75 protein-coding genes and 1 tRNA gene (1 of these 76 cut by a window edge) are annotated in these 82,848 nt (G+C 36.0%); 42 read left to right on the forward strand and 34 right to left on the reverse strand.

What is annotated here, in order from left to right; genetic code table 11:
* The 6 genes from plsX to M0R38_07855 all read left to right on the forward strand — a co-directional run.
* Positions 1–62, forward strand: partial view of a phosphate acyltransferase PlsX gene (gene plsX, locus M0R38_07830; GenBank protein ID MCK9481650.1) — the 3' end only. Its footprint begins 889 nt before the window's first position; the window shows 62 of its 951 coding nt (coding positions 890–951); its start codon lies beyond the left edge, outside the window; its stop codon occupies positions 60–62.
* A 49-nt stretch (positions 63–111) separates the two neighbouring features.
* Entirely contained in the window at positions 112–1,110 is a 999-nt protein-coding gene (locus M0R38_07835; GenBank protein MCK9481651.1) for a ketoacyl-ACP synthase III, read from the forward strand.
* Between the two features lie 56 nt (positions 1,111–1,166).
* Positions 1,167–1,652 (forward strand): acetyl-CoA carboxylase biotin carboxyl carrier protein, encoded by a 486-nt coding sequence (gene accB, locus M0R38_07840; GenBank protein MCK9481652.1) that lies wholly within the window; start codon positions 1,167–1,169, stop codon positions 1,650–1,652.
* A 28-nt stretch (positions 1,653–1,680) separates the two neighbouring features.
* Positions 1,681–3,018, forward strand: a complete 1,338-nt coding sequence (gene accC, locus M0R38_07845; protein ID MCK9481653.1) for an acetyl-CoA carboxylase biotin carboxylase subunit — start codon at positions 1,681–1,683, stop codon at positions 3,016–3,018.
* Between the two features lie 96 nt (positions 3,019–3,114).
* Positions 3,115–4,428: a tRNA lysidine(34) synthetase TilS gene (tilS, locus tag M0R38_07850; protein ID MCK9481654.1), complete on the forward strand. Its 1,314-nt coding sequence runs from the start codon at positions 3,115–3,117 to the stop codon at positions 4,426–4,428.
* Between the two features lie 16 nt (positions 4,429–4,444).
* Positions 4,445–7,183: a PKD domain-containing protein gene (locus M0R38_07855; GenBank protein MCK9481655.1), complete on the forward strand. Its 2,739-nt coding sequence runs from the start codon at positions 4,445–4,447 to the stop codon at positions 7,181–7,183.
* On the opposite strand, the gene coaE is transcribed toward M0R38_07855, so the two are convergent.
* The 4 genes from coaE to nusB are packed head-to-tail and all read right to left on the reverse strand — an operon-like array spanning position 7,173 to position 9,551.
* The gene (coaE, locus tag M0R38_07860; protein MCK9481656.1) at positions 7,173–7,760 is read right to left on the reverse strand and encodes a dephospho-CoA kinase; all 588 of its coding nucleotides are present in this window, start codon (positions 7,758–7,760) and stop codon (positions 7,173–7,175) included. The two genes, M0R38_07855 and coaE, sit on opposite strands and share 11 nt — an antisense overlap.
* A gap of 8 nt (positions 7,761–7,768) precedes the next feature.
* Positions 7,769–8,092: a preprotein translocase subunit YajC gene (gene yajC, locus M0R38_07865; protein ID MCK9481657.1), complete on the reverse strand. Its 324-nt coding sequence runs from the start codon at positions 8,090–8,092 to the stop codon at positions 7,769–7,771.
* Between the two features lie 15 nt (positions 8,093–8,107).
* Positions 8,108–8,569, reverse strand: coding sequence for a DUF1573 domain-containing protein (locus tag M0R38_07870; GenBank protein ID MCK9481658.1), 462 nt, complete (start codon positions 8,567–8,569; stop codon positions 8,108–8,110).
* A gap of 37 nt (positions 8,570–8,606) precedes the next feature.
* Positions 8,607–9,551, reverse strand: a complete 945-nt coding sequence (nusB, locus tag M0R38_07875) for a transcription antitermination factor NusB (GenBank protein MCK9481659.1) — start codon at positions 9,549–9,551, stop codon at positions 8,607–8,609.
* Positions 9,552–9,739: 188 nt separating this feature from the next.
* On the opposite strand from nusB, the gene M0R38_07880 reads away from it, so the two are divergent.
* Positions 9,740–10,819 carry an ABC transporter substrate-binding protein gene (locus M0R38_07880; protein MCK9481660.1) on the forward strand — a complete coding sequence of 360 codons (1,080 nt, stop codon included), beginning with the start codon at positions 9,740–9,742 and terminating at the stop codon, positions 10,817–10,819.
* Between the two features lies 1 nt (position 10,820).
* On the opposite strand, the gene M0R38_07885 is transcribed toward M0R38_07880, so the two are convergent.
* The 9 genes from M0R38_07885 to M0R38_07925 all read right to left on the reverse strand — a co-directional run bounded on the left by M0R38_07885 (position 10,821) and on the right by M0R38_07925 (position 17,807).
* Positions 10,821–12,146, reverse strand: a complete 1,326-nt coding sequence (locus tag M0R38_07885) for an ABC transporter permease (protein ID MCK9481661.1) — start codon at positions 12,144–12,146, stop codon at positions 10,821–10,823.
* 77 nt (positions 12,147–12,223) lie between these two features.
* A complete protein-coding gene (gene azu, locus M0R38_07890) occupies positions 12,224–12,763 on the reverse strand; it encodes an azurin (GenBank protein MCK9481662.1) in 540 nt (179 codons plus the stop codon).
* A gap of 35 nt (positions 12,764–12,798) precedes the next feature.
* Positions 12,799–13,521 carry an iron-sulfur cluster repair di-iron protein gene (ric, locus tag M0R38_07895; protein ID MCK9481663.1) on the reverse strand — a complete coding sequence of 241 codons (723 nt, stop codon included), beginning with the start codon at positions 13,519–13,521 and terminating at the stop codon, positions 12,799–12,801.
* 24 nt (positions 13,522–13,545) lie between these two features.
* On the reverse strand, positions 13,546–14,316 hold the full coding sequence (locus M0R38_07900) for a class I SAM-dependent methyltransferase (GenBank protein MCK9481664.1): 771 nt from the start codon (positions 14,314–14,316) through the stop codon (positions 13,546–13,548).
* Positions 14,317–14,344: 28 nt separating this feature from the next.
* Entirely contained in the window at positions 14,345–14,779 is a 435-nt protein-coding gene (locus tag M0R38_07905; protein MCK9481665.1) for an Rrf2 family transcriptional regulator, read from the reverse strand.
* Positions 14,780–14,872: 93 nt separating this feature from the next.
* On the reverse strand, positions 14,873–15,439 hold the full coding sequence (locus M0R38_07910) for a DUF5683 domain-containing protein (protein ID MCK9481666.1): 567 nt from the start codon (positions 15,437–15,439) through the stop codon (positions 14,873–14,875).
* 4 nt (positions 15,440–15,443) lie between these two features.
* Positions 15,444–16,307 (reverse strand): ParB/RepB/Spo0J family partition protein, encoded by an 864-nt coding sequence (locus tag M0R38_07915; protein ID MCK9481667.1) that lies wholly within the window; start codon positions 16,305–16,307, stop codon positions 15,444–15,446.
* A gap of 12 nt (positions 16,308–16,319) precedes the next feature.
* Entirely contained in the window at positions 16,320–17,117 is a 798-nt protein-coding gene (locus M0R38_07920) for an AAA family ATPase (GenBank protein ID MCK9481668.1), read from the reverse strand.
* A gap of 9 nt (positions 17,118–17,126) precedes the next feature.
* On the reverse strand, positions 17,127–17,807 hold the full coding sequence (locus M0R38_07925) for a metal-dependent hydrolase (GenBank protein MCK9481669.1): 681 nt from the start codon (positions 17,805–17,807) through the stop codon (positions 17,127–17,129).
* Between the two features lie 40 nt (positions 17,808–17,847).
* Here M0R38_07925 and M0R38_07930 point away from each other — a divergent pair, with 40 nt between their 5' ends.
* Genes M0R38_07930 through M0R38_07940 form a run of 3 tightly spaced genes read left to right on the forward strand, consistent with a single transcriptional unit; the run spans position 17,848 to position 20,755 of the window.
* A complete protein-coding gene (locus tag M0R38_07930; GenBank protein ID MCK9481670.1) occupies positions 17,848–19,503 on the forward strand; it encodes an ABC transporter substrate-binding protein in 1,656 nt (551 codons plus the stop codon).
* Positions 19,500–19,943, forward strand: a complete 444-nt coding sequence (locus M0R38_07935; GenBank protein MCK9481671.1) for a GNAT family N-acetyltransferase — start codon at positions 19,500–19,502, stop codon at positions 19,941–19,943. Before M0R38_07930 ends, M0R38_07935 begins: the two co-directional genes overlap by 4 nt.
* On the forward strand, positions 19,940–20,755 hold the full coding sequence (locus M0R38_07940) for a hypothetical protein (GenBank protein ID MCK9481672.1): 816 nt from the start codon (positions 19,940–19,942) through the stop codon (positions 20,753–20,755). Before M0R38_07935 ends, M0R38_07940 begins: the two co-directional genes overlap by 4 nt.
* A 2-nt stretch (positions 20,756–20,757) precedes the next feature.
* On the opposite strand, the gene M0R38_07945 is transcribed toward M0R38_07940, so the two are convergent.
* The gene (locus M0R38_07945) at positions 20,758–22,023 is read right to left on the reverse strand and encodes a polysaccharide biosynthesis C-terminal domain-containing protein (protein MCK9481673.1); all 1,266 of its coding nucleotides are present in this window, start codon (positions 22,021–22,023) and stop codon (positions 20,758–20,760) included.
* 90 nt (positions 22,024–22,113) lie between these two features.
* On the opposite strand from M0R38_07945, the gene M0R38_07950 reads away from it, so the two are divergent.
* Positions 22,114–22,917: an inositol monophosphatase gene (locus tag M0R38_07950; protein ID MCK9481674.1), complete on the forward strand. Its 804-nt coding sequence runs from the start codon at positions 22,114–22,116 to the stop codon at positions 22,915–22,917.
* 14 nt (positions 22,918–22,931) lie between these two features.
* Here M0R38_07950 and M0R38_07955 read toward each other — a convergent pair whose 3' ends face one another.
* The 5 genes from M0R38_07955 to hisS form a co-directional block, all read right to left on the reverse strand.
* Entirely contained in the window at positions 22,932–23,831 is a 900-nt protein-coding gene (locus M0R38_07955) for a dioxygenase (protein ID MCK9481675.1), read from the reverse strand.
* 94 nt (positions 23,832–23,925) lie between these two features.
* On the reverse strand, positions 23,926–24,345 hold the full coding sequence (locus M0R38_07960; GenBank protein MCK9481676.1) for a DUF2147 domain-containing protein: 420 nt from the start codon (positions 24,343–24,345) through the stop codon (positions 23,926–23,928).
* Between the two features lie 81 nt (positions 24,346–24,426).
* A complete protein-coding gene (locus tag M0R38_07965; protein ID MCK9481677.1) occupies positions 24,427–24,891 on the reverse strand; it encodes an NUDIX hydrolase in 465 nt (154 codons plus the stop codon).
* Entirely contained in the window at positions 24,875–26,356 is a 1,482-nt protein-coding gene (gene hutH / locus M0R38_07970; protein MCK9481678.1) for a histidine ammonia-lyase, read from the reverse strand. Before hutH ends, M0R38_07965 begins: the two co-directional genes overlap by 17 nt.
* The gene (gene hisS / locus M0R38_07975; GenBank protein MCK9481679.1) at positions 26,356–27,732 is read right to left on the reverse strand and encodes a histidine--tRNA ligase; all 1,377 of its coding nucleotides are present in this window, start codon (positions 27,730–27,732) and stop codon (positions 26,356–26,358) included. The genes hutH and hisS overlap by 1 nt, the downstream gene beginning before the upstream one ends.
* Before the next feature lie 243 nt (positions 27,733–27,975).
* Here hisS and M0R38_07980 point away from each other — a divergent pair, with 243 nt between their 5' ends.
* Both M0R38_07980 and M0R38_07985 read left to right on the forward strand, forming a co-directional pair.
* Complete coding sequence (locus M0R38_07980) at positions 27,976–29,358, forward strand: tyrosine phenol-lyase (protein ID MCK9481680.1); 1,383 nt, start codon at positions 27,976–27,978, stop codon at positions 29,356–29,358.
* Between the two features lie 251 nt (positions 29,359–29,609).
* Positions 29,610–32,345, forward strand: a complete 2,736-nt coding sequence (locus M0R38_07985; GenBank protein ID MCK9481681.1) for a PKD domain-containing protein — start codon at positions 29,610–29,612, stop codon at positions 32,343–32,345.
* Positions 32,346–32,352: 7 nt separating this feature from the next.
* Here the strand turns inward: M0R38_07985 and M0R38_07990 are convergent, their stop codons facing one another.
* Together M0R38_07990 and M0R38_07995 are read right to left on the reverse strand one after the other, a co-directional pair.
* Complete coding sequence (locus tag M0R38_07990) at positions 32,353–33,330, reverse strand: L-threonylcarbamoyladenylate synthase (GenBank protein MCK9481682.1); 978 nt, start codon at positions 33,328–33,330, stop codon at positions 32,353–32,355.
* A 19-nt stretch (positions 33,331–33,349) separates the two neighbouring features.
* The gene (locus tag M0R38_07995; protein MCK9481683.1) at positions 33,350–34,711 is read right to left on the reverse strand and encodes a sigma-54 dependent transcriptional regulator; all 1,362 of its coding nucleotides are present in this window, start codon (positions 34,709–34,711) and stop codon (positions 33,350–33,352) included.
* A 121-nt stretch (positions 34,712–34,832) separates the two neighbouring features.
* Between M0R38_07995 and M0R38_08000 the strand changes: the two genes are divergently transcribed.
* Entirely contained in the window at positions 34,833–35,918 is a 1,086-nt protein-coding gene (locus M0R38_08000; GenBank protein ID MCK9481684.1) for an acyltransferase, read from the forward strand.
* Positions 35,919–35,972: 54 nt separating this feature from the next.
* Here M0R38_08000 and secDF read toward each other — a convergent pair whose 3' ends face one another.
* The 3 genes from secDF to ruvB all read right to left on the reverse strand — a co-directional run bounded on the left by secDF (position 35,973) and on the right by ruvB (position 41,364).
* Positions 35,973–38,963, reverse strand: a complete 2,991-nt coding sequence (gene secDF, locus M0R38_08005) for a protein translocase subunit SecDF (GenBank protein MCK9481685.1) — start codon at positions 38,961–38,963, stop codon at positions 35,973–35,975.
* Positions 38,964–39,103: 140 nt separating this feature from the next.
* A complete protein-coding gene (gene dnaN, locus M0R38_08010; GenBank protein MCK9481686.1) occupies positions 39,104–40,225 on the reverse strand; it encodes a DNA polymerase III subunit beta in 1,122 nt (373 codons plus the stop codon).
* Between the two features lie 113 nt (positions 40,226–40,338).
* Positions 40,339–41,364 carry a Holliday junction branch migration DNA helicase RuvB gene (ruvB, locus tag M0R38_08015; GenBank protein MCK9481687.1) on the reverse strand — a complete coding sequence of 342 codons (1,026 nt, stop codon included), beginning with the start codon at positions 41,362–41,364 and terminating at the stop codon, positions 40,339–40,341.
* A gap of 91 nt (positions 41,365–41,455) precedes the next feature.
* Here ruvB and M0R38_08020 point away from each other — a divergent pair, with 91 nt between their 5' ends.
* Both M0R38_08020 and M0R38_08025 read left to right on the forward strand, forming a co-directional pair.
* Entirely contained in the window at positions 41,456–41,983 is a 528-nt protein-coding gene (locus M0R38_08020; protein ID MCK9481688.1) for a hypothetical protein, read from the forward strand.
* 9 nt (positions 41,984–41,992) lie between these two features.
* Entirely contained in the window at positions 41,993–42,898 is a 906-nt protein-coding gene (locus M0R38_08025; GenBank protein ID MCK9481689.1) for a DMT family transporter, read from the forward strand.
* Positions 42,899–42,946: 48 nt separating this feature from the next.
* Here the strand turns inward: M0R38_08025 and M0R38_08030 are convergent, their stop codons facing one another.
* Both M0R38_08030 and M0R38_08035 read right to left on the reverse strand, forming a co-directional pair.
* On the reverse strand, positions 42,947–44,623 hold the full coding sequence (locus M0R38_08030) for a T9SS type A sorting domain-containing protein (GenBank protein ID MCK9481690.1): 1,677 nt from the start codon (positions 44,621–44,623) through the stop codon (positions 42,947–42,949).
* 31 nt (positions 44,624–44,654) lie between these two features.
* Positions 44,655–45,293: a hypothetical protein gene (locus tag M0R38_08035; protein ID MCK9481691.1), complete on the reverse strand. Its 639-nt coding sequence runs from the start codon at positions 45,291–45,293 to the stop codon at positions 44,655–44,657.
* Positions 45,294–45,476: 183 nt separating this feature from the next.
* Between M0R38_08035 and M0R38_08040 the strand changes: the two genes are divergently transcribed.
* The 8 genes from M0R38_08040 to M0R38_08075 all read left to right on the forward strand — a co-directional run bounded on the left by M0R38_08040 (position 45,477) and on the right by M0R38_08075 (position 53,085).
* Positions 45,477–45,728, forward strand: a complete 252-nt coding sequence (locus M0R38_08040) for a 4a-hydroxytetrahydrobiopterin dehydratase (GenBank protein MCK9481692.1) — start codon at positions 45,477–45,479, stop codon at positions 45,726–45,728.
* Between the two features lie 155 nt (positions 45,729–45,883).
* The gene (locus M0R38_08045; protein MCK9481693.1) at positions 45,884–46,606 is read left to right on the forward strand and encodes a hypothetical protein; all 723 of its coding nucleotides are present in this window, start codon (positions 45,884–45,886) and stop codon (positions 46,604–46,606) included.
* 2 nt (positions 46,607–46,608) lie between these two features.
* Positions 46,609–47,622, forward strand: coding sequence for a cytochrome-c peroxidase (locus M0R38_08050; GenBank protein MCK9481694.1), 1,014 nt, complete (start codon positions 46,609–46,611; stop codon positions 47,620–47,622).
* 44 nt (positions 47,623–47,666) lie between these two features.
* Positions 47,667–48,023, forward strand: a complete 357-nt coding sequence (gene queD / locus M0R38_08055) for a 6-carboxytetrahydropterin synthase QueD (GenBank protein ID MCK9481695.1) — start codon at positions 47,667–47,669, stop codon at positions 48,021–48,023.
* A 107-nt stretch (positions 48,024–48,130) separates the two neighbouring features.
* The gene (locus tag M0R38_08060; protein MCK9481696.1) at positions 48,131–49,075 is read left to right on the forward strand and encodes a lytic transglycosylase domain-containing protein; all 945 of its coding nucleotides are present in this window, start codon (positions 48,131–48,133) and stop codon (positions 49,073–49,075) included.
* A 227-nt stretch (positions 49,076–49,302) separates the two neighbouring features.
* Positions 49,303–49,845 (forward strand): hypothetical protein, encoded by a 543-nt coding sequence (locus M0R38_08065; GenBank protein MCK9481697.1) that lies wholly within the window; start codon positions 49,303–49,305, stop codon positions 49,843–49,845.
* A gap of 103 nt (positions 49,846–49,948) precedes the next feature.
* Complete coding sequence (gene lepA / locus M0R38_08070) at positions 49,949–51,739, forward strand: translation elongation factor 4 (GenBank protein ID MCK9481698.1); 1,791 nt, start codon at positions 49,949–49,951, stop codon at positions 51,737–51,739.
* 128 nt (positions 51,740–51,867) lie between these two features.
* On the forward strand, positions 51,868–53,085 hold the full coding sequence (locus tag M0R38_08075) for a C1 family peptidase (protein ID MCK9481699.1): 1,218 nt from the start codon (positions 51,868–51,870) through the stop codon (positions 53,083–53,085).
* A gap of 342 nt (positions 53,086–53,427) precedes the next feature.
* On the opposite strand, the gene lpxK is transcribed toward M0R38_08075, so the two are convergent.
* Positions 53,428–54,468, reverse strand: coding sequence for a tetraacyldisaccharide 4'-kinase (gene lpxK / locus M0R38_08080; GenBank protein ID MCK9481700.1), 1,041 nt, complete (start codon positions 54,466–54,468; stop codon positions 53,428–53,430).
* Between the two features lie 54 nt (positions 54,469–54,522).
* Here lpxK and M0R38_08085 point away from each other — a divergent pair, with 54 nt between their 5' ends.
* Together M0R38_08085 and M0R38_08090 are read left to right on the forward strand one after the other, a co-directional pair.
* Positions 54,523–55,623: a Nif3-like dinuclear metal center hexameric protein gene (locus M0R38_08085; protein ID MCK9481701.1), complete on the forward strand. Its 1,101-nt coding sequence runs from the start codon at positions 54,523–54,525 to the stop codon at positions 55,621–55,623.
* Between the two features lies 1 nt (position 55,624).
* Entirely contained in the window at positions 55,625–56,431 is an 807-nt protein-coding gene (locus M0R38_08090; protein ID MCK9481702.1) for a C4-type zinc ribbon domain-containing protein, read from the forward strand.
* 65 nt (positions 56,432–56,496) lie between these two features.
* Here the strand turns inward: M0R38_08090 and M0R38_08095 are convergent.
* From M0R38_08095 to M0R38_08120, 6 genes are all read right to left on the reverse strand, one after another.
* A tRNA-Arg gene (locus M0R38_08095) sits at positions 56,497–56,568 on the reverse strand.
* A 172-nt stretch (positions 56,569–56,740) separates the two neighbouring features.
* Positions 56,741–57,439: a dTMP kinase gene (tmk, locus tag M0R38_08100; GenBank protein MCK9481703.1), complete on the reverse strand. Its 699-nt coding sequence runs from the start codon at positions 57,437–57,439 to the stop codon at positions 56,741–56,743.
* 6 nt (positions 57,440–57,445) lie between these two features.
* Positions 57,446–58,201: a mechanosensitive ion channel family protein gene (locus M0R38_08105; protein ID MCK9481704.1), complete on the reverse strand. Its 756-nt coding sequence runs from the start codon at positions 58,199–58,201 to the stop codon at positions 57,446–57,448.
* Positions 58,202–58,207: 6 nt separating this feature from the next.
* Positions 58,208–61,069, reverse strand: a complete 2,862-nt coding sequence (locus M0R38_08110) for a DNA gyrase/topoisomerase IV subunit A (protein ID MCK9481705.1) — start codon at positions 61,067–61,069, stop codon at positions 58,208–58,210.
* Between the two features lie 69 nt (positions 61,070–61,138).
* The gene (locus M0R38_08115) at positions 61,139–63,046 is read right to left on the reverse strand and encodes a type IIA DNA topoisomerase subunit B (GenBank protein ID MCK9481706.1); all 1,908 of its coding nucleotides are present in this window, start codon (positions 63,044–63,046) and stop codon (positions 61,139–61,141) included.
* Positions 63,047–63,519: 473 nt separating this feature from the next.
* On the reverse strand, positions 63,520–63,786 hold the full coding sequence (locus tag M0R38_08120) for a hypothetical protein (protein MCK9481707.1): 267 nt from the start codon (positions 63,784–63,786) through the stop codon (positions 63,520–63,522).
* Positions 63,787–64,671: 885 nt separating this feature from the next.
* On the opposite strand from M0R38_08120, the gene M0R38_08125 reads away from it, so the two are divergent.
* The 13 genes from M0R38_08125 (at position 64,672) to M0R38_08185 (ending at position 77,924) form a co-directional block, all read left to right on the forward strand.
* A complete protein-coding gene (locus M0R38_08125) occupies positions 64,672–64,860 on the forward strand; it encodes a helix-turn-helix transcriptional regulator (protein ID MCK9481708.1) in 189 nt (62 codons plus the stop codon).
* Positions 64,860–67,862 carry a type I restriction endonuclease subunit R gene (locus tag M0R38_08130; GenBank protein MCK9481709.1) on the forward strand — a complete coding sequence of 1,001 codons (3,003 nt, stop codon included), beginning with the start codon at positions 64,860–64,862 and terminating at the stop codon, positions 67,860–67,862. The genes M0R38_08125 and M0R38_08130 overlap by 1 nt, the downstream gene beginning before the upstream one ends.
* Positions 67,855–69,123 carry a restriction endonuclease subunit S gene (locus M0R38_08135; protein MCK9481710.1) on the forward strand — a complete coding sequence of 423 codons (1,269 nt, stop codon included), beginning with the start codon at positions 67,855–67,857 and terminating at the stop codon, positions 69,121–69,123. Before M0R38_08130 ends, M0R38_08135 begins: the two co-directional genes overlap by 8 nt.
* Before the next feature lie 2 nt (positions 69,124–69,125).
* Positions 69,126–70,184 carry an AAA family ATPase gene (locus tag M0R38_08140; protein MCK9481711.1) on the forward strand — a complete coding sequence of 353 codons (1,059 nt, stop codon included), beginning with the start codon at positions 69,126–69,128 and terminating at the stop codon, positions 70,182–70,184.
* An 8-nt stretch (positions 70,185–70,192) separates the two neighbouring features.
* Entirely contained in the window at positions 70,193–71,821 is a 1,629-nt protein-coding gene (locus tag M0R38_08145; protein MCK9481712.1) for a type I restriction-modification system subunit M, read from the forward strand.
* A 171-nt stretch (positions 71,822–71,992) separates the two neighbouring features.
* Positions 71,993–72,193, forward strand: a complete 201-nt coding sequence (locus M0R38_08150; protein MCK9481713.1) for a hypothetical protein — start codon at positions 71,993–71,995, stop codon at positions 72,191–72,193.
* A 61-nt stretch (positions 72,194–72,254) separates the two neighbouring features.
* A complete protein-coding gene (locus M0R38_08155) occupies positions 72,255–72,809 on the forward strand; it encodes a DUF488 domain-containing protein (protein MCK9481714.1) in 555 nt (184 codons plus the stop codon).
* Positions 72,810–72,811: 2 nt separating this feature from the next.
* Positions 72,812–73,291 carry a DUF488 domain-containing protein gene (locus M0R38_08160; protein ID MCK9481715.1) on the forward strand — a complete coding sequence of 160 codons (480 nt, stop codon included), beginning with the start codon at positions 72,812–72,814 and terminating at the stop codon, positions 73,289–73,291.
* Position 73,292: 1 nt separating this feature from the next.
* On the forward strand, positions 73,293–74,291 hold the full coding sequence (locus tag M0R38_08165; GenBank protein MCK9481716.1) for a hypothetical protein: 999 nt from the start codon (positions 73,293–73,295) through the stop codon (positions 74,289–74,291).
* Between the two features lie 232 nt (positions 74,292–74,523).
* On the forward strand, positions 74,524–75,207 hold the full coding sequence (locus M0R38_08170; protein ID MCK9481717.1) for a restriction endonuclease: 684 nt from the start codon (positions 74,524–74,526) through the stop codon (positions 75,205–75,207).
* Positions 75,204–76,976, forward strand: coding sequence for a hypothetical protein (locus M0R38_08175; protein MCK9481718.1), 1,773 nt, complete (start codon positions 75,204–75,206; stop codon positions 76,974–76,976). The genes M0R38_08170 and M0R38_08175 overlap by 4 nt, the downstream gene beginning before the upstream one ends.
* Positions 76,977–77,171: 195 nt before the next feature.
* A complete protein-coding gene (locus tag M0R38_08180; protein MCK9481719.1) occupies positions 77,172–77,651 on the forward strand; it encodes a hypothetical protein in 480 nt (159 codons plus the stop codon).
* 3 nt (positions 77,652–77,654) lie between these two features.
* Positions 77,655–77,924 (forward strand): hypothetical protein, encoded by a 270-nt coding sequence (locus tag M0R38_08185; GenBank protein ID MCK9481720.1) that lies wholly within the window; start codon positions 77,655–77,657, stop codon positions 77,922–77,924.
* A gap of 141 nt (positions 77,925–78,065) precedes the next feature.
* Here the strand turns inward: M0R38_08185 and M0R38_08190 are convergent, their stop codons facing one another.
* Positions 78,066–79,616: an IS1182 family transposase gene (locus tag M0R38_08190; protein MCK9481721.1), complete on the reverse strand. Its 1,551-nt coding sequence runs from the start codon at positions 79,614–79,616 to the stop codon at positions 78,066–78,068.
* Positions 79,617–79,890: 274 nt separating this feature from the next.
* Here M0R38_08190 and M0R38_08195 point away from each other — a divergent pair, with 274 nt between their 5' ends.
* From M0R38_08195 to M0R38_08205, 3 genes are all read left to right on the forward strand, one after another.
* Positions 79,891–81,276 carry a SprT-like domain-containing protein gene (locus M0R38_08195; GenBank protein ID MCK9481722.1) on the forward strand — a complete coding sequence of 462 codons (1,386 nt, stop codon included), beginning with the start codon at positions 79,891–79,893 and terminating at the stop codon, positions 81,274–81,276.
* Between the two features lie 163 nt (positions 81,277–81,439).
* Positions 81,440–81,958, forward strand: coding sequence for a DUF5706 domain-containing protein (locus M0R38_08200; GenBank protein ID MCK9481723.1), 519 nt, complete (start codon positions 81,440–81,442; stop codon positions 81,956–81,958).
* Positions 81,958–82,701 (forward strand): adenylate/guanylate cyclase domain-containing protein, encoded by a 744-nt coding sequence (locus tag M0R38_08205; protein ID MCK9481724.1) that lies wholly within the window; start codon positions 81,958–81,960, stop codon positions 82,699–82,701. Before M0R38_08200 ends, M0R38_08205 begins: the two co-directional genes overlap by 1 nt.
* Positions 82,702–82,848 lie beyond the last annotated feature (147 nt).

Here is an 82,848-nt window from a genome sequence, read left to right on the forward strand (position 1 = left end):
TTGAATTAGCAAAAGATGTTGTTGATTCAAAAATGATTGATAAAATTAAGGCTGCATTCTAATTTTTTCTTTTCATTTGCAACATTACATTGATTAAGTAATTAACTATACATGAGTAGAATAACTGCTGCGATAACTGCTGTTGGAGGATACGTCCCCAAAGATGTTCTAACTAACAGTGATCTTGAAAAAATGGTGGACACATCAGATGAATGGATTACTACCCGTACCGGAATAAAAGAAAGACATATTCTAAAAGAACCTGGCAAAGCAAGTTCTGATATTGCTGTCGAAGCAGTTAATGAATTATTACAAAAAAGAGGAATATCTGCAAAAGAGATTGAATTGGTCATATTTGCCACTGTTACTGGGGACTTGATTTTCCCCGCTTCTGCAAATATTTTATGTGATAAAATTGGTGCTTCAAACGCTTGGGGATTTGATTTGGGTGCTGCGTGTTCAGGTTTTCTTTATGCACTCCAAACCGGTGCGCAGTTTATTCAAAGTGGTGTACATAAAAAAGTTGTGGTGGTAGGAGTAGATAAAATGTCTGCCATCATTGACTATCAAGACAGAAATACCTGTATTATTTTTGGCGATGGAGGTGGTGCTGTTTTATTAGAACCTAACACAGAAGGTTTTGGAGTGCAAGATGCAATATTAAAATCTGATGGTTCCGGTAGAGAGTATCTCTTTCAGAAATCAGGTGGCTCACTTCGCCCGCCAACAATTGAGACCGTTACAAATCGAGAACACTTTGTTTATCAAGAAGGAAAAACTGTTTTCAAATTTGCTGTAACTAATATGGCAGACGTTTCAAAAAAGATTATGGAGCAAAATAATCTTACTTCAAACGATGTAAATTGGCTATTGGCGCATCAAGCTAACAAAAGAATTATTGACTACACTGCCGAAACAATGGGATTGCCATCAGAGAAGGTATTAATGAATATTCAGCGTTACGGAAACACAACCAGTGGTACTATTCCACTGCTTTTTAAAGATTATGAACATAAATTTAAGAAAGGAGACAACCTGATTTTAGCCACTTTTGGAGGTGGTTTTACTTGGGGTTCTATTTATCTTAAATGGGCTTACGACCCTAAATAATTTTTTTTGACTAAAAGCAATTTAAATTACATTTGAACCAATATAAAAAAGAATATATGGACTTAAAAGACATTCAGAGTTTAATCAAGTTTGTTGCTGTTCAATCAGTTGATGAAGTTGAAATTGAAAAGAAAGATTTTAAAATTACGATTAAGAAAAACGCACCTGTGCAAATTACTTCTGCACAACCGCAGATAATACAAACTACTGTACCGGCTGCACAACTTCCTGCTGCACCTGCTGCTACACAACCCAAACCCGTTACTGAGGCTGCTGCACCTTCAACTTCACCAACTGCATCAAACCTTATTACCATTAAGTCTCCTATGATTGGAACATTTTATCGTTCTTCCAAACCGGAAAACCCTTCTTTTGTTAATGTAGGTGATGAAATAAAGCCAGGCAAAGTACTTTGTATTATTGAAGCGATGAAACTTTTCAACGAAATTGAATCAGAGGTGAGCGGTAAAATCGTTAAGATTTTAGTTGAAAACAACACTCCTGTTGAATACGATCAACCTCTGTTCCTTGTTGAGCCTTAAACTATTGTTGAACTAATTTATTTCAATTGTGTTTAAGAAAATATTAATTGCTAACCGTGGCGAAATCGCACTACGAATAATCAGGACCTGCAAAGAGATGGGAATACCCACTGTTGCTGTGTATTCTACTGCTGACAAAGATAGTTTACATATTAGATTTGCTGATGAAGCTGTGTGTATTGGACCTGCTCCAAGTGTCGCCTCCTATTTAAACATGGCAAATATTATTGCTGCTGCAGAAATTACCGGAGCTGATGCCATCCATCCTGGATACGGTTTCTTGAGTGAAAACGCCAAGTTCAGTGCTATTTGCAGAGATAATGGTATAAAATTTATCGGAGCGACTCCTGAACAAATCATGGCAATGGGTGATAAATCTAATGCTAAAGCTACGATGAAAAAAGCCGGAGTTCCTACCATTCCTGGTTCAGATGGTTTAATTGAAGATGTTGAGGAAGCTAAAAAGTTGGCAGCTAAAATTGGCTATCCGGTTATCATAAAAGCAACTGCCGGTGGTGGTGGTAGAGGAATGAGAGAAATATGGAAGGAAGAAGATTTCGAAAGACATTGGGAAGCCGCAAAATCTGAAGCTGGTTCTGCATTTGGTAATGATGGAATTTATCTCGAAAAATTTATTGAAGAGCCACACCATATTGAAGTCCAAATTGCAGGTGACCAATATGGCAAAGTATGTCACTTATCAGAGCGTGATTGTTCAATCCAAAGAAGACATCAGAAATTGATTGAAGAGACTCCTTCGCCTTTTATTGACGAGGATTTGCGTAAAAAAATGGGAGAAGCTGCCAAAGCAGCTGCTCAAATAATTAACTATGAAGGAGTTGGAACCATTGAATTCTTGGTAGATAAACATAAAAACTTCTATTTTATGGAAATGAATACTCGTATTCAAGTTGAACATGCCATTACAGAAGAAGTGATTGACAGGGATTTAATTAAAGAACAAATAAAAATTGCTGCCGGTGATCCTATTACAGGGAAGGATTATTATCCAACTAAACACAGTATGGAATGTCGTATTAATGCTGAAGACCCTTATAACAACTTTAGACCTAATCCCGGTAAAATTGAAACCTTACACAAACCGGGTGGACATGGCGTGAGAGTTGATACCCATATATATGCAGGTTATACAATTCCACCAAATTATGACTCTATGATTGCTAAACTTATTGTTACTGCGCAATCTCGTCAAGAGGTAATTCTGAAAATGGAACGCGCATTGAGTGAATTTGTTATTGAAGGTGTACAAACAACCATCCCTCTTCACATGCAGATTCTGAAAGATAAAAATTTTATAAACGGTAATTTTACTACCGCTTTTATGAATGACTTTCAGATAAAGTAACCTAAATACAACCTTGTTAAAAACACAAATCCAACAATGGGTTTGTGTTTTTTTATTCTAAGGAATGTGGTCGTATTCTTTACTTTTGCAGCAAGCATGCTTGACCAATTTAAGCAAGAACTTTCAAAACTGAATATACACCCATCAAATTCATTGGGTGTTGCCATTAGTGGAGGTATTGACTCTATTGTATTACTACATTTATTATTAAAATCAGGATTCCAAAAAATTTTACTGCTGCATGTAAATTATGGACTTAGAAATGAAGAGAGCAATGAAGATGAAAAATTTGTGGCGAACTTAGCCAAGGATAACAATATTAACATTGAAATTCTTAATGCTAAAAATCAAATCACAAGTAAGACCGGAATTCAAGAAAAGGCACGCGAAATAAGATATCAATGGTTTAACATATTCATTAAAAATGGCAAAATTGACTTCATCTTGACGGCTCATCAACAAGATGACTTTGCAGAAACTGTTCTTCTTAATCTTTTCAGAAAAACAGGTATCAAAGGATTAACAGGGATTCATCAACAAACAATCCTATTGCGTCCTCTCCTCTCCTTCTCAAGAAATGAAATCGAACATTATGCATTGAAACACAATCTAAAATGGCGCACGGACAGTAGCAACCTTAAATCTGATTATGCACGAAACTTTATACGTAATGAAATCATTCCTAATGCACAACTGAAGTTCCCCAATATTATTCAAAACGTTTCTGAAACAGCACAACAGTTAGGACAAGAACATGAACTACTTAAAGAACTGATTGAAAAACAGTCGAATGATTTGATAATTAAGAAGAATCAACATATCTCAATCTTTTCCTTAACTAAAATAAGACTCTATTCGCAAGCTGCACTTCTCCTGCACTATTTATTATCAGATTATGGGTTCAATTATGTTCAAACGGAAGAAATGCTTCTGAGTAGCATTCAATCTGAATCTGGCAAAAAATGGGAAAGTAAATTATATAATGCTTGTACAAGCCACGATAACTTGTGGGTTCTTAATAAATCACTACCTGTATCAGGATTAAGCAAGAAATGGCACATTGGTGATTCTATAGAAGAAGATTTTGTTGTTTTTAGTGTTAGTACAAAGAATCAAATTAACGAAGAAAATACTTTGTTTTTAGATTCATCGTATCATGGGAAAGAAATTGAAATGCGCTTTTGGAAATTAGGTGATAAGATTCTTATATCACAACAGAAACAATCAAAAAAACTCAGTGATTTATTCACTGAAAATAAAATTCCAATTTTGCTTAGAGAGCTGATTCCAGTATTTCTGATAGATAACCAAATTGTTTGGGTTGCAGGAGTACGCGTTTCCTCATTGCTGAATAACCAACAAGTTCCACACACTAACTTATTCATTAGTGTGAAAGCATTATTATTGTAGCTGTAAATTAAAAACAATGAGAAAAATATTATTACTAAACCTTTTTTTGGGTCTATCAGCATATATCTATGCCGGTTGCCCATTAGTAAATGTGAGTTTAAAAGACCGTATCAATGAAAATGAGATTGTTGTTGAAGCAAGCGTGCTTGCTAAGTTCTCATACAAGAATCAATCAGGCGATTTCATCTATACTGCCCATAAATTACAAGTACACAGTTATTTCAAAGGGAGTTTAAATCTTGAATACATTACTCTATTAACCGAAGGCGGTGTTGTTGGGACTGAGGCATTAGGAGTAAATCCAAACTTAGAAACTCAGGTTGGCGAAAGCGGTCTGTTTTTTTTAACAAAAAACATTAGTTGGGATGCACCTGATGGCGAAATATTAACATTCTATTCCAAAACAGGTCCATTGGGCTTTGTTTTGTTTGATAGAGTAAATAATAAAGCCTTTGATGCATTGAACCAATGGGGTAATATTCGCACCGAATTTATTCCCTTAATTAAAAGCTTAACTGCTCAAGAAATTAAGATTTCACAACCATTTGAACCTACTTTTAGAGGCAGACGAGTAACGCCCACTATCACAAATTTCACTCCTTCAACAATTGCAGCAGGTTCCGGTCAAGTGTTAACAATCACAGGCACCGGATTTGGAGCTACAAGAGGTGCTGGATTTGTATATTTCCCCGATGCAAATTCCGGAGGAAGCGGTTATATTACTCCTAATCAGGCAGATTATGTTTCTTGGACAGATACAGAAATTAAAGTGAAGGTATTAACAAGAGCAGGTACAGGAAAATTCAAGGTGTTTAACAGCACAGGAGACAATGTTACATCTGCAACCAATCTCACAATTCCATGGGCGCATCTCAATATTTCATATTATGACCCAGGTAATGGGATTCCTGATACAACCGCATTTGGGACCCAACATATTGACGAAAATGGAAATGGCGGGATAACTTGGATATGGGATAGTGCTTTTGCAGTTAATGCACCTGCGGTGAGTTCATTTATAAGAGCCATCGAATCTTGGCGTTGTAACACCCTCATCAATTGGGATACTGCCGGCACTCTCAATAACGATACAATGAAAAATGACAATAAGAACATGGTATTCTTTGACAAAGGCTGGATGGGATCTTCTACTTTAGGGGTATGCTACTCTTGGTATAGCGGTTGTTACATCATGGGTGGAATGAATTGGTATGTGGCAGGGTTAGATATTGTATTCAAAAAGACTGTAAATTGGGAATATGGACCCAATGCTCCTGCCGGAGGCAAGACTGATTTTGAGTCAGTTGCATTACATGAACTTGGGCATGGACATCAATTAGGACACGTAATTAATACAAACAATGTCATGCACTATGCAATAGGACCAAACACCAGTAGAAGAGTATTACAAACCAACGATACTGCATGTGGTAATTTTGTTATGCAAAAAAGTACATCTGCTGTTTGTTCAAGACCTGTAATGAAACTTATTTCTCAGGGTTCATGTATATTTGTTCCTCTTGCTGCAGATTTTACTATTGACAAATCGAATGTTTGTACACAAGACACGGTTGTATTCACTGACTTATCACAAGGAAATATTATTTCTTGGAATTGGAACTTTGGTTTAGGAGCCACTCCTGCTACTGCTACCGGTGAAGGTCCTCACAAAGTAATTTATACAATCGGTGGCAATAAAAAAGTGAATTTGACAATTAACTCCGGAAGTTCTTCTGATTTTAAAGAATACAATTCTATGATTTCTGTCAAATCAACGGCTCAACCAATTGCAAATTTTAACTCTAATTTTGTTGCTGGATGTGAAATTGCATTCTCTGTCCCCAATCCTCTTGGCACAACAACTTATACATGGGATTTTGATGGACAAGGAACAGCAACCGGAGACAATACTTCTTTCAGCTTTACCAATAATGGACCTGTGGATGTAAAACTTTTAGCGAGCAATTCTTGCAATGTAGATTCAATAACAAAAGAAATCAATTTTATATGTACCGACTTTATTCCAAATCTTGCATCTGCTTGTATTTCTGACACTGTTACATTCACCAACAACTCAGGAGCTGCTACTACCCTTTCTTGGAATTTTGGCGATAATGCAGTACCTGCTACAGCTTTGGGAACTGGACCTCATCAGGTAGTTTATTCTACAGGAGGTACTAAAAACATTAGCCTGACAACCAGCGACAATAATTCAAATCAGACCGTTTCAAAGTCAATTGCAATTAAGAATGCAAATCATGCTATTTCAAGCTTTACTTATGAGCATCAAGGTAACTTCGCTATTCAATTTACTAATAATTCTACTGGTATGAGCAATATATATGCATGGAATTTCGGTGATGGTAACACAAGTACAGAAACAAACCCGTTGCATACTTATTCTGCAAACCCAAATGGATTGAAAGTAACACTAAATGCACAGAACGTGTGCGACACTAGTGAATATGAAGTTACTTTACCACAATTTTCCTCAGTGTCATCGCTTTTAAATCCTTCTCAATGGATTATTTTCCCAAATCCTTCAAAAGACAAATTGAATATCAAATCAGAGAATAATACTTTGATTGAAAAAATTATTATTACTGACATGTTAGGTAAGCAAATATTTATTGAAGCACTTCAAATTCCAATCACTTCACATGTAATTGATGTCTCTGCGTTTGGTTTCGGAATATACACTATATGCATATACAGCAAGAACGGTGTGTTTAACCAACAATTTACTAAGCAATAGAAAGTAGTTTTTTATGCAATGCAATAACCTGCGGGATAATCATTTCTCGCAGGTTATTTTTTATAATGTAGTCTGCAAGTTTCATCTTTTGTTCTTCCGGCATTTGTTTTTCCATTCTTTTCAATACTTCTTCTTCTGTGATATGATCACGCTGGCACACTCTTTTGATTCTTAATTCTTTGTCGGCAACAACCAGAATTGTTTTATCTAATAGTAAATATGAACCGGATTCAAATAGAATGGCTGCTTCCTTGAGGGTATAAGGTGTATTTTGATGAGTATTGCAGAATGTAGCATAGTCTTCTGTAACCCTTGGATGAATGATTTGGTTGAGTTTGATTAGTTTTTGCTTGTCATTAAAAACAATAGATGCAATATATTTTCGGTTATAAGACCCAAATGCATAGGCTTGATTTCCAAATTCTATTGAAATTTCTTTGATAATATCAGGATGGTTTTCTGTTAACCATTTGGCTCTTTCATCTGCGTTGTAATAAGGCACACCAAGAGAAACAAAAACAGCGGAAACTGTTGTTTTTCCGCTGCCTATACCTCCGGTTATGCCAACTTTCAGCATAACAAAGTTTATTTTGAAGTGCCGTTTTGAGCTGCTATGCTTAACTCGGCAGAAATTCCTGACTTTTCAATTACAAAACTGGTTGCACCTTCGCAATCAATAAGTACCTTAGAATCGTATAAAGTATTCACTTTGCCGTGAATCCCTCCTGTTGTAACCACTTTGTCGCCTTTCTTTAATTCTTCAAGAAACTTTCTTGTTTTCTTGTTCTTACGTGTTTGAGGAAGAATCATAAAGAAATAAAATACAACAATGATAAGAATAAGGGGCAAAAATGAACCAATCCCTCCTTGAGGTGGCGGTGTGTCTAATAGAATACTTGCGATGTACATATTGAGTGTGTTAAATTATTTTGATTTTTTTGGTATTACAGTTGCTTTAATGGTCAAGTAAGCGTTTGCGTCTTTTGAATTGGTTGTTACAGTAACTCTTTTTGTATTTTCACCCAACTTTCCGGAACTGTTAAATGACACTTTCATTTTATTTTCTTGACCCGGTTTAATTGGTTCTTTAGGATAAACAGGAACAGTACATCCACAGTCTCCTTTTGCATCAGAAATCAACAGGTTGGATTTGCCCACGTTCTTAAATGTAAAAGTGGTTTCTACTATTTCACCTTCTGTGATTGTTCCAAAATCATGGTCATAAACGTTGAATTTTATCTCAGGCATTTCGTCTTTGTTTCCTTCAGGGTTGTCAGCTGTTGCATTGTCTTTTATCACATCCGGTGTAATCCCTGTCTTGTCAGCGTTGCCACAACCAAATAAAGTGATGGCTGCTACGCACGATACTAAAAAATATTTTTTCATTTGCATTTAAAAATAGATGGGCAAAAGTATTGCATTTTTAATTGTCTCGCAAGCCTCTACCCGCTTTCTTTATCTTTCCATCAGACAAGAATAAATCTTTGGTTTTATCAAGTACACCATTAATAAAAATGTGGCTTTTGTCTGTACTAAAAGATTTTGCTAAATCAATGTATTCGTTAATCGTTACTTTAACAGGTATAGTTGGAAAATACAAAAATTCGGTCATAGCCATCTCCATCAATACAATATCTACTTTAGCAATGCGCTCTGTATCCCACGACTTGGCAACTTCCTTTAATATCTTTTGATAAGACGCACTTTCAATGGTTGTTTTTTCTATCAGTGCTTTCACAAAATCATAATCCTCTTCTGTATCTTTATAAATTCGTTGTATGAAGAGTTTGCCTATATTAAAAGATTGTTTCAGAGAATCTGATAGCATTTGATAGAAAGAGAATACATCATAATCCCAATTGTAATAGATATCAGCCATTACGTCCTGAAAGTCAGTATTCTTTTCAAATAAGTACCCATACAACGCAAGAATAAATTCCTCTTGTTGTTTTTCATTTGGATTATCAAAAACAAGATAGTCTCTAATAAAATCAATCGAAGACAGCTCTTTAAATATTTTCTCGAAAAGTTCACCGTGATTTTTCCAATCATAGCTTGAGTTTCGAAGTAGCTTATCTAATTCCTTCGACTCTTCAACAAGTTTAACAAAGATATTTTCTTCTAAAAATGAGGTTAGCCTAACTTTCTCTTTATCAGGAAAGTATTTTGAAAGTTCAAAATCTTTTTCTGACATCAAGTAGTGCGCAAATGCAGATGGAAACAACAGTAGATGTCCATACATTTGCTCAAACATTTTTATATTCTCTTCAAACTCTGCAAATATTCGCTTGGGATTCGTCTCTCCGTTTGACCTTCCGGAAAATAGTGTTTGGAAGGCTTTGATTCTTAAATTTCTTCTTGATAACATAGAACTTATGAGGGGCGCAAATGTAAGTGTTTATTTTGGTGTGAAAAATCAATTTCAAACCTTATTCTTTTTCAATTCATTTGGGGAAAAGTAAAACTGACAAGTGTGTGGGTACTTTATAGAGTTTGACAGTCAAACACGGCTTTATAATTACATAGAAAAGGAATTTATTAGCGTTCTTTGCACACATGTATAGAATTGCGAAAGGGTGTTTAGCAGCAATATTATTAATCATCAGTGCTTGTTCATCAAACAAGACAACAGAGAATCTAAGCAACAAAAAAGAACTTATTCAGTATGCAAAACTCCTATCTATCAAAGAAGATGCAGACAGCTTTTATATTCATGTTTATGGATTAAACAACCAAACAACACATTTATCTGTGAGCAAATCCAATGAAATGCCATACAAAAAGATTGTATCATTATCTTCTGTTTTTTCCGGTTTCTTTTGTGAAATAGATGCACAGCAAAATATTACTGCTGTTGATGACATATCGTTTTTAAGTAATCCTATATTAATCCAACGAAGTAAAGACGGCACTTTGCCTTCTGTAGGTTTGGGTGGCAAAATTGACACAGAAAAGTTAATAAAACTCCAACCCGACTTAATCATTCATTCAGGATTTGGAGAGTTGTCTGCAGTATTGGAAGAAAAACTTAAGAGCTATGGTATCACTATCTTTCTTTGTAATAATTATTTAGAAGAATCACCCTTAGGTAGGGCTGAATGGATAAAAGCCTTTGGTATTCTATGTGGCAAGAAGGAAGAATCTTTTTCACTCTTTTCACAAATTAAAACTGAATACAACAAGCTCGCAAAGCAGGTATATCATACAAAGCCAACTGTCCTTGTTGGGATATTATTTAACGGAATCTGGGATGTTCCAGCGTCCAAGAGTTATACTGCTCAACTCATTCATGATGCCGGTGGTGATTATATTTGGAAAAACGAAGGAAGTAACGGAAGAATTCCATTAAGCTTAGAAATGGTTGCCCAAAAGGCTTTAAACGCTGATATTTGGTTACATCCGGGCACTTTCAACTCACTAGCAGAAATGAAAAAAGCAGAATATCGCTATACCGATTTCAAAGCTTTTAAAACCAGGCATATTTTCAATAATAACAAACAAGTCAATGAATATGGCGGAAATGCTTTCTGGGAAACAGCAGTTGTAAGTCCACAAATTGTTCTTCAAGATTTAATTCAGATTTTTCATTCTGACTCAACAAAAACACTGAATTACTATCAAAGATTAAATAAATAACTTAACCATTTGCTCTAATTGCTTTCACAGGTTGTAAGCGTGCAGCAACCCACGCAGGAATAATCCCCGCAATGACCCCTGTTACAATAGAAAACAAAACACCAACTACAAAATTATCTAATGACATATAGATTCTAAAACTGATGTCTTGAGCATTCGCAAGCAATATATTTGCAACGAATGCGATTCCATAAACAAAAGCAATGCCTATAATTCCGCCTAAAACACAAAGAACAATTGCTTCTGTTAGAAATTGCATCAAAATATAAAATCTCTTTGCTCCTAACGCTTTCTGAATACCAATAATACCTGTTCGTTCTTTTACAGAAACAAACATAATGTTTGAAACCCCAAATCCCCCAACCAACAACGCAAAACCTCCTATTATCAATCCAAAAAGATTCATTTTTTTGAAAAACGCATCAAGATACTGAATCAAAAAAGTCACCTTGTTTACTGCAAAGTTATCTTCCTCACTTGGTTTTAACCGCCTTATAGTCCGCATTGCACCTTTAATTTCATCTGCTAAAGCATCAATTGAAATCCCATCTTTGGCTTTTACCATAATCATTGGCGAATAGGTGCGCGTTTCAATACCGGTCATTCCTAATAAAAATGGCACTGGAACATACGCAATCTCATCTGAGGAATTATTCATCATATTTACTCCTTCATATTCGAGCACTCCAATGACTCGCATTAACTTCCCTGCGACTCTCACATTGTTTCCTATAGCCAATTCAGGGTTGTTAAACAACTTGGTAGCAACTGTGTTCCCTAATATTACAACCGAGTTTCCTTGTGTTGCTTCTTGCTCTGAAAAATACCTTCCATAACTAATTTTCAAATCTTGGATTCTATTAAAACCATAGGAAATCCCAACAATATCAACCCCTAATGCTTCAACCCCTGTATTGATATTTGACATATTGGTAGATAGGTAGTTCATTTTAAAACTAAAAGCATCTACTATGTCCGCAACATGCGATTGTTCTAACAACATCATTTCATTGAGTGAAGGATTCGGTCGTTGAATAAATTTCCACCAAGGGTATTCTTGTCTTTCCTCGGTTTCCCATGGAAACACATCAATATAAACAACACTTTTGCCTAATGAAGCTAAGCTATTTTGAACTTGAATTTTGAGAGAGTCAATGATAGTAAACACTGTGATAATGGAAAAGATTCCAATACTAATTCCACTTACAGACAATACAGATCGTATCTTGTTAGAACGCAGGGTTTGAAAAGCCATTTTGGCATTTTCAAATATAAGTAGTATAAATAGGCGGAATCGTGCTAACACACCTTCTAATCTTTGGTTCAAAAGTATTAGATAATTATAGAACAAAAAAAGGGGGCTATTTGCCCCCTTTTTCAACCTTTATGTTTATTATTATTTTCTTATTCAACAATAAATTTACCTTTCATTAAAGCAGAGTGACCTGGGAAAGAGCAAAGGAAATCATAAGTACCTTTAGCAGGTGCAGGGAATTCAATTACATCAGTTTCACCGCCACCAATTAACTTAGTGTGAGCAATTACACTGCTTGCCATATCAGCAGGGATATAGTCAGTATCTTTTGCTTTAATAGCTTTTGTGCTGAACATAGCAAGGTCTGTACCTTGAGCTAACAAAACAAAATTGTGACCCATCACTGTTGCTGGAGCTTTACCAACATGGTGGAGGGTAAGTTTTACAGTTTGACCTTCTTTTACTTTAATTTCAGTAAGGTTAAACTTCATTTGGTCATTGCCTTCGATTGCTACTTCAGCAACAGCAGGTGCAGCTTGTTCAGCAGGTGCAGTCTCTGCAGGTGTTTCAGCAGGAGTTGTTTCTTCAGTTGCAGGAGTTGTTTCTTCAGCAACGGGTTCAGTAGGTGCATTGTTACAAGCAGCAAATAAGAATGCTACGCTTGCTAGGGTTAAAATTGATTTTTTCATTTTGATTTATATTTTTTGTTTTATAAAGGTTTCTATTATTGAGCCATCTGTTTTTCCATTGCTATTGATTTTGGGAATAGAATGTTATTTTCCAAATGGATGTGCAAATGTAAATCTTCTTCGAATTCATGCAACATCAATAGTGTAATTTTATAGGTATTACATCCATCAGCAGGTACTGTAAAATGATTGGTTAGCTTAGATATTTCTCTGAATCTCTCTCCTTCTGTATCATGTTCTTCCATCATAACATTAATGGGACCTGAAATGCTTCCAAAAGGTGCTTCGGATTTGGTATTGGTCAATTTGGCTTGAACCATTTTTCTGATAGCAGGAAACAACATCAGTTCCTCTTTTTTCATGTGTCTTGATAACTCGCCAACCGAATCTTTAAAAAGTTGTTCTACTTTAGCTAACTCAGGATGTCTTTCTCCGTGTACACGAACAATCTTTTCAAGAAAAGGCATGATTTCTCTTGACTTAGTTTCCACATATCTATGGTGCGTTTTTTCAATATAATCTGCAAGCAAATCTAAGGGCCAAGATGCATAGTCTATATTTGAACCACCTTTGTTTTGAGCTACTTCTTTGAGTGCATCTATGAGTGGGTCTATTGCAATGTTGTCTTCTGCACACACTTCCGCAATTGACCGATTACCATTACAACAAAAGTCAATTCCTTGTTGCTTAAAAACAGAGGCTACACGGTAGTCTTGCGCTACCAAATCCCCTACAATTGTGTCTTTCGATACTTCCATAATTATTTTATTTTATTGTTCTTATTAAATTTTCTCGGCAATAATGGCTATTGAATTCATATGCTTGTCATGTTTTTTAAAAACTCTTTTCATCTCATTGATTCTTGTTCTCGCAGCCTTATTTCGCAGTATGTTGAATGTGATTTTCATTGCCCTCCAAAATCCCTCATCATCAAAAATTCTTTTGCTCTCTAACAAATGCATTGCATTCGTATAGACTTGCTTGATTTTAAATCCTTCTTTTTCCAATAATTCCTTCCATTCATTTTCGGTTAGCGGACGCGCATTTACCTTAATACATATTGCTAAATCTCTTTGAATCTGCTCTTTTTGTTCTTCATTGACATCTACCAACCCCAATTCATGAATTGCATACAAGCCTCCCTTTTTCAATATCCTATGAGATTCACGTATAATTTCAGACTTGCGATGATCTGCGTGCATTGTCAGCATAGCTTCTCCATACACTTTATCCTTTGAATCGTTGTCCAAATGGGTTTCAGAAGCTTGACCTAAAATAAATTGAATATTATTCCCTTTGATTTTCTGCTTCAACAGTCTCACTGCATCTTCATCTGCATCAACACCAACATAAGAATGTGGCAACTTTGCTAATGTTAATGATGCAGTATAGCCCAAACCTGGCGCAAATTCCACTATATCATCTTTGTGATTAACATCCAACCCTGAAACTAATTTCTGAGTTAATTCTTTGCCTCCGGGTCTAAGAACCCTCTTGCCCATTTTAGCTAATATCCAATGTCCTTGTGCTCTTGAAAAATCCGTAACTTCCATCGTGCTCTCTTTTACTAATTTGTTTAAATTAATGTTTTAAAAAGGTCAAGCCTTCTGCCAATCCGGTTGTTAAATCAAATACACTGGTTGTTTCTAACATCCTTTTTAGTTCTTCTCTTATTTTTTTAAAGCGAGAATGTACTGGACAAGGTTTGTTATCATTACATTCACTTAGCCCTAAACCACAGCCGTTATATATTTCATCTCCGTCAAATGCTTGCACTATGCTGCTTAATTTTATTTTAGACATTTCGCTAAGATGAGTTTCAAAACCTCCGGTTGGTCCTTTCACAGACTGAATAATTCCATGTCTGGAGAGGTGTTGTAATATTTTTGCTGTAAATGCTTTTGGAGAATTGATGTTTTCTGAAATATCTGTTAAACTTACTCTTCTTCCATTAAATGAGTTTGAAGCTATATATAAGGTAGCTTTTATACCGTATTCACAAGATTTAGAAAACATTGACCTTTATTTTTCGAGTGCAAAAGTATATTGATTTTCTATATCGGACAAGGATATCCTAAATTATTTTTTAATCATTCTAAATAAGAATCATTAAAACCTGAAAACCAACCCCATACCAAGTCCGAAATCTGTGGACACAACCGTTTGTTGAGGTGTAATCTTGGGTTTAATACTTAAACTTTTGTTGACATCGAAATTATATAAATGAGCATCAACAGCGGCATCTACAATATTTAAGGTATAAATAAGTGCAACACCAATAATAGAAAGGTCTCGGTTATTTCTAAAATAATCGCGATTGGAGCGCAGATACTCATCAGGATACACTGCATAATTCATATTCATAGCTGCTGTGTCTTTATTACTGCGAGCAATTAATTCATTCTGATATGCACGAAAAGACTGTTGGTTTTTAATTATTGAATAAGAAAGTGCGCCCAAGCCTGCATAAATGATAGGCACTTTCCAATATTTCTTATTATAAATCTGTCCTGCACCAGGCAAAACAGCAGATAAGACGGAAGCCAAATGCGGAGAATGAGACTTTGGTGTTGGCGAAAAACGCAAAAACAATGAATTAAAATCCTCTGCTTGCAGCCCTTGAATGCCTGTAAAAAGGACAAGCCACATTGTTATTATGCCCTTTCTTAATCGCATAGATTTAGGATAACTTATCTAGAATCTGCTTCAACTCTTTTTCATCATTAAACTTGATTGTCAATATTCCTTTATTTCCTTTACCCGATTTCAAGTTTAACTTTCCTTTTAAGAACCCTGAGTATGTAGAAAAAGCTTGAGGTAAAATCAGCTTTTTATCTTTTTTAGGACGTGTACTACCATGTTCCTTCACAATTTTTTCTGTTGCTCTTACAGAAAGATTGTCTTGTGTAATTCTTTGGAATAAAGCTAATTGATCTTGCTCATCTTTCAGTCCAAGTATTGAACGCGCATGTCCCATCGAAAGTTCATTGTTCTTGATAGCGGCTTGAATTTCATCCGGCAATTTGAGCAAACGCATGTAATTAGCTACGGTTGATCTATCCTTCCCTACTCTTTCACCCAATTCATCTTGTTTCAAATCACATTCTTCAAGCAACCTTTTATATGACAAAGCAATTTCAATCGCATTGAGATTTTCTCTTTGAATATTTTCAATCAACGCCATTTCAAGCATATCCTGATCGTTTGCGATTCTGACGTATGCAGGAATACTGTTTAGTCCGGCAAGGATTGCTGCACGAGTTCTTCGCTCTCCTGAAATTAATTGGTATTTATCATAGCCCATCTTGCGAAGGGTTACAGGTTGAATGATACCATGTAACTGAATAGAGGCAGCAAGCTCTTCTAATGCTTGTTTCTCAAATTCTGTTCTGGGCTGGAATGGATTTGCTTCAATCTGATTAATCGGCACTTCGCTCACACTGCTAACAACTTTGTTATCTCCAAACTCTTCTATATTGATATTTTCGGAGGCAAGCAGTGCAGACAATCCTTTACCAAGTCCACTTTTCATATTCTTTGACATCCTTTTTAAAAATTATATTGCAATGGTTGCATCTTTAAACTGGGTCATACCATTTTTTTGCATCACTTCACGAGCAAGGTTCAGATAATTCACCGCACCTTTACTTGTTGCATCATGTTCTAAAACAGGTAATCCAAAACTTGGAGCCTCTCCCAACTTGGTATTGCGATGAATAATGGTGTCAAACACAAAGTTTTGGAAATGCATTTTTACTTCATCCACCACTTGATTAGACAAACGCAAGCGTGAGTCATACATGGTCAATAATATTCCTTCAATTTCTAAATTTTTATTTAGGTTCTGTTGGATAATTTTTATGGTATTGAGCAGTTTACCCAATCCTTCTAATGCAAAGTATTCACACTGTACGGGGATGATGATTGAATCCGCTGCAGTTAATGCATTGGTTACTAAAATACCCAAAGAAGGAGAACAATCTACAATAATAAAATCGTATTCATCTTTGACCCCTTCAAACATATTTTTCATAAACAACTCTCTATTGTTGCTGTTGACCATTTCTATTTCAAATCCAACTAAATCAATGGATGAAGGAAGTAAGTGTAAAAATGAGTTATCGGTATGCAAGATTGCATCTTTCACTTTCGCGCTACCATTCAAACACTCATACAATCCGGTTTTGATATTTCTTGGTTCAAAGCCAAATCCTGATGTTGCATTTGCCTGTGGGTCTGCATCCACAAGTAAGGTTTTACATTCCAATACGGCTAAACTTGCTGCTAAATTAATTGCGGAAGTCGTTTTGCCAACTCCGCCTTTCTGATTTGCTATTGCTATTATTTTTCCCATTTCTATGTATTATATGCTAAATATTTCTCCTATTCCCGGCAGGATTAGTTCAATTCCGGCTTGTTTAAATTTTTGTATTGCTTCTTGATGATTAATTTCAATGTATCCAAAAGTATCGAAGTGCATTCCAACAATTTTATTGCATTGAATAAATGCAGCGGCTCTTATGGCATCCTCTATTCCCATTGTAAAATTATCGCCAATGGGCAGAAATGCAAAATCAAGGTTAAATTGCTCACCAATCAATTTCATATCATAAGTGAGTGCAGTATCACCTGCGTAGTAAAAAGTACGCTCTTTCGATTCTATTACATAACCACAGGGATTTCCGCCATAAGAACCATCAGGAAAAGCACTGGAATGGATTGCATTAACCATTTTTACTCGTCCAAAATCAAAATTCCAAGCGCCTCCAATATTCATGGGATGTACAGACTTACATCCTTGCTTGGAAGCCCAATCTGTTATTTCAAAAATTGAAACTAAAGTTGCTCCTTTTGTTTTGACAAAATGCAATGTATCGCCAAGATGATCTCCATGAGCATGGGATAAAAGTAGATAATCACTGTGAATAGTGTCTATATTAATACTCTTTGCTAAAGGATTGTCAGAAATAAATAGGTCAAAAACAATACTTTTGTCCGCAATATTTACCCTAAAACAAGATTGACCGTAATATGTTACATCCATGACGCGATTTTACATTTTTAGACTGCACAAAAATACTCTGATGAAACCGGTAAACTCTTTTCCAGCTCTTTTAATTGTAAACATTTTACTTATACTTTTTGGGTGTAACCATGTGGATAAATCTAATCCTGTCAATTTTTTCAGATATAATGAGGATGCAGGCATAACCACTCTTGACCCTGCTTATGTCAGGAGTCAAGCTGAAATTTGGGCGTGTAGCCAGATTTTTGAAGGTCTGGTTGAGTTAGATGACAAGTTAAATGTCATCCCTTGTATTGCACATAGTTGGGAGATTTCAAATGACAACAAACGCTTTCTGTTTCACTTAAACACAAATGTCTTTTTCATTGATTATCACGGTAATCAAAGGCGCAAACTCACTGCTTCCGATTTTGTTTACAGTTTTTCTCGTATTGTCAAAAAAGAAAATGCTTCTCCAGGCAGTTGGATTTTCAATGATAAAATTGACATGAGTGTCTTTGAAAGTGGTAACGAACATCATTCTTCCTTCCCTTTTCGTGCAATCAACGATTCTACTTTTGAAATCAATCTTACAGTTGCTTTCGCTCCATTTCTTTCATTGTTAGCAAACCCATATTGCTTTGTAGTTATGCCGGAAGAAGCAGAAAAAGAAGGCAAATCATTCAGAGAGAAACCAACAGGAACCGGTCCGTTCAGACTTGTTCGTTGGGATGAGGATGTGCAACTGCTGCTTCACAAAAATCCTTTCTACCATCAACACGCTGAGACCAAGCAACTGCCTTTATTGGATGGAGTTTTAATTGATTTAAACAAAAACAAACAAGCAGCATTCATGGGGTTTATTTCAGGCAAATATGACTTTTTTAATGGTGTAAACCCTACCGTCAAGGATGAATTGTTTAACCAAAACGGAACGCTAAAGGAAAAATATCAAAGCAAATTCACTCTCAAATCTGCTCCATTTCTTAATTCTGAATTTATCGGGTTTTATTTGGAGGATACGCCAACCGGCATAACTAAAGAGCAATTTCACGAATTGCGCAAAATGCTTAATCTGGCAACAAATCGTAATGAAATCATTACTTATTTAAAAAACGGATTAGGTTATCCTGCCGACAAAGGATTTATTCCTTATGGAATTGCGGCCTACGATTCTGCGCGGACTGCTTCCCTCCTCTACAATCCTGCACAAGCTGAGGCATGGATGAAACAACAAGGGTTCAATGCAAAAAATCCTTTGAAATTAACCCTCAACACCACTGCTGACTATATTGACATTGCTGTTCTACTCAAAAATCAATGGAAAAAAATTCTTATAGATTTAACAATTGAGATTCATCCGGGAAGTTTTCTTCGACAACTCCGCAACCAAGGAAAAGCCTTGTTGTTCCGCGCAAGTTGGATTGCTGACTACCCAGACCCTGAAAATTTTATGGCATATTTTTACTCGCCCTTTCTCAGCCCTAACGGACCTAATTACACTCATTTTCACAACAAACAATTTGACGAACTCTATCTGAAATCCATCTCTGAAAGCAATGCCCATCAACGCTTGTCATATTTAGCTCATATGGATAGTATTATTACAAAAGAATGTCCTGTTTTATTTCTGTTCTATGATAAAAGTGTACGACTGGTTGCCAAACATGTCAATGGATTAGAAGCCAACCCTATGAATCTTCTCAAACTTAAGTACGTTTCCAAATCAAAATGACAAAAGACGTTATCACAATACGGGAACTTATCTTTGGAAGCAGCGAACAAAAAGAAAGTATTAAACTTCGCGATGAAATATTGCGCAAACCGCTTGGATTGCATTTTTCAGATGAAGAATTACAGAACGAACATAATCAAATTCACATAGGTGCATTTCTGGATGGTAGAATCGTTGGAATATTGTTACTCATGCCGCTTAGTAATACAGTGATAAAGATGAGGCAAGTGGCAGTGGACAACAATTTACAAAGGAAAGGAATAGGTAAAAAATTGGTCTTATTTGCCGAAAACTATGCAAAACAACAAAGTTTTAAAGAAATAACGCTTCACGCTCGTAAAAGCGCAACTGAATTTTATCTTAATGCAGGGTTTCAAATTGAAGGAAATCCTTTTATTGAGGTTGGGATTCCTCACTACTTAATAAAAAAACATATATGAAAGTAAAAGTTGATTGCGGTAGCACAAAATGTGATTTCTTATTTATTGAAACAAGAAAAATTCTCAGTTGTCCCGGGTTTAACCCCAATATTTCAGATAATCATGTTTTAGAGAATAACATCAATTCAAATCAGGAATTAAAGGTGATGTTGCAACAAAGTTCTGAAATTGTTTTTTATGGGACAGGCTGTGCAAAGAATGCAAATAAAGAGCGCGTTTTAAAAGTCCTATCAAGCCTTGTTCCAAATGCAGCAATTGTGGTTAAACACGATTTAGATTTAACGCTGGATGCATTGGCTGGGAATACACCTTGCTATGTAAACATTTTGGGCACAGGCAGTAATTCTTTGTTTTATGACGGGAAGCACCCAATTCAAATCGTCCCTTCATTAGGTTATATATTAGGTGATGAAGGAAGCGGCACCTGGTTTGGCAAACAAATTTTAAAAGACTTTTTTTACAAGAAATTACCTTTAGAAATTGAAAAAGCAATCAATGAGAATGAACAACTCAAGATTGAGCAAGTCATTGAGAGAATTTATAGAAGTGAGGGCGCAAACAGATTCATCGCGAGCTTTGCCCGTTACCTCTCCGACTTTCGAAGTACTGAATACGTTCAAGCACTCTTGCACAAAGGATTTCAAAGTTTTTTAGATGCATTTATTTTCTCTTCACAACCGGTTGACTGTCCGCTACATTTTTCAGGTTCTATTGCATTCCATTTTGCGGATGAATTAAAATCAGTTTTGCTTGAAAATAACCTTATTGCTGGCAAAATAGTTAAATCGCCTTTAGAAGCTTTGATTGATTAGCGCTAACTAATTAAACCAAGAATCTGTTTCACACTATCCTTGTTGGGCAACAACGAATATAACTTGACTTGATAGTCATGTTTAATTTTTAAGATTAAAAATAGAAACTGAGCACAGTAGCCACACACTACACCTAATACAAAACCGTTTACTCCAAAATAATGAGACAATATCATAAATCCTGCAAATCCAACTAAAGCACCTATTGCATTGGCTACAATAAGCACAACAAATCGGTTAGCCGCATGATAAAAATGGCTGATAATTGATGATATGGACTGTAGAAGCACCATTGGCGAGAACAACAGAAACATGGTTCCAAGTCCTGCAAACTCTTTCTTTAATAACCAAATCCAAAATTCGTCAGGAATGAAAATAAGTACCAACACGACCGGAATAACACAGAGCAAGGAAAGACGTGCATATTTGAGTACATCAGGTATGTCATCTGCGGGATTTTTAGAATGAATAATTTTAGCATGTAAAATCTGACCCAATGAAGCTGCAATAATCAACACCCCCTCACCTAATACCACCACATTTGAAAAAACTCCTAAGTTTTCCATTCCAAATAGCAAAGGCATGAGAAAAAACGGCAGTCTGGTTGCAATAAATTGTATCAGATGCCCTGATTGTGAAAGTGCTCCATTTTTAAAAATTACCTTGCTTAGTTCTTTACTTCCTTTGGGTTTAATTGAACAATCTGCAAAAAGTTTGAGTCGCATAAAAGTAAACAAATCTGCAAGTAACCAAGCAGCTAATAAACACAGAAAATACTCCCTCACGCCAATATTACTTACTCCTTTTACTAAAGCAAAAACTGCAAAACCGGTAATCGATAAAAAGGGAACTAACGCAAATGCATAATTTCTTGCGTTGAGTTTACCTTTACCTATCAAAATTGCGCCATGTGTATTAAACACTCCCATTAACAAAAGAGCAATAGGAATAACAATAGAGTATGCACTTTGGTTTAAAGGAAAAATAAGGTAGAATAACAACACAAAGCATGAAAGGAATACTACCCATTTTAATGCAAAAGCCCATAATTGCTTAGCCGGATACTTTGCACTCAAATTTATCAAAGCGCTTCCGGTAACAAAATCACTGACAATCACCCAAGCACCAATCCAAGACAATAAAAAACTAATCTCTCCTCTAATCTCAGCACCCAACCAACGTGAAGTCAGTACTACTGCCAAAACTCCACAGCAAACACCAATAGCTTTGGAAATAAATGAATGAATAACAAGGTTTTTTGCGGCCAATACTGAACTCCTCTTATGCGAGTGCCAAATAAATGTATGTTTTGTTATGATACAAAAAATATTGCTGTTAAATCATTCTATCTTTGCCACATGCAGTTACAAGAGATTCTGAAAGATGTGAAATCGGTTGCTTTAGAAGTTGGAACATTCATAGAGAATGAGCGAAAAAACTTTGATAGCAATATTGTACAAGAAAAGAGTCCCAATCAATTGGTGAGTTATGTAGATATTGAGGCAGAAAAGCAAATCATACAAGGCTTATCAGCCATTCTTCCGCAAGCAGGATTTATTGGAGAGGAAGCTACACATAATTCCGAACAAAAGGAATACACATGGGTCATTGACCCTTTAGATGGTACAACCAATTTCGTACACAATCTTCCTGTGTTTTGTATCAGTATCGGCCTATTGCATCAAAACAAACCCATCTTAGGCGTAATATATGAACCGAATCGCAAAGAGTTGTTTTATGCTTCTGAAAATAGCGGTGCTTTCCTTAACAACCGCAATATCCGTGTTACACAAACTGAAACCCTTCAACGCACTTTACTTGCAACGGGTTTCCCTTATTATGATTTTGACAAAGTCAGAGCATTTTTAAACGTGTTGGATTATTTGATGAAAAACACTAGAGGTCTCAGAAGAATGGGGTCAGCAGCCGTTGATTTAGCCTATACGGCTTGTGGTCGTTTTGACGGTTTCTTTGAATACGGATTGAGTCCTTGGGATGTTGCAGCAGGTGCTTGTATTGTGAAGGAAGCAGGAGGCATTGTTTGTGATTTTAGAAATGGAAATGATTTTTTGTTTGGCAAAGAAATTATTGCATGCAATACTCAGATAGCACTATCGCTTGTACCCTTTATTTCAAAACAATTTCATCCTACAAACGATTAAACACAAAAAGGTAATTATTCATTTTTAATAATAAAACTCCTTTCGCTAAAAGCAGGCAAGGCAGGAGCAGCTTCATAGAAATGTTCAATCATATCCTTTGAATCCATTAATCCCAAACTGTATAGTACAGGCACAAAGTGATCAGGTGTGGGGGCTGCCAACTTTCCTAACTTATTACTGCTTTCATAATTGATGATTGACTCAACATCTCTTTTGTCAATTTTATCTTTTATCCAAAGGTCATACTCAATCTCCCAGCCATAAGGGCTTGCATCGTTTGATTGCATTTTTTGACCCGCTAATCGCAAATTGTGAATCAAAGCACCACTGCCGATAATCAAAACTCCTTTATCACGCAAGGACTTCAGCTCTTTACCTAACTCATAATGATATTGAGGATTGGCATAATAGTCAATGCTTAGTTCAAACACCGGCACATCAGCCTCCGGAAATAAATGCATTAGCATGGGCCACGCACCATGATCCAAACCCCAATCTGTGGTTTCTACAATCGAAGGTACGATTGACTTGAGTTCTTTGGCAAGCCCCGGTGCTCCTTGTGCTTGGTAATAAACTTTGTAATACTCTTCAGGAAAACCGTAGTAATCAAAGATTTGTTGCTGTTCTTGTGCAATGTTCACATAGGTTCCCTTAGTACACCAATGAGCAGATACTACCACTGCCGCTTTTACGTCATAATCTTTCTTTAATTCCTTGCCTAACTCATAGAGTTTTTGCCAAAATGGTCTTTGCTCTCTGGTGAGTGGAATATCAAATGGATTGCCATGCGAAGTAAACAATACAGGCATCCGTTTACTCTGTTTAGGTAGCCCGTCTGTAAATGCTTTTAAATTTCCTAATGTGCCCATAGCCAATAGTCCTGCAATTGTACTTAAAAACTCTTTCCTTTGCATAAGAAACAAAAATATAAAGAATTACACTTTCATTGATTCTCCTAATAGCAATGTTTGTCTAAAACCTTAAAATTTCGTCAAAATACGATTGCCTCTATTGCCTAATCCAAGTCTGAGTTCTACCTAATAGCGAAAAACCGATATACCCTCTGATTTCTAAGTTTCCTTTTTTATTGATTTTTGCTTCGCAACTATACGTCTTCCCTGTTTTAGGGTCTGTAATATTTCCATCAACCCATTCATTCCCTTTCTTTACAAGTCCTTCCACTATTTCAAGACCAATCAAGGGTTGATTTTTCTTGCTTCCGCTACATTCAACACATTTGTCATGCTTTGGTTTGATAAGCAGTTCAACAATTTTACCATAATATTTTCCATCACTCTTTTTGTATATTTCAACAATTGATTTTGCTTTTCCTGTTTCATCATCAATGGTTTTCCACTTTCCTTCAATCGTAGGTGAGTTTACAGAAAAGAGAATGGATAAAATTGCGAATAGTATTGTATAATTCATAGCTTTTTTATTTGGTAAATGCGAAGATAAGAGAATAACTCAATAATCGAATAGGAAGAAAAATCGAATGACAAAATTCTTTTAAGAGTGATGCTGTTGCTTGTATTTTAACCAATCTTCGTGTAATTTCCCTCCAACTAATTTATCTATTGGAAATGTAAACAAATCTTCAGTTATGTCAGACCATTTAACCCAACGATATCGCTCCTGTTCATTGTAAAAAGGATTCGTATATGGCTCAAATTGTAAATTGTTTTCTTGAGCGTAATGAATCTTAAAATAAACACTAATAATCTGGTCTGTTTCTAACCAAGCAGATTGAACAAAAAAGTCGGTAATGTAAAACAATTCATGTACTGTAATCTCCAAATTCAACTCCTCTTTAAACTCCCTTTTTAAACAATCTTGCAATCCTTCGCCCCACTCTAACCCACCTCCGGGAAATTTTGTAAAAAACTTATTCCAACGAAATTCATCACTCACAAGTATTTCATTGTTGTCATTGAACAAAATACCATAAACACGAATGTTAAATCGCTTGTTCATTCAAAAACTTTTCAGCATTTTTAATATCGCTATGTAGCAATGTATCTTTGTCTCTGAATGGCACAACCCTTCTGAATGAATCAAAAATCCCTTTGAGTTTTGCAGATGTTTTTTCAGTTCCTCGAAAGTCCAGCGCTTGACATGCACACAACATCTCGATTGCAAGAACAGTTTGTAAGTTCTTAGTAATTTTATAGAGTTTTGTTGCAGCATTCGCACCCATACTCACATGATCTTCTTGACCATTGCTGCTGACAATACTATCAACAGACGCGGGGGTTGCCAATATTTTGTTCTGACTTACAATTGATGCCGCAGTATATTGTGCAATCATATAACCACTGTTCAAGCCTGCATTGGGTATTAGGAAAAGTGGCAATCCGCGCTCCCCTGAAATCAACTTATATATTCGCCTTTCACTGATGGATGCCAATTCTGATGCTGCTATTGCAGAAAAGTCAAGTTGAAACGCCAATATCTCTCCATGAAAATTACCCGCACTTAAAATTTTATCCTCATCAGGAAAAACATTGGGGTTGTCTGTAACTGCATTTATTTCTGTCTCAACAATGTCTATTGCTTGCTGCAATACCTGCTTACATGCTCCATGCACCTGTGGGATACAACGAAATGAATAAGGATCTTGAACATGTTGTTTAAGCTGCTTTGCAATTTCAGAATCTTTTCTTAATGCAGTAATTGTTTGAGCCGTTTCAATCTGACCTCTGTGAGGGCGAATGGAATGAGATTCAGGTGCAAAAGGTTCTTCTCTTCCATCAAAAGCTTCAATTGACAATGCAGCTATGATATCTGCCCATTTACTTAATTTACTCAATTCACTCAAACACCACACTCCAAAAGCACTCATAAACTGCGTACCATTAATTAATGCCAACCCTTCTTTCTCTCCCAACTCAACGGGCTTCAATCCTGTATTAGCCAAAAACTCAGCTCCGGTCATAGTTCGCCCTTGATGTCTTACCCACCCTTCGCCAAATATTGGAAGACACAAATGGGATAAAGGTGCCAGATCTCCTGATGCCCCCAATGAACCTTGTTCATAGACTATCGGAAAGTAATTGTTATTATACAATGCTGCTAATTGTTCAACAGTGGACAGATTAACACCTGAATACCCTTTGGCTAATGATTGCACTTTGAGCACAAGCATGATTTTAACAATCTCTTCTTCAATTTCATCTCCTGTTCCGCAAGCATGCGAACGCAATAAATTGTACTGAAGGTTACACATGTCAGCAGGAGGTATGATATGATTACACAGTGAGCCAAATCCGGTATTGATACCATAGATTGGTTCTTTTGAAGTTTTAATTTTATCTTCAAGAAACATTCTGCAAGTCACTATACTATCCTTAGCATTTTCGCTTAATGACAATTGCTCATTACCCTGTACCAACTTCCTGACTTGGTCAATCGTGATATTTGATTTTGGCTCTATTCTCATTACTTCACTGTATTAATAAATTCGTCAATAGATAAGGTTTGCTGATTGCCGCTCAAAAGATTCTTCAGCGTTATCTGATTCTCTAGCATTTCATTTTCCCCGACAATTGCAACAGATTGAATTTGTTCTGCATTTGCATAATCCAACTGCTTTTTCAACTTACTTGGCTCCGGATAAACTTTGCAGCTCACTCCTTTGCTTCTCAGCATCTCCGCTACTTTGATACAATAAGAAACAGCTTCGAAACTCATTCCACAAAACAAAACCTTACAATTCGCTTCATTGCCAGTCGGGAAAAGTTGTAAAGCTTCCATCAAATCATAAATTCTATCCGCTCCGAAACTAATTCCCACTCCTGATATACCCGGCATGTCAAAAATACCCGTTAGGTTGTCATATCTGCCTCCGGCTGCAATACTGCCAATACCGCTGTTTGGCACTTTCACTTCAATGATACATCCTGTATAATAGCTTAACCCTCTTGCTAAAGTTCCATCAAACAGTACATTTTTGCTAAATCCACTTGCGGTTAAATACTTTAGAAGTTCCTCCAATTCCACCAGACCTTGCAAACCTATTGTGCTATTGGACAACAATGCTTTCCATTGAGCAATGCTTTCGGTTGAAAGTGCAGAAGAAATCAAAAATTGCTCAGCAATTTGAATTTGAGTATCTGCAAAACCTCGTTCTTTGAATTCATTTAAAACACCCTCCTTGCCTATTTTATCAAATTTGTCCAGCGCGACTGTAAACTGAGAAAACTTATCTGGAGCACCTATCACTTCTGCTACTCCTTCTAGCACTTTGCGATTATTAAGATGAATGACATAGCCTTGAATGCCTAACTTCTCAAATGCCCTATGAAATATAGCAACCAAATCCGCCTCCGAAGTCAGACTGTCTGTACCAATAATATCAGCATCACATTGCCAAAACTCTCTATATCTGCCTTTTTGAGGTCTGTCAGCCCGCCAAACCGGTTGCATCTGATAGCGTCTGAAAGGGAATTTTACTAAATGCCTGTTCATACTAACATATCTTGCAAAAGGAACAGTTAAATCATATCGTAGTCCGCGACTTGCCAGTATTGGTAAAGTTTTTTTGGATGTTAAACTTCCTATTGATGTACTTTCTCCAAAGGATTTATTGACATTACCCCAAAAATCACCACTGTCTAAAATCTTAAATAACAGTTGGTCGCCCTCATCTCCATACTTGCCGGTCAATGTTTCAATATTTTCTAATGCAGGAGTTTCAATTGCATGAAATCCATAGAGTTGAAACACCTTTTCAATGGTATTAAAAATGAATTTTCTCTTTTTCATTTCTTCAATACCGAAATCTCTCGTTCCTTTTGCCAATGACACTTTTCCCATTGATATATTCTTTGTTTGCTTAGAGTGTTCAAAAATAGACAAAATTCACTCTTTTAACGGGTCACTTTCTTGAAGAATCTTCATTTCTTTTTCGACTCACACTGACACAAATACATCATTCAAAAACCAAAGAAAATATCTTTCCATCCTATCTAAATTCAAATTAAAGAAGTATGTTTGCAGTCGTAAAAACTAACGATTGTTAGTTTGAATTAATTATTAATCAAAATACAAAATAAACAAATGAAATTTGAGAGAAGACCATGGGCAGAGCCCTACAAAATCAAAGTAGTTGAACCTTTGAAAATGACAACACAATCTGATAGAGAGAAATTCATTAAAGAGGCTGGGTACAATACATTTTTGTTACGTTCAGAAGATGTTTACATAGACCTTTTAACCGACAGCGGAACCAATGCCATGAGTGACAACCAATGGGCAGGCATGATGCTCGGAGATGAAGCTTATGCAGGAAGCACCAACTACTACCATCTTGAAGCTAATGTTAGAAAATACTATGGTTACAAACATTTGGTGCCAACGCACCAAGGCAGAGGAGCAGAAAATTTACTTTCTCAATGTCTAATTAAGCCCGGTCAATATGTTCCCGGAAACATGTATTTCACAACCACCAGAGCCCACCAAGAATTGGCTGGCGGAACTTTTGTAGATGTTATTATTGATGAAGCACATGATTCTCAGATTCAACACCCATTCAAAGGAAACGTCAGCTTAGAAAAATTCAGCAATTTGATTGATAAAGTTGGGGCAATAAATATTGCTTACATCACGATTGGAGCAACAGTGAATATGGCAGGGGGACAACCCGTTTCTATGGCAAACATCAAGGCTGTTCATAAACTTGCACACCAACACGGAATTAAAGTGGTATTAGATGCCACTCGCGCAATGGAAAACGCATATTTTATCCAGCAAAGAGAAGAAGGCTATCAAAACAAATCTGTTGCAGAAATTTTGAAAGAATTTGCATCTTATTCAGATGCTGCCACAATGAGCGGCAAGAAAGACCTTTTGGTCAATATTGGTGGATTTATTGCACTGAATGATGACGATGTCTTTGAAGAATTACGAAATATGGTAGTTCTATATGAAGGCTTGCATACTTACGGAGGTTTAGCAGGGCGCGATATGGAGGCTATGGCAAGAGGTATGGAAGAAGCGATACAAGATGACCACATGAAAGCCCGTGTAGAACAAGTCGGTTATTTGGGGGAGTTATTAGACCATTACAACATCCCGACCGTAAAACCTTTTGGCGGACATGCTATTTTTCTTGATGCAAAACGATTTTACCCACATATTCCTCAAACACAATATCCGGCTCAAACCTTAGCTGCAGAACTCTATGTAAATTCAGGTGTTCGTACCATGGAAAGAGGTGTAGTTTCTGCCGGCAGAAACAAGGAAACCGGAGAAGAATATTTTCCGGCATTAGAACTTGTACGACTTACCATTCCAAGAAGGGTTTATACTCAAGCCCACCTCGACATTACCGCATATTCCGTTGCAGAAGTGTTTGAAAATCGCAGTAAAGTAACAGGGTTAAAAATGATTTACGAACCCAAGTACCTTCGATTCTTCCAAGCAAGATTCGAAAAACTCTAAGTATTTAATAAACATTACATGTCATCAATCACGATTCATGTGTTAATACAACAATTCTTTAGAAAGAATACAATCCGAGCTACTGTAAAGCAGCTCGGATTGCTTTTTTTACTGAACAACAGTGTAACAGAATTGTCTGTTTGGAAAGGGTGTTTATATTTGTGAGGGATTAACGTTTTGTTAGAACAACGATAGAACGTTATGCCTTTAATGAAAAATAAAGTAATATTGTAACTCTAAATTTAATTCTTATGAAAAGAGTCTTTACAAATCTCCTCTTGTTATCATTCTTAACAATCATAACACCTCATGTTTATTCGCAAATCAGTACTGCGAATGTAAAAATCATTGACAACAGTCATAAATTCTCTGCCTCAGATATAGACAGACGTTCTGCTACCAACCCAACCCCATGTTCCACTGATACCATAGAATATGCACGGTACAATGCGACCGGATTCTATGTGGTTACAGGTAACAGCGGAAGAGGTTTAGCGCAGTTTTATGGCGCACCACAGAAGTTGACGATATCAGGGGCAACTTTTTATGCTTACATTTCAAGCAATCCCCCTACCCCACTCACTTCGAAGGTTTATGTCAATTTATATAAAGCCGGAAGCGACTCTTTACCTAGTGGTTCACCATTAAGAAGTGATACAATTACACTGGATTCTACTTTCGGTAACGGACTGCTAACCAACATTGTTAAACATGCTAGTTTTACACCAATCACCATAAGCTACGATTATATTATTGCTGTAGAAACTGACGTAAATGACACCCTGAGTATGGGAATTGTTGCCAACGACTGGGCGAATAACAATGGAAAAGGACGGTCTTTTAATGCCGGTTCTATTAACGGCACTTGGTATAGAGGAAGAAACTTGAATGTTGGCGGGGTGGTTTTTGATTGCGATATTCTAATCAATCCTCATGTAAAATATGATTTAGCAACTGATTTTGAAATTACTAATCAGTGTTTCAAACCCGGCACAACCGTAAACTTTAAAAATAAAAACAAAAACAGTGTTGTTTCAAGTATATTCTACAACTACAGGGCATTTTACAATCAAGAAATGTTCAGCCACATTTGGAATTATGATGTAGATGGTTCGCCTTTTAGTGGAAGTTATGCAATAGATGGGCAATCTGTTTATTCTCAAAACAAACCTTACACAGTTAGATTGGCTACACAGTTATTACAATGGACGAATTTTAAATATTGTTACGATACTGCCATTTACACAATTTATCCAAAACCTGAAACACCCTCTATACTGGGTGGTTCTATACTTTGTGAAGGAAGTAACACAAAACTGAATATAGCACCTCCATTAAACACAACAGTACGTTGGACATTAGACAACAATACAGATACAACTGGTTATGCTTTTGGAGACACACTCACAACGCCAAATCTAAATACTACATCAAACTTTTATGCCCGCGTTTCCAATGGCGTATGCTTGAGTGATGCAGGTTCAGTAAACATTCCGGTTTATCCTTATCCTGCTGCACCAACTGTGAAAAATGATTCTATTTGTTCCGGTTCTCGTGCAACTTTAGTTGCACTATCTGTTGGCTCTCTTTCTATGCATTGGTATAAAGACACAACAGGCAGCAACTCTTTCTTTAATGGCAATATTTACCAAACTCCTGTTTTAAATGCCGATACATTTTTTTATGTTAGAGCCAGCAATTATTCATGCTACAGCCCAGGATTTGTAAGAGTTGAAGCATTAGTAGGCAGCAATTTTGCACCCCAAGAACCAACCTATTATGGAGACACAACAGTTTGTGGTAGCACAAATCCAACCATTTCTTTAACTGCAACTACTCCAAACCCTGATATCATCAGATGGTTCACACAAGCAAGTGGCGGCAGTCCTGTAGCAACCGGCACCTCCTACTCATTTCAATCTCCAATTCAACGCGGAACATACAACTATTTTGTTGAAGCATGGAACGGGTCTTGTGCAAGTTCAAGAATCATTGCAACCGTTGTTGTAGATGACGCTCCTGCTGTTTCTTTTACTGAAGGTTCGCAAGGTTGCGTTGGTCTCCTTTCATACGTTAAAGCCAGAGTTCCTTACGGAAATTTGAACTGGTTTGATAACAACAATAATTATATCAGTTCTGATTCTGTGATTACAATCAAGGGAGCCACCCATGATTCAACACTTTATCTAGAAACATACTCAGGAACCTGTATTGCTGCCAATAGAGTACCCGTTACAGCCGTCATTAACACCCCTCCTGATTTTGATTTTATTGCCAATGATACTATTTGCAGCAATAGCTTTGGCATACTAAAAGCAGGTGTACCTTTTGGTGATATTCTTTGGTATGAACACGAAAATGACACCATCCCTTTTGCATTAGGAAATTCATTTACAACCCCTATATTGCTTGGAAATATTGACTATTATATTAACACTCGTTATAACGGTTGTTTTAGCACTAAGTCCAAAATTTCTGTATTAGTGAATCCAAGACCATTCTCCGGATTTTTCTATGATTTAATGAAGAATAATACAATAAAGCTCACACCGCTTCAGGCATCAGGCAATGCTTATGATTGGGATTTTGGAGACGGAAGTACCGCAACAGATATCTCTCCTACTCATCAATATCAAGATACAGGTCATTACAATGTTAGATTAATCTTAACTTCTATTAAGAATGGTTGCAAAGACACAACTGTAAACAATGTTTATGTCCCTTGGGTTGATAATTCTTCTGTTGTACAAATTGACAAGGGTTCTTTTATGATATACCCCAACCCTTCTCAAACATTCTTTTTAATTGACAACAAAGAATATGCAGGCAATACTCCGCTTACTATTTATAACACTAAAGGTCAAATCGTATTTGAAAAAATGCTGAATATGCAACCCAATGAGGCAATTAAAATTGAGCATCATTTGCCCTCAGGTTTATACTTTATAAGCATAGGCAAAGAAATAAGGAAAATTGCCATTGAATAAATAAAGGTTATTTTGAAGCTGCACGTTGCAGCCTATCATTAATTGCCCTGCCTAAACCAATTTCCGGTAATCGCAGGGCAATTATTTTTTTATAAGATGCTGCATCCAGCTGTCTGATAAAAGCATACAAATGATGCGCTGCTTCATACGTGTCTGCTTTAGCTGAGAGATTGAGCACACTTCCAAACCCTTGCAGATTCATAGTTTCCCCAAACACCAATAATGCAGTTTGGCTTCTTTCATGCTCATCCATTACAAGTACTCTTTTTTCAAAATCCTTTTTGTCTAACAAGTCCATTTGTGTTGTTGGGCTATAATGTTTATCAAGCTGACCGGACACATCAGGATTTGAACTTTTATGAATTTTCACAGCCAACTTCTCTCCTACGGTTTCTTCAATATTTTCAATTGAAATGCCACCCAATCGCCAAAGTTCAATAGCATTATCTTTATAGCCTAAGATTGTAGATTCTATTCCAATTTGACAACTTCCGCCATCCAAAATATAATCCACTTTATCACCGAGTTGCGCTTGGACATGTTGAGCCGTAGTAGGGCTAACATATCCAAAGGGATTTGCACTTGGAGCCGCAAGAGGAAAGTCTATAGCAGTTAACAATCTTAGGGTAAGCGGATGAGCCGGCACTCTAACTGCTACAATAGGGCTTCCGGCTGTAATCATATCAGGCACAATCGCCACTTTGGGTGCTGCTAATGTTAGCGGTCCTGGCCAATATTTGCTTGCAAGGAAATCAAATTGGGGTGGATAGTTGTCTAAGAGTGCAAATCCAGCTTTTGCTGATGCACAATGGAGTATTAAAGGGTCAAAAAAAGGACGGTTTTTTGCTTCAAAAATGGAGGCAACTGCTTTTAAATTATAAGCATTTGCAGCTAAGCCATAAACTGTTTCGGTTGGAATCGCCACCAATTTACCTGCTTTCAACAGAGAAGCAGCTAATTCAATATCGTCACCAATTTGTGTCAAGACCTATATCCTCAAGTTCTTATGAACCCCTCTTCAGTCCGTATTTATCGATTTTGTTATATAAATGGCTTCGTTGAATGTCAATTTGAGAGGCTGTTTTAGCAACATTCCACGCATTTTGGGTTAGTTTATAATTCAAAAAGATTTTTTCTGAATAATCCTTAAAATCCTGAAACTTATCATGTTTTGTGATATCAACTGATTCAATTCCTTTAATCACCTGTGATGGGTTAGAATAACTCAACACATCATCTGCTGTTATCTTTTTGTCACACAAAATCACGAGCCTTTCAATAACATTGCGTAACTCTCTGATATTTCCAGACCATTTAACATTTTGCAATTCTTTGAGTGCATCCACTGTAAATGATTTGAGTGTTTGTCCGGACTCTTCACAGATTTCTCTCAAAAATTTTTCTGCTAAAATCGGTATATCATCTTTTCTTTCATTAAGCGTAGGAACATGAATAAGAATCACACTGAGTCTATGATATAAATCGAGTCGAAAATTTCCTTTTTCAATTTCTTCATTCAAGTTCTTATTAGTAGCAGCAATAATTCTCACATCCACTTTAATACCTTTATCACCTCCTACTCTATTGATTATACCTTCTTGAATTGCACGCAACACTTTTGCTTGAGCAGCCATACTCATATCTCCAATTTCATCCAAAAAGAGAGTACCGCCATTTGCCTGTTCAAACTTGCCTATTCTTTGTTTAATAGCAGTTGTAAAAGCTCCTTTTTCATGTCCAAACAACTCACTCTCAATCAACTCGGAAGGGATGGCAGCGCAATTCACCTCAATAAAAGGTGCATTTGCCCTATGGCTTTTTTCATGCAGCCATCTTGCTACTAATTCTTTACCTGTGCCGTTTTCTCCGGTAATTAACACTCTTGCATCTGTGGGTGCAACTTTCTCTATTGTGTTCTTGATATTGACAACCGATGGAGATTCGCCTAAAATATCTTTTGTTTTTGATATCTTTCTTTTTAGAATCCTGGTTTCAACCACCAAATTACTTTTGTCAATAGCATTCTTAATAGTAATGAGCAACCTATTCAAATCAGGGGGTTTTGTAATAAAGTCGTATGCACCTTTACGCACAGAGTCAACAGCAACTTCAATAGAACCATGTCCTGAAATCATGATAATCGGCACATCAGGAGCTAAATCATTGGCTTTAGCCAAAAACTCAAGCCCATCCATACCGGGCATCTTAATATCTGAAAGTACAACATCATAAAGATTTTCACCGAGTGCAACTAAACCATCTTTGCCGCTTTCTGCAACATCAACAGCATATCCTTCAAAACTCAGAATTTCCTTTAGCGTATCTCTTATTGCCTTTTCGTCATCTACAACTAAAATTTTAGCTATCATACTTAGTGTATAGTTTATTATGCAAAGATGCATTTCATATTAGTATAATTCAGCATTGTGTATAATCGGTTTAAAATTAAAAATAAGCACTTATTTTGCCGCTACTTCTCTGTCTATTTTGAAAAGAATACACTATCACAACCTTGATGCAATTAGATTCATTGCTTTTTTCAAAGTATTTCTGCTTCATTTACCTGAAGGTATAAACACCCCGGTTTTTAATTTTCTAAAACAAGGAGGAGGAACCGGAGTGTCAATATTCTTTGTACTCAGCGGATTCCTTATTAGTGATATTTTAATTAAGCAATGTAACCAATATGGACATGTGAATCCTATAACATTTCTAATTAGAAGAGCTTTTAGAATATGGCCTCTTTTCTTTTTGGGTGTTGCGATTGCCTATATGGGTATTGCACTAACCTCTTATTTCGGCATTTCTCAAAGTGAAGGCTATATGCCTAAGCCTATATTTTCGTTTTTGTTTTTAGAAAATTACAAATCAATTTTAGAAGGTACTTATCCGCGCGGAGTTCCATTGCAAGTATTTTGGTCATTATGCATAGAAGAACATTTTTACTTACTGTGGATTTTACTTTTTATGTTTGTTCCAATCAAGCATGTAGTGAAAGTATTTGGCGGACTTTGGCTATTGGCTATAACCACACGATATTTAACATTAAAATACTTACCTGAGTATCATATCAACGGCAGTGAAATTATTACATCACTTGATTACTTTGCTGTCGGAGGCTTGGTGGCAGCTTATCGCAATCAATTACTTCCTTTCAAATTTGACTACCAGAATCGCTTTATACGTTTGGCAACTATTAGCATCGCGATTGGCTATATTATCTTGCAACATCTCTGGTTTGAATATTTGGGTATTTTCGGCATTACCACCTCTGCATTCGTTTATGGCATGTTCATTTGGGTAATGACAGCTCAATCAACAAAAAACTTCATAAAAGACAATGCAATGATTTCAAGACTCGGAATCATTAGTTATGGCTTATATGTTTTTCATACTCCAATAATACTGTCACTTCGTAAACTATATGACTTTGCAGCCATAGAATACCAAAGTAGTATTGGGATATTACTTTTTTCAATTCTTGCCCTTGCTCTTTCTATTATTGTTGCATGGCTTTCATATAACTTTTATGAGGGTTGGTTTCTCAAAATCCGAGAGAAGTACTGGAAATAAAAAAGTTGTGCATTGGGCAATACACAACTTTTTTCAATTACTTAAAATTTAGGATTATTCCTCTAGTTTCTTTCTTTTAGTCATATCCATCATAATTGGCGTAGCAATAAAGATAGATGAATAAGTTCCAAAGGCAATACCAATAATAATAACAAATGAGAATCCTTTTAATGCTTCACCACCAAACAAGAACAGGATTATTACCAAAATTATTGTTGTGAATGAAGTAAGGAAAGTTCTACTTAGCGTACTGTTAATCGCTTGGTTAACTAATGTAGGAAAATCAGCAGAACGTCTTTGAGTTAAATATTCTCTTAACCTGTCAAATACAACCACAGTATCGTTAATAGAATAACCAATGATAGTCAGTACCGCTGCTATAAATGTCTGGTCTATTTCAGTGCTAAAAGGAAGAATAGGACCAAACAGCGCATAGATAGAGAAGATTATCAAAACGTCATGTATTGTTGCAATAATAGCTCCCATACTATAGCTCCATTTTTTAAATCTAATGAAGATATACAAAGCCATTCCAATCAATGAAATAATAATAATGATAGACGATTTTGCTCTGATAGAACTTGCTACAGTAGGTCCAATTTTACTGCTTGACAAGATACTCTTTTGAGTCAAACCATATTCAGATAATGCATTAACAAGGTCAGACTGAACTTTCTTGCTAATTTCCGGGTCGGTTGATTCGATCATGTAGGAAGTAACAATCTTATAACGGTTATCAGAACCTAAAGTTTTTACTTCATTACTGCTACCCGGCAATTTCTTATCCAATACATCTTTTATCTTATAAGCAGCCACTTTTTGATCAATTTGAACTCTATATGACCAACCGCCTTTGAAATCAATACCGGAAGATAGGTTACCCATCGCCATTGCGATAATACCGGCAATAATTAACAAACCAGAGAATGCATAACTTATCTTACGACTTTTAACAAAGTCAAAGTTCGAATTTTGTCCTATCGTACTGTAACTAAAAGCTATTTTATAATCGTTAGACTTTTCAAGTCTTCTATCTACTAACACTCTTGTAACAAGAATGGCAGTAAACAAAGAAGAAAGAATACCGATAATCAAGATTATAGCAAAACCATAAACAGGACCTGCTCCGGAAAACAACATGATAATACCCACCAAGAGTGTTGTAATATTACCGTCAAGAATAGAAGGCATTGCTGCTTTGTATCCATCATTGACAGCCGTTTTCAACATTTTTCCTAATCGCAATTCTTCTTTAATTCTTTCAAAAATAAGAACGTTCGCATCAACTGCCATACCGATAGTCAGAATCAAACCTGCAATACCGGGCAATGTTAGAGCTGCACCATAAGAAGCTAATATTCCAACGATGAAGAACATATTAAGCATAACTGCAATTGTTGCTACCCATCCTCCTCTTGCATAATACAACATCATCACAAGCACAAGTGATAAAAATCCGATGATCAGAGAAACTATACCCTGCGTGATAGATTCTTGTCCTAAGGTTGGTCCTACAACATCCTCTGCTACAATTCTTGCAGGAGCAGGCAATTTACCGGCCTTTAAAATATTAGAGAGGAATTGAGCTTCTTTTAAGTCGAAGCTTCCTGTAATGACAGACATTCCATTTGGAATTTCGGAGTTTACGGTTGGTGCTGTATATACTTTACCGTCAAGAACAACTGCAATAAAATCTTGATTTACGCTGGCTGCTTTTGTAATGAGTCTCCACTCTCGCGCTCCAACATCATTCATCTTCATTGAGATTTCAATTTGTCCTGTTTGGCTTGTAGAAGGACGTGCATCAACAATGATATCGCCACCTAAAGCTGCCTTTCCTTGTTTATTTGGCTTTAGAAAATAGAAAGCATATATATCGCTATTTTTACCCAGAGGTTGCGCACCCCAAGCAAAGTGAATATTGCGTGGTAACACCTTGCGAACAACAGGATCATTAAACATCTCTTCTACCTTAGCCATGTTTTCCTTTGTTGCATATCCAACATAAGGACTGGTATATAATTGTCCTTCGTTGGTTACCGCAGGATATAAATATGTATAAAGCGGATTTTCTTGTTTAAACTTCTCTTCATTACTTAAAGAATCATTTGAAGCAACAGCGGTGGTGTCTTTATCTTTTTTACCAAAGAGTTCTCCTTCTGCATTCTCTGTATTGCTCTCATTATTATCAGTTTGAGCAATTGCTGTATCTTGATTTGAAGTAGAGTCATCATCAGCAATACCATATTTAGCTTTCAACGCTTTGTTTGCTTCTTCTAAATATTTGAATCCTGCATACTGGTTTTTCTCGTTATTGCCATAAACTTCCCAAAATTCAAGTTTAGCAGATTCTTGCAACATTCTTCTAATCTGCTCAGGGTTATCTACTCCGGGAAGTTCCACAGAAATTCTTCCCCCATCTACTCTTTGAATATTTGGTTGAGAAACATTACTTTGGGAAATCCTTGTTTCAATTACATCAAGTGAACGATCAGAAGCTTGTGTAGTTTCAGTTTTAAGAAAATTAATAACATCTCTGTCAGTTGAATTAAACTTTACTGACTCACTATTTTCTCTGGATGCAAATAAGGGAGCTAAACTTCTGTTTGGAGCAATTGCTTTAAAACTTTCTGCAAAATAGTCAACAAAATTTCCTTCTTTATCAATGGATTTTGCCCTTGCCTGTTCCAAAGCTGCAATCAAGTCTTTATCTTCAGCATTAGCACCGGCAAGTCCTTTTATCACATCTTCAGTAGAAACCTCTAAGATGATATTCATACCTCCGCGAAGATCAAGACCAAGATTTAATTCCTTTTCCTTACATTCTAAATAGGTGTATGAAGTTATACCAATGTTATAAACGGTTTGATGACTGATTGAATCAATGTATTTTGTGTAAATATCATGATCTACTTTGCCATTAACGGTTGCATATTCTTTTCCTTTGTTTTCAACCCCTCTTGTAACAAACGTGAATGACAATTGGTAAATACAAACCAATGCCAAGATTGCGGTGAACCATATTATTGCGCCTTTATTTTTCATCTTTTAGAAATACTATTTTTATCTTTTAAAACGGTGGGCGAAAATAAACATAAATTTCAACCCACGAAATATTTTCGGAAGGAATTAGAAAGTTTATAATTGAAATCTGGGTTTCTGTTGTATTACAGGAGCCTTACATCTTAATAGTTATTCAGCATCATTGGCATGATGAGCATCAAAATGTCTTCATTTGGCTCATTTTCATTTGGAACAACCAACCCTGCTCTACTTGGTGAAGACAATTTGATTTGCACCTCCGGACTTTCAAGGTTTGACAGCAGTTCACTTAGAAACTTAGAATTAAAACCGATTTCTATATCATCTCCTTCGTATTCACAAGTCAATGTTTCGCTTGCTTTACTGGCCTTTTCTATATCTTCTGCCATTGTGCTGAGCTGACTTCCAACAATCTTGAGTCGAATCTGATGTGTGTGTTGATTTGCAAAAATTGCTGTTCTACGCACTGCATTTAATATTTCTTGGCGTGCAATAGTTAAAATGTTTGCATTATCTTGTGGTATCACCATCCTATAGTCTGGAAACTTCTCATCCATTATACGAGTAGTCAACACAAGAGTTCCGCATGTAAATCTTACATTTGAATCACTGATATCTATTGTAACAGGGGTTTCGTCATTTGGCAAACTTGACTTGAGCAGGTTTAAAGATTTCTTAGGTAAAATAAAACTATACTCAAATCCAGGCTTCACTTCGGTTGTGGTAAATCTAACTAATCTGTTAGCATCAGTAGCTACAAGGTTTAGACTATTTGCTGCAACTTCAAAGAACACACCTGTCAATGCAAGTCTAAGATCGTCATTACTGGTTGCAAATAAAGTTTTATTAATACCACGAATAAGAATATTTGCAGGCATTACAAAACTGTTTTTAACCTCAATTTCAGGAGTGATTGGGAATTCTTCTGCCGCTTCCCCCGGTAATTCATAGCGACCGGTTGAAGTGCTTAACTCAATTCCATTATTTTCGGTATGCACAGTGAAGTTTAATGTTTTATCACTTAATTCACGCAAGAGGTCTATAGTTTCTTTAGCCCGTAAACAAATTTTAACATCTTCTGATGATTGCACCTCTATTTCCTCTTGCATAAAGGTCTCAAGGTCTGTGGTTGTTATTGACAATTTTCCATTGGTTAAATTGAAATGAAAATTCTCAATAGCAGGAATAACCGGTTTAGATAAGATTGCTCCATTTACAGCCTGTAGCTTTTGCAACATGGCACTTGAAAGTACAATAAATTTCATATATAATTAGTTTTTCAACGATTTTTAATCAATGTGCAAACCTATCATAATTTGAATAGCTGAACGAGTATCCAATACAAACACTTATTCACATTTTCTGCCATACGAGTTTGCTAAAAAAGCGTGTCTGAGTTATTGTTCTTCACAATGCCAAGATGCTTGTATGCGTTGACTGTTGCCTCTCTACCACGTGGAGTTCTGGCCAAAAAGCCTTGCATAATTAAGAATGGCTCATAAACCTCTTCTATTGTTCCCGCGTCTTCACCCACTGCTGTTGCAATTGTTGTCAAACCAACGGGTCCTCCTTTGAATTTTTGGATTATGGTACTCAATATTTTATTATCCATTTCATCCAATCCAAAATCATCTACATTTAATGCCTTCAGCGCTATTTCGGCTATTTTAACTGTAATTTTACCATCCCCTTTGATTTGTGCAAAATCTCGGGTTCTTCTGAGCAAAGCATTGGCTACACGCGGAGTACCTCTGCTCCTTTTGGCAATTTCAACTGCTGCATCTTTCTCTATAGTCACTTTCAATAAATGAGCTGAACGCAATATTATCTTAGTAAGTAATTCCGCATCATAGTATTCCAATCTGGAAGTTATTCCGAATCTGGCTCGAAGTGGTGACGTAAGTAACCCGGAACGGGTAGTTGCTCCTATGAGGGTGAAAGGTTCTATTGAAATTTGAACTGAACGTGCACTTGGACCACTATCTAACATTATATCAATTCTAAAATCCTCCATTGCCGAGTATAAATATTCCTCTACAACCGGGCTCAATCTATGAATTTCATCTATAAATAGTACATCGCCCTTTTCTAAATTGGTTAATAATCCTGCTAAATCACCCGGTTTTTCTAAAACAGGACCGGATGTAACTTTTAAATTGGTTCCCAACTCTTTTGAAATAATATGGGCTAATGTAGTCTTACCCAGTCCGGGAGGTCCATGCAACAAAACATGGTCTAAAGCCTCTCCTCTTTGTTTTGCTGCACCGACAAACACTTCAAGATTAGCAATAGTGGCTGTCTGCCCTGTAAAATCAGAAAAACTAAGGGGGCGCAATGCTTTCTCTGCTTCAATCTCTGCCGCATTCATTAACTCATTGTCCGGTCTTAAAAAAGGATTTGACATTTGGTTTCAAAATTAGTTTTTAAATCATAAGAACTTATGGGATTTATACACGATTTTTCCTAGTGTGTTTTGTATAATTTTGCTGCCTTCAATGGAACTTTATTTTCACTCATTAACTAATTTGGCAGAAGCGCGTTTTGCAGCAGCAGCCCATCCTAAATTTTTAGGATTTTGTTTCTCTCCTCACTCACCCAATGCAATACACCCTATTGAGTTTGTTCAAATTCGGGTTTGGCTTTCAGGCGGTGTCATAGTTGGACAATTTTTATATGAATCAGAAAGCGAAATAAACAAACTGCTTGACAGTTTGCGTATTGAATGGATTGAAATTCCCGCTGACCATCCCGATATTGAAACGCTGAGTCAACATTACAAACTTATTACATTTAAAGGTATGCACCCTTTAGCGCAATTTTCACGTGCAAAAGACATTCAATCTATTGACCATTGTGTCGCAAATACATTTTACGCCCTTGAAAACTATGTAAATATTGCCGATACAATTCAACAAAAGAAACCTTATGGCATCGCACTTTCAGGCAAAAAAATAGATACCGAGGTAGGAATGACTGACTTATCTCATTGGATGGATATTATGGAAGAATTGGATTTTCATTAAGGATTATCAATGTCTAAGAATCCGTATATCGCACTACACACCTCTGTTTTCCTCTTTGGTTTCACACCCATTCTTGGCAAATTATTGTCATTAAATGCTTATAGCTTAGTATGGTGGCGAATGTGTATAGCATCTTTAATCTTTCTTGTGTTTCCTAAATTTTTTGAACAACTTAAATCCCTAAATAGGAAACAGCTAATTTTATTCATTGGAATTGGATTTTTAGTTGCATTACACTGGATAACATTTTATGGTTCAATTAAAGTTGCAAACAGTGCATCTCTTACGCTTGCATGCTTTGGATTAACTGCAACTTTTACATCGTTCTTGGAACCTTTCATTAATCGTCAAAAAGTAATTCTGTCAGATATCGTATTAGGGCTCCTTGCGTTTGGAGGGATTCTCTTTATTTTTCTTTCATCAGCGCACACATCAATTCCTGCTGAAAAGTTCAGCATAGCTCTTGGGCTGGGCATTTTCTCAAGTTCTATTGCTGCATTTTTTTCGAGCCTCAATGCCAAGTTTATTAAATCTGCTCAACCGGTTCCGGTTACCTTTGTCGAATTGTCAAGTGGTTTTATGTTCCTTTCATTATTTTTCATGCTCATTTCTCCTGCTTCTTTTGAATGGCTTAACAATGAAAGCGACTTTATATGGATGCTACTACTGACTATATTTTGTACTAACATTGCGTTTGCGCTTAATCTTCAAGCAATGAAAAAGATTAGTGCTTTTATTGCTAACATCACTATAAACCTTGAACCGGTATATGGAATCTTATGGGCGGTCATAATTTTCAGTGAAAATCGAATGCTGAACTCTCATTTCTATTTGGGTGCTGTGGTTATATTATTTACCGTGCTATTACACAGTTTTCTCAAAAGAAAGAAACTTTTTAGTAAGCAATTAGAGTAGGACTTGAGTCCCTTGTTTTAAATAACTCAAATCAAAGGCGTAAGACATTTACATCTTCACCATTTTGAATGTTTGGAATCCGCTTAATCCGTCTGTGCATCGAATAAAATAGAACCCGGGAACCACGATTGAAGATAGTTCAAACTTCTCTCCTGCTCCCACCTTAAACTTTTCTTGTTCACGCATATCTACAGAATAGACAACACATTCTATCTGTTTTGAATGAGTATTATGAATTATGAAATTGTTGTCGGAAGGATTTGGATAAATGTTTACAAAAGCATGTTCCGACTGAATATTAGGAACGGATATAGGATATTTAGGTCGCATTGTATCCATAACGGCTACTCCAAAGTCTCCATCCCACTTGGGTTGAATCCTGATATCTTCTAAGAACCAATAATTGTTTGAATTTAAAGAATGCCAGAACACAAAGCGAGGAGGTGATAAAGACATATCAAAACGTCCTCCCACATGAGTATATGCCTTATTGAATGTTTTTGAATTTTGATCAAACAACATAATCTTGTGTGCGTGAGAATAGGTACTGTCAAAGTCAATACGGTCAAAGGTATAAGTTCTGCCACCGGAATATAGATATGCATATACGTTCATATCTTTATCATATTCGAGCCATATAGTTTGTGTTAGACCCGGAAAGGGACATTGCTGAGTGGTGTCATAGTGCGCGGATTTAAAGTTCCCGTTTTTGTCAAATCGGATAATACTTGCCTTTGTAACAAATGAACTTGCATCTTTATAAAACGGTATAACATGTCCGGCTATAGTCAGGTCTTGAGCATGTCTGATCGCCCAAAATACATTTCCTTCTCTGTCCACTTTGAGAACTTTATTTTCCTGAATATCATTATCTCTATTGTTCTCCACTACATGGGTCCAAAGTCGTTTGTAACCTGTACCATCTCGGGTTACTTTCGATACAACCCATTTATATTTCCCTTCATTTGAAGCATAAATGACTGTGTCAAGAATAATGAGACTATCCTTGGGTTTGAAACTGGTAGTAGGGGGTTTAACGAAAGAAAAATATCCGTTTGTATCCATATCAATGGTAGAAGAATTTCCCCCGGGAATGGGATAATGAGCCACAATTTTAAATGTACTGTCAAGAACCATAGGTCTGAGATTGTATGATGACATTAACAATCCAAAGTTATAATATCTCTCAACAGAAAAATTAGCTAATTCTACTTGTCCTAATGTTGCATTAAATAGCTTAACTACATTACCGGTTGAGTCAAACTTACCCATAAAAATATAGGGTCTATTAGGAATATCAAAGATTTCTCTGAAGCCATTATTCAATACTATGGAGTCTCTTGCTACACAGCTAAAATATAAACTGTTATCTGCACCGGACATAAGAATACCCATCCCAAATCCACTAACAGTGTTTTTTTCATCATAAGTAAACTCCCACCGAAGCTTCCCCGTTTGGTCAAAAGCAAAAACACAGGTGGCTTTGAAACGTTTATCAATTTTAAAGTTATCTAATTCCAAGGAATCAAAGGGACCTATATATCTGACAAACATCCACCCGTTTTCGTTTATAAACGTGTGCTTTATAGAAAGCGGATCCGGGTTTGTAAATTTAACCGCTAATCTTTTATAGTATTGCAATTTAAGCGGCTCCTGAGCTTTTGATGATTGCGCTAATACTAAGCATGCAAAAAGCATGAATGATAATCGTAGTATTTTTTTCATAATAATATCTGTTTTGATTTGTTTTAATTATTTATTGATTCGGATTCGGACAGGGTTGATAGTATGGTGAATGAGCCGGTCGCAAAAAAGTTTCCGAAGTTTGCCAATTGATTTCAGCAACTCCGCATCCACAACTTTGACAATTTATTGCTTGAATACTATCACAGCAAATTACTGTATTAACATCATACGTATAATTACAAAATTCTTTTTGGTAATTTGCATTTCGCCAGTCATACGCACGAGTATTTGGAATAGGGCTGACATTAGTAATCTTGTCACGTGTTTCCAAATATTTAAAGGCAGAATCTCTTGTGCCTCCAATCATAGGGCAAAGTGTGTCATCAAGAAACCCACAAAATCCGCATCCAGCAATTTTTTGTGAACTACCCGGTTGTCCCCAACAACCACAATCAGTTGGACAACTAACATCTTCTATAAAAGGATGGTGATGATAGCTGTAACCACAATCGCAAGTAAATCCAACAACAAGTCTATAGGGACAATCTATTTCTGATGAATGAGACCAAGTACAAGTTTGAGCCCTTAGACTCTCAATATTAATGAATATAAAACCCAAGGAAATAAATAATAGAATTATCTTCCTGAATTTCAAATAATTATCAGAGCGAGTACCATTAAAACACTGCGCTTGAAAATCCTTTTTCATAATTAAACTATATTTGTTTGGGCAAAGATAATAAAATTATAAAGGCAAATACAAGTCTTGAATTGATAAAGAACCATAAAAGTAATGATAATTTTTAATTCACGCCATTCCTAACACTACTACTGCGAGATTCTTAACCCTAAATAGTTTTTCCCTAATTTTGCCTCTTTCATAACTAAACCGATGACACCAACACAATACTGGCAAGAAACTGAGAAAGGACTATACCGGAAGTTTTTGTTTAAGGACTTTACCGAAGCTTTTGGTTTTATGAGTAAAGTAGCTATCCTGGCTGAAAAGTATGACCACCACCCTACTTGGACAAATACAAATAACAAAGTGGAAATTTGGCTAATAACACATGATATGGGCAATACAATCTCATTGAAAGACATTGATTTTGCAAAGCAAATCAACGAGATGTTTACTTCATAACACCTCAATACTCATTTCATCTACCTGAACTGTTAATAAAAGGCTATACGCTATAAAGTTTATCGTAACTCGGTAGTAAAAACATGACATTTGTCATTGTTTAGCATAAGGCTATGAACTACCTTTGCTTATATAACCTTATCTACTTTCATATCATGAAAAAACTTACTTTAATTTTATTAACAACTGCTTTAGTATCAATCTGGGGTTGTAAAAAAGAACCCAAAACAGGCAATGGAAATATTAATGCCAAAGTAACGTACAACGTTGATGGCACAGCATTGATAACAGACACTTTTGCATATACAAGTGCGGCTGGTTATTCCTACAAAATCTCACGTATGGAATATTTCCTATCCGGCTTTAAATTGAAGCACGAAAACGGCACAATGTATTCTTCAAATAAAATCCTGTATTTGAATGCATTAAAGCCCGCTACTAATTCTTTCTCATTGAAAGAAATACCGTCTGGCAAATACACTGAAATCTATTTCTATTTCGGTTTGGATTCCGCACACAATATCTCTAGAACATTAGATGCAAATATAGACATGGCAAATATGTCTTGGCCCGACATGATGGGAGGTGGCTATCATTTTATGAAGTTTGAAGGAACGTATAAAAACAATAACAAAGATGAGGGCTTTGCAATGCACATTGGAAACAATAAAAATTTGATTGAAATCCACATAAAACACAATGTTGAAATAACAATTGACAACACAACAACGCTGAATCTTGCATTGAACCTTAACGAATGGTTCAAAAATCCAGAAGTGTATGATTTTGTTCTAGATGGAAGTTATTCAATGAACAATCCCGTTGCCATGCAGAAGCTAAAGAGAAACGGAGTAGATATATTTTCAATAAAAAAGTAAAAATGAAAAAAACAATTATTCTCATATTCATTGCCATGTTGGGTTTCAATGCCTGTAAAAAAGACCCAACCGACAACAATACCCAATCAAGTATTAAAGCGACTCCAATCAACTTGGATATTCCTCGCTTCTTCCCGAACATGACAATTCCGCAAGATAACAAGATGACCAAAGAGCGACTGGCACTCGGACGAAAACTTTACTATGACCCAATCCTATCCAATGACGGTCGTTCATGCTCTCAATGTCATTTTCAGGCAGAGGGATTTACCTCTGACCCCGGTTTTGCAACCACTGTACTTCCACATGTAAACCTTGGTTGGAGTAAAAACTTTTTATGGAAAGGACGTACAGACCAAGGACTTGAAAACGTAATGTTATTCGAGGTTGATGAATTTTTTGCAACCGATTTGAAGAAAATCAATGCAAACACTACATATAAAAAAGAGTTCAAAGACGCTTTTGGAGTGGATGAAATCACTTCCAAAGAGATAGCATATTCTCTTGCTCAATTTTTCAGATCACTCATTTCAGGAAATTCAAAATACGACCAATATATGCGTAATGAAATTGCGCTGACACAAGCAGAAATGGATGGAATGGAAATCTTCTTCACAGAAACCGGAGATTGTTTTCACTGCCACGGTAGTATGCTTTTTACAGACAATGACTTTCACAATATTGGTTTAGACAGTGTATTCAATGGAAGTAAGGGTAGATACGATGTTACAGGAAACATGAAAGACTATGGCACATACAAGACTCCTACATTGAGAAATGTATCGCTTAGAAAAAGGTTTATGCATGATGGCAGATTCAATTCTTTAGAACAAGTCATTGAATTTTATAATAGTGGAGTACAAATGAACTCACCGAATATAGACCCACTAATGATTTTACCACAAAAGGAAAACGGATTGATGCTTACTCAGGAACAGAAAGACAATTTGCTGGCTTTCCTTAAAACACTCACAGATGTTTCATTTACAACAAATCCTGATTTTTCTAAACCATAAGGAATAGAACATTACTTTTGCAGCGTTTTTGACAAAAATAAGCAATGGAGATTTATAAGGAGTTTGATTTTGAAGCAGCGCACTTTCTTCCGAACGTACCTGAGGGACATAAATGTAAGAACATACATGGACATTCCTACCGTTTTACTATATTTCTTAAAGGGGACGTAAATGCGGAAACAGGTTGGATTATGGACTTTGCGATTCTTAAATCTATTGTAAACCCTATTGTAAAACAACTTGACCACCAAACTCTAAACAACATCATGGGACTTGAGAACCCTACAGTAGAGAATCTTTCCATCTGGCTTTGGGACACACTCAAACCCCAGTTACCCTTACTTTCAAGAATAATCGTAAAAGAAACAGCAAGCTCCGGCTGTGTTTACGAAGGGATATAAACTCTATCCGTCTAATATTATTGATATTAGTTAACACTTGTAGGCTTGTTCTTTCTGAATAATCTTAAAAGCGCATTATATTTGCTAGCATTCAATGAAAAGTAAATATGCAAAAGCAACAGACAATATTAAAACGCGGGCTACAGCTATTAGGAGTAATCGGATTTGTTTTGATTATGATTGCTATCGCACAATCATTTATCGGCAAAGCTGAAGGTATTTCTAATCAACACCTTACCTCCCCTGTTGATGACAGGTTTGAAGTTCAGAAAGTATTTGCACCCGAACTTCCCACAGATGTAAACTTTTGCGGAGAAGTCATTGATCTTTCCGACATTGAAATTTCAGAGAGACTTGACAGAGAATTAGTTGTAAACTCTTTTCTCCACAGTTCAACTATACTGATACTCAAGAAATCAAATCGATACTTCCCAATCATTGAGAAAATTTTATTACAAGAAGGTGTTCCTGATGATATGAAATACTTATGTGTGGCAGAGAGTGGATTATCACAAGTGGTCTCCCCTGCAGGTGCAGCCGGATTTTGGCAATTTATGAAAACAACAGCACCCGCATATAGTCTTTATATTGACAATGAAATAGATGAAAGATATAATATAGAAAAAGCAACCTATGCCGCTTGCAAATATCTAAAAGAAGCAAAAGCTAAATTCGGCTCTTGGTCACTAGCTGCTGCTGCATACAATGCCGGCAACAACGGTATAATGAAACAAATCAATTTCCAAAACCAGACTTCTTATTACGATTTGTTTCTGAATGAGGAAACATCTCGATACATTTTTCGGATCATAGCGTTAAAATATATAATTGAGAATCCTAAACTCTATGGATTTCACCTCAAAGATGAACAATTATATGCTCCTCTTGAAGTAAGAAGATATACTGTTTCGCAAAACAATATTGACTGGGTAGAATATGCGAATCGCAATGATATTTCATATAAAACACTGCGATATTACAATCCCCAAATTAGAAGCAGTACTTGGGCAAATATCAAAAACCAGCAAATTGAGATTCTGTTACCTAAGTAATGTATTCTAACTTTTCAGTAATAGCCCTTAAAAGCATGTTTTAGCTGCTCTTACTTATCAATTAAAAAAAACGGAAATATTGATTATCTAAGATTTCTCTCTATAATACTCAATTATAGAATTATATACTAATACTAATATGAGTCACCTAACAGATACGATTTATAAAGATGAATCATGAAAGTTTCACAACTTGTTTTTTATAAAAAATAATTACTTTTGCCCCCATGAAAATGACACACACATCTTCTATCCTATCAATTGTATTAGTAGGAGCTATGTTCTTTGCTAGTTGTTCAAAAACTGAAAAAGCAAATATTAGAATGGATGAAACCGCAACAGTTACTATTCCTGACACTATTGACAGATATTCTGTCTATACTGCCAATTCAACTACGGTTACAAACAGCTTAGATGCAAAACTATCAGAAGCAGGCTACACTGCTGAAAACGTGAAAGAAGTGCGCTTAGAAGCACTTGAATTAAACTTGGTTAAACCGACTGATGAAACCTTCAAATTTTGTCGCTCAGTAAGTGTTTATCTTGTTGCAGACGGCATGACAGATACGCTTATTGGCTCAATCAGTAATCCTACCAGACTTGAAAGTGCACCTTTGTTCTTATTCAGACAAGCATCAGATTTGAAAGAATACTTTACTAAACCAAACTTTAGCTATAAAGCAGTTTTTCAAATGCGTCAACTATATAGCGAACCAATTGAAGTGCTTATCAAGCCAATCTACTTTGTTTCAGTAGAAAAAGAAAAATAAATTTACATAAATTGAATTAATACAAGCCCTTACAAGATATTGTAAGGGCTTTTTTGTTTATAAACTTTCATTGTCTTCTATGTATATTTGCACCCCCCAAAAAATGAAACATATTCGCAACTTTTGTATTATCGCTCATATCGACCATGGCAAAAGCACACTTGCAGACCGCCTTTTGGAATATACCAAAACCGTATCTGAAAGAGAAATGAAAGACCAACTGCTTGACAACATGGATTTAGAACGTGAACGTGGAATCACAATCAAAAGCCATGCTATCCAAATGGATTATGTTTTAGATGGACAGAAATATGTTCTAAACCTGATAGACACACCAGGACACGTTGATTTTTCGTATGAAGTATCTCGTTCAATTGCTGCATGCGAAGGCGCATTACTTATAGTAGATTCAAGCCAAGGTATTCAGGCTCAAACAATATCTAATCTATATCTTGCTTTAGAAAATGATTTAGAAATTATACCGGTTCTCAACAAAATAGACTTACCGGGTGCAATGCCTGAAGAAGTATCTGAACAGATTATAGACCTGATTGGTTGCAAAAATGAAGATATTATTCATGCAAGTGGTAAAACAGGTCAAGGGGTTTATGATATTCTTCGTGCAATTGTTGAGAGAGTTCCGCCACCTGTTGGCGAAGAAAAAGCTCCACTCAAGGCTTTGATTTTTGATTCTGTATTTAATTCATTCAGAGGAATTATAGCATATTACAAAATCATTGATGGTGTTGTAAACAAAGGCGACCACATCCGATTCATGAATACCGGAAGGGAATATTATGCAGAGGAAGTCGGTGTTTTAAGATTAGGGTTAGAACCTCGAAATGAAGTCAAGACCGGAGACGTAGGGTATATTATAACAGGTATCAAAAATGCACGAGAGGTAAAAGTTGGAGACACCATGACCCAAAAAAACTCTCCCACTACAGAAGCAATCAAAGGATTCGAAGATGTAAAACCTATGGTATTTGCCGGAATCTACCCTGTTGACACAGAAGATTATGAAGAATTAAGAGATGTAATGGCTAAATTACAACTCAACGATGCTTCTTTAGTCTTTGAACCGGAATCATCTGCTGCACTTGGATTCGGATTTAGATGTGGATTTTTAGGTATGTTGCACATGGAGATTATCCAAGAAAGACTCGAACGAGAATATGGCATGACCGTAATCACAACAGTTCCAAATGTTGGTTACAAAGCATATACCACCAAAGGCAAGTTTATAGAAGTTAACAACCCAAGCGACCTTCCGCCTCCTGAGTTAATTGACAAAGTTGAAGAACCGTACATCAACGCTTCGATTATCACCGCATCTGAATATGTAGGCGCGATCATGACACTTTGCTTGGAAAAACGAGGGGTGATTAAAAACCAAATTTATCTCACTACAAGCAGGGTGGAACTTACTTTTGAAATGCCTTTAGCAGAAGTTGTTTTCGACTTCTATGATAAGCTCAAAACAATTTCAAGAGGTTATGCCTCTTTTGATTACTCCCCTTCTGAATACAAAGATTCCAAGTTAGTAAAATTAGATATTATGCTTAACAAAGACCCGGTTGATGCGCTTTCTGCCATTATTCATAAAGACAGGGCATACGATCTTGGAAAAAAGATTTGTAAAAAACTGAAAGACTTAATTCCCAGACAACAATTTGAAATATCAATTCAAGCTGCTGTGGGTGCTAAGATTATTGCAAGAGAAACTATCTCGGCACTAAGAAAAGATGTTACTGCCAAATGCTACGGAGGGGATATTTCTCGTAAACGCAAATTGTTAGAAAAGCAAAAAGCCGGTAAAAAGAGAATGAGACAAGTGGGAAATGTCGAAATCCCTCAAAGCGCATTCCTTGCGGTACTCAAACTTGACGAATAGTTTAATTATTATTCAATCTCATTCACGCTCTGAAACCTTGAGTTTGTCCGATTTTATAAACGACTGTGATATTTCCTCATTACAAACACCCGATTTCTTGTCTTTTTTGACGTAATTGCGCCCCCATTATGAAACCAAGATTTTCAATTAAACAGAGTGTCTTATTCGTTATTCTATTCTCGCTTACTTTTACAGTTTTCGGAGAAGACACATTGTCAAATTCTAAAAAGAGTTTTTATCGCTTCTCAGTAATTAAAGCCAATGAGGCAATGCCTGTACAAGACCAAAACAGAAGTTCAACATGTTGGAGTTTTTCTACTTTGTCTTTCATGGAGTCTGAACTGCTTCGCATGGGTAAAGGTCATCACCTTTTAAGTGAGATGTACATTGTAAGAAATGCATGGATTGGCAAAGCTGATATGTATGTTAGAATGCAAGGACATTATAACTTCTCCGGTGGAGGCGCATTTAATGACATCCCTTGGGTGATTAAAAGATATGGAATTATACCTCAGTCTGCTTATTCCGGGTTAAACTACGGTACTGACAAACACACTCACGCTGAACTCGATGCTGTTCTTAAAGGTTTTATTGATGCGGTTAAAGACAACCCTCAAAAAGCACTTACACCTGCTTGGAAAGGTGCATTTGAAGGTATATTGAATGCTTATCTAGGACCGGTTCCTGAAAACTTTGAATATCAAGGAAAGAAATATACGCCTCAGAGTTTTGCAACTTATTTAGGTCTCAACATGGATGATTATGTTTCATTAACATCTTTCACCCACCACCCTTTTTACAGTAGTTTTGTGATTGAAGTTCCGGATAATTGGGCAATGACAACGAGCTACAACTTGCCCCTTAATGAATTCATGCAAGTAATGGAAAGTGCTATTATGAATGGCTATACTTTCGCATGGGGTTCTGATGTGTCTGAAAAAGGATTTTCTCACAGAAACGGAATTGCAATCGTTCCTGCCGATGATTCAATGGTACAAGTGAAAGGAAAAGACAATGTTATATTCAATAATCCTAATGAGGCTGAACGCTCAGGTAATGCTTTTATATACCCAATGACTGAATTGCAAATCACTCAGGAGTTAAGACAAAAAGCATTTGACTCCCAAGAAACCACAGATGATCATGGAATGCATATCACCGGTTTAGTGAAAGATCAAAATGGTACAAAATATTTTATTGTAAAAAACAGCTGGGGAACTAAGTATAATGACTGCGATGGATATCTTTACGCTTCATGGAACTATGTTGCGTATAAGACCATGAATATTATGATTCATAAGAATGCTATTCCTAAAGACATCGCAAAAAAACTTGGCATTAAATAGTCCCTTTACAAACTCATTCAAATGAAAAAAACTGTCGTTATTTTGACTTTAATATTTGTTTTAGCAACCTTGTTCACCTCTTGTTACTCAGCAAACAAATGCAATGGAGTGCGCAAGACCAGAACATCAATGGGGTATATGTAAAAACTCCAAACACAGATTCACTTGGTACGTCCTGCTCAATCATTAGGTGCTCTTTATGTTGAAGAATCATTTCGATTAGATGAATTGGGCGTATTTTATAGAGAAGTATTTTTAATAAAAACGTATTTAGGCATCTGTCGGAATCATACTGTGTCAAATTTTAACATAATAGCAAAATATTCATTATTGAAACCGGCTCTATGAATTGCCCGATGATTTAGCGGGAGAAATGACCGATTTTAGTTTCTGAATCAATTCATCCTTACTCTCTATGCTATTTGACATTGGAAGTATAAACCAAATTCCTCCATCTAACCATTCAGTAGGAATTCGGGCTGCATCTTTCTCCGTTGTAAGTACGATTTGATTTGTACTTCTTGCAAATTGTGTAATTTCACTTACTTGCTGCTCACTCAAATGGGCATGGTCGCTAAATTTAAAATGTTTAAATGGAACCTTTTTATCATTCAAGTAATTCACAATCAAGTTTGGATTAGCAATTCCCGTAACCAAAACTGCCCCACGCCCAACCACCTCATCCCAAGATATAGTTTGTGTTGTGGTAATATTCATGGGAAGCAAATACTCGATAGCTGAGAAAAACTGCATTGCATTGCTATATCGTCTAATATGCTGACAATGTTCACTCTTCACTTTCTCGTTAACGTTTACAGGTGCTTTTGTTGTAATGATAATATCAGCTCTGTATGCGGCAGAACGAAATTCGCGCAACATCCCTGTTGGCATTGGAAAATCTCTATAAAATGGATGTTGCCATTCTGTTAACAGTATATACAAGCTAGCCTTTAACCTGAAATGCTGAAAAGCGTCATCCAACAGGATCACTTGCGTTTTGGGGAACAATGTTGCTATTTGACTAACCCCTGCTACCCTATTTTCACAAACAGTAACTACTACATCCGGGAATCTTTTCTTAATCATCAAAGGCTCGTCTCCACATTGCACAGCAGACAAAGATGTAAACACTTCCAAAAAACCCTTTGTTTCTCTCCCATACCCTCGAGACAATACCGCAAGAGTATATCCTTCTTTTATTAACTCTTCTATAAGCAACAAGATCATGGGAGATTTGCCTGTACCACCAACTTTAATATTCCCCACAACAATGGTAGGCAGAGTTGACTGCTTGCGCTTGAGAACACCTTTATCAAAAAGTATCCATCTACATTGTGCAATGAATCCAAACAGCCATGAAAAAGGTAGTAAAATAAATCTCAAACCCACCTAGCAAATTTGGTAAAAATCTTGACAATCACACTAACTTTGCCCTCTATGATTGTAAAAGAAATTACATCCTTAATTGAGCAAATTGCACCACTTTCCTACCAAGAATCTTATGACAATGCCGGTTTAATTATTGGCAACCAAAACAATGAAGTACATGGTATTTTATTATGTTTAGATGTTACCGAAGCGGTAGTACAAGAAGCGATAGATACTAAATGTAATTTAATAATTGCACATCATCCTATTATTTTCAAAGGATTAAAGAAACTGAACGGCAAAAACTTTGTTGAACGAATTGTAATACAATCAATCAAGAACAACATTAATATATATGCAGCACATACCAATTTAGACAATGTATTTGCAAATGGTGTCAATGAAAAAATTGCAGAGAAAATTAATCTTAAAGACATTGAAATATTAAAACCACTTAAATCCAACCTTGCAAAACTCGTAACCTATTGCCCTCCTCAATACGCTGATATGTTACGGGATGTATTATGGAATGCCGGAGCCGGCAATATTGGAAAATACGACCAATGTAGTTTCTCTTCCACCGGAATTGGCACATTCAGAGGCAATGAGGATTCAAATCCTCTTATTGGCATACAAGGAGAACTTGAAAAAGTACAAGAGGAACGAATTGAAGTTTTATTTGAAAAACACAAACAATCTTCGCTTATTCAGACCTTAATTGCCAATCATCCTTATGAAGAAGTGGCATACGAAATTTATGATATTGCAAATGAAAATCAAACCAAAGGGGCAGGTATGATTGGTTCGTTACCGGAAGCAATGTCATCAGCAGGTTTTTTAGAGTACCTAAAAAACAACATGAATATCAAGGTTATTAAATACACATCGGGCAAAGAAACCATGATCCGCAAAGTTGCAATTTGTGGAGGCAGTGGACGTTTTTTATTAGAAGATGCAATGCACAAAGAAGCTGATGTCTTTATCACTGCCGATTTTAAATATCACGATTACTTTGAAGCAGATGGACAAATCATGGTTTGTGACATCGGACATTATGAATCAGAGATTTTTACAATAGAAATTTTTATGAAAATAATTCAAGAAAAATTCCCTAATTTCGCAACCCGTTTCACAGAAACAAATACTAACCCAATAAATTATTACTTATAAGATGGATATATCCATAGAAAACAAATTAAAAGCACTCTGGGCACTACAAGAAATCGACAGCAAACTTGACAAACTCAATGCCCTAAAAGGAGAACTCCCAATTGAAGTTGCAGATCTTGAGGATGAAATTGCCGGTTTAAATACTAGAGAGCAAAACATTCGTCAGGAGATTGAAAACCTTGAGGATCAAATTAGTGAGTATAAAAATAAAATCAAACAGAGCGAACAGTATATTACAAAATTCAAACAACAATTGAACGATGTAAAGAACAACCGCGAATACGAGGCTTTATCAAAAGAAATCGAGATTATGGAACTCGAAATTCAGGCAGCTGAGAAAAGAATGAAAGAAGCTTCATTTGCTATTGAAAACCAAAATGCACTGATAGAAGAAACACAAGCTAAAATTGAAACTGTAAAGAAAGAAGTAGAAACCAAGAAAGTTGAATTAGTATCTATTATTCAAGAAACTGAAGATGAAGAGAAAAAACTTGGTGAGGAAAGAGAAACCGCAGTTAAAGAAATTGAAGAAAGGCTGTATTACTCTTATGGCAGAATCAGAAAAAATGCACTCAATGGTATTGCAATTGCTCCGATTGTACGTTCATCTTGTGGTGGTTGTTTTGCTAAAATACCATTACAAAGACAAGTTGATATAAAGCAACACTTAAAGGTGAATGCTTGTGAACATTGTGGAAGAATTATCGTTGATGAAACAATTACCGGTATCCAATCACAAGTTATTGAGGACGATAAAAAACCAAGAAGAAGACTAAAAAAGCGTCTTAGTTCAGAAACATCAATCTAGTTTAAGAGTAACTCACATCAAAGAAAAAGCCCCGATTGAATCAATCGGGGCTTTTTCTTTGATTGCGCACCCGAAGGGAGTCGAACCCCTATCTTAAGAACCGGAATCTTATATTCTATCCATTAAACTACGGGTGCAATAACTAAATCAGAACTTCTCATTCCTAACTGATTTGGGGTTACAAAGTAAATTAATTTACGCTACAAATTAATTTCTTTATCGCATTGAATATCAATTAATAGTGCAACCGGTTAGGCAATTGGCTTGATAAAGAATTATTAAAGTAATATCAAGATTGCCTCAAGGACACTATTTTGCAAAGGCATCAATCTGTTCAAGTATCCTTTGGTGAATTTCTTCAACAGTTTTCATTGAACCGTCTCCATTGTAACAAACAATGCGTATAAACCCGGTCTGGGTTTGTACTAAATTTTCATACTCCATTCTCACTGCTGCTTGTAAATTCAAATCTTTTTCATGAATATCATCTTTGCCTTGAAGATAAATTCTGTCAAGCCCTTCTCGTTTACTACGTAATGAATCTGCAGTAAATTTAGAAGGCACATCTAAATAGAAAGTTAGATCCGGTTTTGGTATCTTATTAAATCCATACTCCAACTCTAAAATCCAGTTCTTCAGTGCGAGTTTAGCTGTGGGCTCATATATCTTAGCACATTGATATGCAATATTGGAATATACATACCTATCAACAAGCACACAATCACCCTGCTGCAGCCATGTTGTAATTGTGGGTGCAAATTCTTTTCTATCTTCTGAAAAAAGTAGTGCAACCAGTTGGGGATGAACTGACTCAACAGATCCGAATTCTCCTCTCAGAAACTTTGCAATCATTGCACCAAATAGTCCTTGATTTAAACGTGGAAAATGTATAAAACGTGTTGCTACACCTTTATTTTGAAAGTGTTCAGACAACAAACGAATTTGAGTGGACTTCCCCACTCCATCAGGACCTTCAATTGCAATAAATGGTGTTTTGGGTTTTGACATGATTTGTTATTTATCTAATTGTTGTTTGAGCATTGCCCATTTATTAATCCAATTTTTTCTTATTTCCTTATCAATTTCCCAATCTGTTTCATGCAACTTGATAGAAAGTCGCACTATAACAACGTCTTTCTGGATATCAATAATTCGCATATTAAAACTGTTCAGGTTAGCTTTGTGACTAAATTCAATGATTGATTGTCTAAACACTTGTTCAGTCTTTTCAATATCTTCAAACATCGTAATAGGCAACGGGAGTTCCACTTGTGCCTTACGTGTTTCACCCTTAGTATAATTGACGATTTGGTTGTTTAAAACAATATTGTTTGGGATTAATACTAGGTCGCCTTCTTCACTTTGCAGCTGTACATTCATTAGGCTCAGGTTAATTATTTTCCCTTTTTGCTCGCCAATTTTAACATAATCACCAATTTCAATATTGGAATTAAACATCAAGGTCATTCCATTAATTGCATTAGAGATATAATCCTTTGACAAAATGGCTATTGCTGCAGCAATAATGGAAATTGATGTAAAGAAGTGCTTTAGCTCTATATTGACAAGTTGGAGAAATGTAAAAAACAGAAGAATTGAGATAATGATTAAGGAAATGGTGTTTATTCCCACAATAAAATTGTCTATCCCTTGTATATTTTTTCTGCGCCTATAAAGGTGCAGGACGATAGCACGCAAAACAAGTATAGATGCTATAAACAATCCATTGATTAGCAATTTGCCCAGTGTAGTATCAATATTGGTAAACATACTTAATTATAAGTCAAATAAGCTTTTTTGTCCAAAACTATCAATGTTGTCATCATCGTTTCTGTTACGAGTATCAATCACAGACATCTTAATCTCTTTGTTTTCAGGCTGCTTTGAATCCGTCTTCTTATTTATTTGATGTGAATCCTTTGAGTCAGTATTTGTTTTATCATTCTTTTGGGGTGCAGCATCAGTTTTTTCCTCAACCTGTGTTTCGTCAATCTTTACAATTGTTTCTGTCTCTACCTTATCAGTCTCCAAGGTATCTTTCTCTATGATTACGTTTTCTTCCACATCTCCATCAACTTCTTCTATGATTGATTCATCTTCGTTTATTGCTTCACTGTGCTGCTTTGTTACAGTTCCTACCAATGGGGATAGCAATTTGATACTTACTAATTTTTCCGATGTCAGTTTGTTTCCATTTGCTTTCCAGCCTTTCACATCAATAAAATCAGCTAACAACAGCGTATTTGTAACTTTAGTTCCTCTTTCATTTTTATAGCTGTATTCAATCTCCGGGTTATCAAAAGTGGAAGCTACGAGTAGCTTTGCACCTCTTTCTTCGCTAATAAAGATAAATCTCCTACCTAAAGTTGTCGTTTCAATCTTAAATCTCTTTACAAATACAGATTTTGATGTAGGATCGTAATGAACCACATTGATTGGTTGAATTGAATGATACTTTTGGAGCAATACAATCTCTTTACCATCATACTTATTTGTGAGTTCGTTGTCTGTCAACTCGTAGCTGCCATCATTAAAAATCGCAAGAATTCTGTCCTCTGAAGTAAAAGAACCTAAGTATTCACCTCTTCCGTCTGTATTCAGTCTTCCTATTTCAATCTCATAATAAATATCACGACCGCGCTCAGTTGAAATTCCTTTTTGGGTCATTTCTATTTTTCTAATAGGATGTTTAGTCAACATGTTCCCACGCGAATTGCGACCTTTGATTGCTAAATCAGCAAAATTGTATTCGAAAAACTTATTTTTAGCTTTTGCCAATGAACTCAAATACACCCCGATTTTTTCAGCTTCTGAGTTGTAGTTGGCTGTAAAATATAGAATTTTAGAACCAGGTGTACCAATTGTAACATCATACTCTTTATCACGAATCAGACTTAACACATTGAACCTTTTGACAAAGGCAACCTTGCTCTTACCATCCGAATAAACAACATTGTACACCTTGCGGTCATCATTTTTTCTAAACACATCCACATGAATCAAGTCCTTTCCCATGAACAGTTTGTCAGCAATTTTGCTTATTTGGTATTTACCATCTCTTCTAAAGGCTATGATATCATCAATGTCTGAGCAATCGGTAACATATTCATCTTTTTTCAAACCCATCCCTACAAAACCTTCTGCAAAATTTGCATACAACTTCTCGTTGGCAACAGCAACTACATTCGCTTCAATGTTATCAAACAACCTTATTTCAGTTTTTCGTTCCTTCCCTTTGCCATATTTTTTTAACAGATTGTCAAAATAGTCAATTGCAAACTCAACAAGATGCTCAAGATTGTACAACACTTCTTCTATTTGATTTTCAATAGCTTTGAGCAATTCATCCGCTTTAAACGAGTCAAACTTTGAGATACGTTTAATTCTAATCTCAGTTAATCTTGTTATATCTTCAACTGTAACTTCCCTTTTTAGTCTGGGCTTAAAGGGTTCTAATCCTTTGTCAATGGTTTGTATGATATCTTCCCAAGTTTCGCATTCTTCAATATCTCTGTATATTCTTTCTTCAATAAAAATCTTTTCAAGTGAACTAAAATGCCATTTCTCATTCAGATCGCCCAACTTAATTTTTAATTCTTGTTCTAAAAGGCTTACGGTCTTATGAGTACTGATTTCCAACATCTCATCGACTGACAGAAATACAGGTTTATCATTATAGATAACACAAGCATTGGGTGAGATAGAAACTTCGCAATCCGTAAAAGCATATAAGGCATCAATCGTCATTTCAGGGCTGATTCCAGACATTAATTGTATCTCAATCTCTACATCTTTAGCGGTATTATCAACCACCTTTCTGATTTTGATTTTGCCATTGTCATTTGCCTTTACAATGGAATCAATAATATTTCCGGTCGTAGTACCAAAAGGGATTTCTTTGATAATCAGTCGCTTTCCTTCTGCTTGTTCAATCCGTGCTCTCACTCTGATTTTTCCACCTTTCATTCCGCTGTTGTAATTTGAACAATCAGCCATTCCTCCGGTCATAAAATCAGGCAGTATATGAGTCTTTTTACCTTTGAGTACATCAATAGAAGCCAGGCACAACTCTCTAAAATTGTGTGGCAATATTTTGGTTGACAACCCAACGGCAATACCCTCAACGCCCTGTGCCAATACAAGTGGAAATTTTACAGGAAAATGAAGGGGTTCTTTTTTTCGACCGTCATAGGAATTTACCCAAATTGTTGTTTGTGGATTATACAACACTTCTAAGGCAAAAGGAGTCAATCTTGCTTCAATGTATCGCGATGCAGCAGCACCATCTCCGGTTCTGATGTCGCCCCAATTTCCCTGTGTATCAATTAACAGCTCCTTTTGTCCTAAATTCACCATGGCGTCACCAATGGCTGCATCACCATGAGGATGATACTGCATAGTCTGCCCAATTACATTGGCAACTTTGTTATACCTTCCATCGTCCATTTCCTTCATTGCATGCAGAATTCTGCGTTGAACAGGCTTTAAACCATCATTCAAATCCGGTACTGCACGTTCTAAAATCACATATGAGGCATAGTCAAGAAACCAATTTTCATATAATCCTGCAACAGGCAAAACACCGCCATCATGACTTTTGTCATGTGTTATACCCCCATCAGAATCAGGGGAATCCATGTCTTCTTCGTTAATATTGTCCTCTATTGGTTCTTCTTCGTAACTCATTCAATAACTTTCACTATATGATTATGCTGCAACTTCGTTCTCTTCAACTATCAATGACTTGGATGTATTTTTCTCTTCTTTAAACATATCCTCTTTCTCTACTTTCAAATTCTCGATAATAAAATCTTGTCTATCCGGGGTATTTTTACCCATGTAGTATTTGAGTAGTTTCTCAATAGGCGTATCCTTTCTCAAGATAATGGGCTCCAAACGCATATTGCTTCCTATAAACATTCCAAACTCATCAGGAGAAATTTCTCCTAATCCTTTAAAACGTGTAATCTCCGGCTTCGAACCCAAAACAGAAATTGCAGTTTGCTTCTCTGTTTCATCGTAACAATACACTGTTTCTTTTTTGTTTCTTACTCTAAACAATGGAGTTGTTAATATATACACATGTCCATTTTTGACAAGGTCAGGGAAAAATTGCAAGAAAAAGGTCATCATTAAAAGTCGGATGTGCATTCCGTCCACATCTGCATCGGTTGCTATGACTATCTTGTTGTATCTTAAAAACTCAATTCCTTCTTCAATCCCTAAGGCATGTTGCAATAGATTAAATTCTTCATTCTCGTAAACCACTTTTTTACTTAATCCATAACAATTTAGGGGCTTACCTCTAAGAGAAAACACTGCTTGGGTCTCAACATTTCTGGATTTAGTAATCGAACCTGAAGCCGAATCCCCTTCTGTGATAAATAAAGTGGATTCAAACCTTTCATCTTTATTTTCATCTGTAAAATGAATACGGCAATCTCTCAACTTCTTATTATGTACATTCGCTTTCTTTGCCCTTTGGTTAGCAAGTTTACGAATACCTGCCATATCCTTTCGTTCTCTTTCAGACTGTTGAATTCGCGCCAGAAGAGCTTCTGCAACTGCGGGGTTTTTATGCAAATAATCATCTAACTCCTTTTTTATAAAATCATTAATAAAAACCCTCAATGAATTGCCACCAGGATACATTTCAGTAGAACCTAACTTGGTTTTAGTTTGGCTTTCAAATACCGGTTCTTGCACTTTTACAGCAATTGCACCAATGATCGCAGAACGCACATCGGATGGATCAAAATCCTTTTTATAAAAATCACGCAATGTTCTGACCAAGGCTTCTTTAAAAGCAGAAAGATGTGTTCCGCCTTGTGTTGTGTTTTGCCCATTGACAAAAGAATAATACTCTTCACCATATTGGTTGCCATGCGAAAATGCAACTTCAATATCTTTTCCTTTGAAATGCAAAATCGGATAACGCAATGTTTCCATATCTGCTTTTCGCTCCAACAAATCCAACAAACCTCTTTTGGAATGAAAAATCTGTCCGTTAAAGACTAAAGTAAGACCTGCATTCAAGAAACTGTAGTTCCAGAACTGCTCCTCCATAAAATGAGGGATATAACGGAAATTTCTAAAAATAGTATTGTCCGGTTCAAATACGACAAGCGTTCCGTTTTTTTGGGTAGTGTCTTCAAGTGGGGCATCATTCACAAGAACGCCTTTTTCAAATTCAGCTTTCTTGGCTTTCCCGTCCCTAAAAGACTGTACCAAAAAATAATTAGAAAGAGCATTCACTGCTTTGGTACCCACCCCATTCAGTCCAACTGATTTTTGAAAAGCACCTGAATCATACTTTCCTCCGGTATTTATCTTAGAAACACAATCAACAACTTTGCCTAAAGGAATACCGCGCCCATAGTCGCGAACGGAAACTCGGCTTCCTGCAATACTCACTTCAATCTTGTTTCCAAATCCCATCATGTGTTCATCAATTGAGTTATCCACTACTTCTTTAATCAACACATAAATCCCGTCATCAGCGGCAGCACCATCACCCAATTTACCGATATACATTCCCGGACGCAGCCGGATATGTTCCTTCCAGTCTAAGGATTTGATATTGTCTTCTGTATATGAAATTGGGTTCTCTGCCATGGCGTTCAAATGAAACAGCGAAATTAACCCTACGGCTAAAGAGGTTATCATAAAGTTTTAAACATCAAATTTGTTTGAATACCATACGAAATCATTGTCTGCAAACGGCAATTTTAAAACATAGTATCTTTTCGTAGTACAAAATATACGTTCTTCTCACCCCACAATTCCACATAACATATTCGTAATTTCAGGGACTAAACAATAATGTGTAAGATGCAACTATTTTCTAGTGTCCTTTGCTTTAATTGGATTTTCAGAGAATTTGAGTTTATACAAGAAAGCTGCTGCAAAATGAAATTAACCTCTTTTTCACCATCTAAAATCAACAACTTTGCTTAATATTCTAACTAACCCTAACTTCTTTCGCTTCTAATAAAGTCGTTACTCTGAATATTGTAATTCTGTTTTGCCGGAAGGTGGGTTGTGTTGAGTTAAATGCAAGGAATAATATAAAAAGCCAGTTAATCATATCAATTCGTCATTCCATTTATATAAGTTTCTACAAAGCCCAGGATTTTACTCAAAATTCTGTCGCCTGTTTTTTTGCGTTCCAAAACCGAAGGATTTTCGCCTTCCAACAATTCCAAAATTTCATCTCTCAACGGTTCTCGTTCTGCATACAAGTAATTTTCAATCAGGGTTTGTGTTTTGTCGGCTGAAAGGTTTTCTTCTTTCACCTGTTTGTTGAAAGCATTTTGCTGTTCTGCTGTCCAGAACTTTTCAAATGCTTCGGGAATAGCTTTGTCTAGTCCTAAAATAGGTTTACACCAAAACGTGTAAAAATGGACAAAAAAAGTAAAGTCATTCTAGGACTAAATTTGATTTTTTAATTTATTTTTGGATCTAAGTATTAACTTGTAAACTTTTTTAGGACGATATATTCCCCAAGTGTTGCCAAAGAGCCATTTTCCTCATCACATTCGACAATCATATATTGAAGACTATCAACTGTTTAAAAAATTTCTATTAAGATTTCTTAAAAAAATAATTTGCTTAGTTAGGATTCCTTACTATGTTCACACCGGCAAAAATGCCAAAAAACAACTTAAATTAATTTAAAATGACAAAATCAATTTTCTATCACGCAGGATGCCCGGTGTGCATCAGCGCAAAATACAAACTTACGCAATCTTTTTGAAAAGATAATATGCAAAATGCGCAATATTGGTTTTAATCTGATTGCCTGTTTATCAAGAGAATATTCCCATTTGCTTAGTATGTTGATATTTGAAATAAACATTGTATTATTGCGCATATTTATGAGTTGGCAGCAAGTGTAAAGGACGACCCGACAACAACAAACAGACGACTAAAAACAAGAAAAAAGTAAACCATTTTGACAGGTGACCAAAGACAGAAAAACGATATTACAAACGGACAGAGATTAATCCGACACACTAACCGACCCTCTGTTTTTTATTTTTTTCCCTCCGCACATTTTTTAAAAACAATTTTAACCAGCCGCACGGTCAAGCACATTTGGTTTTTCCCAACGCTAATGCCAACGCTGAAAAACCAAAAGAGCTTGCCCTTACCCACCCACGACAATATAGTGGACTTTTACACTATTCGACAATGTATTTTTACTATCTTTGACCCGATAAAATTTAATAAGGCTTCAAATGAACAGAATTAAAGAAGTTCTGAAAGAAAAAGGTATCTCACAAACTTGGCTTGCTCAAAAGCTGGACAAAAGCTACAACACGATAAACGAGTATGCCCGAAATGTGAGACAACCAAGCATTGAGGATTTGTATCGAATTGCAAAAATTTTGGATGTTAATGCCAAGGACTTATTGAAAGAAGAATAATGAGTAAAGAGAACCAAATAGAAGAAAATCTAATAGAGCAACTAAAAGGGCTGAAATATATTCATCGCCCCGACATAGTTGACAGGAAAACACTTGAGCAAAACTTCAAAGCAAAATTTGAAGAACTCAACCGTATTAACTTGACTGATAATGAGTTTTTACGGCTTAGAGAAGAAATAATCAATTCTGATGTTTTCGCTGCATCTAAACTCTTACGAGAAAGACAATATTTTCAACGTGAGGACGGAACGCCTTTGCATTATACTTTAGTGAACATCAAAGATTGGTGCAAGAATGACTTTGAAGTTATCAGTCAATTACGCATCAACACAGAAAACAGCCATCAACGCTACGACATCATTTTGCTGATTAACGGTTTGCCTGTTGTGCAAATCGAGTTGAAGAAACTGGATATTTCTCCAAGAAAAGCAATGCAGCAAATTGTAGAATACAAAAACGAGCCTGGCAATGGTTATGGAAATTCGCTGCTTTGCTTTATGCAGTTGTTTATTGTGAGCAATCGAACTAACACGTACTATTTCGCAAACAACAAGAATCAGCATTTTGCTTTCAATGCAGACGAACAGTTTTTACCGATTTATCAATTAGCAGACGAAAACAACAAGAAAATCACTCACCTTGATTTGTTCACTGAAAAATTTCTGAGCAAGTGTACACTTGGTGAATTGATTAGTAAGTATATGGTACTCATTGAGAGTGAACAAAAGTTACTCGTAATGCGACCATATCAGATTTATGCAGTTAAAGCAATTGTTAATTGCATTCAGCAAAATAGAGGTAATGGCTATATATGGCATACAACAGGAAGTGGCAAAACCTTGACTTCCTTCAAAACTTCTACTTTGCTAAAAGATAATCCTGATATTGAGAAATGTTTATTTGTAGTTGACCGAAAAGACCTTGACCGACAAACCCGTGAAGAATTTAATAAATTTCAAGAAGGTAGTGTAGAAGAAAATACCAATACGGAAACTTTGGTAAGACGATTGCTTTCTACCGACTATGCAGACAAAGTAATTGTTACGACAATTCAAAAATTAGGGCTTGCACTTGACGGAACACAAAAGAAAAACTATAAAGAACGCTTAGAGCCATTAAGCAAAAAAAGAATGGTATTCATATTTGATGAATGCCACCGTTCACAATTTGGCGACAATCACAAGGCGATTAAAGAGTTTTTCCCAAATGCTCAATTATTCGGCTTTACAGGCACACCAATTTTTAGAGACAATGCCACTTATATCGAAAGAAATGGTGAAGAAGCAAAATACAAGGAAACAAGCGACATTTTTGAAAAGCAATTACACGCTTATACAATTACACACGCCATTGACGACCGAAATGTTTTAAAGTTTCATATTGACTATTTCAAGGGAAAAGGCAACCAAAATCCAAAACCTGGAGAAGCAATTGCACAACAAGCAGTTGTAGAAGCCATTTTAGACAAGCACGATACTGCTACCAATTCAAGAAAATTCAATGCAGTTTTAGCAACTTCTTCTATCAATAATGCAATTGAATACTATAATCTATTTAAGGAAATTCAAAAAAAGAAACAAACTGAAAATCCCAATTACGTTCCTTTAAATATTGCTTGTGTGTTTTCTCCACCGTCACAACTAATTTCTAATAATGGCGACCAACAAGCTCAAAAGAATGCTGCTGATATTAAGCAGTTACAAGAGGATTTAACAAATGAACGTGAGGACAATAAACAGAATCCCGAAGAAAAAAAACAAGCATTAACGGAAATTATTGCAGATTACAATAAGCAGTATAAAACCAATCACAGTATCAATGAATTTGATTTGTACTATCAAGATGTACAAAGAAGAATCAAAGACCAACAATACAGCAACAAAGATTATTCACACGAAAATAAGATTGACATTACAATAGTGGTAGATATGTTGCTAACTGGTTTTGATAGCAAGTATCTCAATACTTTGTATGTGGATAAGAACCTGAAATACCACGGACTTATTCAGGCATTTTCGAGAACAAATCGTGTATTAAATGATACTAAACCTTACGGAAATATTTTAGACTTCCGTTCACAACAAGAATCCGTAAACCAAGCGATAGCATTATTTTCAGGAGAAGATAAAGATAGAGCAATTAAAATTTGGATGGTTGACCCTGCTCCAGTTGTAATGGATAACTTTCAAAAGGCAGTTGAGGCATTAGGAATCTTTATGCAGCAACAAAATTTGGTAAACGAACCACAAGAAGTTTACAACCTGAAAGGTGATGCAGCACGAATTACATTCGTAAAAAACTTTAAAGAAGTTCAAAGGCTTAAAACTCAATTAGACCAATACACAGATTTAGACGAAGAACAAAAGGCAAAAATTGAAGCGATTTTGCCTAAAGAGACTTTGCAAGAGTTCCGCAGTTCGTATATAGAAACAGCCAAGCAGTTAAGAGAAATTCAACAAAAAGAAGGAGACCAAGCACCGCCTGAAATACAACAATTGGATTTTGAATTTGTATTGTTTGCTTCTGCTGTAATTGATTATGACTATATAATGAATCTGATTGCTGACAGTACGCAGAAAAAACCTGCCAAGCAAAAGATGACAAAGGCACAGGTAATTAGCTTGTTAAAATCAAACTCCAATTTAATGGATGAGGAAGAAGATTTGACCGAGTACATTAATAGTTTGGATTGGGAAAGCGGACAGGATGTAGATACGCTTCGCAAAGGATACGTTACGTTTAAGGACGATAAATACAATAAAGAATTAGCAGCTATTGCTCACAAACACGGTTTGCAAACGGCAGACCTGAAAGTGTTTGTTGAAATGGTAATGAATCGAATGATTTTTGACGGTGAAAAATTGACTGACCTATTAGAGCCATTGGATTTGAGTTGGAAAGAACGCAGAGTAAAAGAACTGGCATTAATGGCAGATTTAGTACCACAATTTAAAAAACTTGCCCAAGGGCGTGAAATATCAGGATTAGCAGCGTATGAGTAAGACAAAAAAAATATTACCCGAATTGCGTTTTCCTGAGTTTTCAAATAATGAAACTTGGGCTGACAGAAAACTATCAGATGTACTCTTTGAACACAAAGAAAAAAGTACAGGAAATGAAGAAGTATATTCTGTTTCAGTTCATAAAGGCGTAATTAATCAGATTGAACATTTGGGACGTGTATTTGCTGCAAGTAATACTGAAAATTATAAAAGAGTATTGCCAGGTGATATTATATACACCAAAAGCCCAACTGGAGATTTCCCTCTTGGAATCATAAAGCAAAGTAAAGTATCAAAGCCAGTTATTGTGTCGCCTTTGTACGGAGTTTTTAAACCTGAAACAACTGACCTCGGTGTTATATTAGATGCATATTTTGAATACCCTGAAAGAACAATTAACTATTTATCTTCTATTGTTCAAAAAGGAGCAAAAAACACCATAAACATTCACAATGACACTTTCCTTTCAAAATCTCTAGTTCTTCCCCTTGATAAAAAAGAGCAAAGAAAAATTGCATCCTGCCTCTCATCCTTAGATGATGTAATTACAACTCATAACGAAAAATTAGATTTGCTCAAAGAACACAAAAAAGCATTAATACAAGATTTTTTTCCAAAAGAAGGAGAAAAAGAACCTAGGTACAGGTTTAAGGAATTTAAAAAAGATGGAATTTGGAAACAAGATACTATAAAGAAAGCTTTTTCAATATTTCAGGGATATGCTTTCTCTAGTAGTGATAGTGTATCAAGTGGTACAAGATGGTTGAAAATAGCAGATGTTGGTATTCAAGAAATGAAAAACGATACACCATCCTATTTGCCGCCAAACTTTAAAGAAGAATATAAAAATTTTTTAGTTAGTAAAGGTGATTATGTTTTGGCATTAACTCGACCTATCTTAAATATGAAACTCAAGATTGCTCGAATAGATGATGTTTTTGATAATGCATTATTAAATCAGCGAGTTGGGAAAATCGTAACGACAAATGAAAGTAGTTTTATTTACTATCTACTTCAAACAAAAGAAATGATTGAAAATATTAATAAAAATATTGCGGGTAACGAACCACCAAATTTATCATTTAATCAAATTGAAAATTTAATAATATTCCTACCACCGACATTGTTAGAACAGAAGAAAATAGCCTCTTGTCTTTCTTCTTTAGATGAAATTATCAAGGCACAGACAGAATTGGTTGAGCAATTGAAGTTGCATAAAAAAGGATTGACACAGTGGTTGCTTCCACAAACGATAGATTAAATATGAATGAATTAGATATAGCAAAGCAACTTTTTGAAAATCAAGAGAACATCATCTTGATATATGCATTCAATGCTACAGGAAAAACACGCCTATCGGTTGCATACAAAAACTTTACTAAAAATGAGAACGAAGGCAAGCACATTGGTATTTATTACAATGCCTTTAGTGAAGATTTATTCGTTTGGGAAAATGACGAAGAAGGTGGAAATGAAAATATTCGGCTAAATATTCTATTCAGTAATCTAAGCCAATTCCATTCATATTTTGACGAGAAAGACGTTGAAGAAAAACTGGCAATTTATAATCCAAAGTTCAAGTTTAAATTCAACCAACACGAGAATCCAGAAGAAGGAATAGAATCTGTTTCATTCTTTATTGATGAGGAAAAACAAACACCGATTAAAATTTCAAGAGGTGAAGAAAGAATTTTCGTTTGGTGTTTCTTCTTAACATTGTTTGAAGTAGATGCTTGGGCAAGCAGTCAGGATGCACACTTTTTTATTGACGACCCAGTTTCAAGTTTGGATGAACATAATATTTTCATAACAGCCGAATCCATTTTTGAACTCATTGAAGAACACTATCTCAAAAAGCGAATAGTAATTACAACACATCATATTGGTTTATTTTCCATTCTATTTGACAAACTCAAAAAGGGTGAAAAAAGTGGCCGTTATAACAAATTGACAAAACCGTTTATTCTCACTTCAAAAGAGGGAAATTTAACTTTAAACAGTTTAAATAACGAAGTATTTCTCTTTCATCTTCACCTGATGCAAACCATTGATACAGCAACAAAAACAGAATTGTTTGCTTATCACTTCGTATTGTTAAGGCAATTGCTTGAAAATATTTCTTCATTCCTCGGAGTAGGAAGAATCAAATATACTTTAGAGCAAATCGGAGTTGAAAAAGTGGATGAAGCAATGGAAATTGTAAATTCCCTATCTCATAAAAATGTGTATCGCTTGCAGTTTAATAAAATGGCAGGAGCGGAAGAAGCAGTGTTTAGAGAAATATTTCAAAAAATTCAAGACAAGTATCGTTTTATCTATTAATCGAAATAATGGCAAGTAAAGAACAAAAACAATTAGGCAAGACACTTTGGGATATAGCAGACGAACTGCGGGGTGCAATGAATGCGGATGATTTCCGTGATTATATGCTGTCGTTTCTTTTTCTAAGGTATCTATCGCACAATTACGAAGAAGCCGCAAAAAAAGAATTAGGCAAAGATTATCCGCTAAGTCCTTCGAAAGAGGTAAAGGCTGACTTTGTTGTTCCCCCACCATTGGAAATATGGTATAAAAAGAACAAAGAAGATATAGAGGATTTTGAAAAGCAAATGCGTAGAAAAGTGCATTATGTTATCGAACCAAAATATCTATGGAGTAATATAACCGAGTTAGCTCGAACACAAAATGAAAAGCTGCTTACCACGCTGGACAAAGGTTTCAGATACATTGAAAACGAATCATTCGAGAGTACCTTTAAAGGTTTGTTTTCAGAAATCAACCTTAATTCAGAAAAATTAGGTAAAACTCAAAAAGAACGAAATGATAAACTTTGCAAGATAATCACTAAGATAGCGGAAGGAATTGCGGATTTTTCGACAGACACCGATACGCTTGGAGATGCTTATGAATATTTGATTGGTCAATTTGCAGCAGGTTCAGGGAAGAAAGCAGGAGAGTTTTATACACCCCAACAAATCTCAACAATTCTTTCACGAATTGTAATTTTGGACTCCCACGACCCAAAGACTGGTCCAAAACCTAAACTTGATAACGTACTTGATTTTGCTTGTGGTTCGGGTTCTTTGCTCTTGAATGTGAGAACGCAATTAAAAGAAAATGGTGGAACTATAGGCAAAATCTACGGTCAGGAAACGAATATAACTACTTATAACCTTGCCAGAATGAATATGCTTTTACACGGCATGAAAGACACCGAGTTTGACATATTCCACGGAGACACTTTATTGAATCAATGGAGTTTATTAAATGAAATGAACCCAAGTAAAAAAGAGGAGTTTGATGCCATAGTAGCTAATCCACCTTTTAGTTTACGTTGGGAGCCTAACGACACCCTTGCAGAAGATTTTCGTTTCAAAAGTTATGGTTTAGCTCCTAAGTCAGCAGCCGACTTTGCTTTTCTGTTACACGGTTTTCACTTCTTAAAACAGAATGGAACAATGGCAATCATTTTGCCACACGGAGTTTTATTTCGAAGTGGTGCAGAAGAAAAAATACGCACCAAATTGTTAACAGAAAATTCTATTGATACAATTATTGGTTTACCATCAAACCTTTTTTATTCGACAGGTATTCCAGTATGTATTTTGGTTTTGAAGAAATGTAAAAAGAAGGAAGATGTATTGTTCATTAACGCAAGCGAACATTTTGAAAAGGAGAAGCGACAAAATACATTAGACGAAAAGCATATCAACAGAATTGTTGAAACATATCAATATCGCAGAGACATTGACAGGTATTCCCGTAAAGTTTCAATGGACGAAATCAAAAAGAACGGCTACAACCTGAATATTTCTCGTTATGTAAGCACATCACAAGACGAATCAAAAATTAACTTGAAAGAAGTAAACACAAAACTAGTATTAATAAATAAGAGAATTAAAACAAACACGGACAAGCATAATGAATTTTTAAAAGAGTTAGGTCTAAATTTAATCTAACAACGAAATGCCAACGCTATTTGCAAGCACATTGCCAAAGCCCCACAAGCCAACGCACAGACCAAAGCTTTGTCAAAGAGCTTGCAAATCCAACGCAGGACAAAATTGTTTTTAAAAAATTTCCCGACCCTTCAAAAAAAATAAAAAACGCAACGCACAACCCGACAGACAATGACACGGAAACTCAACAAAGACAATGGTTTACAAGCACGGACGACAGAACACCAGCTGCCAACAGCGGTTTTGCGTAATGGCGGGTTCAGTGCTTCGTATGACAGTTTTGTGGTAGGTTCAAGTGCAGTTCTTCGATTAAACTTTTGTGCTAAAAATCCGCCACTACGCAAAGCCGCAAAACGTTGGGCGTCATTTTAGAGCGACCGTGCAGACAATGAACATAGTAACAAACAAAGACAAAAAATCGTAACTTTGAAGTATGGAAAAAAAGCCACTTTATACCATCGGACACGGTAACAGAAAGCCAGAGGATTTTCTTGCTTTGCTGAAAGACTTTGGCATTGAATATCTCATCGATGTTCGTTCACAACCGTATTCAAAATTTAACCCTCAATTCAACCAAAACGAACTTAAATTCTTTTTGGAAAGGAACGGTATTAAATACGTTTTTATGGGTGACACTATTGGTGGCAGACCAAAAGACACGACTTGTTACGACAATGAAGGAAAGGTTGACTATGAAGCGGTTAAAACGAAAGAATTTTTCCTAAATGGTATTGACAGACTAAAAACTGCCTACAATAAGGACATTAATGTTGTAATAATGTGTAGTGAAAGTAAGCCTTGCGAATGCCACAGGAGTAAATTAATCGGCAAGGTTTTAATTACAGACAACATTGTTTTAAAACATATTGACGAAAAAGGAAAACTCAAAGACCAATCAACAGTAATAAATGAATTAAATAAAGGGCTTTCAGAATATGACTTATTTGGAAATCCAATTAACGCAAAATCAAGAAAAGCTTATTTATAAATATGGAATTTTTTACTATCGGAGTATACAACTCTACTGAAAAAGAGTTTTTTGAAAAACTTACTCAAAACAATATTGACACATTTTGCGACATCAGACAACGAAGAGGAGTTAGAGGTTCAAAATATTCATTTGTAAATAGCAACAGACTTCTACAAAGACTTAATGATTTGGAAATAAAATACGGCTACGTTCCCGACTTAGCACCGACTACCGAAATCAGAGAGCTTCAAAAAGAAATTGATGAAGAAAAAGGAGAACTTAAAAGGGAAAGACAAGAGTTAGGTAAAGTATTCGTAATTGAATACAAAAACAGAATTCTCAAAAATTTCGACTTTGAAAAATTCTTTGAAAGCCTTGACCAAATTGGAGCAAGTAGAATTGCATTATTTTGTGTAGAAGAACATCCTGAAGCTTGCCACCGTTCAATTGTAGCCGACAAGTTGATGAATAATTTTAATTATAAAATCACACACTTGTAAAATGGAAGTTTTAATTCTATCGAAAACTAAATATGGTAGCACACAAGTTTGCGTTGGTGGTATTTGCATCAACAACAAACAATTTATTAGACTACTAAATCAAGGAGGATATTATCAACCAGCGGACACTCAATTTAATATAGGAGATATATGGGACATTACATTTTCAGTTAATCCTAATAGGAAAGAACCCCATAATGAAGATGTAACAATTCACACTTACAAGTTCGTAAGAAAAATATATCAGCTTGAAACCTATATTAAAAATATGGGCGTCCCAATTTGGAGAAATAATATTTCAAACATTTTTGAGGGAAAAATTTTATGGCAAAAGAACGGAAAAGGATATTTTTCTGAATACATCAAAAACTATCCAAGTCATAGTGTAGGCTTTTGGATTTCTGATGTTGATTTAAGGTATTCAAATGGTTCTTACATCTATGAAAGCAATGGCGTTTCAAAACAAATAGTATATAAAGGAAATCAAACGGCATTACAAGTTATTCCAAAAGGCAGACTTATAAGATTAAGTTTAGCAAAATGGTGGAAACCAGAAGACAGCGATATTGAGTCAAGGTGTTATTTACAACTTTCAGGATGGTATGAAGACCAATCTGAACCTGTAAAAAAGGTAGAGGCAAAACCAATTGTAAAAACTCAACCTATCACAAAAACCATCGAACTTCCAAAATATGAAGTGCCAAAATACCAAGCACCTAAAACAACACAGCAACCTAAAAACACAAGTGGTTCTTGTTACATTGCCACTTTGTGTTATGACGATTTTTATGCTGCCGAAGTATGTAGTTTTAGAGACTTTAGGGATGCGACTTTAAGCAAAACTAAAATGGGAAGATTATTCATTGCTAAATATTATCATTTTGCACCAAAATTGACTGCTAAATTGGAAAATCATAAAACATTGAACCGAATAATTAAGCACCTTTTACTTAACCCATTGCTGACAATTATTAAGACTTTAAAACTCGACAGAAAATAAAAACGAACGCCCAACAGCGGTTTTGCAAAAAAGCGGGTTCAGTGGTTAATTGAACATTCAACCTCGCATCAAATTTTGTGGTATGTTGACAGTTTAGTGCTCCGAAATCCGCTTCTTCGCAAAGCCCCAAAACGTTAGGCACAATGCTACGAGCGACCATTCCAACATAAACGGACGGACAAAACGGACAACTAACAAACCTATACAAGAATAAAAATTGTAACTTTGCGAAATGGGACAAAAAGAGAAATTAACGATAGAAAAACTGATAGAAGAAGCCCAAATATTCTGTGTTGAACAATCAAAAATTCAACACAGCGAACTTTATGGCGTAACAGACGGAAAAGCAGTAGGAACACTTATTGAACACAAATTTCAATCACATCTCAACGAAAAATACGAAGTCGTTGTAGGTTCATCTGCAAAAGGAATAGACTTGCCATCTGACGACATTCAAACGGACATAAAAGTAACTTCAATTAAGCAACCACAATCTTCTTGTCCTTTCAAAGACGCTAAACAAAAGATTTTCGGACTTGGCTACAATCTTCTTGTGTTTGTTTACGATAAAACAGACGACACGACAACCCAAGCCGCAATCTTAAATTTTGTAAGTTGTTCGTTTGTTCATAAAGAACGGACAGCCGATTACACGACAACTTTCCGTTTGCGTGAAATGGTAAAAGACGGTGCAAATGAAGCCGACATTGTTGCTTACTTGCAAGACAAAAACATTCCTGCGGACGAAATTACGTTAGCAAAAGTTGCTGAACAGATTTTGCAGACACCACCCGAACAAGGTTACTTGACCATCTCCAATGCTTTGCAATGGCGATTGCAATATCAAAGAATTGTTGCCTTAACAGACGACATTTCGGGAATTGAAAAAATTGTAAGCTACAATAAACCGCAATGATGAAAGTATTTGAAGCAAATATTACTCATCAGGTTTCGGATTATTTGAACGATAATCTAAGAAACATTGTGGCTGTTGAAAAGGCTAATCAAAAAATGTATGAAGCCTTCGGCTTCATACATTTTTTTGATAATGCGGAAGATTTGCAAATACTGAAAGAAACAATTTCTATTTCTCAGAATATCGTTTCAGAACCCGACAGAGCCGAATATGGAGACTTTCAGACCAATACAGAATTAGCAAACAATGTTGCCTTTCATCTGACAACAAAAAATATTTCGCCAAAAATCGTCATTGAGCCAACTTGCGGAAAAGGCAATTTTATTGTTGCTTCTTTGCGGCAGTTCACAGACATAAAGAAAGTTTTCGGTATTGAAATTTACAAACCTTACGTTTGGGAAAGTAAATTCAATATCATTGATTTTTATTTGAGCAACCCAAGCGAAAATAAACCCGAAATTTCAATCATTCACAGTAGCGTTTTTGACTTTGACTTTAAAACTATTGCCAAAGAAAACAGCACAAAAGAAATTTTAATTATTGGCAATCCACCTTGGGTTACAAACTCAAAATTAGGCAGTCTTAATTCGTCTAATCTTCCTAAAAAAACGAATTTCAAAAACCATAACGGATTAGATGCGATGACAGGGAAAGGCAATTTTGATATTGCCGAATACATTACCTTGATGATGATTGAAACCTTTCAACATCAAAAGGGGAACATTGCTTTATTAGTTAAAAATTCAGTAATCAAAAACATTGTCTTCGACCAATTCACAAAAAAGTATTCCATTTCTGAAATAGAAAAACATTGCATTGACAGCAAAAAAGAATTTAATGTTTCGGTAGAAGCCTCTTTATTTTATTGCAAACTAAATTCCAACTCGACATTCGATTGTGCAGAGTTTGATTTTTACAATAACTCAAATGCAAAACTTAATTTCGGTTGGTTAGCAGACAAGTTTGTTTCTAATCTTGACACTTATTCAAATGCCGAACAAATTGACGGAAAATGTCCGTTTGAGTGGCGACAAGGTATTAAACACGATTGTTCTTCCATTATGGAATTGGACAAAGTGAACGGACATTTTGTAAATGGACTAAAAGAAGAAATCAAATTGGAAAATGATTTGGTTTACGGAGTGCTAAAAAGTTCTGACTTAAAAAATACAGTCATTAAGGAAACGAGAAAATACACGATTGTAACACAGAAAAAAGTGGGACAAGAAACGAATTATATCAAACACGACTTTCCGAAAACTTACAAGTATTTAATTGAACATCAGGACATTTTTAGTTCAAGAAAATCAAGTATTTACAACAACAAACCGCCATTCTCTATTTTTGGTGTGGGCGACTATTCGTTCAAACCATACAAAGTTGCTATTTCGGGACTTTACAAGACTTTTCATTTTACGCTTGTTCTACCTCAAAATGAAAAACCTGTAATGCTTGATGATACTTGCTATATGTTGGGCTTTAACAGATTAGAGTTTGCCGTTTATTCATTGATACTTTTAAACGCTGAAACGACAATGCAGTTTCTGCAATCCATAACTTTTGCAGACGCAAAACGAACTTTCACAAAAGACATTTTAATGCGTATTGACATTTTGAAATTGGCTCAAACGACTGACAAATCTGAACTACAAAGAGAACTAAATTATATAAACGAAACATACAACTTCAACTTGACTTTGGACTTTTGGTGCGACTTTATAAACGAAATGACACCAATAGAAAGTGGACAAATTGAAATGTTTGCATAGATAGACAAAAAGCACTGTGCCTAACATCGGTTTTGCGTAATGGCGGGTGACGGATTTCTATTGAACTTTTGTGCTAAATTGAACGATAGTAATTCTAATCAACGGCAGTGCTAAAATGCCGCCACTACGCAAAGCCGTAAACCGTTAGCGGTTATTTTAAGACGACACACAACTTTGACAAGAACAACCAAAATATTGAACATTATATACTGCTTGACAGTTGTGTTTTTCCTATTGGACAGCTTGACAAGTTTTGACATTAAAAGCCAAAGTATAAAGACATTCGTTTACTTCGGACTTTTAATTGGAACACCGTTGACTTTAATATGGAACTTCCTTGTCATTAAGACAAAAACAAAAAAAGTTATCGGGACAGCATTTCCGACAATTATTATAATCTTAATTTTAGTTGTTGGACCAATGAAGATTTTATTCTCAACTGGTGCTTGGCGGACACAGACAATTTTATACCAAAACGGACATTTAAGTTTCAAGACCGTAGAGTTTCAAATGCAAGACGTTGGTGCATTAGGTTACAACAAACGGACAGTTGAGGTTTTCTATTTAACTCCGTTCTTTATGACAACTAAAAATGTTCCAACCGACATAGACAAAAGAGTAGAATGGGTAAAGGTTGACAAGAACGTTAATGAACTTGAACTTAAATCACCTTAATCAATGAAAGACTATACTTTGACAGGTTGGCAAGACTACTGGAAAATTTTTGACGAGTTGCTTGTACTTTTGAAAGCAGACAATCAAGAACAAATAATTTTAGAATTTAAGGATGCACGGTTATATGTAAACGGTTTGACAGATGGTTGGTTTGAATTCAAATCTGCGTTTGAGAAATCACTACAAGCAAACAGAACTAAAATGACAGTTGACCAATCGGACATTGCGGACTTTTTAATTTTGACACTAAACAAATCGCTGACGAACAGATGAAAAGAAAAACAACCGCTAACATCGGTAGCTGTTGCACAACTCTCTAAAAAAAGAAAAAAACATCAAAAACGGCTTCATTAGAAGCGTTTTAAGCACACTCGTTTTTTCAACTATGCTTTTTAAGTTGGTTTTTTTGGTGGTTTATATAGGAGTTGTGAGCGTTGTGATGTAGTCAATAAAAAAACGAAAGGTGTTTTGCGCAGTTGCCTCTATTTTTTGCATGGCTTGCGCTATGCTGTTGGCTTTGTGGCGGGTGAATTTCATCAGCTTTTTCAAGTTGTATGTTAAAGCAGCCATTAATACATGTTTGTTTGCCTGTGTCATACCTCTTGAATTGATTTTCTTCATGTTTAAGAAGTTAATGAGAGTGCCCAACACCGGCTCTACGGTTTTACTTCTTATACGGCTTATCTTTTTGGCATAGCTTGGATTGTTGGTAAGCTTGTGATGCATGCGGTCGTAATAGGGCTTATCTATGCTTTCTTCTAACTTCTTAAACTTGGTAGCCACTCCACAACATTGCAGTCTTAACGGGCATTTGCTACATACGGTTTCGCTGCTTCTGAAGCTTTTCTTTTCATATCCTTTACTATCGGTTTTAATACCTTTATAACTCAATATGGCTTTGTTGCCGCCTTCTTTGATGCACTCGTATTGATTCAGTTCGGCATTATATATAAAACCTTCCCGCTCGGGTTTGTATTGCCCGAAGTTGGGGATGTAGGCATCTATGTTATGCTCTTCACAATACTTTAAAGCGGTGCCGCTGCTATAGCCGGCATCGGCTGTGATTTGTGCTATCTTTAATCCAATGTGTTTAAAGTTTTCTTGAGCTTGTTGTAATATCTCCGGCAGGTTTTCAGAGTCTTTACTGCCGGCTGTGCTAGCGCATGCTGCCGTGATAACATGATGGGCATCGTCTACGGCTATTTGTCCGGCATAGTTGAGTTGACGTGGCTTTCCGGGCTTGGTACTGATTTTGGCATCGGGGTCGGTAGGGCTGTAATGGGTATGGTTGCTCAAGTAGCGTGGGCGAATGGTATTGCCTTGCTCATCTACTTGTTTGGGATTATCTACATGACCCGGCATGTCTTTGTATTCTTTCACTTTCCATGTGTGGTGGCGTTCTACTAATTTCTTCCGCTCGCTGGTTACTTTATATTCTGAGCCTTCATTCAGTTCATTAACGTACGCACTGCTGTCTTCTATCACTTCTTTTTCTACCAAACTATCCATACTTGCATTGGCTTTAATGTAAGCACTATCAACTGCCTGGCGCTTGCCGCGTATCATGCCTTTTTGTACACACATTGAGAGCACTTTTTGAAATAGACTCAAGAACACTTCTTCACCGTATAACTGTCTTGTACGGCTGATGGTGCTGTGCCATGGAAGGTCTTCGTCAATATCGTATTTTAAATACCATCGTGTATCTAAGCAATTGGAGCAATATGCCATGAGTCTTCGGTCGGAATTAATGTTATTCAGATATCCAATTAAACAAATCTTAAAGAAGACAACGGGATCGATACTTTCTTGTCCTTCTGTTCCGTAGTACATGGCGGTTGCTTTGTACAAAAAGTTCAAATCAAGGGTTTGTGATAATAAGCGATAAAAATTGTCAGTTGGTACCAAGCTGTCAATGCTTACTTGATACAACATTTTTGGTTGAATATCCTTACGTCCCTGCATGCATCAAAGATAAGAAAAGAAATTTTTAAGGCAAAATATACAACACTGACAATCAATTAATTATGCACACTTATTGCACTTTTGTTAATACATGCATAATTGATTTATATTTGCCTAATGAAGTTATGGGTGTGGTTGTGCAACAGGCACAGCGGTTTTATGCAAGTCGGGCGAATCGTTACGATTCTACGACTGTGCCTAAAATCCCGACCTGCATAAAGCCGTGAACCGTTATGCCCAATGCTAAGACGACACCACAAACGACACAGACAACATGAAAAAATTTGACCTTAACATAGAGAAAATTCTTGAGAACTGGGAAACTTCTCATGCAGTTAGAGAACTTATTGCAAATGCTCTTGACGAACAACTTCTAACAAATACAAAGGAAGTTGAAATTTTTAAAAAAGGTAATTCATGGTTAATTCGAGACTTCGGGCGTGGAGTTCAATATACTCATTTAACTCAAAATGAAAATCAAGAAAAGCTGAAAAGTACAAGCGTTATTGGGAAGTTTGGAATTGGCTTGAAAGACGCATTGGCGACATTCGACAGAAAACAAATCAAAGTAATTGCCAAATCCAAACACAGTCAAATTACTATTGCAAAATCCGAGAAGGAAGGATTTAAAGATATTATCACTCTTCACGCAATTATTGAAGACCCGATAGACCCCAAATTTATAGGAACAGAATTTGAACTTATTGGCGCAACCGACAAAGACATTGAAGATGCAAAAAATCTATTCTTAAAATTCTCAGGTGAGCGGATAATTGAAACTACTAAGCAAGGACAAGTAGTTGAAAAAAAGAGCAAACTTGGAAATATCTACATCAATGGTGTAAAAGTAGCAGAAGAAGAAAACTTTTTATTCAGCTACAACATAACAGTAATGAATGCCGCAATAAAAAAGGCATTAAACAGAGAGCGGACAAATGTTGGGCGAAGTGCTTACACGGACTCGGTAAAGAAGATTTTACTGGCTTCCGCATCGAAAGACGTTGCCGAAATTCTTGCAAAAGACTTGACTAATATTAATCTTGGGACAGCTCATGACGAGCTAACGTGGATTGACGTGCAAGAGCATTCTGTAAAAATACTCAACCAACAAGGAAAGTATTTATTTGTAACTTCTTTTGAAGCAATGCAGCACCCCGATATGATTGACCAAGCTAAGAACAGTGGGCATGAAATCATAACAATACCTGAAAACCTGAAATATAAAATTCAAGGCTCGAGAGACTTATCTGGCAACCCAATTGTTGACATCGGGCAATTCGTTTCAAACTACAATGACAGCTTTGACTTTACATTCATTGACCCAGACAAATTAACCGACAAGGAAAAAGCAATTTATAAGCTTACTCCAAAAATCATTGACCTCTTTGGCGGACAACCGAAAAAAGTCAAATCAATTAAAATTTCATCAACTATGCGGAAAGATTTTTTTGCAGATGTTGAAACCCTTGGTTGCTGGGACGAGAAAACAAGCTCAATAGTATTATCGCGTAAGACCTTAAAAACTGTTGCTGACTATTCCGGGACTTTAATTCATGAATTAATTCACGCTAAGACAGGACAAGACGATGTGACAAGAGCATTTGAAAGTTCACTGACAGAAACTATTGGACAACTATGCGGACACATTCTCGACAAATAAGCACTGGGCATAACAGCGTATTTGCGACTATGGCGGGTGACGTGGGTAAATCAACAGTTGTACATCAAATAAACTTTTGTGCGGGCAGACAGGTAAGTGCCCTGAAACCGCCACAGCGCAAATACGCAAACCGTTAGCTGTAACCTTAAAAGACGACAGATAAATGAAAGAGATTTTAAAAGAAGTATATCAACACTGCCAAGACATGCAAAAGATGGCTGAAACAAAAAATGCCGGACTTATTGCGTTTAATGGTGCAATTACTTTGGCAACAATTAAGTTGCTGACAGACGGAATGCAGAACTGCTATTTTCAGTATTACTTGTTCTTTGTGTTATTCTGCTCATTGATTTCAATATTTCTAAATCTATCTGCTATAAGTGCTCAATTGAAGCATAAAGAACAAGAAATCTCAAATCACAAAAGCCAAAACCTCTTGTTCTTTGGAACTGTCGCAAATTATACTCCAGAAGACTACTTAAAACAGTTAAAAACGGAATACAGTTTAACAGATGAAATCACAAAGTATAATATAGACCAGTCCAGACAAGTTGTAATAAATGCCCAAATAGCTCTGCGAAAATTCAAGTTGTTTAACTCTGCATTTAAGTGGACGATTGCTGGCATCGCTACACCTCTCAGCGTTGTAATTTATCTTTTATTCTTTGACAACAACAAATAATGGGATTAAAGCAAGATATTACAGATAAAGTGAAAGCTATCATGGACGAGGAGTTCAAGATAGAAGATGTTGCGTATGTGCCTGACATCAAAAATTCCAAATTAACTTTTGGGAATACAGGACTAAAGTTTGAAGCAACAGTTTTATATATTGATATGCGGGGTTCGACTGAGATATTAAACAAACACAACAAAGCTTCAGTTGCGAAAATGCACATGGCATATTTTCATACAGTAGTAAAAATAGCTAAATCGCTTGGAGGAGAGGTTCGAAGTTTTAATGGCGACAGTATGTTGGTGTTTTTTCAAGGCACGACAAAACAAACTTTAAGTAACGCAGTTCAAGCCGCAATGCAAATGAAATTTATGATTTCTAATTCTGATAGTGGAATAAACAAATATCTTGCTCAATACTCTGCTTTAAATTTTGGTATTGGACTTGACGATGGAGACATTCTCTGCACAAAAATTGGAGTTGGAGGAGACTCGAACAACCAAGACCTAATGTGGATAGGAAATTGTGTAAACAAATCAACTGCAATAAGCGACAAATGCCAAGCTCCAAATCATATTGGTATTTCAAAATATGTTTACGACAATTTAACTGATTCCGCGAAATACGGAACAAGAAAAAACTATTGGGGGCAAGACGAGAAAGTTGACATGTGGACTGCCGCATATTTTAATTACAATGGAAAGACAGAAACTTATTATTACACTACATGGCACTGGACAGTAACTTAGAAAAGGCTACAGCTAACAGGCGTAGCTGTTGCACAACTCTCTAAAAAAAGAAAAAAACATCAAAAACGGCTTCATTAGAAGCGTTTTAAGCACACTTGTTTTTTCAACTATGCTTTTTAAGTTGGTTTTTTGGGTGGTTTATATAGG

Source organism: Bacteroidia bacterium, from assembly GCA_023228875.1.
Classification (GTDB): Bacteria; Bacteroidota; Bacteroidia; order NS11-12g; family UBA955; genus JALOAG01.

Excerpts from the sequence above, each read along its gene's own strand:
- M0R38_07835 (MCK9481651.1), top strand. The coding sequence starts at position 112 with ATGAGTAGAATAACTGCTGCGATAACTGCTGTTGGAGGATACGTCCCC.
- accB (MCK9481652.1), top strand. The coding sequence starts at position 1,167 with ATGGACTTAAAAGACATTCAGAGTTTAATCAAGTTTGTTGCTGTTCAA.
- tilS (MCK9481654.1), top strand. The coding sequence starts at position 3,115 with ATGCTTGACCAATTTAAGCAAGAACTTTCAAAACTGAATATACACCCA.
- M0R38_07855 (MCK9481655.1), top strand. The coding sequence starts at position 4,445 with ATGAGAAAAATATTATTACTAAACCTTTTTTTGGGTCTATCAGCATAT.
- coaE (MCK9481656.1), bottom strand. The coding sequence starts at position 7,760 with ATGCTGAAAGTTGGCATAACCGGAGGTATAGGCAGCGGAAAAACAACA.
- yajC (MCK9481657.1), bottom strand. The coding sequence starts at position 8,092 with ATGTACATCGCAAGTATTCTATTAGACACACCGCCACCTCAAGGAGGG.
- M0R38_07870 (MCK9481658.1), bottom strand. The coding sequence starts at position 8,569 with ATGAAAAAATATTTTTTAGTATCGTGCGTAGCAGCCATCACTTTATTT.
- nusB (MCK9481659.1), bottom strand. The coding sequence starts at position 9,551 with ATGTTATCAAGAAGAAATTTAAGAATCAAAGCCTTCCAAACACTATTT.
- M0R38_07880 (MCK9481660.1), top strand. The coding sequence starts at position 9,740 with ATGTATAGAATTGCGAAAGGGTGTTTAGCAGCAATATTATTAATCATC.
- azu (MCK9481662.1), bottom strand. The coding sequence starts at position 12,763 with ATGAAAAAATCAATTTTAACCCTAGCAAGCGTAGCATTCTTATTTGCT.
- ric (MCK9481663.1), bottom strand. The coding sequence starts at position 13,521 with ATGGAAGTATCGAAAGACACAATTGTAGGGGATTTGGTAGCGCAAGAC.
- M0R38_07900 (MCK9481664.1), bottom strand. The coding sequence starts at position 14,316 with ATGGAAGTTACGGATTTTTCAAGAGCACAAGGACATTGGATATTAGCT.
- M0R38_07905 (MCK9481665.1), bottom strand. The coding sequence starts at position 14,779 with ATGTTTTCTAAATCTTGTGAATACGGTATAAAAGCTACCTTATATATA.
- M0R38_07910 (MCK9481666.1), bottom strand. The coding sequence starts at position 15,439 with ATGCGATTAAGAAAGGGCATAATAACAATGTGGCTTGTCCTTTTTACA.
- M0R38_07915 (MCK9481667.1), bottom strand. The coding sequence starts at position 16,307 with ATGTCAAAGAATATGAAAAGTGGACTTGGTAAAGGATTGTCTGCACTG.
- M0R38_07920 (MCK9481668.1), bottom strand. The coding sequence starts at position 17,117 with ATGGGAAAAATAATAGCAATAGCAAATCAGAAAGGCGGAGTTGGCAAA.
- M0R38_07925 (MCK9481669.1), bottom strand. The coding sequence starts at position 17,807 with ATGGATGTAACATATTACGGTCAATCTTGTTTTAGGGTAAATATTGCG.
- M0R38_07930 (MCK9481670.1), top strand. The coding sequence starts at position 17,848 with ATGAAACCGGTAAACTCTTTTCCAGCTCTTTTAATTGTAAACATTTTA.
- M0R38_07935 (MCK9481671.1), top strand. The coding sequence starts at position 19,500 with ATGACAAAAGACGTTATCACAATACGGGAACTTATCTTTGGAAGCAGC.
- M0R38_07940 (MCK9481672.1), top strand. The coding sequence starts at position 19,940 with ATGAAAGTAAAAGTTGATTGCGGTAGCACAAAATGTGATTTCTTATTT.
- M0R38_07950 (MCK9481674.1), top strand. The coding sequence starts at position 22,114 with ATGCAGTTACAAGAGATTCTGAAAGATGTGAAATCGGTTGCTTTAGAA.
- M0R38_07955 (MCK9481675.1), bottom strand. The coding sequence starts at position 23,831 with ATGCAAAGGAAAGAGTTTTTAAGTACAATTGCAGGACTATTGGCTATG.
- M0R38_07960 (MCK9481676.1), bottom strand. The coding sequence starts at position 24,345 with ATGAATTATACAATACTATTCGCAATTTTATCCATTCTCTTTTCTGTA.
- M0R38_07965 (MCK9481677.1), bottom strand. The coding sequence starts at position 24,891 with ATGAACAAGCGATTTAACATTCGTGTTTATGGTATTTTGTTCAATGAC.
- hutH (MCK9481678.1), bottom strand. The coding sequence starts at position 26,356 with ATGAGAATAGAGCCAAAATCAAATATCACGATTGACCAAGTCAGGAAG.
- hisS (MCK9481679.1), bottom strand. The coding sequence starts at position 27,732 with ATGGGAAAAGTGTCATTGGCAAAAGGAACGAGAGATTTCGGTATTGAA.
- M0R38_07980 (MCK9481680.1), top strand. The coding sequence starts at position 27,976 with ATGAAATTTGAGAGAAGACCATGGGCAGAGCCCTACAAAATCAAAGTA.
- M0R38_07985 (MCK9481681.1), top strand. The coding sequence starts at position 29,610 with ATGAAAAGAGTCTTTACAAATCTCCTCTTGTTATCATTCTTAACAATC.
- secDF (MCK9481685.1), bottom strand. The coding sequence starts at position 38,963 with ATGAAAAATAAAGGCGCAATAATATGGTTCACCGCAATCTTGGCATTG.
- dnaN (MCK9481686.1), bottom strand. The coding sequence starts at position 40,225 with ATGAAATTTATTGTACTTTCAAGTGCCATGTTGCAAAAGCTACAGGCT.
- ruvB (MCK9481687.1), bottom strand. The coding sequence starts at position 41,364 with ATGTCAAATCCTTTTTTAAGACCGGACAATGAGTTAATGAATGCGGCA.
- M0R38_08020 (MCK9481688.1), top strand. The coding sequence starts at position 41,456 with ATGGAACTTTATTTTCACTCATTAACTAATTTGGCAGAAGCGCGTTTT.
- M0R38_08025 (MCK9481689.1), top strand. The coding sequence starts at position 41,993 with ATGTCTAAGAATCCGTATATCGCACTACACACCTCTGTTTTCCTCTTT.
- M0R38_08030 (MCK9481690.1), bottom strand. The coding sequence starts at position 44,623 with ATGAAAAAAATACTACGATTATCATTCATGCTTTTTGCATGCTTAGTA.
- M0R38_08035 (MCK9481691.1), bottom strand. The coding sequence starts at position 45,293 with ATGAAAAAGGATTTTCAAGCGCAGTGTTTTAATGGTACTCGCTCTGAT.
- M0R38_08040 (MCK9481692.1), top strand. The coding sequence starts at position 45,477 with ATGACACCAACACAATACTGGCAAGAAACTGAGAAAGGACTATACCGG.
- M0R38_08045 (MCK9481693.1), top strand. The coding sequence starts at position 45,884 with ATGAAAAAACTTACTTTAATTTTATTAACAACTGCTTTAGTATCAATC.
- M0R38_08050 (MCK9481694.1), top strand. The coding sequence starts at position 46,609 with ATGAAAAAAACAATTATTCTCATATTCATTGCCATGTTGGGTTTCAAT.
- queD (MCK9481695.1), top strand. The coding sequence starts at position 47,667 with ATGGAGATTTATAAGGAGTTTGATTTTGAAGCAGCGCACTTTCTTCCG.
- M0R38_08060 (MCK9481696.1), top strand. The coding sequence starts at position 48,131 with ATGCAAAAGCAACAGACAATATTAAAACGCGGGCTACAGCTATTAGGA.
- M0R38_08065 (MCK9481697.1), top strand. The coding sequence starts at position 49,303 with ATGAAAATGACACACACATCTTCTATCCTATCAATTGTATTAGTAGGA.
- lepA (MCK9481698.1), top strand. The coding sequence starts at position 49,949 with ATGAAACATATTCGCAACTTTTGTATTATCGCTCATATCGACCATGGC.
- M0R38_08075 (MCK9481699.1), top strand. The coding sequence starts at position 51,868 with ATGAAACCAAGATTTTCAATTAAACAGAGTGTCTTATTCGTTATTCTA.
- M0R38_08085 (MCK9481701.1), top strand. The coding sequence starts at position 54,523 with ATGATTGTAAAAGAAATTACATCCTTAATTGAGCAAATTGCACCACTT.
- M0R38_08090 (MCK9481702.1), top strand. The coding sequence starts at position 55,625 with ATGGATATATCCATAGAAAACAAATTAAAAGCACTCTGGGCACTACAA.
- tmk (MCK9481703.1), bottom strand. The coding sequence starts at position 57,439 with ATGTCAAAACCCAAAACACCATTTATTGCAATTGAAGGTCCTGATGGA.
- M0R38_08105 (MCK9481704.1), bottom strand. The coding sequence starts at position 58,201 with ATGTTTACCAATATTGATACTACACTGGGCAAATTGCTAATCAATGGA.
- M0R38_08110 (MCK9481705.1), bottom strand. The coding sequence starts at position 61,069 with ATGGATTCCCCTGATTCTGATGGGGGTATAACACATGACAAAAGTCAT.
- M0R38_08115 (MCK9481706.1), bottom strand. The coding sequence starts at position 63,046 with ATGGCAGAGAACCCAATTTCATATACAGAAGACAATATCAAATCCTTA.
- M0R38_08125 (MCK9481708.1), top strand. The coding sequence starts at position 64,672 with ATGAACAGAATTAAAGAAGTTCTGAAAGAAAAAGGTATCTCACAAACT.
- M0R38_08130 (MCK9481709.1), top strand. The coding sequence starts at position 64,860 with ATGAGTAAAGAGAACCAAATAGAAGAAAATCTAATAGAGCAACTAAAA.
- M0R38_08135 (MCK9481710.1), top strand. The coding sequence starts at position 67,855 with ATGAGTAAGACAAAAAAAATATTACCCGAATTGCGTTTTCCTGAGTTT.
- M0R38_08140 (MCK9481711.1), top strand. The coding sequence starts at position 69,126 with ATGAATGAATTAGATATAGCAAAGCAACTTTTTGAAAATCAAGAGAAC.
- M0R38_08145 (MCK9481712.1), top strand. The coding sequence starts at position 70,193 with ATGGCAAGTAAAGAACAAAAACAATTAGGCAAGACACTTTGGGATATA.
- M0R38_08150 (MCK9481713.1), top strand. The coding sequence starts at position 71,993 with ATGACACGGAAACTCAACAAAGACAATGGTTTACAAGCACGGACGACA.
- M0R38_08155 (MCK9481714.1), top strand. The coding sequence starts at position 72,255 with ATGGAAAAAAAGCCACTTTATACCATCGGACACGGTAACAGAAAGCCA.
- M0R38_08160 (MCK9481715.1), top strand. The coding sequence starts at position 72,812 with ATGGAATTTTTTACTATCGGAGTATACAACTCTACTGAAAAAGAGTTT.
- M0R38_08165 (MCK9481716.1), top strand. The coding sequence starts at position 73,293 with ATGGAAGTTTTAATTCTATCGAAAACTAAATATGGTAGCACACAAGTT.
- M0R38_08170 (MCK9481717.1), top strand. The coding sequence starts at position 74,524 with ATGGGACAAAAAGAGAAATTAACGATAGAAAAACTGATAGAAGAAGCC.
- M0R38_08175 (MCK9481718.1), top strand. The coding sequence starts at position 75,204 with ATGATGAAAGTATTTGAAGCAAATATTACTCATCAGGTTTCGGATTAT.
- M0R38_08185 (MCK9481720.1), top strand. The coding sequence starts at position 77,655 with ATGAAAGACTATACTTTGACAGGTTGGCAAGACTACTGGAAAATTTTT.
- M0R38_08190 (MCK9481721.1), bottom strand. The coding sequence starts at position 79,616 with ATGCAGGGACGTAAGGATATTCAACCAAAAATGTTGTATCAAGTAAGC.
- M0R38_08195 (MCK9481722.1), top strand. The coding sequence starts at position 79,891 with ATGAAAAAATTTGACCTTAACATAGAGAAAATTCTTGAGAACTGGGAA.
- M0R38_08200 (MCK9481723.1), top strand. The coding sequence starts at position 81,440 with ATGAAAGAGATTTTAAAAGAAGTATATCAACACTGCCAAGACATGCAA.
- M0R38_08205 (MCK9481724.1), top strand. The coding sequence starts at position 81,958 with ATGGGATTAAAGCAAGATATTACAGATAAAGTGAAAGCTATCATGGAC.